Genomic DNA, 115,343 nt, shown 5'->3' on the forward strand with positions numbered 1-115,343 from the left:
CAGGATGAAAACCTGGCGTCCTAGCCGATAGACGAACGGGCCATGTTGTCTAATTGCGGATGCAAAAATACAACTATTTTTTAATGCTGCAAGTGTTATTTTATTTTTTTCTAAAACCCTTAATAAGCCTTAGCAAATAACACTCTCATTTTTGATGGATTATCACTATAAACACAGCTCCCCTCCTCTTCTTTTGCATCAAAAGGAATACATCGTATTGTAGCTTTAGTAAGCTCCTTTATCTTTTGCTCTGTCTCTACAGAACCATCCCAATGTGCCGAAATAAACCCTCCTTTATTCTCTAAAACATCTTTAAACTCATCAAAAGAATTTACCTCTGTGATATGTTCATCCCTATATTGAGTTGCTTTTTGATGCAAACTTTCCTGAATCTCTACAAGTAACGACTCTATGGTTGCAACAACTTCATCTTTAGCAACAAATTGTTTTGTTAGTGTATCACGGCGAGCAAGTTCTACAGTTCCTTTTTCTAAATCCTTAGGCCCAATTGCAATCCTAAGAGGAACCCCTTGTAGCTCATACTGAGCAAATTTAGCTCCAGGCCTATGCGTATCTCTATTATCAAACTTGACAGAAACTCCTTTAGATCTTAAATCAGCAACCAACTCATTAGCAACTTTAGAAATTTGATTTAATTGTTCTTCTCCTTTATATATAGGAACAATTACCACTTGAATAGGAGCCAAATTAGGAGGTAAAACCAAACCATTATCATCGCTATGAGTCATAATTAAAGCACCCATCAAACGAGTCGAAACTCCCCATGAAGTAGCCCATACGTAGTCTAATTTACCTTCTTTTGACGTAAATTTTACATCAAATGCTTTTGCAAAATTCTGTCCTAGAAAGTGCGAAGTACCAGCCTGCAAAGCTTTTCCATCTTGCATTAGCGCTTCAATACAATATGTATCTTCTGCTCCAGCAAAACGCTCACTCTCTGTTTTTCTTCCTCTTATCACAGGAATAGCCATAAATTGCTCTGCAAAATCCGCATATACATTATTCATTTGCTCTGTCTCAGCAATTGCTTCTTGTCTTGTAGCATGAGCCGTATGCCCTTCTTGCCATAAAAACTCTGCAGTTCGAAGAAATAGCCTGGTACGCATTTCCCATCGCACTACATTAGCCCATTGATTTACTAACAAAGGTAAATCTCTATATGATTGTATCCATCCTTTATATGTATTCCAAATAATAGCTTCAGAAGTTGGGCGTACAATCAACTCTTCTTCTAACTTAGCTTTAGGATCCACGATAAGCTTAGAACTATCTTCTGGGTCGGTTTTTAATCTATAATGAGTAACTACTGCGCATTCTTTAGCAAACCCTTCTGCATTTTTTTCTTCTGCTTCGAATAAACTTTTAGGTACAAATAATGGAAAATACGCATTTTGATGCCCCGTTTCTTTAAATTTTTTATCTAATTCTGCCTGCATTTTTTCCCAAATAGCATACCCATACGGCTTAATCACCATACACCCTCTTACTGCCGAATTCTCGGCCAGGTCGGCCTTAACGACTAATTCGTTATACCATTTTGAATAATCTTCACTACGCTTTGTTAAATTCTTACTCATAAACTCCTATTTGGCACAAATGTTGTGGCTCTGTTAAATATAATTTAGTTAACGCAAAACTAACTAAATTTGTAATGTTCAACAATAAAATAAGAAGATATGCGACTTAAAAATTATTTTCAGAGAAGTGGAGCTTTAGGTTTTTTACTTTTAGCAGCCATCCTTATGTTGACGTCTTGTGGTTCGTACGAATATACTCCATACAGAGATGGTATTTATAGCGACGCAGGAAGCCAAAAAAACATTGAGACCCCACCTAATAATACAGATGAAAAATCTAATTATTATTCTAGTTATTTTTCTGAAAAATCTGCACAAATCGATACCGCAATTGAGGAAGATGCAATTTTTACCGATATTGATTCTTATTCTAGCGAAGGTTATGATGCTGCAGATACTACTGCTACTGCATTAAATTATGAAGTTGGACAACCAGCATGGGGCAGCAATCCTACAGAAATCAGCGTTAATCTTTACAATACCGGTTGGAATGGATGGGGTTGGAATAACTGGGGCAATGGATGGGGATGGAATGGATGGTATGGCAATGGCTGGTACGGCAATGGATGGGGATGGAACGCCGGATGGGGATGGAATAGTCCTGGATGGGGATTTGGTTGGGGTAACCCTTACTGGTATGGTGGTTATTATTGCCCTCCTTACTATTATGGAGGTTATGCCGGATATTACCGCCCTTATTACAATAGATATCCATACTATGGAAGATCTCGTTATAGAGCATACAACAGGAGTGCAAGAAACTCGTATGCTTATTCTACCAGAAGTCGCAGAGCATATAATAATTCAAAATACAACACAAGGTCACGAAGATCTTCAACTTACAGCAGCAGAAGCAGACAAGGATACAGCAATAGAAGAGTTGATGCCGCAAGAAGAACACGATCTTCAACAGACAACTATTATAACAGATCCAGATCTTCAAACAATACATATTCTCGTTCACGATCCTCTTCGGTAGGCAGAAGTAATTCAACAAGATACACTAGACCAGCAACAACGACAAGATCCAGAAGTAATTCTTCAACCAGAAGTAGAGGATACACTCCTCCGTCAAATAATTCTTCAAGAAGTAGAAGTTCTGGGTATTCAAGAAGTAGTGCGCCTCGTAGTAGTGGGTATTCACGATCAGGAAGCAGCAGCAGATCCAGAAGTAGCGGAAGTCGTAGTGGCAGCAGATCCAGAAGTCGCGGAAGAAATTAAAAAACTTAATTCAAACCATATAAACAATTGTTAGATAACTTTCCCGAATATCTTACTTATTTTTGAGGTATTCTGTAATTCAAAATTTAAAAAATTGATGAAAAAGCTATTCTTATTCATAGGTATGCTATCTATGTCTTTTTTGAGTGCTCAAGATATTACTGATGCATTACGTTATTCACAACAAGATATTCTTGGTACTGCACGCTACAGAGCCATGAGTGGTGCTTTTGGCGCCTTGGGAGGGGATTTATCGGCACTACAAATTAACCCAGCCGGGTCAGCCGTTTTTTTAAATTCTCATGGATCGGTCACCCTTTCTACAAGTCATATTGATAACGATGTAAACTACTCCGATCGTTTAACCAATCGTGATTCTAGAAATTTAAATTTTAATCAAGTAGGAGCCGTTTTTATTTTCGATCATTACAGTGATGATGCAATCATTAATAAACTTTCATTAGGGTTAGCGTATGATCAGACTGCAAATAATGCTAATGAATTTAATGTTTTCGGGAGAAGTTCTAATTCTATCGACAACTTTTTTCTTGCCGAAGCACAAGGGCTGCCTCTGGATTTGATTTCGAGAAGATCGGGAGAATCTATAGACCAGCTTTATAGTTTTCTTGGAGAATCTGAAGGGTATGCTGCTCAGCAAGCATTCCTAGGTCGTGAAGCTTTTGTTATAGAAGCAACTGATGTTGATAATCCCAATAACACTTCTTATTTTTCGAATATTGCACCTGGTGTTTTTGATCAGGAATACTATTATGAAAGTACAGGTTTAAATGGAAAATTCACCTTAAATGGAGGCGCACAAATTAATCAAGTTTTTTATGTAGGATTTAATATCAACTCTCATTTTATTAATTACGACAGAGTTACTGAGTTTTTTGAAGGAAATAACAATGCAGGCAGCAATGTTAATGAAGTAACATTTACCAATAAATTATCTACCACGGGTGGAGGGTTTTCTGCTCAAGTTGGAGGTATTGCCAAGGTATCTGAAATGATCCGCTTAGGAGCTTCTTTTGAATCTCCTACCTGGTACTATATTGAAGAAGAGACCACTCAGCGTCTGGAAACATTTAGCGATATAGATGGAAGATCCATTGTTGATCCCGATGTTATTAATGTTTTCCCAGAATATAAATTACGTACACCCGCAAAAGCCACAGGTAGTATTGCTGTATTATTTAAACAACATGGATTAATCAGTCTTGATTACTCTTACAAAGATTATTCTACAACAAAACTAAGCTCTGACGAAAACATTAGCTTCTCTAATCTAAACAGGGAAATTAATGACAATTTACAAGGTACCTCTAGTATAAGAATTGGTACCGAATGGAGAGTTGAAAACTGGAGCATTAGAGGTGGATATCGTTTTGAAGAAAGCCCTTATAAAAATGATTTAATCCTTGGAGAAAAGACAGGGTATTCTCTTGGAACGGGGTATTCTTTTGGAAAATTTAAAATTGACATTGCTTATGATTATAGTGAACAAGAACGTACCGAGCAATTTTATCCTAATTCTGGTTTTAATAATGCAGCTCTTGTAGATAGTCACATGCAAAATCTTACATTTACTTTTGGCATGAATTTCTAGAATAATATTTACCATACAAAAAAAACCGAGATCATAATATCTCGGTTTTTTTTGTATAAAAGTATTTTATCGTATTAATGAAAAATTACCTGCAAAAACTCTCCGTCGCATATTCGGATCTCTGGGTTCATTAAATTCTACTCTAAACCAATAATCTGAAGAAGGCATATTTTTTCCGTTATAGGTACCATCCCATCCTGGTCCACCTGCTCTTAGTTGCTTTAACAACTTACCATATCTATCAAATATATAGATTAGTGCTGTAGGTTGGCCTTCAATATTAATCAGACTCCAGGTATCATGAAAACCATCGCCATTTGGCGTAAAATATTTGGGGTATCCTAAAATCATAATAACATCAGATATTTCTTCACTAGCAGGGCAGTTTGCATATCTGGCTGTAATAAAATAATCTCCAGGCGGAACATTAGTAAATATTGGCGAAGACTGAAAAGGTCTATATTCTAAAAAGCCATTTCCTATATCCCGGTCGAGTCTATACTCAAAATCATCAAACCCTGCAGCTTCTACATCAGGAGCAGCAACTACTTCTGCCGTAATAGTATACCCCCCTGCAAAAGATTCTTCTGCAATAGAATATCCTACAGAAACAACAGCATCTGAAACATCCAGAACTACTAAATCATCAGGAGAATCAGGAACCTCTGCTCCAGTTTCATCAAAACCTCTTAATTGATACACTCCTTCTGTAGTAACTTCTAAAAATGGTATTACCCCAGGAGGTCCCGGAACATTTACAAAATTAGTAGTTCCCACATCTGCTCTGGCCCATTGATACGTTACAGCTCTGGGAAATCTTCCTTCTATAGTAATCGGAAATTCACCACATGTAGCAATATCAGGTCCTACACCTGGTTCTAAAATACTACAATCTGTAGTTCCTGCATTATCTTCATTAAGATTGGTTTGCTGAAGTTGAATAACCCCTGCCTCATCTGCAAAATTAGTAATTAGAATAATGTAGTACTCGCCAGATTGCGCATTAGGTATTGTTAGTGTTTCTATATAAATATCATCATCAGGCGTTCTTGCGTAACTACAATCTATAATATTAGTATTATCCATATTATTAACATAATAATCAGGATCATCGACATTATTTACACATTCTGCAGGGCGTATATTATCTCCGTCCCCATTATTATCACATCCCTGAGAAAGAATATCACAATTCACAAATGAAGTAGGAAAAGGTCCCCAGGCAATAAAATCTACATCAAGCTGCCTTTCTCCTCTGTCTAAATTACTATTATCATTACTATCGACCCACTGTTGGATATCAAAAATCAGCTCTCCTGGCTGATCAATACGAATAAAGTACCATGCCGGGTTAGGAGTAGTATTTAAACAACCTACTTCACCAAGGCCATCCATATCACCTGTTACATTAGGGAAAGTCAATTCTAAAGAAGCATCAGAACAAAAAGGTTGAGCAGCTCTACAAGCTACATCAAAGTCCTGAGCATAAAAAAGTGTACTTTTAAAAACAAGAATGCTAAAAAGCAACAAAATTTGAGGTAATCCTTTTGCCATTTTCATATAACGTTAAAACTTTATTTTTCGTGTGTTACAGTTCAATTTGGGACTTAAATATACAGAACTTCTCCAAGAAAACTAATATCTACAATTGTTTAACATAGCTTTTACTAAGTAAAACAACAAAATCGTATCTTTGCACACCATAATATAGAAGGTATTCATTAATACGATTCTATTTATGATACAAAAAAACAAAAAAGTGAGAATTTTGATAAATTATAAAATTTTGAAGTGTGAAAATTGACAAGGCCCTCGAAGCTATTGAAGCGCTAGGTGATAATCATGTAGCTACTAGCGCTACCACTCCTCTTAGAGAAGATGCCTTTAAACTTAGTGATGCCGAAAAAATTGCTTTGATTAAAGAAGATGTAAAACATATTATGGAAACTTTGGGACTAGATCTAACAGATGACAGTCTTAAAGGTACTCCTCAACGTGTAGCAAAAATGTTTGTAAATGAGATTTTTTCGGGCCTTCATCCTCAAAGGAAACCAGATGCCTCTACATTTGACAATCATTATAAATACGGAGAGATGCTGGTAGAGAAAAATATTACTGTATATTCTACTTGCGAGCATCATTTACTTCCAATTGTTGGTCGGGCTCATGTGGCATATATTTCTAATGGTACCGTAGTTGGATTATCCAAAATGAATCGTATTGTTGATTATTATGCAAAACGTCCGCAAGTACAGGAACGCCTAACCATGCAAATCGTTCAAGATTTACAAGTAGTTCTGGGAACAAAAGATGTAGCTTGTGTTATCGACGCAAAGCATTTATGTGTTAATTCCCGAGGAATCAGAGACATAGAAAGCAGTACCGTTACCAGCGAGTTTGGTGGTAAATTTAAAGAGCAATCTGTAAAAAGAGAATTTTTGGATTACATCAAATTAGACACTACCTTTTAATTTTATTTTCAACAAAATCATAAGCATCACTCTACATCATGGCAGCAACCTCGTTGTATAAAACTCAGGAATTAAAAATTTATAATTCTATTTCAGGTCAAAAAGAAACATTTAAATCTATTACAGAAGGTAATATAGGTATGTATGTGTGTGGCCCTACGGTTTATAGCAATGTACACTTAGGAAACTGTCGTACATTTATTTCTTTTGACCTGGTATTTAGGTACCTAAGACATCTGGAGTATAAAGTTCGCTATGTTAGAAATATTACCGATGCCGGTCATCTTGAAAACGATGCAGACGAAGGCGAGGATAAAGTAGCCAAAAAGGCGCGATTAGAGGAATTAGAACCTATGGAAATCGTACAGCGATATACTTTAGATTTTCATCATGTTATGTCTAAATTTAATGCAATACCGCCAAGTATAGAACCCACGGCTACCGGACATATCGTAGAACAAATTGAAATTATCAAAACGATTATCGATAATGGTTTTGCATACGAATCAAATGGTTCTATTTATTTTGATGTTCAGAAATTTAATAAAACTAATCAGTACGGAAAGTTAAGCGGGCGTAATCTCGAGGATATGATTGCAAATACCCGGGAATTATCTGCTCAAAGTGACAAAAAGAACCCTCAGGATTTTGCGCTTTGGAAAAAAGCAGAACCTCAACACATTATGCGCTGGCCATCCCCATGGAGTGATGGTTTCCCTGGTTGGCACCTGGAATGTACTGTAATGAGTACCAAATATTTAGGTGAGCGATTCGATATTCATGGAGGAGGAATGGATTTAAAATTTCCTCATCACGAATGTGAAATTGCACAGGGAGAAGCCGCTTGTGGTCAAACTCCTGTAAATTATTGGATGCATGCCAATATGCTTACTCTTAATGGTAAAAAAATGTCTAAATCAACTGGAAATACTATATCTCCGGGAGAATTATTTTCGGGCAATAATAACTTTTTAAATAAGCCATTTGACCCTTCCATTGTTCGGTTTTTTATGCTTCAGGCACATTACAGAAGTATCTTGGATTTTTCTAACGATGCGTTAGAAGCTTCAGAAAAAGGATTTTATAAATTGATAGATGCAATACAAACTATCGATACACTATCCGCTAGCTCAACCACCAAAGGGTTTAATGTGCAAAACTGGAGACAGGAATGCTATGATGCAATGAATGATGATTTTAATAGTCCTATCCTAATTGCTAAGTTATTTGATGCTGTTAAGTTTGTTAATACCATTAAAGAACAAAAGGCTACAATCTCTGCAACTGATCTTAAACTATTACGCAAAACCATACATGATTTTGTTTTTGACGTTCTTGGATTAGTGAATATAAATGAAACTGCTTCGGATATAAGCGATAAGCTTTCTGGAGCGGTAGAATTATTGATTAACTTAAGAGCAGAAGCAAGAGCTAATAAAGATTTTGCCACTAGTGATAAAATTAGGGATGAACTTATAGAAATTGGCATTCAACTTAAGGATGGCCGGGATGGCACTAGCTTTTCATTAAATTAAACTATTTTGGCTTTTAAGACGACCATAAAACAAATTTTGATATTTCCATTTGTGGTATTGGTTAAGTTATATCAAAACCTGATATCACCATTAACTCCTGCTACCTGTCGTTATCAGCCTACTTGTTCGCATTATACCCTTGAAGCATTACAAAAACATGGGCTTTTTAAAGGAGGAATGCTTTCGATTAAACGTATTTTTAGTTGTCACCCCTGGGGAGGCAGTGGCTATGATCCGGTTCCTGATGTTGAGAATGAATCAATTAAAAAATGAATAAAAAAAATACATTCATAATGATTGCATTCATAAAACGTTCGGTCATTTTCTCAATATATGAATGCGTAATACGTTTCTCATATAAATACTTATATTTACTTTTAAAAAATAAAACTCACGCATGATATTTACAAAAATTACCTGGAATCCAGTTGAAGGAATAGATCTCGGCTTTTTTGTTATTCGTTTTTACAGCTTAATGTTTGTAATTGCCTTTACATTAGGCTGGTATCTAATGAAGAAAATCTATATCCGAGAGAATATCTCTATGGAGAAACTAGATTCTGTATTTATATATGCTGTTATTGGTACATTATTAGGCGCCCGATTAGGACATGTATTTTTTTATGACTGGGATTATTACAAGAACAATCTTTTAGAAATTCTTTTGCCTTTCAGGTTTAAACCGGCATTCGAATTTATAGGTTTTCAAGGATTAGCGAGTCATGGAGCCGCTATTGCTTTTATAATTGCAATGTATTATTATTCTAAAAAAGTCTTACAAAAACATCCGCTTTGGGTTTTAGACAGAGTTACTATTCCTGCTGCATTCGGAGGTATTTTTGTTCGATTAGGTAATTTCTTTAACTCTGAGATTATTGGAAAAGAATCTGGAGATTCTTTTTTTGGAGTAAAGTTTATACGTGATGGTATAAGTAAAAGAGAGGCTTTAAAAGAAACCGGAATGGATAGCGTTAATAAAGCGTATTCTGCAATCGTAGAAAATCCTAAATTCTCTAATTTACTAGAAGCTATTCCGTATCGTCATCCAGCTCAACTATATGAAGCTTTTGGATATATATTTGTATCTATTATCCTATGGTTAATCTATTGGAAAACTGATAAACGAAAAAACAGTGGATTTCTTTTCGGAATGTATTTAATTCTAATATTTACAGTACGCTTTATTGTAGAATACGTTAAATCAAGTCAGGGAGGTTTTGAAAGTGCCTTAGGCTTACTATCAACAGGGCAATGGCTTAGTATCCCTTTTATTATTGTTGGCTTGTATTTTGTAATACGATCCCGAAAGAAAACAGAAGTTAATTAAACAGAAAATAGCATAAAAAAAAGCCGATGTATTTTACATCGGCTTTTTTTATGCGTTCAATTTTATTTTTAAAAAATCTCGTTAGATTCTTTTAGTTTTTCTGTATTCGCTACCAATTGAAGTTCATCTATAATTTTCTGAATATCTCCATCTATAATATTACCTAAGTCATATAGGGTTAAACCAATACGGTGATCCGTTACCCTACCTTGCGGATAGTTATAGGTTCTAATTTTTGCAGAACGATCTCCAGATGAAACCATACTTTTACGTTTCTCAGAATCTGCTGCTTGCTTCTTCTCCAATTCCATATCATACAATCGAGAACGCAATACTTTTAGTGCTTTTTCGAGGTTTTTATGTGATGATTTCTGATCCTGGCAACTCACAATCATTCCCGTAGGCTCGTGATGTAATTTAATTGCCGAATACGTGGTATTTACAGACTGCCCTCCTGGTCCTGTAGAAGTAGTACGTTCAATACGTACTTCTTGCATATCCAGCTCGATATCGAATTCTTCTGCTTCAGGTAAAACCATTACGGTGGCAGCACTGGTATGTACACGACCTTGTGTTTCGGTCTGAGGAACTCGTTGTACACGATGCACACCTGCTTCAAACTTTAATACCCCGTAGACATCTTCACCATTAACTTCAAAAATAATTTCTTTATAACCACCACTGGTTCCTTCATTAAGATCAACCACACTTGTACTCCAACCTCTACCTTCGCAATATTTAGTATACATTCTAAATAAATCTCCTGCAAAAATACTCGCTTCGTCCCCTCCTGTTCCTGCACGAATTTCTACCACACAGTTCTTAGCATCTTCGGGATCTTTTGGCACAAGCATAAAGCGAATTTTTTCTTCCAAACCAGGTAATTCTTCTTTAGCCTCTTCTAGCTGCATTTTGGCCATTTCTACCATCTCTGCATCACTACCATCAGCAATAATTTCTTCTGCCTCTTTTAGATTATCAGTGAGTTCAATATAAGAATCTCTCACATCCATAAGTGCTTTAAGATCTTTGTATTCTTTATTAAGCTGTATGTACTTTTTTTGATCTGCAATGATATCCGGCTGAATGATTAAATCAGTCACTTCTTCAAACCGTTGCTTTACAATATTTAATTTATCAATCATAGTGTATTCTTCCTAATCTGTAGAATTTACAAAAGTAAGCTTTTTTGTCATAAGCTCATACAGCAGGATAAGATTACGGAGCAATTTTATTTACACTCCTGATTTGAGGTGATTTGACCTCACAATATCTATTGTTTTTGGTTTTCATTTTCTTTCAAAAATCACTTCTCCATCAAATACAGTCATATCTACTTTGGTATTGGCAATTTTAGTAGGATCTACAGAAAAAATATTCTGACTTAATACTACAAAATCTGCTTTCTTTCCTACCTCAATAGAGCCCACCTCTGTTTCCTGTCGCATAACATAAGCCCCATTAAGTGTATAAGCTTTTACGGCCTCTTCTATGGTTATATTTTGCGGAAAACGCGTTACCGCATTTTGCATTCCTACAAATGGGTTTATACTACTCACATCCCAATCACTACTTAATGTAATTCTGGCATTAGCCTCTTTTAAACTCTTTATAGGAACCAGGTTTTTTGAATTCTCCTTTCCTATAAGTTCTGCATTCTCACCCCAGTGATTTGGTTGTGTAAAATCACCTGCTACCTGGCAATCTGCTGTAACATTTAATTGAGAAAAACGTGATAAATCTGATGGGGTTACTATTTCGACATGTGTAATTCTATGTCTTCCAGAGCCATTGCTTGCAGTTTCTATTGCATTTAAAGACTCCTTTATTCCTCTATTTCCAATAGCGTGGATATGAAAATCAAATCCTATATTTTCTAATTGTTCAATATAACTTGTTATTCGATTTTGGGTAAAATAATTCAACCCGTTATTATTCGGTTTCTGAAAAAGATCTATTAGATATTCTTCTTGCATTGCTGCCGTTGTATTATGTACTATCCCATCACTATATAGCTTGATTTGATTTATTTTTAAAAGACTATTACCATCATTTTCATATAATGATTTTAGCAATGATATTTGTGACTCATCATTCTGCATAGGATATGCCCATAATCCTAAATTAACCCGGGCAGTCAGTTTTCCTTCTTTTTCTACTTGTTTCCATGTGGTATGATGATCTCTTTTCCAATAGGTTCGTGCATCACAAATAGAGGTTATCCCATTTTTAGCCAATTCTGGTAATGCAAAATTTACTAGACCATTATAATCATTTGCTTTAGTTTGACTAGTTGGTGTTAATGCCAAATCTAAAATGAGATTTCCAGCATTATCCATCAGAATTCCATTAAAGCTACCGTTTTCATCTTTCATATAAATTCCTCCCGATGGATCTTTAGAATTATTATTTATCCCTGCCATTTCTAATGCTTTAGAATTTACCCAGATCGAATGAGAAGTACGTTCCATAATTGCAATAGGCCTAGTACTACTAATATCATCTAAAATATCTATAGGGGAACGTTTTGCTTCAAGAAGTGTATACAAATCTACGCCCCAGCCCAAAAGCCATTCTTCATTAGGAAAATCGCGTAAAGCTTTACGAATTGTGAGCGCATAGTTTTCGGGATCATTATCTTCTTTTAAAATAAACTTAAAATTTTCTGATGAAGCTTCTAATGGGTGCATATGTACATCATGTATCCCTGGTATTACTGTAGCCCCTTTAAGATCTATTACTTCTGTATCTTTACTTATCTGCGTCAGTGCTTTATCTGTATTCCCCACATAGATTATCTTATTTCCTTCAACAATTATAGCCTCTGCCCATACCTGTTGTGGGTTTAGAGTAAAAATTGCACCGTTGATGTAAGCTACTTTAACTTCTTGCTCTTGATTAGATATAGCATTATCATCTTTATTACAAGAATTTGCACTTACCATTAATGTTATAATAAAGGCTATAAGTTTCATTAGATTGTTTTTAATATTTGATACTATCATTTTATTGGGATATATATTTCGGTTACATATTCTTTGGGGTCATCGCTATGCATATTATTTACTTTATATAATTCTAAAAAAGGAGACTCAGATACCTCATGCTGTGTATTTAATATCCAATTCCCAAAAATCTTATCGTAGGTATGTTGTAATAAACTGTAAGCTCCATAATGTGTAAAAACCGCATATGTTTGTTCTGGCAAAATTTTTACACTGAATTTATTTTTAAAATCACAATTTTGAGGTAGTGTAAAACAGGCATCATAGTTACATCGAATTGCCTCAGATATTAATGGTTCGTCCCAAATAATCCCTATACTTTCTGATGTAGATATATTCACCTCTAATCTTACAGCTTCTTCATGTAATTCATCCCAAACTTCTTCAATCTTATCACTATAATAATCTGCTATAATCGTTTTATAAAAAACCTTTTGTTTTGGCAGGTTGATTATTTTCTCTTCATAAAAACTCATTGCTACTTTAGTATTCTTTACTATCGACGTTAAGATGTCTTCTTTTTTACTTTTATACTCCTGAGGAGAAATACCAAAATGTTTTTTAAAAGCCTTACTAAACGCTTGTAAATCAGAATACCCTACTTTTATTGCTATTTGCGATATCGTCTGGTTTTGATACAAAAGCATTTTTGCTCCACTTTCTATTTTAAGTCTGGTAATGTAGGCACCAATGGTTTCTTTATAATATCCTTTAAAGATGCGTTGTAAGTTTCGATATGAGAAATTAGAGACCTCTTCAAGTTTCTTAACCTCAAAAGTTCTATTGAAATTCTCTCGCAAATACAAAGCTGTACTTTGCATTCTTTTTATATATACATCTTTTTTATTCACAGTGCAAATTTATGAAATATAGCAGGTTGTGGTATTGTCCTATATTGACAACTATACATAATCATCATTGTAATATCGCATTATCTTACCCCAAATTAAAAAATCGTAAATTTGTATTGATATGCAAGATCGTACAGGTACATATTTTAGTTTTCTTATTCCTAAATGGTTAGGAGTACTTATTCTTTTAATATCTATTGGAGGATATTCTAATTACACGCAGCCTGTTGATTTTAAAGAAACCGTTGAATTATTGGTTTCACCTGAAGAATTCTCTTCACTTCAAAATAGTATTCTTTTTAGTGATGTTATTGGTTCAGAAAAAAACAAGGATTTTTCATACCTCGAACACAAGTACCTGGTTTTATTATCATTAAATCACACTAAGCTTATTAGGGTTTTCAAAAACGATCAATCCTTTTTTATTAGTTTGTATAACAAACATAAAATAATAAATACTTCGTACAATTCTTCTTACAATGGTAAAGAAGATGCTTTTCATTTCAATTTTACAGGATAACACCTTATCCACCTATCACCTATTCGTTTATAAATAATCTTTTAACAACTTATTTATTTCTTACCAATAGAAATGAACGGGCATTATTAATTCCCTGAAATGAAAAAATTCAAAAAAACACTAAGGCGCTTAGCCTTTATCATATTCATTATAATGGCTTCTTTACTCCCTGTTCCTATATTCTTTCAGAAAAAAGATGGAAAGTTTGATGATGATCACACCATTGAACATGTAGATGTAAAAGAAGATGACACAGAAGCAGAAACAAAAGTTACTACTAATTTTAAATCATAATGACTTATGTTTCTATAACGAAACAGACCTTCGGGATCATGATCCTGAAGGTCTTCATATTTCCAACGCAACAACTTCCGCGAATTTAAAAACAAAACTTAATTTAGAACTACTAATGTATCCCTGTCATTAATTTTTTAATAATTGGGGAAATTAGAATAGCAACTATTCCTATTATCATAGTAATGACTCCAAAATTGGCATATACAGATACGTAAGAATATAATTGCTGAAAAGCTTCTGTATTATTACCTTCTACCAGTGTATTAGATAATCCTGTGATCGCCTCACTAATGGTTCCTGAGAGACCTTCTGAAAAAATACTGGCTTCTCCTTCTTTTACAGTGGTAAGTTTTGCTATTTTTCCTGCAAAAAAATGGCCATAGAAATTTGCCGAAAACCAAACCCCCATAATGAAAGTAACGTATTTTACGGGTGATAGTTCGGTTATTTTAGAAAGTCCTATAGGGGATAAGAACAATTCTCCAACGGTTAGAACAAGGTATCCAAAAATCAAATAAAACATTGGTGTTCTAGCATATTCATCAACTTCTTGAGCAGACATCCCAAAAATTAGAAATCCTAATCCCAGGAACAACATTCCTAAACCAAATTTGATAGCTGAATTAGGGTTTGCTTTTTTCTTACTCAAAAATGTCCATAATAGCGCAAAAGGGATTGCCAATACTACTATCCAGGTAGAGTTAATACTATTAGTTTGTGCCGCATTAATACCAACAAGATTTACATTTCTATCTGCAAATAATGTAAGTGAGCTACCGGCTTGTTCAAATACTGCTGCAAACAAAGCATACAGACTTGTAAAATATACTGCAACCAATAATCTTTTTCGTTCTTTGATTGATACTTTTGTTAAAATATAGGATATATATCCTATCAAAAAGAAAGTTGCAATCCAAACCAGGTAATGCTCAAATTCATTAAATCTAACGATTAACGCAAATATGGGAACCGATAACCATGCCAAGAACCATACTCGATCTCCTTTATTAAGCCCATATATTTTCTTTTCATAATTCTTGATATCGGGTACTAGTCCTTTATCTCCGAAAACAGCTAGTTGTGTTCCTCGTTTAAAAACTATAAGCCCAACCAACATTCCTATTCCTGCTAATAGAAACCCATAATGCCATCCATACAATTCGGCAAGCCAGGCACACATTAAAGGAGCTATAGCTCCTCCCAGATTAATCCCAAGGTAAAAAATTGTAAATCCAGAATCTCTTCTTCTATCTCCTTCTTTATACAATGTACCCACCATTGTTGAAATATTGGGTTTAAAAAAACCGTTACCAACGATTATTAAAGCCAGTGATCCATAGAAAAAAACAGGAGTCTCAATAGTTAGAAAAAAATGACCTGCTGCCATCAAAACCCCTCCAAGTATGATTGATTTTCTATATCCAATATATTTATCTGCTATAATACCGCCAATCATAGGAGTAACATATACCAGCGACATGTATGCTGCCATTACTCCAAACGATTTGTCATCAGAATATAGAAGATGTTTGGTCATGTACAACACCAAAAGTGCTTTCATACCATAAAAAGAAAATCGTTCCCATAATTCTGCAAAAAATAGATATAATAATCCTTTGGGGTGTCCGAATACTTCCTGCCTATTTACTTCGGTTTGATCTGAGCTCATGTTATGTGTTTAAAATTATTTTAAACACAAAGCATCAATAGTTTATGAACAACTAAAAGGAAAGTTCTAAAAAATAGTAATTTATATTAAATTGTTATTCTCTTACAAGTAGTTACAAATAATCACAACCTATGATTTAGTATCTGATCGATACTATTTACGAAGTTTTATTAAACTCTTCTAATAGTGTTTGATCGATACTAATATTTTCTGGAATAACCCGAAGTCTATATTTTCCTTGTCCCATAAATGTGAACAAATCTTTTCTTTCTAGTTGTAATATAGGCTCTAATTGAAGTATTGTATTGATATTTTCTATAATTCTGCTTAAGTAAGTTTGACTCTTTATTTCTCCTCCAGAATTCACTACTAAATATTGTCCTTCTCCTGTTTCATATTTTCGTTTTATAGCAAACCTTAATAAGTTTTTGTATTGTGTAGTTTTGGACCCAAAATCTATGGTTTTATCATAAATCTCTTTAGATGGGATTGTTATTTTGACCAATGACCAATCCATAAATTTAATCGTCATTTCGCTAGGTTTTGGTGTTAATGCTAATTGAATAACCCAGCTTGTGGCTAATACCAGAAAAACAGAAATAAATGTTGTTTTAGCAATAATCTTTATTAAATGACCATATAATTCATTACTCATTACCACAAAAACATCTGGCATTTGCGATACTAGCATTAGAAAAAAGGCCACTACCGAAATTACCGCTACAAGCTTTAATCCTCGATTCATAAATGTTCTATAGAATGAAACAATAAGCAACCAGGTGAGTAGGCAAGAAAATATTAAATCTGGCACACTACTAATTCGTATTCCATTTACTACAGGAGTATCTTTAAACTTTTGAATCAGAGCAAAAGTTACAATAGACACCACTACTGCTATACCAATAAGAATAAGAGTATTTCTCTTATTTTTTGATAAAAACTGAGGTGCAAAATCAAAGTAAAACAATGCCATTATTAAAACCAAAGTATTCAGCACCGAAAAAAGGCTATATCCTATGTCGTAGATAATCGTATCAGTAAATAAGAAGAGGTTACCCATATAAATCCACCCTCCAGAAAACACCCACACAAAAAGGGCCAGACTTAAATACAACAAGCCTTTATCTATTCTTTTTTGAGAATCATCTTCTTCTAAAAACTGTCTGAAACGTTTCCTTATATTATACCATATAGCCAATAACAATATCCCTCCTATCAAAGCGATACATATGTGTGCCAGGCTATAAAACTTAGTAATATCTGACATATCTGATTATCTGAACGATAAAGGTAATTACATATTCGATTTAAAACAAGACTATTCATCTTTTGATGTGACAATCAAATAATATAGTATTACTGATTAGAAATATACGGTTATTATGAAATCATTTTTAAGATTTCAATACCTTCTCAAACATTTATATACGCTTTATCTTATGGGTTTATTAACTTTAAAATACTATCACAGTGTGTAATCGCCATTTCGGTAGCACTGATCTGAATAGTATATGCTCCTCCGAGACTTTGAACAATCCTTTTTAATAAACGAACATCTTCAAAAGGGAACTCCTTTTTTTTCATTTTATCAAAATCTGAGTTATATATATAATACTTTCCCAAATACTCGCGGTGAATGATTTCCTGCCGTTCATAAGCTTTAGTTACCTTCTGTAAATCCGAAGAATAATGTTTCTGAATAGCCGACTTTAAAGATATGTCATTAAAAAGAGTGAAATCTCCAGAATTGACTAAGGTTTTATAAGTGATGTCTTGGGGAGTAAACTCTATCAACGGAGAAATACTAAACACTTTTGTGGTAATTGTGTAATTTTCTATAGTAGTATCATTAAGCACTTTTGCAATAGTTTCGGCATCTTTTTTATACTTTACTAATGTCTTTAGATTCTTTGTTAGTTCTTCTTTATCGGCAAGGATATCTATCTTTAAATTTTCTAGATACGTGTCTCTAAGATTTTTATCTTTTTTCTCCTCTGCACATTGATTAAGATTAAAGGCAATAGTGATACCAACAATAACGATTAGAATTTCTCCTAAGGTATACTGCCAATTTATTTTTTTCATTTGACATCCAGATTAATTGTTCAGTAAAAGGTAATGATTTAATTTTTATAATAATAGTTGATCTATGTATCTGAAATACTATTTCTAAAACCTCATCTGATGCTCTACAATAATTCTTTAGCATACACTTAACAGAAAGTAGTATTTAGAAGTTCTATCCTCAAACAAAATTTTTATAATCTTCTCTTACCGGACTAAAAGTATCCAAAACTCTACAATTGGTCAATGCAATTCCGCTATGGGGTATATTTGGAGGGATTACAGCAACAAATCCTTTTTCATAAACATTTGTTTCCTCACCTATGGTTAACTCTAGTTTTCCTTCTAAAACTTGTGTTGTCTGTTCATGAATATGAGAGTGTAATGGTAAGACCGATCCTTTTTTTATTTCCCAAAAGGCAAGGGTTGAATATTCGGTATGGATAAATTTACCTTTAAAGCCTTCCATTATCTCTTTATCTTCAATTTTTGAAATATCTATCATAGGTAACACAGTATTATTATAGCTTAAACGAGCACTTAATCTAATGGAAATGTTTATTTCTGGTAGTTTTCTTATATATTTTTCTACCTGTTTTTTATTAGTTTTTTTATTAGCAAAACTTGCCCTAGATGATAATAGGTATGTTCAATGATTACATCTATATTCCTGTGGTAATCTCCATATTTTTCATCAACAAAATTTTTAAATAATTCTTTGTCGGTCATCTTTGCTACCAGGTAGATAAACTTCTCTGAGTCAGAACAAAACTTATTTATTAAGTTTTTCCAATCTTCATTGGACCTAACAGGTGGATAGTCAAAGCTATATTTGTCTTTGATATCAAGAGAACCACCTTCAAGTACTTTTGCTACGCCAGCAATATAATAACTAACATGAAATGTCAAATCTGCAATAGAATTTAAAGAATCTACTTTTTGAATTGCTTCTTTCCAGTCTAAGTCAAAAATTTGTTCCTTAAAATTAGTTCCCGTTACCCATTTTCCTTCAATGAGAACTTCTTTCAAACGATTAGCAAGTGATTCTGCTAACTTCATTTTATTTAAGATTTAAATAAATTTTTATTCACTTCCCTTATTAGTCAAATTGCTACCTGTAACTTAGTAAATATAAGTTCCAAACTCACTTTTGATGGTAAGTTTCTTCTCTTCAGAAGCCTCGACACGACCAACTATTTGGGCATCTACATTAAAACTTTTTGAAATTGATATGATTTCTTCTGCCACTTCTGGTGCAACATACAACTCCATACGATGTCCCATATTAAATACCTGGTACATTTCTTTCCAATCTGTTCCAGAGTTTTCTTGAATCAATTTGAATAATGGAGGTACATCGAATAGGTTATCTTTAACGATATGCAGATTTTCTATAAAATGTAGAATCTTGGTTTGAGCGCCACCGCTACAATGTACCATTCCGTGAATGGTTTCTTTATCAAAGTTTGCTAAGATTTTTTTGATAATCGGAGCGTATGTTCTGGTAGGTGATAATACCAATTTACCGGCATCGATAGGTGCATCTTTTACGACATCTGTTAAACTTGTCTTACCAGAGTATACTAAATCTGAAGGTACAGAAGGATCAAAGCTTTCTGGATATTTTTCTGCAAGAGTCTTACTAAACACATCATGGCGAGCGGATGTTAAACCATTACTTCCCATACCACCATTATATTCTTTTTCATAGCTTGCTTGCCCAAAAGAGGCCAATCCTACAATTACATCACCTGCTTTTATATTTGCATTATCAATTACATCTTTACGTTTCATACGGGCCGTTACTGTAGAGTCCACAATAATCGTTCGTACCAGATCTCCAACATCAGCAGTTTCCCCGCCTGTAGAATGAATTTCAACTCCAAAATCCTTAAGTTCTTTAAGCAACTCTTCGGTTCCGTTAATGATTGCAGATATCACTTCACCCGGGATCAGGTTTTTATTTCTTCCGATAGTAGAAGACAACATTATATTATCGGTTGCTCCCACACATAATAAATCATCGATATTCATGATTAATGCATCCTGAGCAATTCCTTTCCATACAGAAACATCTCCTGTTTCTTTCCAATACATATATGCCAGAGAAGATTTGGTTCCTGCTCCATCGGCATGCATGATCAAACAATACTCTTGATCACCGGTTAAATGATCTGGCACAATTTTGCAAAATGCTTTTGGAAAAAGTCCTTTATCAATGTTTTTAATCGCACTATGTACATCTTCTTTAGACGCAGAAACACCACGTTGCGCATAACGTTTACTTACTTCTTGACTCATTATATTGAAAATTAAAGCGCAAAGATAATTTAATTAATTACGAATTGCGAATTACGATGTACGAATTATAAAGTCTAAATTACTAAACTTAACATCATACAGGCATCATAATTCGCAAGTCAAAAATTATAAATAAGTTATTCCCAATCAGGCATTGCTGCTTGTTGCAATAGTGTAATTCTTCCATCTAAATCAGCAATGGGCACGGTCAGGATATTTTTTTCAGAAATCCCATCATTCGAGGTGTTTACAAAAATTATACTAGCCTCATTTGGTGAAAATCTGGCATCCAGGTCATTAGTCCCTGCTGTTTTGTCTGTAGACAGATCTGTACTTACCATAGTGCCTAAATCATAGATAAACACACGAGAATCTAATTGACGATAATTTGGATTTTCTGCCCCAGACATATCCCGGCTGTATAACAACTTAGTGCCATCTACAGACAAATTGATACTACCTGCAGCACCATTTTGGCCCGTAAGCACAGTATTTTGTACCACTCCCGCTCCATCAATTGTAAAAATTTGTACTCCGTATCCATCTAAATTATTCGTTTTTATAGCAGTTATACCTGTACTTTCATTTTTATCTACTTCGGTAATCAAATCACCAGTAGTTTGATATATTAAACTCAAACCGCTTCCATCTATATTAATAGAATATAGTTTATTCTGATTAGGAAATAACAATTTTGCTCCATTGGCATCCCATGAAAAATCCACTTCTTTAAGATTAAACCCAGAAACTCCAACTGTAGAGGTAATTTGTTTTATTTGTGAACCATCCTGGTTCATTGTAAACAAATGAATCTGGGAGCCTACTGATTGTAAAAAAGCAATTTTTTTGGTTGTAGCATTTCTTCTAGGTCTAAAACTATTTTTTGATACCGAAGTAAGCGCTATTTCTGTTCCCCCACTCTCATCTGCAGAATAAATAACACTGTTACCCCCAACTAGTTTTGTATATACAATTCTATTGTTTGGTGGCCCAGCAGTTGTAAAAGCAAAAGTTGTGCTATTAACCGGGTCATTAATATCATCACTAGAACTTACTTGCCAAAAATATTTGGTAGCAAAGGAAAGCCCGGATACAGTATATGTTGTATCTGCAATATTTTCAAAAACTTCTACATTAGAATTTTCTTCATTCCTTAGACTTACCTTGTAAGTAAGTTTATCATCATCAGGATCCTTGGCACTCCACACCAATTTAACTTCTAATGGCTGATCGACAGCATTATCTACTGGTGTTACTAAAATTGCAGCTTCTGGTGGGCGGTTGGTAGCTGTTGCTATATCCATTTCAAGAACTATTTCAAGTTCTTTATCTGCTAATACTGTAATTGCTTCGAAAACTGCCAGTAGCCCATCTCGTTGACCCGAAAGAGAATAATCTCCCGAGGCTACATTCTTTAAATGATAGACACCATCTTTATCTGTAAAAACAGTACTTGAAGCAGGATTTGTTGATATTTTCACATTTTCTAAAGGTTCGTTAGTTCCTTTTTTAACTACTTTTCCTTTAACAGATCCTAAACCTTCAGAATCAATAGTATCTTCACTACAAGAAGCCGTAGCCAAAATTACAAAAACACTTATTATTCTTATGATAATTTTTCTCACAACCTATTCGTTTTTATCCTCTCGGATTATACCTTCTTTTCTAATTTTTCTATTTCTTTTTCTTAGCTCACGTAATTCTACATTTTTCTCTTGTTTCTGTAATCTTGATTTTTTACTCGCCTTTGCAGGGTTTCCAAAATACCAATTAAGTCCAAAAGAAAAATTAAAATATTGATCATCTCGTTTTCCTTGAACTACACCATCTAATTCGTCGCTAAGAACCAGATTATGAGTAGCCCCAACAGAAATACCTATTTTATCAGAAATTAAATATTCTACACCACCTCCATATTGAAACTTAAACAATGTAGTATCAAAATCATCATCATTCACAATTCCTACTCCCCCAAATAAAAAGGGTGACAACCTATCAAAGGGTAAAAGGCTTAACTCTGTATTAAGATCAAAAGCGTTAAATCCTTTAGAAAATGCGTTTTGATTAGTGAGTTCAAATTTATTAATACTTCCATTAACATTAAGATATGGGTTAAAATACCATCTCGCACCAATCTTTGCAGAATAGGTAAGCTCTGGGTTATTATAATCTCCGCTCACTAAAGCAGTTCCTCCTTTTAAAAATGCAGAAATCTTAGTTCTTCTTTCTTTAAAATACCGATCGTACAATGCCGTATTTTGTGCTTCATATTTTTCTGCTTTGTAATTTTCTATCAATGTATTTACAACTTCTGGTTCTGCTTTAACAGCCCATAACTTATCTTCGATTCCTTCTACAATTAGAGATTCTACGGCTTTCTCTATTGCTTCTGATACTGCCATTTGAGCAGGTTCATTTTTAGTAAAACCAGTTTCAGCCTCGAGCAATCTTTTAAATTTTATATATCTAAAGAAATTTGCATCTAGTGCTTGTGACAAAATAGTTTTAGACACATACACTGTTTTTAAGATTTTACCACTCGAAGTAGAAACAGCTCTTAAATAAATTGTAATTCTATCTTGTCTATATTGAGTAGAAGCTCCTACACCAAAATATCTTGCTCCCAATCCACCTGTGATGATATTAGAATCATAAGATACAATCCCTCCTTCGAGGATAATCCCCGCATATAGTAATGGTGGTAATTGTGGCTCGTTGGTGTTTTTGGTTTTTCTATATTCTTTTCTTGTAGAACGTATAATATTACGTTCATTGAGCAAGTTGCTTAGATTTTCTCTTTCGATAGGCACAAACCACTTAGAGTCTTCGAGTGCTTTGATCAAAATTGTTGTTGCTCCTTGAGTAACGGCTGTACTAAAAGTGCTTCCATTCTCTGTAGGTTTATATTGCCCAGTTTGATCTCTAAATTTATACACCCCAACAACAACAGGTTCTACCGGTGAAGGAAAACCCCTTAATGTTTTTGTAACTTCTGTATCTTCTCCTATTCTGGCATTTTCGATAGTTATAGGTTGATTAAAATACGTCCCACATCCGTGTAATAAAAATACGCAAGAAATTACCGCGATTACTTTATAAAACTTATGATACATTAAAAATTAATTAGGAATTATTACTTGGGACTGGTCTCCGGTGCTTGTATCTAATATATTGATTACCAACCCTTCTCCAGAAGGAAAGATTTCTATAAATAATGATCCAAAATTATACGTTCCTTCGGTAAGACCTCCTTCTCCAAATTGTTCGGTAAATAGTGTTCTTGATATCTGACTTAATAACTGGTTATTCAGATTCTCTGTAAATCTTTCTACATCCGATCTTTGATCTCTTGAATCGGTAGGGTCTGTAAATTTATTCTGAGCTTCGGCAGAACTAAGGAGCCATTGATAATTAAATGTATCGCCTCCAAAAGCAGGATTTACAGGCTTATACACCAAATCTTGCCCAAAAGAAAAGCTACATATCGAGAAAACAAGAAAAAGCGTTATTAAAATTGATTTCATCTTAACTGTTTTAATACTGAAAAATATCGTTCTTCTGTTTTTTTAGATCCTTAAAATATTTGTACACTTTTCGAATTGCAATTTTCGACATTTGTTCTAAATATTCCAAATCTGGTTTTCCTATAAATTCATGAATGACATTATCCTCTATTTTTACTTGAATAATAGTACTGCGACCAAAGCTTAATTTTTCATACACCCCAACTACTTTATTACCGTTTATTTGGTTTAATGTATAGGAGGCATAGAAAAATTCATAGAAATCTCTTCCTGGTTTGGTCTTAGTCTCTTCTATCACTATTCCTTTTAATTCAATTCCATCATCAGAGGAGATATCATCTTCTGTTGAATTAGACTTCTGATTAGCTTCTTCATTAAAAGCAAGCCTATCTTTGCCTATAATCTTATCTTCTTCATAAATCAATAAAAGTAATACTATTTTATCACTCTCATCTACACTAATTGCCCCTCTTGAGAGTTCTTTACTTTCGTTTGCTTCTAGCGTAAATCTTCCTTCCTGATTATTTTTAGATACATTATTATTTGCATCTGTTCGAAAAACAGTAATAGTATATTGCAAACTTTTGTATACTTCTGTAGTATTAGTAGCAGTAGCAACCACAGAAATCATATCGTCTATAGTTACTGTTTTAACTTTTGCAACTACATCGGTATTTGTGAACTGTGCAATTGAAACCTGAAAACACAAAGTTGCAAGTATGACAAGTTTACACTTCATACTTTTATATGTCTGTTATTAAAAACTTCTAACAATTATAGTTCTGGCATCGCCAGACATTTTAAATTTTAAATTCTTTGACAGTTCATTACTACCAAATCGTTCAAAAATCAGGTTATTACCTTCTTGTATAAGTTCTAAATTAGTTGATATATCAGGATTAAAAGAAAAATCAGTCACAGAATTATTATTTCCTGTTTGTATAATTGATTTCTCTATTTCTCTGGCAGATTCATTTATCTCTACTAGATTTTGGTCCCCTTTCTGAAGTATTTTAATATCTGAAGATTCTGCAATAATAGTAGAAAGCACAGCATTACTCGTTCCTATTTGCTGAATAAAAACTGCATTTACTCCATTAGAAAGAGGTAACGATTCTGCTCCTACAGATAATACATTATTAACCTGAGACAGGGTAATAAACTTATCTTGATCAGTAACAGAAAGCTCGCTTTCACCTTTTAAATTTTGAGTATACCCATTAGAAAAAGTAAAGAAAATAAAAAACACCAATGCCTGTATAAGAATGGTTTTGTTCATCTTTTTCAGAATTTAAAAAATCAAGATAAGAGTTATGCTCAAATTGAGCATAACTCTTATAAAGAAATTAAAGTTTATTCGAATCTAATTAATTCGAACCATTTTGAGTTACAGTAGCACCATTGTTTACTCCTGTTTGAAGAATCACACTAGTGTTCATATCTCCTATCTGAGTTACAAAAGTATTGTTACCTGTTCCTACCTGAGTATCTGTAGCGACATTCATATTTCCAAATTGGAGAATATCACTTGTATTGCTAGCTCCATTTTGAGTTGAAGCAGCTCTATTTTCATCACCAAACTGAATTTGGCTAACAAGGTTATTTTCTCCAGCTAAATTGAAATCTGAACTTCCTTCTTGAGAAGCTTCAGCAACGTTACCGTTACCTAGTTGAAGTTGTCTCGTAGTGTTTTCTCCTCCAAAATTTATAAGGTTCTGAGTAGCAGAAGCATTGTTTCTATCTCCTAACTGAGTTTGTACTACAACATTATTATCTTCTTCGTGTCTTGCAAAAGCTTCGTTACCGTTACCAGACTGAAATTGATCTACAAGACCACCTCTAGAAGTAAAGAACGCCCCTCCTTGTACAGAAGTCGCATTGTTACCAACTCCTGTTTGACTTTGGATAGCTGTATTATTTGCTCCTGATTGTGTTGTAGAAGCAACATTTTCATCACCAGATTGTGATTGATCAGAAATATTAGTACTTCCGTTTTGAGATGCTGTAGCTGCGTTACTATTACCTTCTTGTACTTGAGTAGCTAGGTTATCTCCTCCAAAAGATCCTAAATTTTGCTCTGCACTTGCATCATTAGAGTCTCCTGTCTGGCTTTGAAGAATTGTATTATTATCTTCTTCATGATTCGCAAATGCATTATTTTCATCACCTGCCTGTACTTGCTCTACTCTTCCTCCTCTAGAATCAAAAAGGGTACTACCTTGTACAGAATTTGCAGTGTTACCTCCACCTTCTTGGTCTTGGCTCACAGAATTATTATTTCCCCACTGTCCTGCAGTAGCGATATTAGCATCTCCTATTTGTGATTGTGAAGAAAGATTGTTCTGTCCTACTTGCGTAATAGATGCTACGTTAAAGTTTCCTTCTTGATTAAGTTCACTAAAGTTATCTATCCCTTCTTGGCTTGAAGACCCAGAATTACCATCTCCAAATTGAACCTGAATAGCAGTATTGGTTAATCCTTCCTGAGATATTGTTGCTTCGTTCCTATCTCCTTCCTGAAGTTGATTAGCTACATTACCCCCTCCTTCAAATGCTAAGTTTTGAGTAGCTCTAGCAGAATTACCATTACCTACTTGTACTTGATACACTTGATTATCTGCTTCCTCATGATGAGCAAAAGCCGAGTTCTTATCTCCTGTTTGAGATTGTTCTACAACTCCGTTACTTGAATTAAATGCTGTAGTACCTTGGATAGCTTCTGCATTGTTAGCCTTTCCTTCTTGAGTTGTTAAAGAAGAATTAGTTGCCCCTACCTGAGAAATATTAGCGATATTATCATCCCCGGTTTGAGTAACATTACTATTGTTTGACTGTGCGATCATTGCCGTAGCGCTTAATAAAGCTGCTAAGCTAAAAATTAATTTTTTCATACGTAATATATATTAAAAGTGATTAAATTGAGTTACTTTACTTAAAATTTTACAGCACAAGAACAATAAAGATCAGAAAAATCTAATCTCCACTTATTATTCAGTAAAAAAAATATATTTTGGGACCTGGGGGGTATAATCAAAAGTATGACGACCATTTTGATATTATCAAATTTAGGAAAATATTAAAGCTATTATTATCAATTCCCCAACTATTCGATGAAATACATGCAAAAAAACCATAGAAAAATAAATTCCTATGGTTTTTAAAGGGTTTATCAAATATCAGTTTTTCACTAAAATTTAATTGAAAAAAAAATAGTAGGTTAATTCTTACCTACCTTGTAAAAAGCAGCTCTCTATATTTTGTTAGCGGCCATAGTTCATCGTCTACAAGTAATTCTAATTTATCGCAGCTATATCTAATTTCATCAAACAGAGGTTTCACTTTATCACAATAACTCGAAGCTTTTTTCTCTAGATCTTCAAGTTTGTTTGCTTTTTTACGTGCTTCGGTCATTTCATTAACCTTAGTGTTGATCTTACCAATATGTCCCGAAATCTCTTCTATGATTCCCATCTGCTCCTTAGCATATTTTTTAAAATCTTTACCATATAGTTCTTTTAATCCAGACACATTATTGATTAACATATTTTGATACCGTATTGCAGTCGGAATCACATGGTTTCGAGCAATATCTCCAAGCACCCTACCTTCTATTTGAATTCTTAATACATATTCTTCTACTTCAATTTCATAACGAGCTTCGGCTTCAATCTTATTCATTACACCCATTTTCTCAAAAAGTTCCAGGTTTTTCTTAGAAACCTTAGCTTTTAGTGCTTCGGGGGTAGTTTTATTATTACTTAACCCTCTCTTCTTAGCTTCTTTTTCCCATTCCTCGCCATATCCATTTCCTTCAAAAAGAATATTTTTGGATTGCTTTATATATTCTCTTAACACATTAAATATTGCCTCATCTTTTTTGAGTCCCTTTTTATCAATCAATGCGTCAACTTCTTTCTTAAAATCTACCAGCTGTTTTGCTACGATAGTATTAAGAATTGTCATTGGATTTGCACAGTTTGCTTTAGACCCTACAGCTCTAAATTCAAATTTATTTCCTGTAAAAGCAAAAGGAGAAGTTCTATTACGATCTGTATTGTCTAATAAAATCTCTGGTATTTTCCCTACTACATTTAATTTAAGATCTGTTTTTTCTTGTGGAGATAATTTCCCATTAGTAACTCCTTCTAATTCTTTAAGTACAGCTGTTAATTGCTCTCCTATAAATACAGACATAATAGCTGGAGGCGCTTCATTAGCTCCAAGACGGTGATCATTACTAGCCGAAGCAATACCTGCTCTCATTAATTCTTCATTTTCATTAATAGCTTTAATAGTATTAATGAAAAAGGTTAAAAATTGAAGGTTACTCATTGGTGTTTTTCCCGGGCCTAATAAATTTACACCAGTATTTGTTGCCAAAGACCAGTTATTGTGTTTTCCTGATCCATTTACACCTGCAAAAGGTTTCTCGTGTAAAAGTACAGTTAGGTGGTGTCTTGCCGCTACTTTATCCATAACATCCATAAGTAAGGAGTTGTGATCTACAGCAAGGTTTGTTTCTTCAAATATAGGAGCCAACTCAAATTGATTAGGAGCTACCTCATTATGACGTGTTTTTACCGGAATACCCAACAGCATACATTCTGTTTCCAAATCCCTCATATAATCCAATGCTCTTGTAGGGATGCTTCCAAAATAGTGGTCATCTAGTTGTTGTCCTTTTGCTGCAGAATGACCAAGAAGTGTTCTACCGGTCATTACAATATCGGGTCTAGAATATGCCAATGCACTATCAATCAAAAAATACTCTTGTTCCCAACCCAAAGATGCATTTACTTTTTTAACATTCTTATCAAAATACTTGGCAACAGCTGTTGCTGCGTTATCGACAGCCTGCAAAGCTCTTAACAATGGCGTTTTATAATCCAGAGCCTCCCCTGTATAGGCGACAAAAACGGTAGGAATACATAATGTAGTACCATAAATAAAAGCAGGAGAAGTAGGATCCCATGCAGTATACCCCCTAGCTTCGAAGGTATTACGAATCCCTCCATTAGGAAAAGAAGATGCATCTGGTTCTTGTTGTACCAATTGTCCTCCTCCAAATTTTTCGATGGCCTGCCCATTCCCTATGGTTTCAAAAAAGGCATCATGTTTTTCTGCTGTTGCTCCTGTTAATGGTTGAAACCAATGGGTATAATGTGTTACACCTTTAGAAAGTGCCCATTCTTTCATCGCCGATGAAATTTGATCAGCAATCTTGCGATCAATTTTAGAACCATGTTCTATGGCATCCATTACACTACTATAAGCATCTTTGGTAAGATACTGAAGCATTGTTGTTTGATTAAATACATTGTTACCAAATAATACAGATCGACGTTCTGTTTCTGTAACTATAACAGGTTTACGATGTAAGCTCTCTTTTAGAGCTTGAAATCTGAGTGTTGACATAATTAAGTGAGTTTTATACAAAGATAAAAGAAGTTTCTATTGAAAATATAAAAAATATTTTCTTTCAAAATTAATAATTATTTAAAATACCCCCTAAAAAAACAGGGTATTAATAAAATTTATTATAAATATAATTATCGACCCCCTATTTTTTTGGTAATACCAAAATAAAAACTAATTTTGGACCTTATAACAATTCAATTTATAAAGTGTTAATTATGAGTAAAGCTAAATTAGAATACATTTGGCTAGATGGTTACAAACCAACTGCTAACTTAAGAAGTAAAACAAAAATTGAAGAAAATTTTAGCGGAAAGCTTGAAGAGTGCCCAATGTGGTCTTTTGACGGTAGTTCTACAAGACAAGCAGAAGGCGGTTCTTCTGATTGTTTATTAAAACCTGTTGCTATATATCCTGATCCTGCAAGAAAAAATGGATACCTGGTAATGACAGAAGTTTTAAATTCTGATGGAACTCCTCACGAGTCTAATGCACGAGCAACAATCGATGATGATGATAATGATTTTTGGTTTGGTTTTGAGCAAGAATACTTTATTATGGATTCTAAAACACAGCTACCATTAGGATTTCCTGTTGGTGGTTACCCTGGCCCACAAGGTATGTATTATTGTTCTGTAGGAGGTAGAAATACACATGGAAGAGATTTTGTTGAAGAACATGCTGATCTATGTATCGCTGCAGGACTTAATTTTGAAGGAATTAATCAAGAAGTTGCAAGTGGACAATGGGAATTTCAACTATTTGCCAAAGGAGCTAAAAAAGCTGGAGATGAAATATGGGTAGCTCGTTATTTATTAGATCGTCTCACCGAACAATATGGGTATTATATTGAATATCACCCTAAACCTATTAAAGGAGACTGGAATGGTTCTGGTATGCATGCAAACTTTTCTAACGAAGTATTAAGAACCTGTGGTTCTAAAGAAGTTTATGAAACTATTTGTGAAGCATTTAGACCTGTTACCAAAGAACATATTGCTGTATATGGTGAGTTTAATGATCAACGATTAACCGGTGAACACGAAACACAGTCTATACACGAATTCTCTTATGGAGTATCAGATAGAGGAGCATCTATAAGAATTCCTATTATTACCGTAGAAAAAGGATGGAAAGGTTGGCTAGAAGACCGTAGACCTGCATCTAACGGTGATCCATATAAAATTGCTGCTAGAATTGTAACTACTGTTAAAACTGCAGATGTTGCAGCTGTAATGGCATAATAACAATTTATTGTATGTAACTTAACTAACTAAGTTGGTTAAACACCAAAAAACACCTTTAGGAATTTTCTAAAGGTGTTTTTTTGTTCTTTATATAGAGATTACAATCCTAATTGTTCTCTAAACTTATTGGTTTATTCTATAAAAACCATTGCAATAAAAATGCAATATGCTGCAAAAATCAATACTCCTTTTGGGCGTCCCAGGATCATTTTTTTAGGTATAAAAGCCAATGGAAGTAAAATCATAGCAAAACCAAGCATCCAATAAATATTTACATTCATTAGTGTTTCATCTTTTACTGCAATAGGTTGAATTAATGAAGTTATTCCTAATACCGAAGCAATATTAAAAATATTAGATCCTATAAGATTTCCGAGTGAAATTGCTTTTTCCTGTTTAAGTGCTGCAATAACAGAAGCAGCTAATTCTGGAACACTAGTCCCCACTGCAATAAGAGTAACTGCAATTACACCTTCGCTAACTCCCATTTTTTTGGCAATGGTTTCTGCTCCGCTTACCAATAATTCTGAACCAAAATATAATGCAGTTCCGCCAATGAGTAACCAAATTATAATTTTAAAATTAGATGTTTTCTGAAGAGAATCATCGACCTCTTCTGCTGCAGTATTAGAAGATTTTCTAGCTCTTCGAATCAAAAGGAACAGATAAACCAGTAAAGATAATAACAACACAAGTCCTTCTAACTGAGTTAAAATTGCATCATTTTCTAAAAAGAGATATAATACAAAAGATAACAATACCATTACCGGCCAATTGAATTTGTAAAAATCCTTGTCGATAGCCAAAGGGCCTATTATAGCAGTAATACCCAATACCAAACCAATATTAGCAATATTAGACCCAACTACATTACCTAAAGATATATCTGATAATCCGTCTAATGCCGCCTGAATGCTTACTAATAATTCTGGAGCAGAGGTAGCAAAAGAAACTACGGTTAACCCAATAACCATACGAGACAATTTAAGTCTGAACGAAAGTGCAACAGAGGATCTTACTAAAAACTCCCCTCCTACAACAAGAAGTACTAGTCCTATAATAAGGTATAGTATACTGGCAACCATAAATTTTAATTTTGTCTGCGAAGATACTATTATATAAAAACTTTTCTCAAAAAAAATAGCACCCATATTAATCGGGATGCTATTCTACACAAATTACCAAAATCACTGGAGGGGAAAAGAAATTCTATTATTTCTTAATGTGCAATTCAAAAAGCAGGGTACTAAACTAAACTCAAAAAAAAACACCCTGCTTTTAAAACTTAACCATACATATAAAGTAGAATATTATCAATACTACTCTATACATAATATACACTAACCATTGTACTATCATGATAGCATACACCAACTTGCTCCCTATATTATTATCTGGTAGTTATAAAATATCTCTATTATCTCTTTTTGTAACAAAAAAATAAATTAATACTAAAACTCAAATTCAATATATACTAATTAGCATAACTCAAATATAGTAGCGACGGTTCTAAAAATCGACCTCAAATACACGAACTATCATTTTCATTACACAAATTGTCATTATTTAACAATAAAGCAATATTAATTTCATGTTTTGTAATTTTGTATATCAAATTTTGAGAATAATGAGCCTTAAAAAGAATAGATTATTTTCTCTTCCTATATTTTTATTATGGGCTGCCTTTTCTATAGGACAAAATACTATTAACACTGCACAAAAAACATATCAAGATTCTACATTAACCACCTTATACAAAAAATTAGAACTCTTAAAAACAACAACTGATAACGATAGTATCGCAAAAAACAGCTTACGTCTTATCAAAAATTATACGAGCAAAGATTTAAAGAATAATTATATCGATGTCTTATTTGATTTAATCAATTATTGTGAAGATAATCATAATCTTGAATGCCTAATAGAGGCCTATATTTTGGTAGGAATACAATATCGAAGGAAGGATCTCTATTTAGAATCTTTAGCCTATCACAACAAAGCAGAAGAATTGTCATCTAGTAGTAAAAAAAGAGGTTTCAAATGGCGTATTTACACAAACAAAGGGCTTTTACTTCGTGAGATATTAGAGATCGAACTTGCTAGAGAAAATTACAAAAAGTCGTTATCCTATGTTGATTCTACCAATAGTTTTAGAAAAGGAACTTCTTTTTTAAATATGTCTTCGACATTTGAGGAAGTAAAAGATCATGATTCTATGGTGTATTATGGAAAAAAAGCTTTTGAGATATTAAAAGAATATCCTCAAAGAGAATTACATTTCATAGCCGCAGTAAACAATATAGCATATGGATATATTAAACAAAATGAACTAGATAAAGCTTCCAAACTTATAGCAAACCATATCGATTTAAGTAAAGACAAAAAAAATACAGGTAATGTTTTTCCTTCATATTTTTATAACACTTTAGGAGAGCTTAATTATAAGTTAAAAAAATACGATACTGCTATATACTATTATAAAAAATCTCTAGATACTCTAGATAACGGACACCCCCCATCAAACATCAAAAATCTTATTAGTTTATCAGAAATTTATGAAATTAAAGGGGATTTAAAACTAGCTATTAAATATCTAAGAGCGAAAGAAAAATACTTAGAAAAGTTTGACCAGATTAGATTAAAACGAGAAGTTGCTAGATCGCAGTTTAACCGGGTTTTGCACAAAAAGAATAAAATAATCACTAAACTAAAAGAAGAAAATTTAGTCACTAATAAGAAGGCATACAATACAAAATTAATCACTCTAGGAGTAGGATTAACAAGCCTTTTTATCATTCTTATATTTCTTGCAATTCATCAAAAAAGCAGGTTAAAAATATCATACCTAAATGAAGAGATAAGTGTAACGAGATTAAAATCTTTAAAATCAATAATGAACCCTCATTTTTTGTTTAATTCGTTTAATACTCTTCAAAGTTTTATACTACAAAAAGATAAGTTTGAGGCTAGTGAACATATGCGACAGCTTTCGCAATTAATACGAAAAGTATTATCAAATTCTGAGAGTCTTTATATTAACTTTAATGACGAATTAGAGATTATAGAAACCTATGTCGAATTAGAGAATAAAAGATTTGATAACCAATTCGAATTAGAAAAAATAATTGATAAAGATCTCATAACATTAAACCCGAGAATTCCATCCATGATTATTCAACCTCATATAGAAAATGCTGTTATACATGGATTAGAGTGCAAAAAGATTAAAAAATTAAAATTATCCTTTCAGAAAAAAAATAATATAATACAATGTATAATAGAAGATAACGGAATTGGGAGAAGAAAATCAGCAGAATTAAAAAAAGCTGGAAAAAGAAAGCACCTTTCTATTACTTCTAAAAATACATCAGAAAGAATAAGTATACTTCGAAAGATTGGATATCAAAAAACTTCTTTAAAAGTAAAAGATCTTTTTGATGATCATAATCAACCTAACGGCACAAAAATTATTATTAATCTTCCAATCATAAATTAATGAATATCAAAACCCCACTAACATCTATTATCATTGATGATGAAAAAATGGCAAGGAATAGTTTAAAAGTTTTATTACATAATTATTGCCCTGAAATAAAAATAATTGGAGAGGGAGAAGATTTAGCTGCTTTAAAGAAACTATTAAGTATAAAAAATCCGGATCTTATTTTTTTAGATATTCAACTAAGAAACACTACCATTTTTGATCTTATTTCTAACGTAGAATTATCAGGTTTTAAAATCATTTTTATTTCTGCGCATGATCAATATGCTTTAAAAGGGTATAAATATGATGCTGTCGACTATCTTTTAAAACCTGTAGACCCTGTTAAATTAAAAGAAGCTGTTAATAAAGCGAAAAGCCAAATTGAAAAAGAACAGGAATCAGAATACAAAAGAACAGGCATATATTCTTTACGGGATTCTCCACAGATTGTGTTATCAGATATCAAAGGGTCCCATATCATTAAAACCAAAGATATTATGTATTGTATCGCAGAAGGAAATTACACCTCTATTATTTTACATAATCAGCCTCAAATAGTAGTTTCTAAAAATCTAAAGTTTTTTGAAGAAAAATTGAACTCCATAAACTTTTACAGAATTCATAAATCCAACTTAATAAATCTTAATTATTTAAAATTATTAAGTAATGATGATGGGGGGCATATTGTAATGAGTGATGGAAAAACACTATCCATCTCCAGAGATAAAAAACGTAAACTTCTTAAACGCATCTAAAAATACTTCTACTACTTATATTGTAGTGTATTTACTATAAAATAATAAAAGACTGCCAAAAGGCAGTCTTTTATCTATATCTAAATATACCATCGATTACCAAATTAGTAAAGGTAGTTTAATGCTACTCTATCCAGATTACTCCATTCTCCATCGGTATTAGCAGGATAACAAGCATTCATTATAGAATTTGGGTCACCACCAGGACCAGCGGTTCCCGGAATATATACAAGACCATCATTACTTACTCCTTCATTACTATTTTCTCCACACGTTTTTCTGGTATCCCAATCTGTATGTCTAAATCCAACGCAATGACCAATTTCGTGCGCTAATAAATGTTCTAGTTGCTGATTTGTTTGCGTTAAATTAGCCCCGTTATTAATTCTAACTCTTGTAAAAGGGTATCCATTACTAGGAAAACCTGCAATCCCTGCAGATCTGTTTGGATCTGGGTTTATGCTATTATCTACATATACCAAGATATCATTGGGTCCCCAGCTTGTTCCAAAAGATACGATGAATCTAATACTAAGATTTTCGTTATTGTAATTGTTAACGGCATATTGCAGACCTGTTCGTGCAGTAGCACTTAATCCATACTGATTATTACCTGTGTACCCCACTACACGAATAACATTAGTTGATGTTACCAAATTATTAGTTCTATACTGTTTGTTTTGAATCCCCCCGTGAAGTCCCATATCCAAGATTTGAGATTTTGATAACATGATGTCATCTTCAATACGGTACATTGCTTTTTGGGTGCCGTCAATATCATTTACTATTACTTTTTCTACACCATTAGGATTAAAATGTAATGCTCTGATTTTGTTTAAAACATTTTTTTCAACAACTAAAGAGGATTCTTCTACAGGAGCATTAACCTGGTCTTTATCGCAAGACACCAGCGTTAGTGTAATAGCCATTGCAGTGGCTATCACTAAAGATTTGATTCTTCTCATTCTAAATAAAAGTTAAGTTTGTGTTATTTTATTGTGATAAATTTAACATTTCATTTGCTTAACGAAAAATTTTTTTATTAACAAATTGATGATAAGTCACATTTTTCTTACTGTAATACAGTAGTTTATACAAAAAAAAGTCGCTCCAAACAAGCATTTCTCTACTCCAAAAATGTAAAAATATAATCTCTTTCCTTCCTTAATAACTACGAAAATAGTTAAATAACTATAAAAACAGTTGTGAAACTATAATTATAGTTATACTTTTGATTCTTATTAATATTCTCCTATGGAAAAACTTACTAATAAAGAAGAAGAAATCATGCAGGCATTATGGAAGCTAAAAAAAGCTTTCGCAAAAGAGGTTCAAGCCGAACTACATAATGCTGTACATTACAACACCGTATCTACGATTATACGTAATCTGGAGGATAAAAAGTATGTAGGCCATCAAGCTTATGGAAAAACACATCAGTACTTCCCTATTATTACAAAAGAAGAATATCGTAGTAATTTTGTAAGCACAGCTATGAAACAATATTTTAACGACTCGTATAAAAATATGGTTTCCTTTTTTGCTAAAGAAGAGAAAATAACTGCAGATGAGTTAAGAGAGATTTTAAAAGTAATAGAAAAAGAAAAATAAGCTATGGAAACCTTCTTAATTTATCTTTTTAAAGCCAGTATTTTACTTTCGACATTTTACGGAGTTTATTTTTTGCTGCTTAGAAAAGACACTTTTTTTACGATAAACAGGCATTTTCTATTGGTTGGTATCCTCACTTCTATACTATTGCCATTCATAGAGTTTACAACCATTAAGTTTATTGAAAATCCGGTTTTTCATGTAACAGGAACACCTCTACCTGCTTCAGAAAATGTAATTCCCGAAACTTTAAACTGGTGGCTAATTGGATCCATACTTTATGGCCTGGGAATTCTTATATTTTTATCTCGTTTTGGCCTTCAACTTCTATCCTTAAAGAAATTACTAGCACATCATCAAGGCAGGAAAAAAGACGGTTTCAACTTTATTGAAGTTGCTCAGGATATCGCTCCTTTTTCTTTTTTTAATACGATCGTATACAATCCGGCATTACATTCCAGAGAAGAATTAGATATGATTTTAAAACATGAAAAAATACATGTTCAGCAATTTCATACTCTCGATTTAATACTAGTGAATCTTCTTCTCATATTTCAATGGGTAAACCCATTTGCCTGGTTATACAAAAAAAACCTGGAGCAAAACTTAGAATTTATCGCCGATCGAGAAGCTATAAATCAAATGACATCCAGAAAAGAGTATCAATTAACTTTATTAAAAGTATCATCAAATAATTACTCTACCATTACTAATAATTTTTATCAATCATTAATCAAAAAACGAATTGTTATGTTAAACAAACAAAGTTCTCAAAGTAAGAAGTTATGGAAAATCACTGTTATTCTTCCCTTGTTAAGTCTGTTTTTATGGAGTTTTAACACCCGGGAAGTTGTTAGAATCAAACAGGATACAAAAACGAATCAAAAAACTTCAGAGAGTATTGTATTTCAGAAAAAAAGGGAAAAGATTATTGAATTTATAGTCGACAAAAGCTCTTCAAAAGAAGATCTCAATAAAGTCAAAAACGCTTTAAAAAATGACTATAGTCTTGAGGTTAAGTTCTCTGGTATTAAACGAAATGATGCTCATGAAATTACGAGCATTAAAGTAGATATCTCTTCTAAAAAAGGAACGACCAACTATGCCATATCTAATGACACCCCAATTAATTCTTTTGCCATTATATACAATAGCGAAACTGGTAAAATCGAAATTGGTCAATCCGGAAATAACTCAAATTACGTATGGGTGGTTGACAAGGATGGTAAATCTAAAAAAGGAAAAACAATGAAAATCCATACTGGAGATAAGAAAAATGAGTACATTTTTAGTAATGGAGATCACAAAGATATTTATGAGATACACACCAATGACAACAAAACCTTTGCTTACATTACTGGTGATAGAGACGGTGAGCCATTAATATATATTGATGGAAAAAAATCGACCAAAAAAGAAATGGAAAAATTAAACTCTGATACCATAGAAATGATGAATGTCCTTAAAGGAAAATCTGCTATAAAAAAATATGGTGATAAAGCAAAAAATGGAGTGATCGAAATTATTATCAAAAAGAACTAACTCAATCCAGATATAAATCTTTAAAAACTCACTTCCTTCAAGTGAGTTTTTTGTATTTTTGACCATGCAAAAACATTTCTTTTCGTTTATCGCCAAGCTTAATAAAGTAATTCTACCGAGTTTTACCAAAAAACGCCTGGATCTTGCTAAAGCATCCAAATTACAACTTCTCATATTTGGATGGCGATTATATGTTACCAAAAGAGCTTTGGGGTAAAACCATAGCCTAATCCATAAAAAATTACTTCTTTTTGCAACACTAGCAACTCTTTTTCGTAATTAAAGAAGAAGTAATATCATCTATAAATAACCAAAAATATGTAGTATGAAAAAATGGATCATTATGGGAATCAGCATGCTAGGTATGCTCTCCTTAACCGCATTTACCACAAACTCTGGTAAGGATTTGATAATTGATAACATTAAACCTAACGAAATAACCGCGGTAATAAACAAAGACACCTCAGAAAAAGAATTAGAGGATTTAAAAGCATTCTTTTTAGAAAATGGTATCGAATTGCTTATCAAAAAAATAGAATTTAATGATAAAAAAGAGATTACCAGCTTAAGTATTGTTCTTAAAAAAGGAAATTCGAAAAGTCAATATTCTTCCTCTTCTAAGACTCCTATTTCTAAAATAGAATTAGGCTATAAAGATGGTAATTTATATATCTCAAACTCTGGTATGTTTGACATTGCTGCCTGGAAAAATCAGTCGGGCTTTAGTCACATACAAATTGATATGGACAGCATTATGAAGAAGCATAATTTTGTTTTCGATTTTGATGAAGAGAATGACTCTTTATTTTATAAAGGTCATTTTGATGCACAAAAACTAAAGGATCAAATCATGAAATCTTTTACTTTTGAAGAAGACGAAGATGGAAACTTCTTTTTTAACGGCCAGCAAATGCCACATTTTCAAAATTTCAAATCCAAAAGATATAATTTTGTAGACAATCCTGATATCGAAAAACTAATTATTATTGACGGAAAGGAAGCTGATTTTAACACCCTGGATACGCTTGCAAAGTCAAATAAGTTAGCCGAAGTAGATTTTCTTAAGCCAGAAACTGCCATTAGTATTTATGGTGACAAAGCCAAAGATGGTGCAATTATAGCCACTACAAAAGAATAAATTTCTTATAAAAAATAATATAAGCCTTCATCTTCTTGAAGGCTTTTTTTGTCATTAATATTTTAAAAGAGCAGATCTGGGAACATCGAGTTTATCTTTTCCGTTAAGAAATTCCAGCTCCATAATAAAATTGCATTGTACTACTACTCCACCTAGTTCTTTAACCAAATCACATACAGCTTTAGCGGTTCCTCCAGTAGCCAGTACATCATCATGAATCAATACATGTTCTCCGGCTTTGATAGCATCGATATGTATTTCTAATGTATCTTCTCCATATTCTAAGCCGTAACTCTTTGATTTTACATCATAGGGTAACTTTCCTTTTTTTCGAACAGGTATAAATCCTGCTTGTAAACGTTCTGCAATCATACTTCCTATAATAAACCCTCTGGCTTCTATACCAATTACCTTATCAATTTTAATACCGTCTGGGCATAAATCAACTAATTGATCTGCGCAACTTACCAAAGCTTTGTGATTTGCTAATAAAGGAGTAATGTCTTTAAATAAAATTCCAGGTTTGGGAAAGTCAGAAATATCTCTGATATAATCTTGTAAATTCATTGGCCGAAAATAATGAAAATAAAAAAAAGAGGCTAAAAAAAGATGAAAATCGCCTACAAAACGAAAATACTACACAAAATCACCCTTCAAAAGTTTCACTTTATAACAATAAACACGATTTTTAACTACATTTATTAACCAATATCAAGATAAAACAATTACATTCTAAAACAATTATTATTCTTTTAGTTACAAAATCATAATCATTTTCACAGATTTCAGTAAAAATATTTTGCCCATAATTTTCTTTCAGATATATTAAAAAGACAATATAGAAATACCATTAATTTTAACTATAAAAATCTAGAAATCATGTAAACAAAACTACTTTCTTCAGTACCTAAAAATTAAATCAATTAATCATTTCTAAAACCATTTAATATGCTAACATTTATAGGAATCGTGATGATTCTTACAGGAATCATAATGCTCATAATCAAACCCATTTTTTCAACTTTAAAAATTATAAATTGGTTCACCAAGTCACGTAATTTTAAATTAATTGGATTCGGTTTTGTGCTAAGTGTGATCTCTAATATGTTTTTTTATGCAGAACCTGGTACCGCCTATGCAGTACAATACCCTTGGGGTAGTCAAAAAGCAGTAGTAAATCAAGGTATCAATACCAAAATGTGGGGACGTTTAATCCCTATACAATTCGAGCTTCCTATCAAATATGTAATTCCAAATAAAGATAGTGGTGAGCTTGGAGAACAAAGTAAATATGCTAATGTAGATGTGGCAAAATACTGGGCATTTAGTGATGCCGTAAAAGCCAGAATTGCAACTTCGGTAGTAATTAGTATTAATACCGCAGATGAATCACAATTCTTATCTGTAGCAGACCGTAATAAAACCGAAAAAAACCTTATTCGATCACGTATCATCCCTAATATTGATCAATCGATTAAGAACACATGTAAATTAATGGATGCTCAGGATTATATCTCTGGACAAGCGTCTGATTTTGATCGATATTTTAAAGATCAATTAGAAAACGGTATGTATGTACTAGAAGAATACATAGCCAACGAAAACAGAGAATTAATTGGGGATAGTAGCGTAGTGAGAACTATCGTGAATAAAGAATCTAAACAGAAACGTTTTAAGATCAAATACGTAAACGGAGAACCAGTACGAGAAAAAGGAAACTCTCTAAAAGCATATGGTCTTACAGTTGTACAAGCTGTGGTTACCGAAATTGATTGGGAAACTACCTTTGATAAACGATTACAATTACAAAAAGAAGAGGTAGCACAAACACAGTTAGAAAAACAACAAGCAGAGCGTGAATTCTATCGTGCTCAAAAAGAAACGGCAAAAGGTGAAGCAGAGAAAGCAACAGAACGTGCTCGATTAGAAAAAGAGCAAATTCAAAAAACTATCGAAGCCGAAACAAAAGCCAAAGTAGCAGAATTTAACCTTATCGAGGAGCGTAAGAATTATGAAGTTGCACAATTTAAAGCCAAAACACAAAAAACCATGGCAGATGCACAGTCTTATGAAAATGCTAAACTGGTAAGTGCCGGTCTTACTCCACAAGAACGTGCCGAGTGGGAATATAAGACTTCTGTAAACATAGCCAGGGAGCTTAAAGAGCTAAAACTACCTGAGATCTATATACAGGATGGTGGTAAACAAGATGCTAATGGAAACTTATTACAATCATTAATTGGTGCAGATCTTGCCAAAAAGATGATGACCAGAAAAAGTCAATAAATGAACTTACATATAGCATAGCTGTGCTTTAACACACATACTATCAAGCTACTCGAATCCTGTTTTTAGATCGTGTTTATCTAAAACCTGTCGGGTAGCTTTTTTCTATCTGCGAAAAAGTCTATATAAATTTTGCCAGCAATATAAAAAACAACTATATTTGCACCCGCAAAAAGGCCTCGTAGCATAACTGAATAGTGCACTTGATTACGGCTCAAGAGGTTGCAGGTTTGAATCCTGCCGAGGTCACAACAAGCAAAAAACCACGTCCAAAAGACGTGGTTTTTTATTTTATGGAAAAACTAAACGTAGTTTGAAGTTTTGGAATAAAATAAAGAACTAGAGTAATAACTCGTGGTTTCTTATTTGCAACAACGAGTTTTAATTAGGATCATTATTAAATAATCCTGCCGAGGTCACGAATGAATCACAAAAAATGTGAATTGCTAAGCGAGTTTCAGAAATGAAGCTCGCTTCTTTTTTGAAATAAAGCCAAGTGATTCTTTTTGTGATTCTCAAAGCGGAGCTTTGTCAGGAAAGGTTATAATCAATCCTGCCGAGGTCACGAATGAATCACAAAAAATGTGAATTGCTAAGCGAGTTTCAGAAATGAAGCTCGCTTCTTTTTTGAAATAAAGCCAAGTGATTCTTTTTGTGATTCTCAAAGCGGAGCTTTGTCAGGAAAGGTTATAATCAATCCTGCCGAGGTCACGAATGAATCACAAAAAATTGTTTTTAAAACAAATGACCTTATATCACAAACAAAAGTAATTTCATTTTCAGTACAATTTTATTTTAATTGTTTAATAACCAACACCTTATACACATGTAAATTACTGTTTTTAACCATGTGTGATAACCATAAAATTAATACTGTTTTATTCTTACTAAAAATATAATACTGATTATCAGCGTTTTAGACATCTAATTCTAACAAAAAAACGTTAAAAAAACCAACTATCTAATAACGAGTGATTTATCGAATTTGTTTAATTTAGAATACTAACTTTAATATATCAACACAAATGAAATCAATTAATTTAGCAACACTAGCTTTGCTATTGGTCTTCTCTATGATGACCTATGGGCAACAAAATGAAAACAAAGCTTTTTATCACGGAAAAATATCCTCTGTAGAGTATGTTTCTCCAATGTCTTCCAGACCTCATGATCTCCTACCACCTGATAATTCTTTTAAGGAAGCAAAAGACAAAAGATCATTAGGAAACATGGTTGTATCTGGTAAAGATCCACAAACTACTAATGATTATTATGTAAAAAACAGGCATCAGAAATCGGCAAGTATGAGTCTAGCTGCTCCAAGCCTTGTATTTGACACCTATTCATCTAATTCTCAACCAACAGATCCATCATTAGCTGTTGGGCCAAATCATGTGTTTGTTGTCTACAACACAGGGTTTATGATTTATGATAAAGCAGGTAATCAATTAGTGGGGCAGACAGCTCCTAACCCTGCAATTTTTCCATCTGGAGGATGCTGTGACCTTACGGTTTCTTATGATAATGCTGCCGACAGGTGGGTATTGTCATTTTTGGGATCCGGAGCACAGGTAGCTATATCTGATGGGCCTGATCCAGTAAATGCCGGGTGGTATATATATAATATATCATCAATCAGTGACTACCAAAAATTATCAATATGGAGTGATGGATATTATATTACGGATAATACTAGTAGTAATAACAAAATATGGGCATTAGAGAGATCTAAAATGTTAACAGGTGATTCTAATGCACAAATAGTAGGTTTCAATCTTCCGGGAATTGTTACTAGCGGTTTTTACAGTCCGCAGGCGTTAAACGTAACTGATGCTAATTTACCAGCAGCTGGCGGTGCTACCATTGTATATATGCAGGATAATGCCTGGTCAGGAGTTTCTACTGATCATATCAAATTATGGACTGTTAATGTAGATTGGAACAATTCAAATAATTCTACTATATCCAATCCACAGCAGATTAACACAACTTCTTTTATTGGTGTATTTGATGGAGGAAGTTTTTCTAACTTAGCTCAACCTGGTGGAGGCGATACTATTGATGCATTACAAGCAACGATTATGAATCAGGCACAATTCAGGAAATTTGCTTCTCATAATTCTGCAATATTCAATTTTGTAGTAGATACCGATGGTGGATCTGGTAAGCTTGCCGGAGTACGCTGGTATGAATTCCGTCAAAGTGGAGATAATCAACCATGGTCTTTACACCAGGAAGGTACCTATACTGCTCCTGATGGAAGACACGCCTGGAACGCTAGTATGGCAATGGATGCACAAGGTAATATAGGTATGGGATATACATCTATGTCTGGTCCGAGTACCTCATCAACTGTTAGGGTAAGTTCATATTATACCGGAAGATTAAGTTCGGATCCTGCTGGTGTGATGACAGGAACAGAACAATTAATCTCAAACGGAAATGGTAATATTCCTAGTTTACGTTATGGAGATTATAGTAAAATAGATGTTGATCCATCTGATAATTCTTCATTTTGGTTTATAACCGAATACATGAAAAATGGTAGAAAAGGAGTTGTTGGAAAATTCCAAATACAATCAGGACCTGCTGATACGCAAGCGCCAACGAATCCAAGCAATTTGACAGCTAGCAATATCACTTCAAGCGGAGCAACTCTGAATTGGACAGCTTCTACAGATAATGTTGGTGTCACTCAATACAATATTTCTATAGGTGGTAATTCAGTAGGAACTTCTGCAAGTCCTACTTTTAATGTTACCGGTCTATCTCCATTGACCAATTATAGTGCATCAGTAACTGCACAAGATGCAGCAGGAAATATCTCTGGAAGTGCTACCGTTTCTTTCACCACCTTAGAAGGAAGTGGAGTAACTTATTGTGATTCTGCAAGTACTAATGTAAATGATGAATATATTGGTAAAGTACAGGTTAATACAATTGATAATTCTTCGGGAGCTCAGTTTTATTCTGATTTTACATCGGTTTCTACAACCTTAAAAGAAGGGCAAAGTTATGATATCACTGTAACTCCAACCTGGACAGGAACTACATACTCAGAAGGATACGCTGTTTGGATTGATTATAACAATAATGGTGACTTTACAGACGCTGGAGAATTAGTATGGTCCAAAGCAGCTTCGACCGATACTAACAATACTGGATCATTTACGGTACCAAGTGGAACGGCTCAAACTTCAGTAAGAATGAGAGTATCTATGAAATATAACGCTATTCCTACTTCATGTGAAACCTTCACGTATGGAGAAGTAGAAGACTATACGATCAACCTGGAACAGGGGACCACAGGAGGGGTAACCTATTGTGATTCTGCAAGTACCAATGTAAATGATGAATATATTGGTAAAGTACAAGTTAATACAATTGATAATTCTTCGGGAGCTCAGTTTTATTCTGATTTTACATCAGCTTCTACAACCTTAAAAGAAGGGCAAAGTTATGATATCACTGTAACGCCAACCTGGACAGGAACTACATACGCTGAAGGGTATGCTGTTTGGATTGATTATAACAATAATGGTGACTTTACAGACTCTGGAGAATTGGTATGGTCCAAAGCAGCTTCGACCGATACTAACAATACTGGATCATTTACAGTACCAAGTGGAACGGCTCAAACTTCTGTAAGAATGAGAGTGTCTATGAAATATAATGCTATTCCTACTTCATGTGAAACCTTCACGTATGGAGAAGTAGAAGACTATACGATCAGCCTGGGGAATCGCTCGAATGAGCAGAATAGTGGAAATTTATTAAGAACGTTTACAGAAAACTCTCTTAACAATATTAAATTACATCCTAATCCTGTAAATGCTCAACTTAACATAAAGATTTTAAAAGGTAGGTTTGAAAGAATCACCATATTCTCTTCTACTGGTACAATTGTAAAAGAGATTAATCCGGAAATTGATTCTTTATCCATAGATGTATCTAAGTTTGCTTCAGGAATGTACTTTGTACGATTCGTTGAAAACGGACTGGCAGTAACCAAAAGATTCATAAAGAAATAACCAAATAAACTTGTTTTTTTACGATAATAACTACCTGAAAATTGATAAAAAGTATTCTCAAACTTTAATTCATTTTTCAGGTAGTTTTTTGTGGAGTTACGCCCCTTTATTCATCGTATTTTAGTTTGTGGAAAAACCAAATTACTATATCACAAATCATAACCGCCTATCGACTGGCTACACTTGTTATACTTAACAAATCTCACGGAAAACAGGGTGAAATAAATACCCCAAAAGATTGTACTTAGCACAATAAAATGTATAACAAAATTTTTAGAGTCACTTAATTATTTTACTGATTCTGAATATACTGAGCATAAATAATTCTTTACGCTCGGTCTCAAAAATAATTGTCTCAAGTTATTCTTGAAATATCTTATGTAGGATAAAATCGAAAAATGAATATCTTTTAACAAAAATAAAAAATATTAAAACGTTTTTTTTAAGACGTTAACCCATATTTGAAATGACAGAGAACTATATTTTAATCAAAACCCATCAACAACAAGATCTTGAGAACATACTTTGCGATCTAGCGAATTTGTATCGAGATACAGAATATGTAAAAGGTATACAGCTCTACAGAAAAAAAGGGCAGATAGAACTTTTTTTGATACGATTTACAAAATCACCAGATTTAGAAAAATTCAGTTATTTCGTTAATTATCTGGTTTACCCTATGGATATTCTTGAATTTCAATCCAAAGTAAGAGGGTATTATAGAACGACTGATATTAATTCTTATCCAAAATTAAAAGGTGGTGATTGGTTAATGTTGTATGTAAATAGTGAGGATCAATCACCAGATAATGTTTACATTACAAACGAAAACAACCAATCTTTTATCTATGATTTTGGTAAGCGGTTAAAACAATTAGATGATACGGTTGAAAGTTTTACTGAATTTGCTGTTGACCCAAATGAGTATAATCATATAATTGATATTTTTCCTTCACCAGAAGTGGAGTCCACTAAAATTAAACCTTGGTGGAAATTTTGGTAACATGAGCTAATAACATACATAATTTATATTTTCATCTTAAAAAAATAAAAATACACCAATAAATAAATCAATCAGTTCAGGTAATACTTGCTTTGTTCCGATTCATATATTAATCGTTGTATGCAATATTCCATAGGTTTTAGGTAGCCCGGAAAAAGTTGAGGACATAAATTACAGAAACCGAGCTACGACTCCCTTATTATTATATTCCTAGATATTAAATTTAAAAACCCATAACATAATAAATATATTAAATGAAGATATTGATTATAATACTTTTTCTTTCATTGTTAATTGTTAATTGTTCAAAACGAAAACAATTACCTCTTATTGAAAAAATTGAACAATTCAAGGTTTCCAAATGTCAAAATGGTTGTGGAATTGATTCTATAGGAGTTTGAAAAAATGAAATTGAAAATGGTAATCTAAATGTTAGATTAGGGTACATAGTAAACTGTTCTTGGAGAGAAGCTTATTTGAAAAATGTTACTGAACAAAATGATACATTACTTATTGAATTAGATAAACCACAATTAAATGATGGAGGATATCCCGTAACGACTTGTGATTGCTTTTTTTATTTTAGTTTTGTTTTAAAGAATTATACGAATACTCCAAAGGTAATTCGTGTACTTGAATTATTCGAAAATAACAAATACTGGGATGAGAGAGATTTTGATCGATATGAGTTTCAAGAAACTATTATTGAAAAAAGATAGAACTTTATACAACGCCAAGCATGATATTTTATCAATTAAATAATACCCCCATGTTCTTATATAGTACAAAGATTTCACGATGAAAAGGTTATAAAATCAATGCCTATTAGTAAAGATACAGGAGTAGGAAACCCCCGAAAGCTTCTACTAAATTAAAAAGAACACTATTTTTTAAAGCTGTTTGCAAAAAGCTAGGAGATTTATTTGTAGAAATATCAAATGCCGATACGAATAATTTATATGAATAAGCACTACACATTACTTCATAATTAATAAAATGCCATGAAAATAAATTCTTACAGCACATATTTCAATGAATTGTTTAAACAAAAACTAGAAAATTTAAAACAAAGTGGGGATTACCACCTGGTCAAAGAATTAATTCCAGAAAATGCAATAGAGGATAAGATAAGAGATTATATAAAAGAAGAATTAACTACTACTTTTAAGGTAGCTCATACATTAATAGAACAAGACAAATCTGAAAAAGCAAATGCTTTTCTATTCCAATGTATTGGTTCAGACATTCCTCCTTTTATTCCTTCGACCTGTTGGATGAATGGATTTTCTTCTCTTGTATATAATGATGGGGAAATTAAAAAGAAAGGACAATTATTCGATTCTACAGGAGGGTTCGAGTTAAAATTATTACACCCATTATACGATACTTTAGAAGATAATGAAGATTTATTGGAAATAGATATTTATGATGATTTGAAATGGGCACTTATATTTAAAACCTTTCAACTAATGGCTGAAGCAATTGAGTATACCATACAAAGCGATTCGTTTTCAAAAATTCCCATTACAACACCATTTCATTTTTTGGCAACAGGCGGACATGATGAAAATAAAGAACTTCTCTTATTAATCGAATAAAAAGAACTTGAATTTAAATAGGTTCTGATCAGAATTACAATAGTGAACTATTTAATAATAATCAAAGATTTAGTACACTACTTTTTCATAAAATAAGTATCTTTGAGATAGGGATAAAAACAAAAAACGACTAAAAAAATAATTGGGCATTATACCCTTTTTCTTTTTTAAATCTATTGGAATTTTAACGATTCATGAATACACAAAAACAAAAACATATAGAAGATATACTTAAGTCACATTCATTAAAAAAGACTTCGGCACGAATAGAAATGCTTAAAATATTTCTAAATTATGATTACGCATTATCTGCAAAAGAAATAATTTCTCATATGAAGGTAAGTCATGACCGGGTAACCATATATCGAACATTAGGTGCTTTTGAAGAACATGGGATATTGCATAAAGCTTCTGAAGATAGTCATGGCATACGATATGCAATGTGTAGTCATGAATGCCCAGAAGAAGTACATTCTGATGAGCATGTTCATCTTATTTGCGAAAATTGCTCACAGACTTATTGCCTCGAAGATATTAAAATTCCTAAAATCAAAGTTTTAGAAAAATTTCTGGCTCAAAAAATAAACTATACCATTAATGGCGTTTGTAATGCATGCCTCTCTAGTTTAAAAACAACTAATGGATAATCCCTGGAACACTCATTATCATTATTTTGATCAAAAAAAACACCCTCCAGCGGCTACTCTACGTAATGCATTAGCTCTTTCTCAAAAACTACAAATTAACCCACAAGACAGGCTAGCTGTTGATTTGGGTTGTGGGAATGGTGTAGATACTTTTGCTTTACTACAGGGTAAATGGAATGTCCTTGCTATAGACAAACAAAATGAAGCCTTATTGCGAATTAAGGAAAATACTCCGGATACATACAAACAACAGCTTCAGCTTAGTTTAAATTCTTTTGAAAACATAGATGCACTTCCTGATTGCCAACTTATTAATGCCACTTTTAGTTTACCATTTTGTCACCCCGATCATTTTGATAGATTATGGAATATTATTACTTCTTCAATACCTAAAAAAGGAATTTTTAGTGGTCATTTTTTCGGCACCAATGATGCCTGGAGTTCTAATCCTGAAATGACTTTTCATACCGAGAAACAGATAAAAGCAATGTTTAATCATTTTGATCTTATTCATTGTAAAGAAATAGAAAAACAAGGCAAAACCATATCCGGAAAAGAAAAATATTGGCATGTATTTCATATAGTAGCTCAGAAAAAATAGGTCATTTATGCCTTATAATTTATTATTTCTGAAACGCCACTCTTTTAGAAGTAGAACTTAACAGTTTTTTAAGTTCAATAGAAGATAGTATCCATAATACTAATGCATAGATTATATTTTCTATAACAAGCGTATAATATATCCCATTAATACCAAACATTTTGGGGAAAACCCAAATTAAAGGTAGAAACAAAACAATTTGTCGGCTTATCGGGACTATACTGGCTAGTTTTCCTTTTCCTACTGATTGAAAAAAAATAATACTACTCGAGGCAATAGGCAATAGAAATAATACTGTCAAAATAATTCTTAGATTAAAGATTTCCTGAGTACTTAACACCATATCAGGAAGCATTAATTGAATACAAAATTCGGGAAAAATCAACACGGGAATCATAAAAACCAGTATAAATAAAACACCACCTATCCTAAATGTTTTTATAGCTTCTATACATCTCGATATATTAGACGCGCCATAATTGATTCCTATTATAGGTTGCAAGGGTTGCAATAAACCTAATACGGGTATTGCCAAAAATGAAAATAACCTAAATGCAGCACTAAAAAAAGCAATATCATGAGCAGTACCATACCATGCTAAAGTTCTAAATAAAAAAAACTGTTTTATAACATTAGACAATTGCATAACAAAAGCAGATGTACCTACACTAATTACATCTTTTATGATGTCTTTTTCAATCTTAATACTAAATTTTCCAGTTGCAAACGATGCTTTTTTCTTAACAAAATAGAGCGAAGTTGCAATCGCATATATAAGCATAGATATGATACTACTTAAGGCAGCACCAGCAATACCCATAGAAAAGGTATGAATAAATAAAGGGGTTAATGTAATATTTATTACGACAGACATTATTGTAAATGTCATTGCTTGTCTAATTTTACCTTCGGATCTAATAAGCCCATTAGCAGAAAGGCCATGGATAGTAAAGAACACTCCCAGAATAGATATTTCAAAATAAGAAACCCCATAATCCAGCATAGCTCCCGTAGCCCCCATAAAAACTACTAATTGCCGAGTAAAAAGAACACCTACAACCATTAATATCATCGAGCTTATAAGAGAAAGCGCGATCATATTAGGAATTACTTTTTGTTGTTTTTCTATATCATTGGCACCAATAGCTCTACTCAAAACCGAAGACGATCCAGCTGCGATAAAAACAGTTACGCTGGTAATAACCAGAGTAAGCGGAAATAATAACGAAATCCCGGCGAATGCTTCTGCACCAATAAAATAACTTACATATATAGCATCTACCAGAGAATTAATAGAAATTACCATCATCCCTAATATTCCTGGTAAAGAAAGTTTAAGCATCAATTTCCAGAGATTATCTTTTAGTATATCTGGTTGTTTCTTCACGACTAAAACTGTTTCAAAAAAGTAATTTTACTAATAAATTGTTGGTTCCTGTCTATGGGATCTAATGATGATTTTATTTGAGTATCGTTAAACACCAGGTAAATAAAAGACAAAGGCATATATTCCCAACTAAATCGTGCATTCCACCTTCCTTGTTTATTAAATGAATTATACTGATAAAAGGTGGATAGTTGCATTCGGGGGGAGAGTGCTAAACGAAGGCTGGCAGAATACAAATTGGTTTCTAAATTTTCTCTTAGTATTCCTATTTTCCTAAGATTATTATATTCATAATCTGCAGTTAAAGCAATATGAGGTAAAGGAGCGTATCGCATACCAGCTGTAATTGTATTTCTATTTCCATTATAGAAACCTCCCCATTCATATTTAAAAGAAGCCGACAATTTTCTTGATCGATCAGAATTATATCGAACAAATTGTCGGGTATAGAAATACCTTTTTTGCTCGATAGCTAATCCCAGAGGTTTGAAATCAAAATTTATATTTTGCCATGATGGTGTAACCGAGTATTCTACAAAACTGTTGTCTTTAAAAAATACATATACAGGAAAAAGATACAGGCTTGCCTGCTGAAACTTTTCGGGATTTTGAAAATCATGATAGTAATTTGCAAAAAAACCTGGATCCCAACGACGAATCCATGGAAGCTTTTTAGGTCTTACAATAAAATACCCTCCAGGATTGTGTTTTATAACATCATTCTGAAAGACAAAACCTGTACCTGGATTATAATTCTTGCTTACAAAATTTGTAGACCACCCCCAATACATCTTATTGCTTCGATATCCAGAAAAAACACTCCCTGCTTCTCCCCACCTATTGGTTTGTTTATCATATGTAGACGAAATTAGATAAGAAATTGTCCATTTATTTTTTATTCGAATTAAACCATCTATAGTTGCTGTTGTATTATTGTTTTCTTCGACATCTAATACTTTACTATTTTCATCTAAGCGATGATTGATCATAACACCTACATTGTTTTCTTTTCCAAAATTCTGGAGGTAACGAAATATTCCAAAATTCGCACTGGGTGCATTATCGGTATTTCTTTGATGGATATATAACCCTGCCAGAGTTCTTTTATCGTTTCTATCGGTAAAACGTGTTCCTACATTAATCGGAGCAGGAACGGCATTAAATTTACCTTCTAACCCAATTTTTCTACTAAAAAAAGGACGAACCAAATTATTGGAGGCTCCTGCCCAAATCCCTGAGTTTTCTAAGAAAAATTGCCTTCGTTCTGGAAAAAATATATTAAACCTATCAAGGTTGTTAACTGCTCTATCTACATCTGCCTGTGCAAAATCTGTATTAACAGTTACATCTAAGACCGATCGTGGACTTATTGCCCATTTTGCATCCCCTCCAAATTTTAGTTTACTATCAGAGTTTTTTTCTCCTTCTGCATTAGTCGTAGTGTATTGATATAAAGAATAAGGTTCTATTCTAAGGTTTGCTCCAGAACTGGGAAGTTCTAACCCTTTTAATTGCGCAGCATATGTCATCCTATACGGAGAAAAAGATTGCGGGATGGCAGGAAAAACGGTTCGCTCATAATCTCTTCTTGCCAATCTGCTAAATGTAATTCCCCAGGCAACATCTTCTTCTTTTTTCTGACTGTCATATCGAATAGATGTAAAAGGTATGGCAAACTCTGCATAGTATCCTGTATCGGTTCTATGGGTGCGCACAGACCATAGTGCATTCCAATCATTATCGGTACTATTATCATTAAAATTCTGTAAGTCTCGTTGATTACCATACGGAGTGGTTTGAAACGAGACACAGTATTGTTTGAGATTTTGAGGATCTAATTGAATACTAAAAATATCATTCTCACCATCTCTAAAATCTCTTCTTAAATCTTGTACACGAACTCCTTTTCTCCCTAATGAGTCTTCACAAAACACGCCTACGTATAACTGTTTCTCATCAAATAAGACACGTACTTCAGTTTTATACGTATAAACTCCTCCCTGTCGGGGTTCCATTCGAAAAAAATCTTTGGTAACAGGAGCTTCCTGCCAATCAGACTCGTTTAATTTGCCATCGATTTTTATAGAACCCTTTGCACGTTTTGCAAAAACCTGGGGAGGATCACTAGGGGGTGGAAAATTTTGATTTGTATGCTGTGCAATACCAATCATATGTTGCATAATAACTACTACGATACAAAGTAAATTTCTCATGTTTTCTTTTTTTTCATGATTGTAAAACCTATTCCGAAAAATAAGATCGTCGCGATACTAACTTTTACTATTCCTAATAAAATAAGAGTACTCCATTTTACTTCATCTGTTTTGATTTTGAAGGATGGTAATCGCGAATAGTCCTCACGTCGTATAGGTTTATCCCAAAACAATTTCTGAAAATAGAAGTTTGAAATATTACGATGGAATGATTCGATAGAAGTATGAAACTGATGAAAGGTATTAAGATCTGTTTTTGCAATATGAATAAATATACTCTGCATATTTACCGCAGGATTTACCCAATGAAAATCTGATATCCATTTATTTCTCTGATATACCTGATTGTTATATTGATCTACATCTTCTTTACTATGCATATCTTTTAAGGATGTTAGTGCTGCATATGCTTTTGCAAGTGTGTTATTATGGATAAGGCTATCTGATCCCTGAAGGTGTGGATTATGTGCTAAAAATTCTTGAATAACTTCTTTGGCTTCGTTTTGATCTTCTTCATTTTCGAGACTTGTTCTGCGAGTAATTTCTGCTAGTGATGTACTGTCTAATGGATACCTGGTAGTTACCCATACGTTAAGCACTGCAGGGATTATTATAAGAAAGAGCAGCCATACTCCAGCTGCCGTAATCGCCGTAAAAGACGAATTCATTTTAAAACTTACAATAAAGAAGAGTACTGCAAACCAAAATGCGCAATACATAATAACGCTAAGTATCCAAAAAAGAGCCGACAGGCTATTCTCAGAATTCATAATATTACCAGAAGTGGTTAGCCCTATCATAGAAATAAGAAGTGCTAATCCTGTAATAAGGAAGAAATATAATATGAGTCGTACTATAATAATTCTCCTGATGTTTACAGTTTGTATATGTAATAATGGTAGTACTCCACTCTCTTTTTCGCCAGAATATAAGCCATAGGAAAATGCTATAATCAATAAAGGAAAGAGGTAAATTAGTACAAATGATAAATCAAAATTCCCAACGTATAGTTTTACGGGATTTGCGATCTCGTTTTCAAAAAGTTGATAGTGTAAACTCATTCCTGTAAGACGGTAATAATAAGGATGTAAATCGCATTGTCCAATTGCCAAAGCAGCATAATCATGAGGGTGTAAAATCGCATGATAACCATGTCTATGCCATGCATAGGCGGCGTCTGAAGCAATTTCTAGTTTCTTTTTTTGTGTTACAGAAGCTAATTCTTCTTTAAAACTTGCCTGATATTGATGGAATTCGGTTTTTTCAATTTCCATTACATCCTGGATAGTATCCCGTTGTACTTTTATCTCTGATTGCCCATAATAAATTGAATAAAGGCCCAGTAAAAAAGTACAGCCCAGCATAACTATCTGAAAAGTATTTCTGGTAAAAGCAATCCACTCATAACGCAATAATGTTATTGTTACTTTACTCATAATACTGGTTTCTTTTTATGTGATGAATAGTTAAGAAGAAAGAAAATAACCACCCCCCAGCAACATAAGGATAATAGTTCTATTAGATATTGGCGTAGTATCTCATACGCAGACATTGTCTTATAGTGAAAACCTTTAACCGTTTTCCATAAATTTTTACCTGCTTTATATTCATAAAACTCGCCATACTTAGAGTTTTGTGCCATATCAAGATTCATTTTCCGAACTAATTCTCTGCGATAATTTTCTGTTATTTTTTGAAAATGAATAGAAGTATTGAGATCGGTAGCAGCAAGCCCCATAGATACATTACGTACGGCTAAATATGGAGTAATAAAACTGGATAAGCTACTGATTCGATTCTGATGATTAAAAATATCGATTAACCTTTCCCAATGTATGTCATATACTTTATTGCCATAATCTTCTCCGGCTTGCATTCGCATTCCTTCAAAATTTAGAGGTAGTTTATGAATTGAATCTACTTTATAGTGCTGTAAATATTCTTTTTTTAATTGCTGCTCTCGGGCAATTTTTGGATTTTTTCCATCTAAGCCATTTCTAATATCTTTTTGAATAGCTTCTCTATACATTTTCATAGAAGGTAAAGGATAGAAGCTTTCTCCAAAATTAGCCGTTGTTTTTGGGATAATAATGGTAAAAAGAATCCAACAGGTTAATAGGGTAAGTAACGCATTTCTTCCTGTTGATGATTGCATAGATACCCATACCGAAAAAGCAACAAAAATCGATAAGTATATGGCATACACTATTAGTAGAAATAATACTCGTAACCCAACATCAGGGATACTACCAGAATCTGTTATCACGGTAGATAAAATAAAAGCGATTACAAAAAACGGAATCACTATAGCAAAGAGAATACTTACATATGCTATTATTTTCCCTTTAATTATAGAGGAATAAGATACTCCCTGGCTTATTAATAATTTGAGAGTTCCATTTTCTCTTTCTTCGGTAAATGCAGTAAATGCCAAAAATATAATGAGTAAAGGAATTAATATTTGAAATACCATTGCTGCACTAAGTTCTCCAAACCGAATCATACTGCTATGATCTTGTGCCGGACGAAACATAAATTCGTGTTGGTAGTGAGCTTCAAGGTATACAGAAGTTCCTGTATAGGTATCTAATCCAAAATCAAATAAGCTTAGTATAGTTTTTGGTTTAAACACAAAAGTCCCATAATGAGCAGCTATATGAGGGTGTTTGTCACCTTGCTCTAACCATTCTGTTCTATTTTCTTGTTTAGCCAGTTCTATAATAACTCGTTGTTGATTATAGGCTACATAACCTGTGTATAGGGCGATACTAAGTAACCCCATGATTACTATAGCAAGAGCAGCTATTAGCTTTTTCCGCAATGCGATTTGTATTTCTTTTTTGGCAATCAGTAGTACTGCATTCATCTTATCAATTGTGCATATGTTTCAAATACATTTTTTCAAGATCCTGAAAACTAACGTCTTTGGATTCAAACTTTTCTAACAATACCCCTTCTTTCATTATACCAATGTGTGTACCTGTGTCTTTTGCTCTAAAAAGATCATGTGTTGCCATTAATGTGGTTACTCCTCTTTCTTTCATATTTAATAATAGTTCAGAAAATTCATTACTGGCTTTGGGATCTAATCCAGATGTAGGCTCATCTAGCAGTAATACTTTTGCTCCTCGAGCTCGGGCCAGTGCAATACCCACTTTTTGGCGCATTCCTTTAGAGTAACTACTTACTCTTTTGCGTATAAAATCTTTCTGCAAGCCAGATTGTGTTAATAATTCTTCCAGCTCACTTTTGTTTTGATTTCCTCCGCCTAATCCACAAAAAAAATGGAGATTTTCTAGCCCGGTCAGGTTTTTGTATAACATCAGGTTTTCGGGAATATAGGATAGCAATTGTTTGGTTTCCTTAATATGCATGGTGACATCCATATTATTGATCATAGCTTTACCATGAGTTGCATCTATAAAATTTAGAAATAGATTAATAGTAGTCGATTTCCCTGCTCCATTTGCTCCTAACAGGCAAAAAATTTCTCCTTCTTTTATCGTAAGATTTAAAGATTTTAGAGCAGTGAAATCTCCATATTTTTTTGTTAAATCAATTGCTTCAAGCATTTTTACATTATTTTAGAGTGATTAACCCTGTTATATAACCACTGGTGCTTTTCATTTTCTTTGAAACATTACCCGAACTAATTTCATAACTGTACAAAGCATCTTCTTCTGTACCTGCAATGGCAAAAAGAACCTCATTATCAGAAACTTGTTTCATAAATGATGTTCGAGATGCTGCAAATGTATTAGGTAGAGAGGCCTCTAAATCCCCTAAATCTTGAGCTTTAGAAAGATCAATTTTTCGATATCTAAAAGAAGGATTAGCTCCATCTGTACCAAAAAAGTTATCATCATTTTCTGAAACGGTAGTACATACCATTCCATTACTAAAATGATATAATCCAAAACACGTATTACCAGTGGCAGCTTTCAGATCGAAAAAATAATCTGCGTCAAATTCTGTTTCTCCTGCTTTGATTCTAAGAACACCACTAGGTTTACCACTAAACAGCCCCGAAGCCTGAACATAAATATTTCCTTGAGCATCTGTAGTCATAATTTCGGCAGTAAGTGTATTAAAAAGTGTGGCTGTACGATCATCTGTTATAATTTTACTTAAGGTGTTTGTATTTAAATCTACCACAGCAATCTTAGCAGAACCTGATCCTCCAAAATCATTAAGTGCGATAAATAAATTGGTATCTCTTATAATCATATCGGAATAAAAAAGGCCATCCCCAGCATCTTTTAGATTTATTTCTCCTGTAATTCTCATCGTAGTAGGATCAAATTGAATAACTTTAGATATTCCACCTCCAACTGTAGCGTAACCTGTAGTTTCATTAAGGATCTCGAGAGAAGAAAAAGAATTAGATCCTGGAATTATTATTTCTTGATCCAAAACCGCTTTACCAGTTTTATCAAACACAAATTTTTTCATAGTTGCGGGAGCACCAAAACCTGCTGTAAACATCGATTTCCCGTCTGAGTATATAGAAGAAAACTGTCCTACTTCTGTACCATTGGTATTATCTATCGAAGTTTGATTAAGATCTGTAAGTCCTTGTAAAAATGTCGTTTTTACATCTCCTGCACCTGATACTATGGCCAGGCCATGGTTTATTTTTACCGTTGTTTCTTCTGGAGGAATAGAATTATCATCGCTTTTACATCCTGATAGTATACTTATTGTTGTAAAAATAAATCCTGCAAAAAGTATGTGTGTTGCTTTTTTTAACGTGTTCGTGTTCATTACTATAGTTTTTGTATTATGATTTAAATAGTGAGGTTTTTAATTTAATATGCCATGATCTTCCTGGTTTTTGAACTCCAAAATTATCATAGGCTTGTTGATCAAATATGTTGTGAGTTTCGAGAGTTACAGTATATTGCTTATGCTTTCCTGTGTATGCAATCCCTATATTATGAAGCCATTGAGTTGGTACGACTAGTTTATCTTCTTTTCGTCCATCAATCTCCCAATATCTAAAAAATTCTTCTACATAACGGGTAGACCACCATACTTGTAATTGGTCATTAGGTTTCATCAAACTATCTCTGATAATTTGAATTTCTCCGTTTCCGAACAGGTACGGTTTATTTGGTAATCGAGCCCCAAAATAGCGATCATTAGATACTCCTGAAGCTTCTTTTTTGGATCGGTTTCGTAAATCCTGAAAAGTGCCATTTAGTGTAATATTTAACCATGATAATGGCCGCATGCTAATTTCGCCTTCGACTCCTATAATTCTTGTTTTTAATAAATTTTGATAGGTACTCAAAACAGGAGGAGGAACTGCTTGAAGTATAATAATATTCTCTATTTCTCTAAAAAAACCATTAGCTTCTACACTCCATGTTTCTTTTTTAAAACTCCCACCAAGATTAATATTATGACTTCTTTCGGGTTTTAAATTAGGATTGGCCGCTACTGCGACACTAAAATCTCCTAAAGTTTCAATTCTATCTGGTAACCTTGTGGCATACTCATAAGATAGTTTACTTAAAAAATTGCGATTAGGTCTCCAGGAAAAGGATTGACTTCCTCCAAATTCTGTATTTTGCTGTTCTATCTCATCGATTTCATTATTTTCAATTTCAAAACCTTTTGCGTTATAGTGATATAATTTTACAGCACTGTGACTTACTATTTTTTTATCCAGAAAATCTTTTTCCAGACCTATCCCACTAACAATTTTATTGATATACACAGGGTTTTTATAGTAATCATTTCCATAAAACGCAGCTGCAACGGGATCTTCTCCTGATCGTTCAAAAAAGGAAGCCACACCATTAAAGAGAATGCGTGAAGTAGTATTGGCATTATATTGAAGATTAATTCTTCCCGAAATATTATCCCCGGTAAGTTTTAATTTATTTTGAGAAGGTGTGATCTCACCTCCAGAGGTTCTCTGCCCAATAACTTCTCCTCTCCAATTGTATATATTAAGTGTTGTATCATTAAAATTGGTAATGATTCTATTGTACCCTATGTAAAGATTAGCATCAAGATTTTTTATAAGATCTTTTTTTTCATATTGTAATGCATTATTATGTACAGAAACTTTGTTAAGTGCTTCTCCATAAGGTTGTCTCATTTCGAAATTATGCTGAATCTCATCATATAAATTTGCATAAGAAAAATTGAGTGCTATATAATCTGCCCAGGATTGGTCTATCAACCCTACATCACCTTTTATCATATAACTTCTAAAAGCATCATGAAATTTTTTTGCAGAAATTGATTCCGGATTACCTTGTTCATTAATAAGTGTTACATCGTTTAGTCTGTAATTATTATCTGAATACGTATAATACCCTGTTAACCCAGCTGTTAAACCAGAGGGCATTACTTTTCTCGCATTTACTGTTGCCTGCCATGTATTAAATGAACTATACGCTACAGATGTGTCAAAAAAATCATACTTCTCTTTTCTTGTAACTATATTAATAGCACCTCCTAATGCATCTGCTCCCATACTTACAGGAACTGCACCTTTATATACTTCCATTCGTTTAATAAGGTTAACAGGAAGCATAGCCAGAGAGGGGCCTATTCCTAACTCTTCTACTGGAAGTAAAAAATCCATAGGAACTCCATTCACAAATAGTTTTACTTGCCTGCCGCTTAACCCTTGAATAGATACTTCGGTGGCATTTCCAACTCCCCCACTCTGTCTTATCTGTACTCCCGGTACTGTACTTAAAAGATCAGATGTAGTGACAGATCTATTATTAAGTTTTTTGGCTTCTATAACAGATACTGTTGTTGTGCTATTTCTAATTTTTGTCGCTTCAGATGTACTTAATAGTGTTACTTCACTTAATTCATCAAGTTGTTTAGCTAGGCGAATTGTTACTTTTATTTTGGGTTGATTTTTAAGTAGTGTTATCGTTTTTTGTTGCGTTTGGTATCCTATATGAGATATTACAATTTGGTAGTCCCCTGATCTTAAATGTTCTATCCTAAAAGTACCTGAATCATCGGATACAGTACTTTTATTCATTTCAGGAATATATATATGGGCAGTAGATAAAGGAGTTCCTTTTTCGTTGGTTATCGTACCAGAAATTACTCCTTCCTGACCTATAGAAATGATTGGGATTAGTAAAAAAACAATTATAAGATATGAGATATATTGCATATAGAAGTGGTAGACGATTTATTGTATTTAAGTATGTATTCTGGTTTTTTAAGAATAGAATGTCATTTTTTATAAAGTAATTTCCTGAATCAATTCTTCTGAACTCATTTCCTCAAAAATTACTTTTTCTTTCTCAGACATTTGATCTTTATGAAGTAATCCATTTGATCTATCCCATAACTGCTTTGTTTCGGCAGTTAATTGATAGGCTTCATCTATATCTTTTTTTAGCAAACAGGTTAATCCATCATTTTTACGTAATTCGAGTATTTGTTGGTTTCGTAATAGATAAGATGATGATAAATTGGTTAGAGAGATCACTTCTCTTTCTTCATTGTATAATAGAAATTCTTGATCCGAAGAAAGCTCTAGCGTTGTTTCTTGTAGCGGTTCGATTTCAAAAACACGTACTTTAGTTTCTAATTCTTCTTGTGTATTTTGATAACATTCAACAATTTTTACAGGAGTCTTCTCTGGTGAATGATTCATAATTACAGCTTTCTTTTTTTCACCTTCTATAATCTTATCCAATGTTATTTTTTCAACAAAAAAGAAATCATCAGCTGCGGTTTTAGAATGCTTTATTTCTCCAGAACTATGTACTTCTGAAACAAGGGTGTATTTCCCTAAAGGTGCATCCTTAGGAATTGTGTATGTAAAATAATAATGTCTTCCGGATTGAATATTCTTGAGTATTTGTATTAATCGTTCTCTTTTACAAGCTCCGCTCAAATAATCTGCTAATAACAGTAACGGAACATTTTTATTTAAATATTTAAGTGTTTGTTTTTCCTGTTTTGTTTCTTCGTTTATAGGGTCTGGTAATCCTAAAACATGTTCTTCAAAAAGCATCGTAACATTTCCGTTAGGGTCTTTAACACCAATTCTAACCCAAGGAAACACATGTACATTTTTTAAGGCAGAGATATTAAAGTTCCAGTGAATAGTAACGGTCTTACCAGGGATAGCTCTTTTTGGAAAAATACTCATGACTATTTTCTTAATGCTTTAAGCTGTTCTTTACTATATTGGCTTGCATACTGCCTGAACCATTTTTCAACTGTTTTTTCGCCCAAATAATCATAGGTCACAGATAGTAAAAACTCTAACTTTTTTAAATACTCTTGTTTAGCTTTTTCCGGGTCTTTCATCATATTTCTTTTACGATCTTCTTTTTCCTTTTTTGAAGCAGGAACATGATGAAAATAAGCTGTGTTAAAGTACTCCTTACTAAACTCGTGATATTGAGGAGTAAAAAGAATCATATTATGCCACATTTCGTCGATAATCAGAAGATCATCTGGTATAAAAACTCCTGGAATCTGACTTATAAATAGAAATTTGAGGGTTTCATTAAAAATGTCCCGTACTTCTTCGGTTTCTAACTGGTACATATCATTAAACCTCGAAATAATGTCTTCGTTTCTAAACTCAAGAATATTTGCTAGCTGTTTTTTATCTAATTTTTTCATGGTTAAAATGTTTCCTTAAAACGGTAGTACGACAAATCGCACTACCGCAATACAATGTCTACAATGTAGATGAACAATGTCCACAGTTACTACAATGCGTACCTCCAACTGGATTTGCTGATTTTTCGGCCAGAATCTGAGAGATTAGTGCTTCTTTGTTAATTTTCATGATTACATAAATTAAGATTATACCTACTCTATTTTTTAAGGTTTTCGGCTCGCCCTTTGTTGCAACAGTGTTGCAAGATAGAGAACCTGTTTTTCAGAAGCAACAATGTTGCATTTAAAGAAATGTTAAAAAAATGATTTCAATTGTTAATGGCTTAGTCCCATTTTTTGGTGAGTTTTCGAAACTTTATGTTATTAACTCGATCGATGAAATCTAGCAAATACCCTAATGATGAATCCATTATCTTAGTGTATTCTTCGTTTTGATTATGTCAAATTTTAATACATTTAAATTAGGTTATCAAAGCTCTTTATAATTTTAGATCTATACTTTTTGAGAATACATTGAGGGAATTAATTTTATTTGTAGGATTGAAATATGTTAATTGGTTTATATAAATAAAGTTTTAGTAATACATGCAGATAATGATTTAAAATTTCTATTATAAAACATATGGTTCTTGTACTAAAATGTTAATGTAAATCGTTAGATTTTACTTCTATTTTTTTTAAGATTTCTAATACTTTATTATAATTTGCTCTAAAGTTGTGCGTTAATTACAATTAATCAACTTTTAGTGGTTTGCATAATTTTTCTAAACACGCAACAGGTTAAAATAACACTTAATAATAACCGCAAATAACTTATTATCAATCTATTAGCATTATTTAAATTTTTAAAAAACAACATTCACAGTATGCAAATTAAAAAACAATACAAGGGGATAATTTTTGATTTAGACGGAACCCTTTTAAATACATTAGGAACATATAGTCATATCATGAATGAGCTTTTGGAAAAAAATAAATTTCCGATTCATACCATGAAAAACTATCGTGAATTTATTGGAAACGGAGCAAAAAACTTTGTAACCCTATCCGTTCCTTCTGAGCATAGAACTGAAGAATTGATAGCGCATTTACTCCATGAGTTCCATTTGCAATATGAAAATTTATACACTCAACATTCTGAAGCATATGCTGGCATAATGGATGTATTAATAGATTTACAATCTGCCGGAATAACACTCGCTCTATTATCTAACAAATTACATGATTTAACTCTTAAATGTGCAAGCCATTTTTTTCCAGATATCAAATTCAGTCATATTATAGGTCAGTCTGATAAATACAAAAAACCAGACCCCAGTGGGGTTTTGGATCTATCGAAATTATTAAAAATCCCTCTGGATCAATTAGTATTTGTTGGTGATACAGACGTTGATATAATCACAGCTCAAAATGCGGGTGTTGATAGTATTGCAGTAACATGGGGATTTAGAGATGAAAAAAACCTGGTATCCTTATCTCCTAATTACATGATAAGAAGTCCAAAAGAACTCATAGAATTCCTGCCATTTTCTAAACAAATTTAAACAACCCTAACACATTTTTTAGGAATATGATATTCTTTCTTCTTGATAATACATCAAATAAACTTTAAATCTTCTCAAAAAAAGAGCTTTATTTAGCTGTATCAGATTGTGATACAGCTAAATAAAGCTCTTTTTGGGCACAAAACTACTATAGAAGTCGAACTAGAATTTTATCACTTAAAAATATAGTATAAGTCTCAAAAAATGTCCTACTTGTACTCGTAAATCTCTACCTTGCTGAAAAGTCCTTATGCTAGGAGCTATTGCTAGTTACTGGTTTTATTAATTATTTTTAGCTCTCTTACTGTCTTCCCTCCAACGGCCATGTCATCATCCGGGATTTCTTTTATTGAAACTAGGAATAATTTTTTTGGAACACCTGTAATATCTGCAGATATTTCTGTTAATTGTTCAATTAGTTTCTGCTTAATTTCTTTTTCGAGTTTAGTTGATTCAAATGATATGTATGGCATATTGTTTAGGTTTTTGCTTTAGAATAAAACGGTTTATATTAAGTTTCTATTTTGTCTTTCGAACTATACTTTGCCTATTATTTTTGTACCTCCTGCCCGCTTTTAGATTGGCATTAAAAATCGAATCTTTGGTATTTTTACTTACATGCATTTAGGGATGATACCATCTTAAAGTTAAACATAGTATTGTTATTAGCAAGGTTTTGGGTTTGGATATCTTGATAAATGCTCCAATGTGCTACGATCTTTTCTTCTTCTAATCTAAACAGATCATATAATGCAGAATTTTTTCTGGCAAAAACTCCTTCACTAATGGATAGAACAAAGTTTCCTTCTCCAAAAACGGCATGCTGTTTTTTATAACGAGGAAAAAGTGATTCATCTTGAATTGCATGAATAAGATTCTGAACTCCATCTGCCAGTGCTACATTATGTTGATGAAAATTAGTTTGAAAAAAATTTGGTATGGTTTCTACTATCGTTTCTACATTTTTGTTTGTTAGCGTACTAAATAGCTCGGTGATTATAGATTTATTACTTTCTGTTTTCTTTAGGTCCTTTATTTTGGTCTCACCGTCAAATAAAGATCTACCAGATAAGTTTGGGGGAGCTATTGCTGTCATAACATTCCAGTGTTCGGCAATTAAGCCATGGTAATCAAAACGAATGATATGAAAAGCTACTGCCTCATTAAACCCAAAAGGAGTAGCATTTATCCATTTGTGATGCATAATTATGTGCTGATCATCTTCTAACATGCGTATATTTTCAATTTTACTACCATACTCTTTTAATTTAGGTATCATAGAAATAAAAGCTGCTCTTCCCGACGGAACCCTAGGATTGTGTTGGATATAGTTTTCATGAACCATTTCCTTTATTATTGATTCATTGTACTGGCTAACCGCAGTATGATACGCTTTAGCCTTTTCTTTATTGTTCATATACTTTTTCTTTATAAGTTGATCTACATTTTTGTATGTGGTTAAATTAAAAATTGCAGCAATGAGATATATTAACCCGTTGTGCATTTGAGATGCTTTAATTCAAAATTTGTCAATTCGAGAGGCTATTCTGAAAAACCACTCGAATTGACACTCTTTTTAGTTACACCATTAATGAGACACTATTTTTTGAATATTTACGAACAAGGTCTTTAATTAAGGAATCTGTTTGGTCTAGTGAACCAACAGATTCGATATAAGAATCAGGTCTAACCAAAATAGTCTGATCCTTATAGTATTTACTATCTGTCCAAAATCCATGTTGCGAATCATTGGAATGAATTTGTATTACTTTCACAAAATCTGGTAATTCTAAATCTATTTTTTGATTGCCAAAATAAAGAAGCGTAAACCTGGTATAATCAAGAAGGGAGTACAATTGATTTTTCTTTTCTCCCTGATTCACTTCGATATCATAAATTCTTGTTCCCGCCATTCCATTCTCACTATAGCGAATGCCCATACCTGTAATATTTCCTGCTCTCTTTTCTACAATCTTAACATAATCTTTTGCATGGGTACCAGAGTTTGAATATTTTGTAGAACGCACAAGTTCTCCAGAACTCTGAATTACACTAAGAGCAACTGGTTTTCTCTCGGTTTCATATAAATTGAGCAGACTTTGATCAGCACCATGATTTTTTATCATATTCAATTTCCAAATTAAGTTAAATGAATCCGCCAGGCCGGTATTTAAACCTTGCCCTCCATTCACAGAGTGAATATGGCAAGCATCTCCGGCTAGAATTACACGGTCTTGAATAAGATAGTTTTCTGCAACAGATTCTTTTACAGAAAATTGAGAAAACCAAACCAGCTCTTTTATCTTAACTGTATGTGGTGACATCGCGAAATTAATTTTTTCCATAGCATCTTCTATAACAAAATCTTTGCGATCCATTCTGATATAGAACCTATCAATATTTCCTTCCCTGGGAATCCAGGCAACATCTGATGTTTCTGATTGGAAAACTATAATTTCGGGAACTTTTGTAAAATCAGTTTCGAATACAGCATCAATTACTGCCCATACAATTTGAGGCCGTGTAATCTCGAAAGGTATATCGAAGTAATTACGAACAAAAGAATGAGAGCCATCTGCTCCTATAAGATAATCTGATTTTATTACATCTCCATTAGAAAGAGTACTGATACACCCCTCTTCTGTAACCTGAATATCTTCTAATGTTGTTTGTCTTACTACAGGTGCATTAATTGATGTAAGTTTTTCATCTAAGAGTTTCTCTACAAATGCTTGTCCCAGCATCAAAAAATGTTTGTGAAAACAACCTTCAAGCTCATCCCACCAATACGATTGTCGTGATACAAACTTTCCCTTTTCCCATATCGAACTTGTATTACAAGGCAAGCCCAGAGGATAGAGTTCTTTAAATAAGTCAGCAACTTCAAGTAGTTGTAGTGTTCTCGCATTAAGAGCATCTGCTCTTCCTACTTCTAGCGGGCCTTCAGATTTATCTATAATGATTGTTTTTAATCCCGAGAGCTCTGCTAGATATGCACAAGCTAGCCCAACCGGTCCGGCTCCTACAATAAAAATATCTGTTTCTTTTGTTATCATTTTGTATATATAAGATGTGGATTATCTGGTGTTTTCCCTAGTAATTGTACTCTTCTAAGGTGTCTGGGAGCGCCTTTGGTAAAAGGTTCGCGACCATGTAATAAAGTGCTATTATCAGAAAATACAATATCTCCTGTTTCCCATCGATGGGTATAGAGATATTCTGGAGCGTAGAGCGTTTTATTAAGATTTTGAAGAAAATCTCCGATTTCCTGTTTTGGAATCCCCTCGACTTCAAAGCCTGGATGATTAACAAACGATTCATCGCTATGATTTGGAGGTTCACAATAGCGAATTACAGAGTACTCTTTTTCCTGGTGTTTATTAAGGAGCGGAGCAATCGTTTTGCTATCATAAAACTCCATTTTTCGTGAATACACACAACTTACTTTACTCCAAGATTCTTTAGTATTTTCTGAGACTTCTTCTAAAATCATTTTTGTATTGGTAAAAGTTGTTCCTCCTCCATTATCAATTCCAGGAGAACTTACACAATGAAATACTTGCGTCTCGGGAACTTGTTTACGATACATACCATCCCAATGAAGAGGAATATAAGTATTGTCAAAAATATGGTCTCCGGGATTATCCTGAACAACAAGTTCCAGAACTTTTCCGAAAGGCCACAAACAAATTTCTCCGAATTTTTCGCAATAGTCAGAGAAATCTTCGGCGCTGTCAAAACTCTGAAACCCTCTCAAAACAATTAGATGTTCTTTTGATAGCACACTTTTCAGTTCATTTATATCTAAATCCCGAATATCTTCCTTTCCGTTAATGGGCTCAATTAATAAACCAAATGGATTTAATTTTGTGGTTCTAAAATTCATATTTTACTCTTTTAACTTTGTTTTTCTAAACTAGTATTCTACACCCTAATTTTGAGGCATCAATTCGTAGTGGCTAGAGTGTCCGTTTTCGTCCTGAACTAATTTTGCATTTAACTTTTTAACTTCCCGGTGCTTCATAAGTACAAATTCGTTACCAGTATGTACAGCGACTGCGTGCCAGGGCGTCATCCATGTTTCCCTTCCCAGAAGTTGAATTCCAATTTTTTTAGAACCACAGATCTGAGGGTGTATCGATAGGCGTATTGCTTCGGGAAATTTTTCTGCAATCAAATCGGTCCAGGCATTACTTCTTATAATTGCCTGATACGCTTTTACTTTACATTCTTTTTGAATTGAGCTTTTAGATCTTGTTTGTCCAGGAAACATTAAATCTTCAACAAGAAAACGTGTAAGCCCGAGGTACATACGATTAGCTTCTTTTTCTTCTGCATTGCTCGATCTTGCCCCTCCATTTTTTACTTTATCTTTTAAGCTATCCAGATCTTGTCCATACTTTTTTACAAGCTCATAACGGGCTTGATCAAAATCACTTTTAATATCTATATCATCAAGGTTAAAAGTAGAAAGCGCTGTAAGGTTTAACTCTTCAATAAGGCGATCAATTTCAATTTGATAAGAAGTTACATGCTTTTCAGAAATCCCTACAATATCGCTAAAAACTCTACCATCAGAACATATAATTAACTCTGCTCCTGGCTCGTAAATACTTTGAATTTGTTGACAGAGATCATTTAAAAATGTAAGAGCTTGCTTTTCTGCCATGTCAGGAAGATACCCTAAAACTTTTGCCGGATTAGGAGATTTACCAGGAAATGCCGGTAAGACAAATCTAATTTTCTTTTTTTGCTTAATGGCCATAGAAACTTTATCCAAGTGTGGATTGTGACAACTTAAGCATGCAGGAGAATCGCAGCTATCTTCGGATACCATCATTCGCCGAAATTGCATGACTTTGGTTAAAATATTTCTCGCTTGATCTGTAACTTGGTCAGAGTGACTAGATGATGTGTAAGGTTTACTTAGTTCATTATCTAAAATTTTCATAATAAGGTTTTAAGAATTAATTTTCTATTTTACGTGTCGATTTCTCTCATCTTAATTTTTTTAATGTATGCTCATCATGGCATATATAACACTCTATACAGAAAGGATATTCATATCCTAATCAGTAAGGTGTATGCATATGCTCTCCTTCTACAATCATTTTTTAACGATAGCTAATCCTTCTTAAACCTCTTTTACAATGGCAAAGACTTATTCTCTTGCAAATAGAGCTTTGGTTTCACTATTTTCAAGAATATTTACTATTTCTTGGCACTACCAAATACGATCTGATATCACCAATGTTATTTTTTAAAACGCAATTCTTGATTGCAGTCTTATATTTTCTGCAATTCATACATTAGCCGTACGATTCGAATTAAATCAAAACGATAAAATGTTGTCTCTTCTTCATAAAGAAAAGCAACCTTGTTCCTAAACTATTTAATCTAATAACAGGAAGCCTCTGCTATTGTCTAAACACCATACATTTTTTAGTATACATACTATAATTTTTATGTACTAAACTCATCTTTATTGAACGTATGAGTATATCTCTAAATCAATATTTACTAAATATTAAAACGTTGCATATCTTATAAGATCGTCTTATCAAGGCCATCTTTTTTGAATCTAACTTTTATAAAAATCATTATACAAGATTATATTTAGTGATTTTTATTTTTCTAATTAGTGATTAGTATTCGATAACAAAACGATATATTTTTAATCAAACATGCTATATTTTATAACCTAGCATGGTGTATTTACCTGTTATTTTTTATAAATATAGTTGAATTTTTAACTATAAAAAATTCTCTTGGTGCTTTTGCAACCGCTACCAGAATATAACTCGTTTTCTATTATAATAGTATAACAGCTCACAAAAATATTTTAATTTATATCTGTAAGTATTTCGGTTTCCAATTTTTCTATAAGGGTTTTTAATTCCTGAATAGCATTTATATCTTTTTTATCAATTGCCATATTAATTGCAGATATAATCCTTCCTTTTATTAATTTAAGTCTATCATTTTTTGGTAAAAATAAGGGATCTACTCCTTTAACAAATTCGATATTTCCTTTTTCACTATTATCTAATTCATCTAATTTGTTTTCTATATTTTGCAAGACGTCTTCTTGCGAAACTTTTATTTTATGTCTCAAATCAGATTCGTTAATAATAACCCAGTCTTCTATTCCTTTTACCTTAAGTAAAGTGTATAAATCTGATTTCTTAATTTTTATTTTCCCCGACAATATCTGGTTTTTGAGCTTATTATTGGTTATCCCAATAAGGTCAATAGCTTTAGCAAATCTAGAGTCTCTTTTGATAGTACTTTCGCTTACTTTATATTGTTCTGCAAGTATTTTGGATGTTGAAGGTTCAATTTGACCCTTCGAAAGAATATTAGCATACCCTCCTTTTTTTTTCTTGACACTTAGATATTTAAGTCCTCTATAATAACTCAATTGATCGGGGTTAAGATTTCTTCGTCCTAGTTGATGATTTATCATCCACGACTTCACTTCTTCTATCGAAGAAAAAGAAAACTTGCTTATTCTATAATCTATCTCGTTTTCTTGGCAAATTTTATGCCGATTATGTCCATCTATTAATACTAAATCATCTTCTCGCTCCCAAACCGACAATGCTTCTTTACATCCTTCTAAAAGAATATTTTCTTTTAATTGTTTAAATTCTTCTTTAGATAATGGTACAATAAACTCTTCTAATTCTTTTAAAACTCTAATATTCTCTTTGTTCATTTTTTATTTTGAGTTATTTAAAAAGTGTTCTTAGTTTATATCTTCATCTTGTTTAACGAGACCTAACTAACCATAATTCATTTCATATTAAAAAAAGCAAGTTCACATCAATATTAACTACTATATTTCAATACATTAGCAAGTTTCAGAAATAAAAAACAGGCTTCCCTTTACATAACGAGATTAGTTTTGATTTTTTGAAATCCATAAAGGATTATAAGTACTCCTGTTTCAAAACTCAAAATTATAAACCTATATCTGTAGTATAAAACAAAGATATAATAGAATTAGAGATTATCCCATATTTACCATTAATTGTTCCATATCTACCATTGGTTAAATCCTATTTATCACTATAAAACCTTGATTTCTATTCCAAAAACTAATCTCTTTTGAGATGATCAACATGAAATAGCACAGAATTTCTACAAACACATCATACGTTTTAACCTACAAAAACTCAAAGCTTTTTCTTACAAAATAGTCATTAAGTTGTCATTGCTATAAAACCACAAAATAATTACGTTATCAATAAATGTGAAACAATAATGGCACAAAAGTGCAATACAAATCATCTTGATCTTTATATTTTAGTCTTCAATTAACTTTTAAAACCTAAAAAATGACATATACCAGATTTTATATTTGTAGCACTTATTCTTTAGTTATAATGAACTAATTAATAACTTTTCTAGAACAAGAAAAATATACCTCAACCCAATTTTATTGGCCTAAACAACATATGAAGATTTTGATAAATTAATAAAAGAAAAGGCTTCTTTGTTTTTTCTATTTGTGATTATTTATTAATACTCGTTCTGATATATAAAAAGGCCGTAAAACATCCTTAACTATAATGAATATTAAAGAAAAGGTTTCATTAGATTTAAAAATTAATGACAATGATCCTGATTTGATTTCGGGCTGTATAGAAATAGAGTTTCGTACAGAAAAAATAAGACATTACTTCTCTTCGATTACACTAAAAGAGACAGATTTTATTCATCTATCCTTTTTTATAGAGTGGAAAAACTGCTTATCAACATCTTGTTGTTGCTATACTGTATTTTCTGGATCTGTAAATTTAACACAGCAGCATTTTTTTGATCTAAAATGGATGTTCGTTTGTCCAAAAAACAAGTTATCTAAAGAAGGAAAATATACGCTCTATTCTAATAAAAAAAATCAATTTTCAAATTCATATCATAACAATTATGATATTCCTTTCATTGTAAATTATGGCTGAATACGTATCCTTTATGTATAGAGATTACAATGCTAAGATGTAAAGAAGTATATTGAGTAAAAATTTACATTTTTTGACACTTCTTTTACATTTTTTTTCACCAGTTACCTGACATCTGTTTTAGTTTTACAAAAAAACATCAACTATGAAAAAAATAATTCTAGTAGTGGTAATAATTTTTTTAATTCCTACAACTTATGCACAACAAGATTTAAGAATAGATACTGGTAAAAGTATTATTAATTGGCAAGGTTCTGATCTTCTAAATTTGAATACACATAATGGAACGGTAAAACTTAAAAACGGTGTTATACGTAGAAAGGGAATTCTTATTACAGGAGGAGAATTTGAAATTGATATGAATTCTATTATCAATATAGGTGATCAATATAACGAAATGTTGATCACCCATTTGAAGAGTAAAGACTTTTTTAACGTTAAAAAACATCCAATTGCTAAATTAGAAATTATTAATACCCGGTATATAAATGCTACAAATTTGGATGTAATTGCATATCTAACTATCAATGATATAAGGCACATCATACAGTATCAATCTACTATCGAAAACATCAATAATCAAGTATTGATGAAGTCTAAATTTGTAATTGATAGAACATTGTGGAAAATCAACTATAAATCCAAAAATTTCCTTATTAACCTGAAGGATGATATCATATCAAACACTATTGATTTTGAAGTATTTGTAGTAGCAAATCAGGATGGATGTTAACAGTTTATTTACCGACCTTTACTCCTTCCCATTGCACTCCCTGAAAATCCATCAGAATGTAATAATTTCCTGATTTGTTTTTTACAAATTTTATTGATTCTTCAGAAGTCTTATCGCCAAAAAACACATTTTCGCTTTCTGGATAGAGTACTCCATTATTTTGTTCTTTCTGATACAAAAACAAACTATCTTTTTCTACTTTAAGAGTAATTAAAAGATGACCAGCATCTACAAAATCATAAGTCCCCTCATATTTTTTAAGCACAAGAGGAGAAAGGTTGATCGATTTACGAAGTACTGCTTTTGGCATTTTCACCTTCTTGCTCTCAAGTATATTTTCTAAATCACTTATCAATTGCTCAAAAGGAATTTCATCATAATTTGTTAAGAAAACAATACTATAATCCTGTGAAAAGTTTCTATAGATATAGGCTCGTTTACCTCTTGTACCTCCTGCATGCGAAATACTATGATCATGAATCAAAGAGGCATGGTCTTCTTTGTTTAAGATCGTAAGAAATTGAGCCAAATCATCAACAGACGAATGTAAATTACCCATTCTTACTTCGTCCTGTAAAAAAGAATCAACACTTTTAATGTTTTTTTCATCATCGACATAATGTCCATAGGCATAGCTTTTTAAATGCCTAAGATCTGCATCAAAATTACCACCTGAACGCTTCATTTTTAACGGCTTGAAGAAATTTTCTTTCAAAAATAAAGAATACGAGCTTTTATTGGTTTTGCCTATAATATAGTATAACAACTGAAAACCTATATTAGAATACCGTATCTCAGAACCTGGCTCAAACTCTAATTTCTCTTTTGAAGCCAGAGTCACTATTTCGTCTGGAGAAAGTTCTAATGTATTAGATATTGAAGTATCAAATTCTCTGGGTAAACCCGAACTATTGTCCATAAGATGTTGAATAGTTATACGCTCTCCATTAGGAAAACCGGGCAAATATTTACCAATGGTATCACTACGGTTAATTTTACCTTCGTTTTCTAGCCGAAGTACACTTACTTTGGCAAATAATTTAGAGACAGAACGAAGATCAAATTGACTTTCTACATTTACATATAATTTAGACAGCGTATCCGAAGAGATATTATATGCTTTTCTCAAAACAGTTTTCTTGCCCTTCTTAAGTAATACCACTCCATTAAATTTCTTTAACTCGGTAAGCTTTGTCAAATACATATCGCTTTTTAGAAATAGCGAATCATTGGGCTTGTTTTCATGATCAACTTTTGAAACCTTTGTTTCTTTAGTTTTAGAACATGCTACTAAAAATATTGCTAATACTACCAGTTTTAATAAAATACGAGTCATTTTCTTTTTTATTGCAAAGCAAATACAATTAGCGTATTAAAAATTGTAAAAATGGAACCTTATCTAATGACGGAATAAAAATTCTGGTAGATCATTAAAGAATTGCATAGGTGTTACACCGCATACTTTCTTAAAATCCCTATTAAAATGTGATTGATCAAAATAATCGTATGTATAACACAGTTCGGTCATAGAAATATGTTTATTTTTAATTTTAAATTTAACCAAATCCATAATCCGTACTGTAATGATAAACTTCTTCAAACTATAAAGCACTTCTTGCTTAAAGATTCTATTTAAATATTGGCGGGTTTTTTTATATTTTTCACTCAACAGGTTTACCGATGTCATTCCTTTTACATTATAGATATACTCACAAATATCTTTTACAAAAAGGGCCGAAGAGCTAAGGATAAGGTTTTGTTCTTTTATAAAATCATCTGCTATGGTACACCTATCACTTATCAATATATCTTTAAAAAATTGCTCTTGTACTTCTAGTATGCCTGTTTTTTCCAGACTTAGGTCAATAATCCCAGAAGTATCTAAGTATGAAAAAAAATGCGCATTTGCCCATGGTTGTACCTTAATTGTAAAAAAAGTAAGTGATGTTTCAAATTTTAAAGTATAAGGAGGGGATAGATCATGAATAGTAAATACTTTAAAAGGGATAGGAAAAGTGGATTGTTTCTCTCCATACGTTAGCACACTATTACATTCTTTAAAGAAAACAAAATCATAACAACAATCATCGATCACTGGTACATACTTAACCGTTGTATCCATCTTTTTTGAAAAGTAATAATACTCTTTTATCAAGTGTTGTAAAGATAAATCAGCAAGTTCGCTTTTAATAATCATAGTATTCTAATCATTGTAAACCATCATAGCTATCAAATCTGGATGGTATATAAATTTTGTCAAAAAAAAAAATATTATCCTTTTCTGTCACATTTTTGATCTCTTAGTTGTCATCATATAATAATACATTTATATACTAAAGAAACATATTTATTCATACATTAAAAAACCAATGTTTGATTTCGACACATATCAGGAGTTTTTATTTCCATTTGCCTATAACATTCTAGGATCTACCGACGATGCAAAAGACGCTATTCAGGATACTTTAAACGCCTTTATTTTGCTTCAAAACAAAAACATAGATAATCCCAAAGCATACTTGATCAAATCGGTTATTAATACTTCGATCAATAAAAAAAAGCGTCAGAAAAAATTTGTTTCAGAAAATATCTACCTTCCAGAACCTATTGCTACCGATACCGCTGATAATGATTTATACTTAAAAGATATCGTTTCGTACTCATTATTGATTTTATTAGATCAATTAACTGTAAAAGAAAGAGCTGTTTTTGTGCTGAAAGAAGCATTTAATTATTCTCATAATGATATCGCCATAGTTCTTTCTAGCACTCCTGAGAACTCGAGAAAATTGTTAAGTCGGGCAAAGACTAAATTAAAAAAAACCAGTCAAAAGAATTTGATCTCTAAAACTAAAAATACAGAAGAATATCTTAATAATTACAGTACTGCGATACGAGAAAGAGATATCAAAAAGTTAGAGCAACTTTTTGCAAATGATATTACCATGATTGCTGATGGTGGTGACAAAATTAAGGTTCTTAGAAATTTCACCAGCGGAAAACAAAGCTGTATCAAACTGATTCTTGAAGTTTTTAATAAATTTCAATCGCTACAAAACACCAGATATATTGAAGTTAATCACCAACCAGCAATAGCCTATTTTGATAACGATATATTATCATCTTGTCAAGTATTTTCAATTAATCAAGATCAAAAAATTTATAAAATTAGTTCTGTAGTTGATCCAGAAAAACTCAAAAATATTGCAAAAAAGATATATTAGCGTCACGTTTTCATATTGTGATTTGTCATACAGGTAAATGACATATATATACCATGAAAACATTATTAAGAATTGATGCAAGCTCTAGAACGCAAGGGTCTCATTCTAGAGAATTGGCAGATTACCTCGAAACAAAATGGAGAACATTATATCCATCAGGTAAGGTTATTTATAGAGATCTTGTAACTTCTGTTATTCCGCATATACATAACACAACAATTCAAGGGTTTTATACTCCAAAAGAACGTATGTCTCAGGAATTTTTTGCAGCTACTGCTCTATCTGATGAACTAATCAAAGAATTAAATGGCGTAGATGAAATATTGATAAGTAGTCCTTTATACAACTTAAATATCCCGTCTAATCTTAAGGCATATATCGATCATGTTGTTAGAATAGATCACACTTTTGGAATACACAAAGATGGCTCTTATCATGGATTATTAAAAGATAAAAAAGCTTACCTGGCACTAGTAAAAGGAGGTACTTATGTAGGTACTGCTATGCAGGCTTATGATTTTCAGGAACCCTATCTAAAAGCAATACTACATCATATGGGGATCATGGTGAAAAACATTTTTTCTCTTGAAGGAACCAGCAAAGCAGATATTCTACAGCATAATATCACAAACATTCATAAACAAATCGATACTATTTTTAAAAACTAAAATACCATGAAAGAAGATTTTTTTAACGATACACTAGAAAATAAAGAAGTACTAATCCTGCCCGATGAAGGAGAAACATTTACTATGAATAGCATTTCTTTTACTTTTAAACTAACTAGTGAATTATCGAATGATCAATTAGGAGTTTATGAAATAGTTTTAGCACCCCGAGCCATTGGTGCCAAGTTACATTATCATAGATTTATGGACGAAACTTTTATAGTAAATAAGGGAACACTCACTCTTTTTACAGGAACTAAAGGCGATAAACATCTAATTGGTCCTGGTACTGTAGCATATGCTCCTAGATTTACCCCTCACGGATTTCAAAATGACACCGATGAAGAAGTCCGGCTTACCCTACTTTTTAATCCTTCACAAAAAAGAGAAGGTTTTTTTAGAGGGTTATATGAAACGCTTAACAGTGACACTATTGATCCTGAAAAATATTTAAAACTTTATAACAAATACGATAGTTTTCCTGTCGATACTTCTAATATGTTACCTATTAGAGATCATTAATTTTAAAGTGATTGGTCATGTTTTCACTTGTTTTCTATCTTTTGCCAGAGATGAATACATTAAAAATTGATAAAAATCGATACAATTTCATAGATTGTAATAGCAAACAGCATAAATTTGCAATATTGATTATATGTTAAGTGGTAAAAGTATTTTTGTATATGCATTTTACACAACAACAACTCAATACACTAACAAACAGATAGTTAAATTAAATAAAGAAAAATTTAACAGTAAAAAATTTGCTTTACTAGACGACTGGTCATATTTTTGTCGTCCCAAAATGAAAATAATGTCGAAAACCATAAAACATGAGATCAAAGCCGATTACCTTTTAGAAAAAGGGATGGAAATCATTTGGTCTAAAGGTTACAATGGTACTAGTGTAAATGACATTGTTAAGGCAGCTGATGTTCCTAAAGGTTCTTTTTACTTCTATTTTGATAGTAAAGAAGATTTTGCAATTAAGGCTTTGGACAAGTATTTTACAACGCAGGTTACTCCTGCTTTAGTGATTTTACGTGACAAATCATTTTCTGCAAAACAACGTCTGATTAATTTTTATGAATATAGAATTGAAGTAGTAAAAAAAGAATTAGAATGCAAAAATGGATGTATGGCTTGTAATCTAAGTAATGAAATGGCCGAACATAATGAAAACATACGAGAGGCTGTCTTAGAAAAACATGATACAATAAAGACAGAAATTATTAAAGTTGCCATAGAAGCTCAAAAACAAGGAGAAATAGATGCTTCGATTGATGTTGCAAACATGGTAGATTTTATTGAAGATGCTGGTAAAGGAGCAATGACAAGTATGAAAGAGACCCAAAGTGCTTATCCAATGGATAATGTAATGAATATGACCAGGCAGTTATTTTTAAAATAATTTTTTTTGATATATATATATATAGACGACCGGTCAATTGTTAATATTTAAATAATCCTATAATATGATGTAAACCATAATTTAGTAAATCAAACAACAAATAATAGTCGACTGGTCAATTATAAAACTTAAATGTTTTAAAAAAAAATTATCAAAGACCATGTCCTAATATCAATATCCGAATCGTCTAAACATAAAAACTCATAATAATCTGTACCATATCATCTTGTACCATATCACAAGTCGACTGGTCAACTAACAACTAATAATTATATGAATGCACTAAAAAAAGCAGGTAACGCTACCAATGCGTTTGCAAAGAAATGGGCAGAATTTGTAATCAAATTCAAATGGCCTGTATTAATTTCCACATTAGTCATTGCAATGGGGCTTGGTTCACAAGGTAATATGGAATTTGATGGTGATTATCACGTATTTTTCAGTGAATCTAACCCAGAGCTTGAAGCTTTTGACGCCTTGCAGGATAAATACACCAAGGATGACAATATTGTTATTGTACTCTCTCCTTCTAATGGCGATATATTTACAAAAGAGAACCTAATTGCTATTGAAGAACTTACAGCCGAAGCTTGGAACACTCCCTACTCTTCTCGTGTAGATGCAGTAACAAATTTTCAGCATACGAGTGCCCAGGGTGATGATTTATACGTAGACGATCTATCGTATGAATCTGCTTCTAAAACTGATTCAGAAATTAAAGCGATTAAAGAAAAAGCATTAAAAGAACCTCTTTTGGTAAATCGTCTGCTTAATGAAAAAGGGAGTGTTACTGCAATTAATGTAACAGTACGACTCCCAGGAAAAGATAGTGCCAAGGAGATACCAGAAGTGACTGCTTTTGTTAGAAAATCAATTTCTGATTTTCAAGAAAAATATCCAAATTTTCAGATACACTCATCGGGATTAGTACCTCTTAATACTGCTTTCTTCGAATCTTCGATGAGAGATATGATGTTAACCCTGATTATGTTGGTTATTGTAATCTTAACTACACTCATTCTTACCAGAAACTTTTTTAGCACTCTAGCTACGTTAATTGTTGTACTATTTTCTATTATGAGTGCAATTGGTTTTGTAGGGATTATGGGAATTAAGCTCACTCCGCCATCTTCTGTTTTTCCTACAATGATATTAACTTTGGCTGTGGCAGATAGTATTCATATCCTGATTACTATGCTTCAAAAAATGCGTAAAGATGGATATACAAAAAAGGAGGCTCTTGTCGAATCTATGCGTCTTAACTTCATGCCGGTTTTCATCACTAGTTTAACTACGGTTATAGGTTTCTTAACCATGAATTTTGGGGATGTACCTCCGTTTTGGGATCTAGGAAATATTACCGCTTTTGGAATGACAATGGCCTTTTTCTATTCTACTACAGCATTACCAGCACTTATGGCGATTCTTCCTGTAAAGGTGAAAGAAAAAAAAGGCATTCTTATAGAAAAGTCGAGCTGGTATACTAATCTTGGACATTTTGTAGCAAAACAACCTACAAAACTTGCAATAATCTCTATAATAGTAATTGGTGCCTTTACATTTCTGGCTACCAAAAATCGATTTAATGATGAGTTCATCAACTATTTTGATGAAACAGTACAATTTAGAAGTGATACTGATTATATAAGCGAAAACTTAACCGGAATTTATAATGTTGAATTTTCTGTTGGAAGTGGAGAAAGCGGAGGAATCAATAACCCAGAGTATCTTAAAAAATTAAATGATTTTGAAGATTGGCTTAACGAACAACCTGAAGTGATTCATGTAAACGCATTTAGTGAGGTTGCCAGAAGAGTAAACCGATCAATGCATGGAGATAATGAATCATATTATAGGGTTCCTAATAGTCGTGAAGAAGCAGCACAGTATTTATTGCTATACGAACTTTCTTTACCATTTGGATTAGATCTTAATAATCAAATTAATGTAGATAAATCTGAAAGTCGGGTTACTATAACACTTCAGAATATCTCTAGTGCCGAGATGATTGCTTTTTCAAAAAGAGCCGAAAAATGGTTACAGGACAATACCCCAAAACCTATGCATACTATTGGAGTAAGCCCAACACTTATGTTTTCTAAATTAGGCTTTAGACAAGCAGATAGCATGCTTAAAGGAAATATAATTGCGCTAATATTGATCTCTCTGGTATTAATGTTCGCGCTAAGAAACTTTAAACTTGGTCTTCTAAGTATCATTCCTAATGTTACTCCGGTTTTTATCGGGTTTGGATTTTGGGCAATGTACAAAGCTCAGATTAATACAGGAATGGTTATCGTTTTTGGGATGACTCTAGGGATAATAGTAGATGATACTGTACATTTTATGAGTAAATTCTTAAGAGCTCGCAGAGAATTAGGCTATGATGCTAGGCAAGCGGTTATCTACGCGTTTGAAACCGTTGGAAAAGCATTAGTAACTACTACAGTGGTACTCCTGGCTGGGTTTGCTGTACTATCCACCTCATCATTCGCTTTAAATAGCTATATGGCGAGAATTACGGTTATTATTATTCTGTCGGCCTTAATCATCGACTTTATATTACTGCCTGCTCTACTAATTCTTATTAGTAAAAAAGATAAGGTTACTACAGAAACACCAGTAAAAGAATTAGAACCACAAATGCAACTTGATAAATAATAAATAAAAACAATAAAGAATCTATTACTATGAGAACATTAATTTTAGCTGGACTTGCAGTACTAAGTACTATAACTTTAACAGCACAAAATGCAGAAGAACGAGGTTTGCAAATTGCCAAAGCAGCAGATCAGGCAGATCAAGGTTTCAATAGTTCTATTGTAAACCTAAAAATGACCCTAAAAAATAAAAATGGGCAAACCAGTGAACGGTTATTAATTACCCGAACTTTAGAACAAACAACAGACGGAGATAAATCACTGATTGTTTTTAATAGTCCAAAAGATGTGAAAGGAACCTCGACATTAACTTTTACTCACAAAATTGGAGCAGATGACCAATGGCTTTTCTTACCTTCAATCAAAAGAGTAAAAAGAATATCTTCTAATAATAAATCCGGCCCTTTTGTAGGTAGTGAGTTTGCATACGAAGATCTTTCTTCGCAAGAAGTAGAAAAATACGGTTATAAATTTCTGGAAGAAAAAGGAAATTTATTGATGGTAGAACAAGATCCGGTTGATCCAAAATCTGGTTACACAAGAAGAATTGTTACTTACAATAAAGACAAAGGATATCGAATAGAAAGGGTCGAATTCTATGATCGTAAAAACTCACTACTCAAAACACTTACTTATGGTGATTATAAATTATATAAAGGAAAATTCTGGAGAGCATTAACTCTTCATATGGTAAATCACCAAAGTAATAAAGAAACCGTATTAAAATTTAGTGATTATAATTTTGAAGCAGCACTTGCCGATGAAGATTTTACTCAAGTTGCTCTAAAACGGGCTGGACAATAAATATAAATAAATGAAAAACACTAGACTCAGTTTGTGTGATATCTAATAGTAGTTCTTTTGGTTACTTTACTGAATCTTTATTGTTATCCCAATCTGGTCTTGTGTTTTTCCTTATACAAAATAAGCTATAGTGATACCAATCTTTTTTAGCTTTTGCTTAATCAGATCGTATTACGAATATCAAAACCCGTTTTTTATTGCTTTACTTTTTATCATCCATATTAGAACATTAATCACAGTTCTTAATCTGGTTAAAGGCCAGAAAATAAAAAAACGAATACATGAAGATTAAATCTATCTATTACATAATTCTACTACTATGCATTGGCAATACAATATATGCTCAAAATGAAAAAGCTAAAAAGGTAAACCACGATTTTGAGTTAGAATTAGAAGGAGAATATCGCTATTTCTATGATAATGCTCTTTTTGAAGATCAGGAAGATCATTTTCCTTCTCTAGCGATACGACCAGAATATAAAGCTGAATGGAATGCCGGATATGAAAGCATCAACTTTAAAGGTTTTTTTAGACTAGATGTTGATGATGAACGAACGCATTGGGATATCCGAGAACTTTATTATCAAAAAGCTAAAAAAAACTGGGAATTTAATCTTGGACTCAAAAAAGTCTATTGGGGTGTAGCCGAAAGCAATCATTTGGTTGATATTATTAATCAAACCGATGCTGTTGAAACTTTTGATGGAGAAGAAAAATTGGGCCAACCCATGGCTCAGTTTACATGGATTACCGAAAAATTTGGAACTTTTGATTTCTTTTATCTCCCTTATCATCGTAAACGCACTTTCTCTGGTAAAAAAGGAAGATTACGGTTCCCGGTAGTAATTGATAAAGATGACCTGAATTACGAAAGTAGCGCAAAAGAATGGAGACAGGATGTTGCCATTCGCTGGAAACACTATTTTGATATTTTTGATATTGGTATCTCTCATTTTTATGGAACCGGTAGAGAGCCTCTTTTTGTATTTGATACTACAGGAAATATCAACGCTTTTTATCCCGTAATACATCAAACCGGTCTAGATTTGCAAATTACCCATGATGCTTTTTTATGGAAACTAGAATCTATTTATCGTCATGCAGATGCTCAGAATTTCTTTGCTATGGTAGCCGGCCTCGAATATACATTCTCTAATATTGATGGAAATGGACTTGATATCGGAGTTCTAGGAGAGTATTTATATGATGAGCGAGACGAACTGGCACTAAACGCATTACAAAATGATGTGTTTTTCGGAAGTCGTATTGCTTTTAATGATACCCAGGATACATCAATACTAATCGGGGGAATTACGGATCTAGAATCTAGCACTACTATTTTTAGCCTCGAAGCTTCAAGGCGTTTTGGTAGTAGCTGGACTGCAGCAATTGAAGCCCGTATTTTTAATGAAATTGATGATAGTGAATTGATCTTATCAAATTTTAGAGAAGATAGTTTTTTTAGAATCTCTATTTCTAAATATTTTTAAAAAGACAAAAACCATATAAATGAAAAAGCCATCCCTAGTTAACAGGATGGCTTTAATAAAAAGTTCAAAGCTTATCTATAACTAATTCTTAGTACAGGTAGTTTAAAGCAGTTCTATCTCTGTTACTAAACTCTCCATCTTCACTTCCATCAAAACAAGAGATCATAATAGAATCTGTATCTAAACCACTTTGTCCCCACTGATTAGCAGTTGGAGTCCCAGGAATATGGATAGCTCCTATACCAGCAGATCCTTCATTACTATTATCACATCTTCTTCGAGCATAATCAGTATGTCTGAATCCTAAACAGTGTCCCATTTCATGACCCATTAAATGCTCCATAGCATTATTACTTAAACTGTTACTACCTGCATTAATCTGAATCCACTTATATGGTCTTCCTCCACTAGGAAAACCTGCAGATCCTCCTGCACCCGAAGAACCATTATTATATACTACCATATCAGCACTGGTAGATGCAGCAAAAGATAGACTGAAACTTAGTGTATTATTTAATGCATTATAATTGTTAACAGCCCACTGAAGTCCTGTACGCATTTTACTGGTTAAAGCATATCCAGATCCTGTATACCCGATAATGCTAATATTTCTATTACCACTAGATACAAGATTATTTGTTCTGTATTGCTTGTTACCATTTTCTATTTCTGCCAGTTTTTGTTCTGCCAATTTATTAATTGCCAAAATAAGATCGCTAGATTGTATAGCTTCTTCTACTGACCCATCTGGATGTTTTACCGTCACATATTCAGCTCCAGTAGCATTCACTCCTGCATCATGTAATGCCTGAATGTGAGCTTTTGAAACTTGTTCTGTAACAGCTTCTGGTTGTGTCTCGTTAGAAACTTCTTTTTTTTCACAAGATGTTGTAAATCCTGCAACGATAGCGCAAAGCGCTAATACTTTGATTTTTTTCATTTTAATTAAGTTGAATTTGTGTAGTTATTAAAAACTAAAAATAGAGTAGTTATGCCCTATTTTAAATACAATTATGTAGAAAGCTTTGAACTTTTCTAAATTTTTGCGGTTTGAAGATATGATATTTTTTCGGAAAAATTAGTTAATTTTTTAAACTATTTATTACAAATACGGTAAAACCGTAAGATTCTTCTAATAAAAATACAAAAAAAGCAATTTTTAAATAACACAAAAAATCGATCAAATGCACAATTCTTATACTTTCTTAATATGTTAACAAGGTGTTAAAACAAGAGATGAATAGGGATGTTAAAGAAAACTTAATTAAATATCAGAAGCACGAGGTGAAGAAAGTTTTTTCCTACATATCATAAAGTTTAAATTTAAAAAAATAGTGTTTTAAATATTTAACAAAAATTAAAAAAACATATTCATATAAAACAACTTTAGTATCTAATTTATTCTTAGTGACACAATTTAAGGCATAAAAAAAGTCCATAATATGGACTTATGATGTTATAAAACGAAAAATTTTAATCTATATTCGATCACACAATCTCTGCACTAAGACCTGCATCTAATAATTTAGAACACCGTGGTACTAATTCTTCATAAACACCTGTTTTTACAGTACATTTCCCTTTATAGTGCACTAACATAGCACATTGCTCTGCTTGTACCGGTGTATGTTCACAAGTATAAATAAGAGTTTCTATAACATGATCAAATGTATTTACATCATCATTATACAAAACAATCTCGTTATTGCTTTGGTCAACAGATTTTTCTAAAACTTCTTCTAAAACTTTCTCCTGGGTACTCATAAGGGGGTAATTGTTTTATGCAAATATAATAACTTAGAGTATTATATGCATTAATTAAAAGATTATTTTAACTCATAAGACGCTGCTATCCAATTATTTCTATTGAAATTTTCTATAAAATCAAGATGATTCTTTGTACATTCTTTTGTAATCATATCTAAATCTTCTTTATAAAAACCACTTAAAAATAATTTACCCTTGGAGTTTAAGGATTTTACATATTGTTGAATATCATTTAGTAATATATTGCGATTGATATTAGCAATAATAACATCATAGCTTTTTCCTGATAAAAGTGAGGCATCACCCTCATACGCAGTAATATCTTCGCAATTATTACGCTCTACGTTTTCTACAGTATTTAAATAACACCAATTATCAATATCAATAGCATCTGTAGGTCCGGCACCTCTCATTTTAGCGAGAATTGCCAAAACCCCAGTACCGCATCCCATATCTAATACTGTTTTATCATTTAGGTCTGTTTTCAAAATATGTTGGATCATCATATGTGTAGTCTCATGATGCCCTGTACCAAAAGACATTTTGGGTTCGATAATAATATCATATTTTGTATTTGGTTTTTCATGAAAAGGCGCTCTTACACTACAAGTATCATCTACAACAATGGGATTAAAGTTCTTTTCCCATTCTTTATTCCAGTTTATTTGCTCTATTTCTTCAATGGTATATTCTATGTCAAATTCTCCAGAATTTAATACATAAACCCCTTCCAAAATATTCTCTTCCCAATCTATACTTTGAATAAAAGCATTAACTCCGTTCTCGGTTTCTACAAAGCTTTCGAATCCAACATATCCCAATTCTGCAATTAATATTTCTGTAGCTGGTTGTAGTGGTGAGACCTTAAAATAATACCCAATGTATTTTGTATTTGACATACTAATCTTTAATTATTTTGCAAAGTTACTCTTTTACCTTAATGCTGGCATCAAAAGTAAGTCTAAAAAAAAGCACCCCATCTTGCCATGGAGTGCTTTTATACATTCTGTTAATTCTTAAATAGCATTTACTATTGCAGAAAAATTTTCTGCATCTAATGAAGCTCCTCCTATTAATCCTCCATCTACATCGGTTTTTGCAAAAATTTCCTGAGCATTATTAGGCTTTACACTTCCTCCATATAAAATAGAAACCTCATCAGCAGTTTCCTGATCATAAGTATTCGCTATGGTTTTTCTTATAAACGCGTGCATTTCCTGAGCTTGTTCTGGAGATGCAGTTTCTCCTGTTCCTATTGCCCAAACTGGTTCGTATGCAAGGATTACATTTTTCCAGTTTGCTTTATTAATATGAAAAAGACCATTTTTTAATTGCTGTTCTACAATAGAGAAATGATTATCACTTTTTCGATCTTGCAATTCTTCTCCAAAACAGAAAATTATAGTCATCTCATGTTGTAATGCTGTATTAACTTTATGAGCTAGTAATTGATCTGTTTCTCCAAAATAAGCTCTACGCTCACTATGTCCCAAAATTACAGTCTCTACTCCAATACTTTTAAGCATATCTGCAGAAATTTCTCCCGTATACGCGCCATTTTCTGCTTCATGCATATTTTGTGCAGCAACAGTAATTTCTGAGGATTTTAAAACTTCAGTTGCACTATACAGGTTAGTAAATGTAGGCGCTACAATAATTTCTGCTTCAGACGATGCCTTAAGTTTGGTTGTTAACTCAGATAGCAATGTCTTGGTTTCTGCCAGATTCTTATTCATTTTCCAGTTTCCGGCTACAATTTTTTTTCTCATTAATTTAAAATTTATGTTTTTGGTTAATAGTGTGGTTATATATTACATTAGGAGTTATTAATAACTCAAACCCTAATTCTGGGGTCAAGCCATCCATATATAATATCGACAAATATATTGATTAGTATAAACATGGTAGCAATCACCAATACAGCTCCCATTATGACAGGAAGATCCAACGTATTTAGAGCATCTACAATCTCTTTACCTAATCCGTTCCATCCAAATATATATTCTACAAATACTGCTCCAGCCAGCATAGATGCAAACCATCCCGAAATTGCAGTAACAACTGGGTTTAATGAGTTTTTTAATGCATGTTTTCTTATCACCTGAAACATCGAAAGCCCTTTTGCCTTTGCCGTGCGAATATAATCCTGCCCCATCACCTCGAGTAATGAATTACGCATGAGTTGAGAAACAACAGCAAGTGGTCGAATCCCCAATACTATTGCAGGAAGAATTAGGTTTTTCCATTGGATATAACTCCCTTCTCCAAAATCATCGACTTCATATAAACTACCTGTCATATTTAAATTGGTAAATTCTTGTAACACATATCCAAACAACCAGGCAAAAATAATTGCACTAAAAAAAGAAGGAACACTCATTCCTAAAGTACTTAACAATTGAATCATTTTATCCGGCCATTGGTCCTTGGTCAAGGCACCTATAATTCCCAATAAAATCCCTATAATGATGGCAATACATATAGCAGAGATTGCCAAAACCGCTGTATTGGGTAACGTTTCTTTAATTACCTCACTTACTTTTTTACCACTTTTTTGAAAAGATTCTCTTAAATATGGAAATTTAAGTATTGTAGCAACATCACCTATCTTAAATAACTGGTTCCCGTTATATTTTTTAGTGTCGAAATATGAAAAATGATCAGGATTTGTACTGTGAAATGATATAGGAGAAAGGTCATTTATATAATATAAATATTGCTTTGATAATGGCTTATCAAAACCATATTTCTTCCTCACATTTTTTAACTGTTCTTCGGTCTCATTTTGCCCGAGCATCATCTGAGCAGGATCACCGGGAAGAATTGTAAATAATAAAAAAATAACAGTCACCACTCCCAATAAAGTAAGCAAAGCATATCCTATTTTACTGATGAGATACCCTGCCATTATTGATTAGAGTTTTCTTTTATTTTTTTTACTTCTTCTAATGTATACATTTTGTAAGGAACACCTAAGAGGCGTTCGCTATATTCTTCTATTGTTTCAGTAAAACCAGCTTCTTTTCTTCTTTCATTTACAGATTCTGGATCTTTAATTGGCCATATCAAAGGAATTGGTGTTTTGCTATTAGAATTTAACGTCATTCCTTGTGTACCATAAATCTGCTCTAATTCTTGCTGCATTAGGTGCCGATCTTCCATCATTGCTACCGATGCCATATCCAGCTCTCCTTTTTCTCCAGCTTCTTTTATAAGAGGTAAATATACTCCTATCTTATCTGAATGCTGAATTACTAACCAAGCCGCTATATTTGTCCCTTCGCCAACCAAAGTTTTACCAGGATACCCATACTTTTTAAAAACTTCTTCTATAAATATTGTATTGGTACTATCTATTATTTTTTGTTCTTCCCAGGAAATTTCTCCAGAACTTCTTCCGTCCTGATCCAACTTCATAATACTATCTAACTGTGCTTTTAGCAGTACATTAATCTTAGGTTTCGAAGGTTCTACTTTTTCCAGGTTAAGTTTCTCTGCATCATTCCAGTGTAACTTTTTTACTATAGTCCCCTTTTTAAGTTTTACAATCCCAGGGTTAGATCGTAATATGGTTTTTAAGGCTGTTTCGTCTGTAGTATAAAATTCAAAATCAAGACCATATTGTTGTTGTACCTGCGCTATATCTTTTGGTGTAGAAGCGGTAAGACCTATCACATCATATCCTTGAGATATCGCTTTATTGGTTATTTCTTTAACTGCATAAAAGCCTTCTGCTTCACTTTTAGATAAGTTATACCCTACTATTAATATCAGGTTTTCTTTTTCGAGAAATTCTGCTGTATAATCCGTATCATTTTTTTCTATTGCAAAGTCATGAATTGGAGGTTCATATCCTTCGTCTACTGTTTCGGTTTCAACTTCGATAAATTTACCATCTACTTTGGGATAATCTCCACTTGTGGTAATAATTTTCTCCTCTCCGTTAACATTAAATTTCCAGTGATAAGCAAACTCTGCTTTTGGGGCTCCTTCTGGTATTTCCATCCCTTCCTGAATATTAACTCCTTCTTTATATGCTCTAAAATCAAAAGCTGGTAAATGCATTAAAACATAATACGCAAAGGCTAAACAAGCCGTAAAAGTTGCAAAAACAACCCATTTATGTACTGCAAGAGGTTTAATCGGTGTTATATACTTTCTTCCAAAGAACAATATCAATATTAAAACCAGTAAAATTACATCTTTGGTAAAGGATTCCCAGGGAGTTAATGGTAATGCATCACCAAAACATCCGCAATCTGTAACTTTATTAAAATACGCCGAATAAAAGGTAAGAAACGTAAAAAAGGCAATCATTAATAACAATGACCATACTGTAAATTTTGGCAAATATCCCAATAACAATGTAATACCTAATACGATTTCAAAAATCACCAAAAAAATCGCTATTAATAAAGCAAAGGGAATTAAAAATTCTAAGTTCAGTACACCTTCACCAAAATATTCCTGAAGCTTGTATGAAAACCCAACAGGGTCATTAAGCTTTATAAACCCTGAAAACAGAAAAAGTGCTGCTACAAATATTCTTGAGAAAGAAACCAATATTTTCATCTACGTATATATTTATTTTTTCAAAAAGCCAATAGAACTAATGTAACACCTATTTTGATTACCTGTTCTTTATATATTAACTATAATATTTTAGTATAATTTGCACAAGATAATATGATTAATTCTTGTTCCTTTTAGTTTAACAGTATTTTATATATCTATTTATTTGCCTCTCCTAAATGAATCATAGCAAATACCGCATAATTAATCATATCCTGGTAGTTTGCATCGATACCCTCGCTTACCAACGTTTTTCCTTTATTATCTTCTATTTGTTTTACCCTAAGTAATTTCTGAATAATAAGATCTGTAAGAGAACTCACTCGTAAATCACGCCAGGCTTCTCCATAATCATGATTTTTATTCATCATTAATTCCTTGGTAATTCTAATATGCTTATCATACAACATAACTGCCTCTTCTGAAGACAAATCGGGTTGTTCTGCAACTCCTTTCTCTAGTTGTATCAAAGCCATTAAACAATAATTAATAATCCCTATAAATTCTGAAACTTCACCTTCATTTACCTTGCGTACTTCATTTTCCTGAAGGCTTCTAATTCGTTGTGCTTTAATAAAAACCTGATCGGTTAAGGATGGTAATCTTAGAATTCTCCACGCACTGCCATAATCTATCATCTTTTGATTAAATAGATCTCGGCAATTACTAATTATGGTATCATATTGTGTGGATGTATCTTGCATAAAACTGTTGAATTTTGCGTAAATTTCGCTTTAATATGGGAATTAAAAAAATCATAGTTAAAGTTTAAAAGTAAAAAACACGAAATGTGACCTCACAATTTTATAAATTCCAACCAAAATATAGGCTTGCCCCTTAAAACAATAATCATAAACAAATGAAATCTCAAAAATGACAATCAATTGTAAAGGCTCATTAATCGATTTATCTACTCCAAAAGTAATGGGTATCCTTAACCTAACTCCTGATTCTTTTTATGATGGAGGGAAATATAAAAATGAAAACGAGATATTAAAACAAACAGAGCAAATGCTTATCGAAGGTGCTTCTTTTATTGATTTAGGAGCCTATTCCTCAAGACCAGAAGCAGATCATATTTCTATTGAAGAAGAAGAAAAAAGAATCCTGCCTATAGTATCATTGTTGGTTAATGAGTTTCCTGAAATCTTATTATCTATTGATACATTTAGAAGTGAAATTGCAAAAGCATGTATTGAAGCTGGAGCTGCATTAATTAATGATATTTCTGCCGGAAACTTGGATAAAAACATGATCTCAACAGTTGGTATATTAGGAGTCCCATACATCATGATGCACATGAAAGGAACCCCGAAAACCATGAAATCATTAAATAAATATGATAATCTAATTCATGAAATGAATATATATTTTGCAGAAAAAATTGCGGAAGCAAAAAAACATGGTGTGAATGATATGATTATTGATCCTGGGTTTGGTTTTGCTAAAGACACTCATCAGAATTTCGATCTTTTAAAAAATCTAAAACTCTTAGAGGTACATAATTTACCTATACTAGCTGGGGTTTCTCGAAAATCAATGATATACAAAACACTAAATAGTACTCCGCAAGAAGCACTAAATGGCACTACATCTCTTAACACTATTGCCTTGCTTAACGGAGCCTCTATCTTAAGAGTGCATGATGTTAAAGAAGCTGTAGAATGTGTTCATCTGGTAAGTGCTTATTCTAATTAGAAACTACCTACAAATGAATTTAACTTATCATTACTTTGAATACGCTGTTTTATACCGCTTTTCAAAACAAGGTCATAATTACTATATAAAACTAATTGGATCCCGATATACATCGGGATTAGTTCAACCAGTTATTTTGAATACGCTGTTTTATACCGCTTTTCAAAACAAGGTTTCACTAATTTTTCTATTTTTACAAAAACACCAGACATTTGGACTTAATAAACCTAAGAATATTAGATATACTTGATATTGTACTTGTTGCCTTATTATTGTACTATATCTATAAGTTAGTTAAAGGTACTGCAGCTATCAATATTTTTATAGGAATAGTTATGATTTATCTAGTATGGAAACTTACGCAATTCCTTGCTATGGAAATGTTGAGTAGCGTTTTGGGTGAATTTATTGGTGTTGGAATGTTTGCCCTAATTGTAGTTTTTCAGCAAGAAATACGAAAATTCCTTTTAATGATTGGTTCTACTAATTTTGGAAGAAGGCGTAAATTTCTCAGGCAATTAAAATTTATTAGAGATGCACCCGAAGATAGTGTTACCAATGTTACCGCTATTGTAACTGCTTGTAGTGAAATGGCAAAAACTCATACCGGGGCACTTATTGTTATTAAAAGAAATACATCTCTGGATTTTGTTAAAACATCGGGAGATACTATGGATGTTCTTGTAAATACTCCTATAATCGAAAGCATTTTTTATAAAAACAGCCCTCTTCATGATGGGGCCATGATTATAGAAGACAATAGCATAGTAGCTACCCGAGTCATTTTACCAGTTACCAATGATAATAATATGCCTTTACGTTTTGGACTAAGACATCGTGCTGCTGTAGGTATTAGTGAAAAAACCGATGCTTTAGCTTTAGTAGTAAGTGAAGAGACTGGCAAATTATCATATATCAAAAATGGGGAATTTGTGATATTTAAAACAGAAGAAGAATTAATAGATAAAATAAAAAGGGATTTAGTTTAATGAATAATTTAATTACTATTACCAATTGCAAAAATTGTGGCCAACAAATTGAAAGTCATAATTTTTGTCCCGATTGCGGTGCAAAAAAGATTACAAAACGAATTACTTTTAAAAATCTGATTTCAGAATTTGTTGATCGTTTTCTTAATTTGGATAATTCATTTATTAAAACATTTACTCATTTATTCACAAAACCAGAAGAAGTAATCGATGGCTATATCCATGGGCTTAGAAAACGATATGTAAATGCTTTTGGATATTTTGCTATTACCATAACAATTACAGGAGTTTATTCTTTTATAGTAAAAGATAGGTTAAAAGAAATTATGCAGTTTGGTGATAATTTCACTGCACAGCAAGCTGAAATACAAAGCTCGATATTTGACACCACTACGCAATACCAGTCTATGCTAAGTTTTTTAATGATTCCTTTACTAGCTTTATTATCCCGACTGGTCTTTTTAAATTATAAAAAATATAATTTAACAGAGCATTTTGTAATCTACCTATATGGTTACTCTCATATTGTAGGGGTTATGACGCTCGTTTTACTACCGTTAACATTTATGGTAGATAGTTTCATGATTGTAGGTTTGGTACAGTTCCCTATATATATATTTTATATGGCTTATGTTTTAAAGAGGCTTTATCAAATTAGTATAAAGAAAATCCTGATCAAAACACTATTGTTTCTTATCTACGGTGGAATACTATACGTTATTGTAGGGTTAGTAATTTTTTTACTAATGGTTCTATCGGGAAAAGTAGAAATCCCTACTAAATAAGAACAGCAAAACTTCTTACTCGGTTACATCTGCAAATTGTACTTCGTATAAATTTCTGTAATACCCATTTTCGATTTGGAGCAATTCATTATGATTACCTTGTTCTACAATTTTACCTTGATCCATTACAATAATTTTATCTGCTTTTTTAATAGTCGCTAATCGATGGGCAATAACAATAGAAGTTCTTCCTTTTGTAATTTTGTTTGTTGCGTTCTGAATCAATTGTTCACTATGCGAATCTATCGATGATGTAGCTTCATCTAACACCAAAATACCTGGATTAGTAACATACGCTCTTAAAAAAGAAATAAGCTGGCGTTGTCCCGAAGAAAGCATAGCGCCTCTTTCTTTTACATTATAGTTATACCCATCTGGAAGACTCATAATAAAATCATGAATCCCTATCTCTTTTGCAGCCTGACACACCTGTTCTTCTAAAATCTCTTCATTATTCAAAGTAATATTATTAAGAATCGTATCTGCAAATAAAAACACATCCTGGAGCACCACTGCAATATGGTTTCGCAATGATTTTAACTCAATAGTTTTAATATCGATATCGTCGATAGAAATCACTCCTCCACCTATTTCATAAAACCTGCTAAGCAAATTAATAATAGTAGATTTCCCCGCTCCTGTTGCTCCTACTATTGCTACAGTCTCTCCTGCTTCAACATTAAAAGAGATTCCTTTTAATACTTCTTCATTTTCGATATAGCTAAATCGTACATCATCAAATGTAATTTTACCTTTTATCTTTTCTAATAACTGCGTACCATTATTCTCAATTTTAGAATCTGTATCCAAAATGGCAAACACGCGATTGGCGGCCACCATTCCCATCTGTAGTGTATTAAATTTATCTGCTATCTGCCGTAAGGGTCTAAACAAAATTTGAGAGAGCTGGATAAATGCAATAACCAGTCCCAGAGTAACCTCATCTCCTTGTGCAGCTTTTAATCCTCCAAACCAAACAATCAATCCTATGGTTATAGAGCTGGACATCTCTGCAATAGGAAAAAATATAGAGTTATACCAAACAGTTTTTATCCAACCTTTTTTATGTTTTTCATTAATTTCTTTAAAATTAGAATATTCAATTTCTTCTCTTGTAAACAATTGAACGATCTTCATTCCTGTAATTCGTTCCTGTACAAATGAATTAAGATTAGAAACCTGGGTTCTTACTTCCTCAAAAGCTACTTTCATCTTTTGCTGAAAAATTCGCGTAGCATAGACAACCAGAGGCAACACAACAAATACCAGCAATGCAAGTTGCCAACTCTGGTAGAGCATATAACATAAAATTGCTAGCATTTTTAACAAATCACTTATAATCATAAACAACCCTTGACTAAAAATACTGGCTATAGTTTCGATATCACTTACAGCCCGAGTCACCAATCTACCTACAGCAGACTGATCATAATATTGTTTTTTAAAACCAAGCATATGCTCAAACAATTTCACTCTAATATCTCGAATTACTTCTTGCCCTAACCAGTTAGCAAAGTAGATAAACAAGAATTGGGTGATCACATCCAGAAACAAAACTCCCAGCATTAAGCAAATAAAATAAACCAATAGCTCGCCATCTTTAGGAATAATAGTTCTGTCTATTGTCTCTCTAAGTAAATAAGGATTAACAATAGACAAGATAGCCAACAAAATAGCCGAAAAACCTACAAAATAAAAAGTCAGTCGGTAAGGATTAGTATATGTAATCAACCGTCTGAAAAGTTTAAAATCAAAAGCTTTACCACTCTTTTCTGCCATCTATATTGTATATATTTTATTAGGATATTCTACAGCTGTTAAATAAAGCCCATGAGCAGGAACCGAATATCCGGCCTGACTCCGATCTTCACTTTTAATAATAGTTATTAAATCCTCATTATTTAATTTATGTTCTCCAATCTCGATAAGTGTCCCCACAATTGCTCTAACCATATTTCTAAGAAAACGATTGGCCGAAATCTTAAAAACTAATTGATCACCATGATTTTCCCAGGTTGCATTTGTGATTGTACAATTATACGTTTTTACATCGGTTTTGGACTTACTAAAACATTTAAAATTAGTATAGTTTAACAGTAATTTAGCAGCTTCATTCATTAAATCTATATCCAATGGTTTTTTAAAATAATAAGATTTATGAATACTAAAAGGGTCTTTTATTAATGTAATATAATACTCATACGACCTACTTACTGCATCAAACCTGGCATGAGCATTTTGGTGCACACGACATACATTCTGGATTGCAATTTCTGCCGGTAAAATTGCATTAAGTTTATATTTAAATTGCTCTGTATCTAATATATCTCTGCAATCAAAATGAGCCATAATTTGTTTTGCATGAACACCAGCATCTGTTCTTCCTGCTCCAACCACATCAATTTTATCGCGTAAAATAGTAGATAACGAATTCTCTAGAACTTCCTGCACAGAAATTGCATTAGGTTGTCGTTGCCATCCATGATATGGAGTTCCGTTATATGAAAGTTCTAAAAAATATTTCATTCTACTCGCATCTATTATTTTTAAAACAATTTCTTTACTTAGATTCTGTAGCTTATTTCAACAATATTATATTTTTGTATAAAAACTAAGCGCAAATATACTTTATAAAACAGAGATAGGGGCTATGGTTTAGTTCCTGTTTTTCTATTGTGCAATAACTCAATTTTATTATTCGATTTTGAAAAAAATACTTCTACTTAGCGATACCCATAGTTATATTGATTCCCGCATATTGCATTATGTTAATGAAGCCGACGAAATTTGGCATGCTGGGGATATTGGTGATCTTAAAGTGACCGATGCTATCGAAGCTTTAAAACCTCTTAAGGCCGTATACGGAAATATAGATGATGATAAAGCCCGGGCGACATATCCCTTACACCAAAGATTTAATTGCGAAGGAGTCTCTGTATGGATCACTCACATAGGAGGGTATCCTCCAAAATACAATATAAACACTCGAGATGAGATTAAATCAAACCCACCTCAATTATTTATCTGCGGTCATTCGCATATTCTAAAAGTAATACCTGATAAAAAAAATGGGGTATTACATATGAATCCCGGTGCAGCAGGCAAACATGGGTTTCACAAAGTAAGAACAATGCTCAGGTTTACACTAGATTCTGGTAATATCGAAAATCTGGAAGTCATCGAATTAGGAAAAAAATAAAACCCGGAGTTGGCATACTCCGGGTTTTAACGCACTAATACTACTAAGATTTTAGGTTTATCGTAATCGGTCTACAGATTTTACAAGATTCTCATCCTTTTTAATAGCCTTGTTGGCCATCACTAATAAAACGATAGAAATAACAGGAATGATCATCCCAATACCTTTCTCTGAAACCTGAGTTTCTCCAGATACCGTTAGTGACCAATAAACAAATACTCCTAGTAAAATAAAGTTTAATAAGATATTGATACGCCCCAATACAAATTGAAGCTTTCTATTTTTAAATAAAAAAATTGAAATCAGAGATAAAATCGCTGATCCCAAAAACATTCCTAAAAGAAATAATTCTCCTTTAGCATAAAGTGCTACACCATTAGCATCTATCCCATATGGTAAATACATACAAAGTCCTCCAGAAACTGCAGCAGCTAATAAAAGGTATATGGTTTGAATTCGTTGTAACATTAATTTTTTTCCTTAGAGAAAAGCAAAAATAAGAGTTTCTTTTTATAAATATGTGTAAAAAATAAAAATAAAGTCGTATACTTGCAGCACAAAACCTGTAACCTTCTCAACTAAGGTTACTTACCTTCGAAAATAAAATTTTCCTAGATTTCTTCTTTAGAAAATTTATACCTAAAACGTAAAATTATATAACAAATATAAATGTTAGAGATTTCCGAATTAAAAGCAAAAAAGCTTCCTGAATTGCAAGAAATTGCAAAAAACCTTAATGTACCGAAGTTTCGTACCTTAAAAAAATTAGATTTAGTATATCAAATACTAGATTATCAAGCCACAAATCCTAACAAGGTAAAGCAAGTGGTAGCTGAGGATACTTCAGAAAAAACAGATTCTGAAAAACCCAAACCCAATGTTCGTCAAAGAAGACCTCGTGCTCGTAAACCAGACGGACCTACAAATCCTGCTAAAAAAGACAACAAAGCTCCTAAAGAACAAAAAAGCGAAGTGACCAAACCACTTCCTTCAGAGGAAACTGTTTCTAAAGAGAAAGAAAACACCGACAAAAAAAATAAACCTCACCAAAATAGAGACGATAAAAAGGACAATCGAAACAGAGGTAATGATAAGTCTCAACAAAATAAATCTCGAAATAACAATCCTAACAACACTAATAAAAAGGAGAACGGAAATCGAGACAATAGAAATCGATATAAAGAACCAGATTTTGAGTTTGATGCCATCATCGAAAGTGAAGGTGTACTAGACATTATGCAAGATGGATATGGCTTTTTAAGATCTAGTGACTACAACTATCTTTCTTCTCCAGATGATATCTATGTATCACAATCACAAATCAGACTTTTTGGACTTAAAACAGGTGATACTGTATTAGGACAAGTAAGACCTCCTAAAGAAGGTGAAAAATATTTCCCTCTTATTAAGGTAAATAAAATTAACGGACTTGATCCGCAAGTAGTTCGTGATAGAGTTTCTTTTGAACATTTGACTCCTCTATTTCCGCAAGAAAAATTTAATATTGCAGAAAGACAAAGTACAATCTCTACCAGGATAATGGATTTATTTGCGCCTATAGGAAAAGGACAACGTGGTATGATAGTATCACAACCTAAAACCGGTAAGACCATGCTACTTAAGGATGTTGCTAATGCCATTGCAGCAAATCATCCCGAAGTATACCAAATGATCCTTCTTATAGATGAAAGACCAGAAGAAGTTACAGATATGCAGCGTAATGTAAAAGGAGAAGTAATCGCTTCTACCTTTGACAAAGAAGCTAACGAGCATGTAAAAGTAGCTAACATCGTACTAGAAAAAGCCAAAAGATTAGTAGAGTGTGGTCATGATGTAGTCATTCTATTAGATTCAATCACAAGACTAGCCAGAGCATACAACACTGTACAACCCGCTAGTGGAAAAATATTAAGTGGTGGTGTAGATGCTAATGCTTTACACAAACCAAAACGTTTCTTTGGTGCTGCACGTAACATAGAAAATGGAGGTTCATTAACTATCATCGCAACAGCATTAACAGAAACAGGTTCTAAAATGGACGAAGTAATCTTTGAAGAATTCAAAGGAACTGGTAACATGGAACTACAATTAGATCGTAAAATCTCTAATCGTAGAATTTTCCCTGCTATTGACCTTACATCTTCAAGTACTCGTCGAGATGACATTCTATTAGACGAAACAACTATTCAAAGAATGTGGGTAATGCGAAAATATCTTGCAGATATGAACCCAGTAGAAGCGATGGAATTTATTAATGAACGTTTTAAGCAAACAAGAAATAATGACGAGTTCCTTATTTCTATGAACGGATAACAATACATTTATAATAAATAACAAAGGCGGCTATCAGTTAATATTGATAGCCGCCTTTGCTTTATCATATTATTTTATCACTTTTAATAAATAAACTGAAAGTTTTCTAAGAAGAAATTGACCAAGTATTAAAATTTAATATATCATGAAAAATATACTATATATAATATGGAGTGCTGTTTTATTATTCTCGAGTTGCCAAAGCAATAGCCAATCAGTTAATAATAAAAAAGAAGTTACATCAAACGAAAATATCACACCAGTGAGCGTTAAACCTATTGACGGTACAGAAAGAGCTTATTTTGCCAGTGGATGTTTTTGGTGCGTTGAAGCTATTTACGAAAGCGTGAAAGGCGTTAAAGAATCTATCTCTGGCTACTCAGGAGGCCATACCAAAAACCCAACATACCAATCAAGTAATACTGGGCGAACAGGACATGCCGAAGCCGTAGAGATCATTTATGATCCAAAAATTGTTTCTTTTTCAACTTTGGTAGATGTATATTTTGGATCACAAAATCCAACACAGGCTAATGGACAAGGTCCAGATCATGGCTCGCAATACAGATCGATTATCTTTTATCAAAACAAAGAGCAGAAAAAAATAATCGAAGACAAGAAAGAAGCATTAGGCAAAAAACTAAACCGAAGAATAGCAGCAGAAATATTACCATTTCAAAAATTCTGGAAAGGAGAGGCTTATCATCAAGATTATGAAAAAAGAAACCCAGGCAACCCCTACATACGTAATATATCTGTCCCCAGGTTAAAAAGATTTCAAACAAAATTCCCTAACCTTATTAAAGAAAAACATTGAAGTTAGTTCACATATCAATTTAAGTATAGAGTTTGATATCCCAATTAAAGCTCATAACCCCTTGTTAAACCTATGTTAAAACAAGATAGAGCCTTGTACTTATCAAATCAAATATTTTTCACATTTACATATATCTATAACACATGACTTACAAAACCGACAATGCTATCTAAAAACCACAACTAAATCGGTTGTATTGTCAAAAAAAATCGTTGAAAAACACAAAATGATGGAAATAAATTGTTATTTTTATTGAAATAAAATGAAAACAAGTTGTGTTTTTCATATTAAAACATTACTTTTGAGTCTGATTTAATGGTTTTCTTTTCAGTATTTTAATCGAAAGTATTGAAGTTTTGCTAGAGCAAAAACACATTAACTTATTGAAAAACAAATCATTACAGATCAAATTGTTCTTTAAAAAATTGTAATTCTTTTAATGTTTATTAGATTGTATTAAAAGAAGAAATTAGAGCTAAAATATTTTTGGCATCCTTTTTGAAGATCGATTTTTGACGGTAAATTATGTTTTTTTATAAATTTTTAATTAAAGAAATAGTAATATTAAATTTGAATTATAACCCAATCTACTTAAAACAAGCGATATGAAGTCTATTTTTACATTTATTCTGCTTTTGGTGATTACTTTCTCGTCTGCTCATGCTCAGGATGGGCAATACTTAATGTCTTCTAATAAATTAGAAGTTCGAAGTGGTCCAGGTCTACAATTTAATACCATCGCCGAGGTTCCTCAAGGAACTCAGGTGTATGTAATGAGCTCTAATTATGGAGAATGGAGTGCAATACAGTTCAAGAAAATGAACGGATTTGTACTTAGTAAGCTATTAACCGAGGATAGTCGAATTGCAGATGCAGAAAGAGCTGCTCAAGAAGCAGCAGCAAAAAGAGAAGCTGCAAAACAAGCAGCATCAAGAGCAATTGCACAGGCAGAAGCTGCCAAAAAAGCTGCAGAAGAAGCAGCAAGAAAAGCAATTGCTAACGCAGAACGTCTAAAGAGAGAAGCAGAAGCAGCAGCTGCAAAAGCTATTGCAGATGCAGAAGCAGCAAAACGATCAAAAGATGTTGCTGCGCAACGAGCTCTTGCAGACACAGAAGAAACAAGAAAAGCGGTGGAAGAAGCTAACAGAAGAGCTGCAAGAGGTTCGAATGTAGCCTCTAATCCTATCGAATCTACAACACCATCTTATGGTTCTAGCTCAAATACGAGCTCTCCTAAAGCTGCTTCTATAGAAGTATCTAGAGAAGATAAGTACTCTAGCTGGGAGAAAAAGACATATAAGTCTGGTGCAACTCCAAAATCATTTAACTTTAAAGGTAAGTTTGACTATAAATTAGACAACTACCTAAAAATTAAAGTAGGAAAAAATACAGAAGTTGTTATTAAGATGTACAAAATGGGTAAAACCAAAGCTGATGACCAGTTAGTACGTGTAACTTTTATCAACTCTAATGCTACTCAGTTTATCAGAAACATTCCAGAAGGAGAATACTACCTGAAAATTGCATACGGTAAGGAATGGAAAGAAACTACTGAGAATGGTAAAAAATTCGGAACTTTTACTAAGAACGCTTTATATGAGCATAGTAAACAAATCTTAGATTTTAACACAGTTAAAACTTCTAAGGGTATCAACGTTCCTTCATATAATTTAGCACTAGATCTTCTTCCTAGTGGAGGTGGATATAGTACTGGTAGTGATGACAACATTACTGCAAGTAAATTTAACGAAAATTAAAAATACGATTACATACATTTTATAATCACCAAAATATAAATGTAACATATATAATAAACGCCAGGACTTTATGAGTTCTGGCGTTTATATATAAATATGATAAGGATTTTTTCAGAAGGAAATTCTCACATAACTAACTAAAAAGCCAGTGCATACAATTGTATGCACTGGCTTTTTAGTTATTAATTATGGTATTTATATTAGATCAAAGTATTTAAGTGATTAAAAGCATTCAAATCTAGGATTTTAAACATAGTATAGAAAAATCACATCGATATCAAGCTTTTTTAATACAGAATCCAGCTCTTAACACTCCTTATAATTATCGTATCGGATACCTATTTTCTTAGATCAAATCAAAATTATTTATTATTTTGATGTCTTTCTCTTGCTAATAATGTATTTTTAAGTAACATCGCTATTGTCATTGGCCCCACTCCTCCGGGTACAGGAGTAATAAAAGATGCTTTTTTACTTACATTTTCAAAATCTACATCCCCAACAATCCTATATCCTTTTGGAGTAGATTCATCAGAAACTCTTGTAATTCCAACATCAATAACAACTGCATTCTCTTTCACCATCTCGGCTTTCAAAAAATTAGGAACTCCCAGGGCAGAAATAACAATATCTGCCTGAGCAATGATTTGCTCAATATTTTTAGTATGACTATGGGTTAATGTTACTGTAGAATTACCAGGAGAACCTTTTCTTCCCATTAAAATACTAATAGGCCTACCTACAATATGACTTCTACCAATTACCACAGTATGTTTTCCTTTGGTCTCTACATTGTAGCGTTCTAATAATTCTAAAATACCAAACGGAGTAGCAGAAATAAAGGCTGGCATCTCTAGCGCCATTCTTCCAAAATTCATAGGATGAAAACCATCCACATCCTTATCAGGGTGTACCGCTAAAAGTATTTTTTGTTCATCAATCTGAGGAGGTAATGGCAATTGCACTATAAAACCATCGATATCATCATCTTCATTAAGCTCTTTAATCTTAGCTAACAGTTCTATTTCACTGGTAGTATCAGGCATTTTTACTAAAGTAGATTCAAAACCTATTCGTTCACAAGCCCTAACTTTACTACCCACATAGGTTAAACTAGCACCGTCATTACCTACCAGAACTGCTGCAAGATGTGGCACTTTTTCACCACGTTCTTTCATTTTTTGAACTTCAACAGTTATTTCATCTTTAATATCGTTGCTTACTTTTTTTCCATCTAATATTTCCATGTGCCTAAATTACCTGTTATTTCCCAAAAAATTACAATTATTTCATTTTACCCATCATCTGCATCATTCGTTTTCCACCACCACCTTGCATCATTTTCATCATCTTACTCATCTGATCAAATTGCTTTAACAATTGATTTACTTGTTGTATGGATGTTCCCGAACCTTTACCAATTCGTTTCTTTCTGCTAGAATTTATAATTTGTGGCTTTGATCGTTCTTCTGGCGTCATAGAATGTATAATCGCTTCAATATGCCTAAATGCATCATCATCGATATCCATATTTTTCATCATTTTCCCTGCTCCTGGGATCATTCCGATCAAATCCTTCATATTACCCATTTTCTTAATCTGCTGAATTTGCTTTAAGAAATCATCAAATCCGAACTGATTTTTGGCAATTTTCTTTTGTAATTTTCTTGCTTCTTCTTCATCAAACTGTTCTTGAGCGCGCTCTACCAGAGATACTACATCTCCCATCCCCAAAATACGATCTGCCATACGAGAAGGATAGAATACATCAATAGCTTCCATTTTCTCCCCGGTACCAATAAATTTAATTGGTTTATCAACAACCGATTTTATAGATATCGCTGCTCCACCTCGAGTATCACCATCAAGCTTAGTCAGGATTACTCCATCAAAGTTAAGTACGTCATTAAAGGCTTTTGCAGTATTAACTGCATCCTGACCTGTCATAGAATCAACAACGAATAAGGTTTCATTAGGAGTAACCGCTTTATGGATATTTGCTATCTCTGTCATCATCACTTCGTCTACAGCCAAACGCCCCGCGGTATCAATAATAACGACATTAAATCCATTTGCTTCTGCATGCGCTACACCAGCTTTGGCAATAGCAACCGGATCATTATTACCTCTATCACTAAAAACCTCTACGTTAATCTGCTCTCCAACTACGTGCAATTGATCTATCGCCGCAGGTCTATATACATCACAAGCAACAAGAAGTGGTTTTTTAGTTTTTTTAGTAGCAAGAAAATTAGCAAGTTTTCCCGAAAAAGTAGTTTTACCAGAACCTTGTAATCCCGACATCAAAATAACAGATGGTTTACCTGATAAATCAACCTCTACAACATCGCCTCCCATCAATTCTGTTAATTCATCCTTGACAAGTTTCACCATCAACTGCCCTGGTTTAAGGCTTTTTAAAACATTTTGACCTAATGCTTTTTCTTTTACTGTTGAGGTAAATTCTTTAGCAATTTTATAATTTACATCGGCATCAACTAATGCTCTTCGCACCTCCTTAAGTGTCTCTGCAACATTTACTTCTGTTATCTGCCCATGACCTTTTAGAATATGTAAAGCCTTATCTAGCTTATCACTTAAATTATCAAACATATATTTTCTCGTATTTTGAAAACACTACCTTCATCGATAGATCGGTGCAAATTTAAGGATTTGAAGTGTATAAATAAAGGATGGAATTATAGAATTACAGAATCACAATCAAACAATATAGTATCACATGTAGTTTTGTTTCGCCAAAAACAAGATTAGTATACGATTTCACACATTGTTTTACCTTAAAAAACTAAAAATCATCTACATACTCGGTAAGCTCATTATATATTTTTAAAACTACCCAAATCATGAATCTATTTTTTGAAATTCAATCAAAACAAAAACATATGCATCCATAATTACACATCCTAAAAAAAATAGAACGAGAATTTATATATGATTTGGTTTTAGATATTAGTTTTTAGAGATGTTTTACGCCGCTATAACTTATTACTTCCTCTCCTCCAACGACTTTTGAAGCATTTTTAATAATTTCGAAGCCATTTTTCTGGAAAAACGAACGGGTTAACATATTAACCTGAGTAGTTAATGTTTTTATATTTGTTTCTTTTGCTATTTCTTCGATAGTACGATACAATTCACTAGCAATACCTCGCCCATGATAATTCATATGAACAAATATATACTCAATATTCCCTTTTGGATCCATAGAAAAAGAACCTACAATTTCACCATTTAACTTAGCATTATAAATAAAGTCCTTACTAAATTTATTTTGCCAATATGCTTTGTTTATGGCCAATCGAGAGTAAATTTTAATTTCAGATTTTGTGAATACCATAGAGCCATACGTAATCACCGTTTGATAAAACAAATGTTGCATCAACGGTAAATCCTGGTCGGTTGCTCTTGATATTTGGCACTTCATCTTACTAAAATAAAAAAACAGATGATTTAATATAGTATTTACTATTGATTTTTATCTTATACTTTGGACAAAAGGAATAAAAAATCGATATTCTTCTCTTTTTAAAGCAAAAAATATCGACTCTAAAGGTTTTAACACCTATATCTAAAACTACATCCTTTCGGGAACGTTAATCCCTAAAAGTTTAAATCCAGATTTAATAGTTTTACCCACCAGGCTAGAAATTTGAACTCTAAATATTTTTTCCTGATCTGTATCTGCTCCGAATATAGATACATTTTGAAAAAACGAATTATAAGTCTTTACCAAGTCATAAGTATAATTACTAATTATGGCTGGACTAAGTTCATTCGCAGCATTCTGAATAATTTCTGGATAAAGCTCTAATTGTTTAATAAGTTCTTTTTCCTTTTCATGTAACGCTATATCAACTATCGGGGTGTCATAATCAAAATCTGCTTTTCGCAGAATTGCTTGAATACGTGCATAGGTATATTGTATAAATGGCCCTGTATTTCCTTGAAAATCTACCGATTCTTCGGGATTAAAAAGAATACGTTTTTTGGGATCTACTTTCAAAATAAAATATTTTAATGCCCCAAGACCTATAATACTGTAAATTTCTGCTTTTTCATCTTCTGTATAGCCATCTAATTTACCCAGGTCTTTAGAAATCTCACCAGCAGTCACTGCCATTTGAGTAATTAAATCATCAGCATCTACTACCGTTCCTTCTCTACTTTTCATTTTACCACTAGGCAAATCAACCATACCATAACTTAGATGATGTAAATATTGTGCCCAGTCATACCCTAATTTTTTCAAAATTAAAAACAACACCTTAAAATGATAATCTTGCTCATTCCCTACAGTATATATCATCCCTCCTATGTCAGGGTTATCCTTAACACGTTGTATTGCTGTTCCTATATCCTGAGTCATATATACTGCAGTACCATCGCTACGCAATACTATTTTTTCGTCAAGACCTTCATCGGTTAGATCACACCATATCGACCCATCTTCTTTTTTGAAAAATACACCTGTAGCCAATCCATCTTCGATATTATCCTTACCAAGAAGATATGTATTACTTTCATAGTAGTAGCTATCAAAATCTACTCCTAAAACCTTATAGGTCTGATCAAAACCATCATACACCCAACCATTCATCATTTCCCAAAGCTTCACCACTTCTTCATCTCCTGCTTCCCATTTACGAAGCATTTCCTGGGCTTCTACTATGATCGGAGCTTCCTTTTTTGCGTCCTCTTCTGTTTTACCCGCAGAAATTAACTCAGCAATTTGATCTTTATAGACTTTATCAAATTTCACATAATAATTCCCGACCAATTTATCTCCTTTTAACCCCGTAGATTCTGGTGTTTTTCCATCTCCATATTTCTGCCAGGCTAACATAGATTTACAAATATGTATACCTCTATCATTAATAATTTGGGTTTTATATACTTTTTTACCGCTAGCTTTGATAATTTCTGCTACTGCATATCCTAAAAGATTATTTCTAATATGTCCTAAATGCAGAGGCTTATTTGTATTAGGTGAGGAATACTCTACCATAATCGCCTTATCTTCTTCTGAAGGGGTTACAAAACCATAATGCTCGATATTTTTGATTTCTGCAAAAAAATTAAGGTAATATGAATCTGAAATCACTAGATTTAGGAACCCTTTAACTACATTATAGGCATCAATTTCTTTTATATGCTCTACCAAATACTTCCCTATGGATTCTCCTATCTGAACAGGGTTTCCTTTAACCACACGAAGCATCGGAAACACTACTACAGTAACATCTCCCTCAAATTCTTTTCGGGTAGCTTGTAATTCTACAGATTCCAGATCAGCACTATACAATTGTTGTATTACTTCTTTTACTTTTTCTGAAATGGTTTGTTGTAAACTCATCTTCTTAAAAATTAAGCTGCAAAGATAATAGAAATTACACAGCGACACTACGTGTTTTCACATCATTTCATTATATTGTACATAAAAAAACACTAGTCAATAACTCGCATAAAAAATCCCCTGAGTTAAATTAGAAAACAAATTGCAAAATCGTTTTTCCTTTTGCACCAACACAAGTAGATTGATTATTTACGATGTCAATACTATCTATTTATTACTTTGTATTTGGGGTTTCGATCTGCAAAATTGTATAGCCAAATCAATTTTACTAGGATAAAACGCTAAGTTTTATCGATAAATTGCGTTTTTTTTTCGTATTTTTTTTATATTTATTAAAACAACTATATGAGGCAATTTTTACTAATTATTTTTCTATCAATATTATTTTCATCCTGCAATTCTAATCCTGTAAAAGATATTGAATTACACAATTTGGTAGCATTATTAATTGGTGAATTTTCTAATGAAGAACAAGCTGAAAATGATTCTAGTTTTGCTCATCTTAATTTAATTAATATTAGAATCTGGAAAGATAAGCCTGGATATTGGGTATATTCTGAAGTATCGGATGCTAAAGGAGATCATCATGTATACAATCAGACAATATTAAACTATGAACGATTAGACTCTTCGACTATCAAAAGCACAAGTTATAAAATCATTAGTATAAAGGACCATAGTGCTGATCTAAATAATCCTGAATTCTCTGGCAGACCTTCAACCAAACTCTTTGATAGATTAACTTTGGATAGTCTGGAAATAAAAACCGGATGTCAGGTATATTTTAAGAAAAAAACTTCGACAATATATTCTGGTAAAACGGGTAAGGGTTCTTGCAACAAGAATATTGATTATATCGATTATATTATGAGTACTTATGTGGTTAGTAAAGATAAGATATCGATATGGACCAAAGGGTATAACAACAACGGAAAACAAGTATGGGGCAAAATCAAAGGGCCTTATAAATACAAAAGAACCGGTAAGTAAAGATCACTTTGTAATTACTTAACAAAATCTGCTAATGTTTTATTTTCTAAAACTTTTAACGTACTATCTCTCACTTCAATCATAACACTATGTACCGCGCATTTATCTTCGTCGGGGCAATCGTCGCATTTTTCATAAAAATTAAGACTCACACATGGCACCATAGCAATAGGTCCTTCTAAAACTCTAATTACAGACGCCATTGTGATATTTTTTGGCTCTTTAATCAAATAATACCCTCCTCCTTTTCCTTTTTTGGAACCTAAAAAACCTGTTTTTCTTAGTGTTAACAGAATGCTCTCTAAAAACTTTTGAGAAATATTTTCATTAGATGCAATCTCTGAGATTAACACGGGATCATCACATCTCTTTTTTGCAATATAAGTAAGCGCCTTTAAGCCATATTTAGTTTTTTTCGAAAGCATACTTTAATTGATTTCTTGTAATTTATAGTTACTGGTTAAGTTTGAAGTTTTAACTACAGCTTATAGAACTACAAACTTTTCGGAAGAAAAACTTCTGCCATCATACAACGTGCACTCCCTCCGCCTAATGTTTCGATTGTATTAAGATCGCTATGAAGAATTGCACAATGCTTTTCTACCCTGGTAATTTGATCTTTAGTTAGACTCTTAAACGCTGTAGATGACATGACAATATAGCGCTTATCTCCCAAACCAACAACTTGGAGCATATTACCTGCAAAGTTGTTTACTTGGTTTTCAGTAATAGCAATAATCTCTTTACCATCATTTTTTAGATGATTAACAAGATTTTTGCGTTCTTTTTTATCATCTATAGATTCCAGACATACAACTGCGACTGTTTCTCCTACCCCCATCATTACATTGGTATGATATATTGGCAATCGTTTTTCATTAACCGTTTGATATGCTGTAAAGATAACGGGTGTATATTCAAAATCTTCGCAAAACTCTATAAACAAATCCTCATCTGCTCGAGGAGATAATGCACAATATGCTTTCCTGTTTACCCTATCTAATACCAGGCTACCTGTACCTTCAAGAAACACCCCTTCATCTTCGGCATCGGTATAATCTATAATATTACTTATTTCAAACCCAGATGCTTCTAATTGGTCCAAAACTTCGGGCCTACGTTCTTTTCTTCTATTTACAGCAAACATCGGATATAACCCCACATCTCCATTTTCATGAAAAGACACCCAATTGTTAGGAAAAATAGAGTCAGGAGTATCATTTTGGGGATCATCATCAATTACAATTACGTGCACCCCAGCTTCTCTTAATACTTTTACAAATTGATTAAACTCTTGTTGAGCTTTAATATTAGCAGTTTCTATATCTATACCTGCTGTTTCCTGGTAGTAATTATTTACAGCCGTTTGTTCATTCATCCTAAATTGAACAGGACGAATCATTACTATCGTATTGGTTATTTGTTTTTCCAAATAAATTTAGCTTATCATTTTTTCTGTAATAGTTGCTGTTGTTGCTTTTAACACATCAAAAGCAGCTTCTGCCATCTTATTTCCTTTATTATCTAGCGTAGGATTCACCTCTACTACCTCAAAGCAAACAGTTTTCTTTGTTTTTACGAATGCTTGAATAATACGAATCGCTTCATCAATATCAAATCCTCTAGAAACAGGTGTTCCTGTTCCTTTAGAAATCAAATCACAATCCATACTATCAACATCAAAAGATATATATATCATATCGCAGGATTCTAATCTTTGAATTGCTTCTTCTAAACATTGTTCAAAACCGCGGTAGCGCATTTCTTCTACCATATAATTTTTAATCCCATTTTCTGCGATTACTCCTTCTTCTGGTTCTTCTGTATCTCTCACTCCAAAATACACGATATTTTGGTGCTCTATCTTTTGCCCTTCGACACCAATGTTTTTCATCTTGTTCCACAAATCAGCTGTCTCATCTGACACCTCATTGATCTTAAAGCTTAAATTATCATTAGAAAGTGCTGCCGCCAAAGGCATTCCATGAATATTCCCAGAAGGTGATGTATATGGTGAATGCACATCGGCATGAGCATCTATCCATACCACTCCTAATGTTTTGGTTGGAAAAGCTGCCTTTATCCCACTAATTGTACCTAAGGCTGATGAATGATCTCCTGATAATACAACTGGATATATGTCTTCTTTTAAGTTTCTTGATACGCTATTACTTAATCGGGTACATACATTAAGCACGCTCCCTATTCGTTTAGCAAATGAATTGTTTACCTTATTGTATATAGTTTCATTTTCTGTTTCTACATTTTCATAAGGATACAGATTAAAATAATCATCATCTTTATTAATAGCTGCAATTTCTATTGCATCAACTCCCAGATCAGAACCTCTTGTTCCTGCGCCAATATCCGATCTATTTTTAACTAATTTAATTTCTTTCATTACTTATGCTACTGGTTTTAATTGCTTTTAGAAATATGCTACAATCAAAACATCTTTATCCAATTTATTTATTGAACTCGTTATGAATTCGCAACTAATTTTAACAATCCATCTCTATTTAGAGCGGCATAAAGATAAAATAAAAAAGCCTTACTACTATTAATTATAATGTAAGGCCTTTATATTTTAAATATCTAATTTTTATCTATTTTCTACTTTCACAAAAGGTCTGGAGTTTTCACCAACATATATTTGTCTTGGTCTTCCGATTGGTTCTTTACGAAGTCTCATTTCTTTCCATTGAGCTATCCATCCTGGCAATCTTCCTAAAGCAAACATTACAGTAAACATTTCTGTAGGTATACCTAAAGCTCTATAAATAATCCCCGAGTAGAAATCTACATTTGGGTATAGTTTTCTTTGTACAAAGTATTCATCTTCGAGAGCTACTTTAGCTAGTCCTTTAGCAATATCAAGAACCGGATCTTCAATTCCTAAATCACCTAATACTTCTTCTGCTGATTTTTTGATAATCTTAGCTCTTGGATCAAAGTTTTTATATACCCTATGACCAAATCCCATTAAACGGAAAGGGTCGTTTTTATCTTTAGCTTTTGCAATATACTTAGCTGTATCTCCTCCATCTGCTTTAATTGCCTCAAGCATTTCTATAACTGCCTGGTTTGCTCCTCCATGAAGTGGCCCCCATAATGCAGATATCCCTGCTGATAATGATGCAAACAATCCTGCATGAGAAGATCCAACAATTCTAACGGTAGAAGTAGAACAGTTTTGCTCATGATCTGCATGAAGTATCAATAATTTATCCAATGCATCATACACAAGTTTATTAGGTTCGTAAGCTTTATTAGGCCTTCCAAACATCATCTTATGTAAATTCTCTACATATCCCAAAGAGTTATCTCCATAATCTAGCGGAAGACTTTTTCTTTTCCTCATTGTCCAAGCTGCAAGTACTGGGAATTTTGCCAGTATTTTTACAATAGCATTATACATTTCTTCTTCTGAGTCAACATCTACCGATCCTGGATTAAAAGCTATTAATGCATTAGTTAAAGAAGACAGTACTCCCATTGGGTGTGCACTTTTAGGAAATCCATCAAGGATCTTCTTCATATCTTCATCTACATGAGATTCTTCTTTTATATCTCTATCAAATTTTTCTAGCTCTACTTTTGTTGGTAATTCTCCAAAAATTAATAAATAAGCAACTTCTAAAAAATCTGCCTTTTCTGCCAATTCTTCTATAGAATATCCTCGGTATCTTAAAATTCCTTTTTCTCCATCAAGAAATGTAATACCACTCTCACAACTTCCGGTATTTTTATACCCAGGATCGATGGTTGTAATCCCTCCGGTTACCCCTCTTAGTGTTTTAATATCAATTCCTAATTCTTTCTCTGTTCCTTCTATTATCGGAAACTCATATTTATTACCGTCGATTTCTAACGTAGCTATTTTTGACATTTGATTATTTTAGAATTTTGCTGTTATTGTAGGATCGCTAAATTACGAAATATAGTGTTAACATAGTATTAATCGTAAGATCATTTTTACCCTTACAACTCATTTTCAAAATTATATAAAAAACAAAGCGACTATCTAATTAGATAGTCGCTTTATACTCTATTGATACTTTCTATTATTTTACCTTAAATGCATTCTCTTTTGGAAAATAAGCAATGGTTCCCAACTCTTCTTCAATACGAAGTAATTGATTATATTTTGCCATTCTATCACTACGAGAGGCAGATCCTGTTTTGATTTGCCCTGTATTTAAAGCAACGGCCAGATCAGCAATAGTATTATCTTCTGTTTCACCAGAACGGTGTGACATAACAGAAGTATACCCTGCATTATGTGCCATGTTTACAGCTGCAATAGTTTCGGTAAGAGTTCCTATTTGGTTGACTTTAATTAGTATTGAATTGGCAATACCATTTTCAATTCCTTTTGAAAGTCGTTCTACATTAGTAACAAACAAATCATCACCAACCAATTGAACTTTATCACCTACCTTATCTGTAAGATATTTCCATCCTTCCCAATCGTTCTCATCCATACCATCTTCTATAGAAATAATTGGGTATTTTGAAGCTAGTTCTGCAAGATAATCTGCTTGTTCTTCACTCGTACGTATTACTCCTTTATCGCCTTCAAATTTTGTATAGTCATACTTACCATCAACAAAAAATTCTGCTGCCGCACAATCTAGTGCAACCATTATTTCATCTCCAAATTTGTATCCTGCTTTCTCTACTGCAAGGGCAATTGAATCTAAAGCATCTTCTGTTCCATCTAATGCTGGAGCAAATCCTCCTTCATCACCTACCGCAGTACTCAGACCTCGATCATGTAATACTTTTTTAAGATTATGAAAGATCTCGGTTCCCATTTGCATGGCATGTGTAAAGTTTTTGGCTTTTACTGGCATAACCATAAATTCCTGAAATGCTATTGGAGCATCACTATGCGAACCTCCATTGATAATATTCATCATAGGTACCGGTAGCGTATTAGCACTTACTCCTCCAACATAACGATATAGCGGCATACCTAATTCGTTTGCTGCTGCTTTTGCTGCTGCTAACGAAACTCCTAATATTGCATTAGCACCAAGTTTTGATTTGTTAGAAGTGCCATCTAATTGGATCATGGTCTGATCTAATAAATTTTGATCAAATACAGAATATCCTAATAACTCTTCAGCAATTATTGTATTTACATTTTCGACAGCCTTAAGAACTCCTTTACCCATATATGCTGCACCACCATCTCGTAGTTCTACAGCTTCGTGTTCTCCAGTAGATGCCCCAGAAGGAACAGCAGCTCTTCCTAAAATACCGTTTTCGGTAATCACGTCTACTTCTACAGTTGGGTTACCACGTGAATCTAAGATTTGCCTAGCGTGAATATTAATAATTACACTCATGTTTTTAATTTATTTTGTTGGATAATTTTAATTCTTCGCAATATACAAAACCAGTATACTTTAATCCCTTCAAAAAAACCATATTTTACCCTAGAATCCATGATATAATGATCAAGTTATCAACTATAACGTTATAGATTAAAGTTTTATCAAAAAGAATCAAAAGTTACTAAGCTACCGTTATATTATGCTGTGGTTTTTGTTTTTTTAATATTCTCGATAAATTGATCAAACAAGTAGATTGAATCATTAGGTCCCGGACTAGCCTCTGGGTGGTATTGTACAGAAAAACAGTTCTTATTTTTCATTTTGATTCCTGCAACGGTATCATCATTAAGATGCACATGGGTTATTTCTACATCAGGATGTTTTTCTGTTTCTTCTCTATGTATTGCGAAACCATGATTCTGAGAAGTGATTTCTCCTTTGCCTGTAATGAGATTTTTAACCGGATGATTTATTCCTCTATGCCCATTATGCATTTTATAAGTACTTATTCCATTTGCTAATGCTATCACCTGATGCCCTAAACAGATACCAAATAGTGGTAAATCTTTTTCAAGAATCTCTTTTGCTGTTGCGATTGCCTGAGTTAACGGTTCTGGATCACCAGGACCATTAGAAAGGAAGTATCCATCTGGTTCCCATCCGCTCATTTCTTCGAATGTAGCATTATACGGGAATACTTTTACATATGCATCTCGGCTTGTAAGGTTACGCAGTATATTTTTCTTTATTCCTATATCTAAAGCTGAAATCTTATAAGTAGCATTAGGGTCACCCACAAAATAAGGTGCCGTAGTAGAAACTTTTGAAGCTAACTCTAAACCATTCATATCAGGAACCGCTGCAAGTTCTTTTTTTAGTTTATCTACATCATCAACCTCTGTAGAGATCACCGCATTCATTGCTCCATTATCTCTAATATAACTCACTAATGCTCTCGTATCTACATCAGAAATTGCTAAGAGGTTATGTTTTTCTAAAAATTCTTGTAAAGAACTATCGGCCCTATCCCGAGAATATTCGTAACTAAAGTTCTTAACAATCAAACCTGCAATTTTAATAGAGTCTGATTCTATTTCGTTTTCATTAGTTCCATAATTACCTATATGCGCATTGGTAGCTACCATTAACTGTCCATAATACGAGGGGTCTGTAAAAATTTCCTGATATCCTGTCATACCAGTATTAAAACACACTTCACCAAAAGCGCTACCTTCTCTTCCCACAGCTTTGCCATGAAAAATTGTACCATCTGCTAATAAAAGAATTGCTTTTTTTCGAGATTGATATTTCATTTGTTATATCTATTACTTTTAATGGTCTGATGAAATTCACACAGTATTCATTTTAATTAACCTACTACGTTTATTTCATCATTTTCAACTTTATTTGACTGTAAAATTTCTGTTTCAACAGAAATCATCTTTTTTAGAATTATTCAAAAAAAAAGGATAAACGACGAACGTTTATCCTTTTATTATTATGTGCGATTCGCATTTTTCATTTATTCTTCTTCAGAGCTAGTATTTTCTGTTGCTGGTGCTACAGGGGCAGCCTCAGCCTTTTTCCCTTTACCACCTCTTCTTCTAGATTTCTTCTTAGCAGGCTTACCAGCATTATATAGCTCATTGTAATCTACTAATTCAATCATAGCCATATCAGCATTATCCCCAAGACGATTACCAAGTTTTATAATTCTTGTATATCCTCCTGGTCTATCTCCTACTTTAGGAGCAACATCTCTAAACAATTCTGTTACCGCGTATTTATTACGCAATCTACTGAATACGATACGACGATTATGCGTAGTATCCTCTTTAGATTTTGTCACTAATGGCTCTACAAATTGCTTAAGCGCTTTTGCTTTTGCAACTGTAGTATTGATTCTTTTATGTTCAATTAGAGAACAAGCCATATTCGCAAGCATTGCTTTACGATGTGCTGTTTTTCTTCCTAAGTGATTTACTTTTTTTCCGTGTCTCATGACATTTTATTTTAATCATCATCTTGCTCAATCCACCTCTTGCAGAGAGCAAACTATGATGAGTTAGTCTTTATCCAATTTGTATTTTGAAAGGTCCATACCGAAGTTAAGTCCTTTAACATTCACTAATTCTTCAAGTTCTGTTAAAGATTTCTTACCAAAGTTACGGAACTTCATTAAGTCGTTCTTATTGTAAGATACCAAATCTCCTAAAGTATCTACCTCTGCAGCTTTTAAACAATTAAGTGCACGTACAGAAAGATCCATATCGATCAATTTAGTTTTTAACAACTGTCTCATGTGAAGTGATTCTTCATCATAAGTTTCTGTTTGTGCAATTTCATCAGCTTCTAATGTAATACGCTCATCAGAGAATAACATGAAGTGATGGATTAATATTTTAGCTGCTTCGGTTAATGCATCTTTAGGATGAATAGATCCGTCTGTTACAATTTCGAAAACTAATTTTTCGTAATCTGTTTTTTGCTCTACACGATAGTTCTCAATGCTATACTTAACATTTTTGATTGGAGTGTAAATAGAATCTGTAAAGATGGTTCCAATAGGAGCGTTAGCTTTCTTATTTTCTTCAGCAGGAACATAACCTCTACCTTTTTCGATAGTAATTTCTAGGTTAAGTGCTACTTTTTTATCCATATTACAGATTACAAGATCAGGATTTAACACCTGGAATCCAGAAATAAATTTCTGAAAATCACCAGCAGTTAATTGCTCTTGACCCGAAATAGAGATTGTAACAGATTCATTATCTATATCTTCTATTTGACGCTTAAAACGTACTTGCTTAAGATTTAAGATAATCTCGGTAACATCTTCTACTACTCCAGAGATCGTAGAGAACTCATGATCTACACCTTCTATTCTAAGAGAAGTTATAGCGAATCCCTCTAAAGAAGATAGCAAAACTCTTCGCAAAGCGTTACCAACTGTTAATCCGTACCCAGGTTCTAATGGTCTAAATTCAAATTTACCATCGAACTCTGTGGAGTCGATCATGATAACTTTATCGGGCTTCTGAAAATTTAATATTGCCATGTTATTGTTTCTTCTTTGAGTTATTACTTAGAGTATAATTCGACGATGAATTGTTCGTTAATGTTTTCCGGAATTTGAATTCTAGCCGGAACAGATACAAAAGTACCTTCTTTAGTATCATTATTAAACGTAATCCACTCATACACTTTACTATTATTAGCAAGTGAATTCTGAATTACTTCTAATGATTTTGATTTTTCTCTTACCCCAACAACATCTCCTGCTTTTAATTGATATGAAGGGATGTTAACTTGTTGTCCGTTAACAGTTATGTGTCTGTGAGAAACCAATTGTCTTGCCCCTCTACGAGAATTTGCTAATCCCATTCTGAATACTACATTATCCAAACGAGATTCACAAAGTTGAAGTAATACCTCACCAGTAATTCCTTGTGCACGTGTTGCTTTTTCGAACATGTTACGGAACTGACGCTCTAATACTCCATACGTATACTTTGCTTTTTGCTTTTCCATTAACTGGATAGCGTACTCACTTTTCTTTCCTCTACGTCTGTTATTTCCGTGTTGTCCCGGTGGGTAATTTCTTTTTTCGAATGACTTATCGTCTCCGAAGATCGCTTCACCAAATTTACGAGCGATTTTAGTT

General features: G+C 32.9%; 101 protein-coding genes and 2 tRNA genes (2 of these 103 cut by a window edge). 41 read left to right on the forward strand and 62 right to left on the reverse strand.

The window, feature by feature from the left end:
- Positions 1–42, reverse strand: a tRNA-Glu gene (locus NNH57_RS09770) (it extends 30 nt beyond the left edge of the window).
- 77 nt (positions 43–119) lie between these two features.
- Positions 120–1,598 (reverse strand): proline--tRNA ligase, encoded by a 1,479-nt coding sequence (gene proS, locus NNH57_RS09775; protein WP_108807747.1) that lies wholly within the window; start codon positions 1,596–1,598, stop codon positions 120–122.
- 99 nt (positions 1,599–1,697) lie between these two features.
- Here proS and NNH57_RS09780 point away from each other — a divergent pair, with 99 nt between their 5' ends.
- Both NNH57_RS09780 and NNH57_RS09785 read left to right on the forward strand, forming a co-directional pair.
- On the forward strand, positions 1,698–2,819 hold the full coding sequence (locus NNH57_RS09780; protein WP_132065830.1) for a hypothetical protein: 1,122 nt from the start codon (positions 1,698–1,700) through the stop codon (positions 2,817–2,819).
- A 97-nt stretch (positions 2,820–2,916) separates the two neighbouring features.
- The gene (locus NNH57_RS09785) at positions 2,917–4,428 is read left to right on the forward strand and encodes an OmpP1/FadL family transporter (protein WP_108807745.1); all 1,512 of its coding nucleotides are present in this window, start codon (positions 2,917–2,919) and stop codon (positions 4,426–4,428) included.
- Positions 4,429–4,494: 66 nt separating this feature from the next.
- Here NNH57_RS09785 and NNH57_RS09790 read toward each other — a convergent pair whose 3' ends face one another.
- Positions 4,495–5,982 (reverse strand): T9SS type B sorting domain-containing protein, encoded by a 1,488-nt coding sequence (locus NNH57_RS09790; RefSeq protein ID WP_159099202.1) that lies wholly within the window; start codon positions 5,980–5,982, stop codon positions 4,495–4,497.
- Between the two features lie 239 nt (positions 5,983–6,221).
- Here NNH57_RS09790 and folE point away from each other — a divergent pair, with 239 nt between their 5' ends.
- From folE to lgt, 4 genes are all read left to right on the forward strand, one after another.
- Positions 6,222–6,899, forward strand: a complete 678-nt coding sequence (gene folE / locus NNH57_RS09795) for a GTP cyclohydrolase I FolE (protein WP_025666690.1) — start codon at positions 6,222–6,224, stop codon at positions 6,897–6,899.
- A gap of 38 nt (positions 6,900–6,937) precedes the next feature.
- Positions 6,938–8,434, forward strand: a complete 1,497-nt coding sequence (cysS, locus tag NNH57_RS09800) for a cysteine--tRNA ligase (protein WP_108807744.1) — start codon at positions 6,938–6,940, stop codon at positions 8,432–8,434.
- A gap of 24 nt (positions 8,435–8,458) precedes the next feature.
- Positions 8,459–8,707, forward strand: coding sequence for a membrane protein insertion efficiency factor YidD (gene yidD, locus NNH57_RS09805; protein WP_024770789.1), 249 nt, complete (start codon positions 8,459–8,461; stop codon positions 8,705–8,707).
- Positions 8,708–8,831: 124 nt separating this feature from the next.
- Complete coding sequence (lgt, locus tag NNH57_RS09810; RefSeq protein ID WP_108807743.1) at positions 8,832–9,761, forward strand: prolipoprotein diacylglyceryl transferase; 930 nt, start codon at positions 8,832–8,834, stop codon at positions 9,759–9,761.
- A 68-nt stretch (positions 9,762–9,829) separates the two neighbouring features.
- On the opposite strand, the gene prfA is transcribed toward lgt, so the two are convergent.
- From prfA to NNH57_RS09825, 3 genes are all read right to left on the reverse strand, one after another.
- Positions 9,830–10,906 carry a peptide chain release factor 1 gene (gene prfA, locus NNH57_RS09815; protein ID WP_074408912.1) on the reverse strand — a complete coding sequence of 359 codons (1,077 nt, stop codon included), beginning with the start codon at positions 10,904–10,906 and terminating at the stop codon, positions 9,830–9,832.
- Positions 10,907–11,050: 144 nt separating this feature from the next.
- A complete protein-coding gene (locus tag NNH57_RS09820; protein ID WP_199915410.1) occupies positions 11,051–12,736 on the reverse strand; it encodes an amidohydrolase in 1,686 nt (561 codons plus the stop codon).
- A gap of 26 nt (positions 12,737–12,762) precedes the next feature.
- Positions 12,763–13,617, reverse strand: coding sequence for an AraC family transcriptional regulator (locus tag NNH57_RS09825; RefSeq protein WP_074408913.1), 855 nt, complete (start codon positions 13,615–13,617; stop codon positions 12,763–12,765).
- 121 nt (positions 13,618–13,738) lie between these two features.
- Here NNH57_RS09825 and NNH57_RS09830 point away from each other — a divergent pair, with 121 nt between their 5' ends.
- Both NNH57_RS09830 and NNH57_RS09835 read left to right on the forward strand, forming a co-directional pair.
- The gene (locus NNH57_RS09830; protein WP_074408914.1) at positions 13,739–14,137 is read left to right on the forward strand and encodes a hypothetical protein; all 399 of its coding nucleotides are present in this window, start codon (positions 13,739–13,741) and stop codon (positions 14,135–14,137) included.
- A gap of 99 nt (positions 14,138–14,236) precedes the next feature.
- Positions 14,237–14,431 carry a hypothetical protein gene (locus tag NNH57_RS09835; RefSeq protein WP_132066191.1) on the forward strand — a complete coding sequence of 65 codons (195 nt, stop codon included), beginning with the start codon at positions 14,237–14,239 and terminating at the stop codon, positions 14,429–14,431.
- Between the two features lie 112 nt (positions 14,432–14,543).
- Here the strand turns inward: NNH57_RS09835 and NNH57_RS09840 are convergent, their stop codons facing one another.
- The 13 genes from NNH57_RS09840 to NNH57_RS09900 form a co-directional block, all read right to left on the reverse strand.
- Positions 14,544–16,103 (reverse strand): peptide MFS transporter, encoded by a 1,560-nt coding sequence (locus NNH57_RS09840; protein WP_074408915.1) that lies wholly within the window; start codon positions 16,101–16,103, stop codon positions 14,544–14,546.
- A gap of 157 nt (positions 16,104–16,260) precedes the next feature.
- Entirely contained in the window at positions 16,261–17,370 is a 1,110-nt protein-coding gene (locus NNH57_RS09845) for a hypothetical protein (RefSeq protein WP_074408916.1), read from the reverse strand.
- Between the two features lie 170 nt (positions 17,371–17,540).
- Positions 17,541–18,188 carry a DUF6090 family protein gene (locus NNH57_RS09850; RefSeq protein WP_074408917.1) on the reverse strand — a complete coding sequence of 216 codons (648 nt, stop codon included), beginning with the start codon at positions 18,186–18,188 and terminating at the stop codon, positions 17,541–17,543.
- Between the two features lie 160 nt (positions 18,189–18,348).
- Positions 18,349–18,672, reverse strand: coding sequence for a cupin domain-containing protein (locus NNH57_RS09855; RefSeq protein ID WP_074408918.1), 324 nt, complete (start codon positions 18,670–18,672; stop codon positions 18,349–18,351).
- A gap of 83 nt (positions 18,673–18,755) precedes the next feature.
- Positions 18,756–19,226 (reverse strand): DUF1572 domain-containing protein, encoded by a 471-nt coding sequence (locus NNH57_RS09860; protein ID WP_108807741.1) that lies wholly within the window; start codon positions 19,224–19,226, stop codon positions 18,756–18,758.
- Between the two features lie 63 nt (positions 19,227–19,289).
- Entirely contained in the window at positions 19,290–20,468 is a 1,179-nt protein-coding gene (locus tag NNH57_RS09865; RefSeq protein ID WP_074408920.1) for an AIR synthase related protein, read from the reverse strand.
- Between the two features lie 137 nt (positions 20,469–20,605).
- Positions 20,606–22,093: a carboxypeptidase regulatory-like domain-containing protein gene (locus NNH57_RS09870; RefSeq protein WP_234423360.1), complete on the reverse strand. Its 1,488-nt coding sequence runs from the start codon at positions 22,091–22,093 to the stop codon at positions 20,606–20,608.
- A 3-nt stretch (positions 22,094–22,096) separates the two neighbouring features.
- On the reverse strand, positions 22,097–23,581 hold the full coding sequence (locus NNH57_RS09875; RefSeq protein ID WP_074408921.1) for a CsgG/HfaB family protein: 1,485 nt from the start codon (positions 23,579–23,581) through the stop codon (positions 22,097–22,099).
- Positions 23,582–23,587: 6 nt separating this feature from the next.
- Complete coding sequence (locus tag NNH57_RS09880; protein WP_025666674.1) at positions 23,588–23,992, reverse strand: curli production assembly/transport component CsgF; 405 nt, start codon at positions 23,990–23,992, stop codon at positions 23,588–23,590.
- 10 nt (positions 23,993–24,002) lie between these two features.
- Positions 24,003–24,731 carry a CsgE family curli-type amyloid fiber assembly protein gene (locus tag NNH57_RS09885; protein ID WP_108807740.1) on the reverse strand — a complete coding sequence of 243 codons (729 nt, stop codon included), beginning with the start codon at positions 24,729–24,731 and terminating at the stop codon, positions 24,003–24,005.
- 18 nt (positions 24,732–24,749) lie between these two features.
- Positions 24,750–25,271, reverse strand: coding sequence for a hypothetical protein (locus NNH57_RS09890; protein ID WP_074408922.1), 522 nt, complete (start codon positions 25,269–25,271; stop codon positions 24,750–24,752).
- 88 nt (positions 25,272–25,359) lie between these two features.
- Positions 25,360–26,883, reverse strand: a complete 1,524-nt coding sequence (locus tag NNH57_RS09895) for a hypothetical protein (protein ID WP_074408923.1) — start codon at positions 26,881–26,883, stop codon at positions 25,360–25,362.
- Positions 26,884–27,220: 337 nt separating this feature from the next.
- Entirely contained in the window at positions 27,221–29,407 is a 2,187-nt protein-coding gene (locus NNH57_RS09900; protein WP_074408924.1) for a glutamine synthetase III family protein, read from the reverse strand.
- A gap of 218 nt (positions 29,408–29,625) precedes the next feature.
- Here NNH57_RS09900 and NNH57_RS09905 point away from each other — a divergent pair, with 218 nt between their 5' ends.
- Entirely contained in the window at positions 29,626–30,651 is a 1,026-nt protein-coding gene (locus NNH57_RS09905) for a glutamine synthetase beta-grasp domain-containing protein (RefSeq protein ID WP_074408925.1), read from the forward strand.
- A gap of 134 nt (positions 30,652–30,785) precedes the next feature.
- Here the strand turns inward: NNH57_RS09905 and NNH57_RS09910 are convergent, their stop codons facing one another.
- Positions 30,786–31,739: a calcium/sodium antiporter gene (locus NNH57_RS09910; RefSeq protein ID WP_074409120.1), complete on the reverse strand. Its 954-nt coding sequence runs from the start codon at positions 31,737–31,739 to the stop codon at positions 30,786–30,788.
- 542 nt (positions 31,740–32,281) lie between these two features.
- On the opposite strand from NNH57_RS09910, the gene NNH57_RS09915 reads away from it, so the two are divergent.
- Positions 32,282–34,150 carry a tetratricopeptide repeat-containing sensor histidine kinase gene (locus tag NNH57_RS09915; protein WP_159099201.1) on the forward strand — a complete coding sequence of 623 codons (1,869 nt, stop codon included), beginning with the start codon at positions 32,282–32,284 and terminating at the stop codon, positions 34,148–34,150.
- The gene (locus tag NNH57_RS09920) at positions 34,150–34,893 is read left to right on the forward strand and encodes a LytR/AlgR family response regulator transcription factor (RefSeq protein WP_074408927.1); all 744 of its coding nucleotides are present in this window, start codon (positions 34,150–34,152) and stop codon (positions 34,891–34,893) included. The genes NNH57_RS09915 and NNH57_RS09920 overlap by 1 nt, the downstream gene beginning before the upstream one ends.
- A 104-nt stretch (positions 34,894–34,997) precedes the next feature.
- Here NNH57_RS09920 and NNH57_RS09925 read toward each other — a convergent pair whose 3' ends face one another.
- A complete protein-coding gene (locus tag NNH57_RS09925; RefSeq protein WP_074408928.1) occupies positions 34,998–35,858 on the reverse strand; it encodes a M57 family metalloprotease in 861 nt (286 codons plus the stop codon).
- A gap of 289 nt (positions 35,859–36,147) precedes the next feature.
- On the opposite strand from NNH57_RS09925, the gene NNH57_RS09930 reads away from it, so the two are divergent.
- The 4 genes from NNH57_RS09930 to NNH57_RS09945 all read left to right on the forward strand — a co-directional run bounded on the left by NNH57_RS09930 (position 36,148) and on the right by NNH57_RS09945 (position 39,184).
- Positions 36,148–36,504, forward strand: a complete 357-nt coding sequence (locus NNH57_RS09930) for a BlaI/MecI/CopY family transcriptional regulator (protein ID WP_074408929.1) — start codon at positions 36,148–36,150, stop codon at positions 36,502–36,504.
- Positions 36,505–36,507: 3 nt separating this feature from the next.
- A complete protein-coding gene (locus tag NNH57_RS09935) occupies positions 36,508–38,046 on the forward strand; it encodes a M56 family metallopeptidase (protein WP_074408930.1) in 1,539 nt (512 codons plus the stop codon).
- A 64-nt stretch (positions 38,047–38,110) separates the two neighbouring features.
- Positions 38,111–38,263, forward strand: a complete 153-nt coding sequence (locus tag NNH57_RS09940) for a hypothetical protein (RefSeq protein ID WP_025666657.1) — start codon at positions 38,111–38,113, stop codon at positions 38,261–38,263.
- 108 nt (positions 38,264–38,371) lie between these two features.
- The gene (locus tag NNH57_RS09945) at positions 38,372–39,184 is read left to right on the forward strand and encodes a hypothetical protein (protein WP_074408931.1); all 813 of its coding nucleotides are present in this window, start codon (positions 38,372–38,374) and stop codon (positions 39,182–39,184) included.
- Positions 39,185–39,238: 54 nt separating this feature from the next.
- Here NNH57_RS09945 and NNH57_RS09950 read toward each other — a convergent pair whose 3' ends face one another.
- On the reverse strand, positions 39,239–39,751 hold the full coding sequence (locus NNH57_RS09950) for an adenine phosphoribosyltransferase (RefSeq protein ID WP_074408932.1): 513 nt from the start codon (positions 39,749–39,751) through the stop codon (positions 39,239–39,241).
- A 381-nt stretch (positions 39,752–40,132) separates the two neighbouring features.
- On the opposite strand from NNH57_RS09950, the gene NNH57_RS09955 reads away from it, so the two are divergent.
- From NNH57_RS09955 to NNH57_RS09990, 8 genes are all read left to right on the forward strand, one after another.
- The gene (locus tag NNH57_RS09955; protein ID WP_074408933.1) at positions 40,133–41,470 is read left to right on the forward strand and encodes an SPFH domain-containing protein; all 1,338 of its coding nucleotides are present in this window, start codon (positions 40,133–40,135) and stop codon (positions 41,468–41,470) included.
- 175 nt (positions 41,471–41,645) lie between these two features.
- Positions 41,646–41,719: transfer RNA gene (locus tag NNH57_RS09960), tRNA-Arg, on the forward strand.
- 776 nt (positions 41,720–42,495) lie between these two features.
- Positions 42,496–45,501, forward strand: a complete 3,006-nt coding sequence (locus NNH57_RS09965) for a GEVED domain-containing protein (protein ID WP_108807738.1) — start codon at positions 42,496–42,498, stop codon at positions 45,499–45,501.
- A 466-nt stretch (positions 45,502–45,967) separates the two neighbouring features.
- Positions 45,968–46,504, forward strand: a complete 537-nt coding sequence (locus NNH57_RS09970) for a hypothetical protein (protein WP_074408935.1) — start codon at positions 45,968–45,970, stop codon at positions 46,502–46,504.
- A gap of 476 nt (positions 46,505–46,980) precedes the next feature.
- Positions 46,981–47,223, forward strand: coding sequence for a hypothetical protein (locus NNH57_RS09975; protein WP_108807737.1), 243 nt, complete (start codon positions 46,981–46,983; stop codon positions 47,221–47,223).
- Positions 47,224–47,505: 282 nt separating this feature from the next.
- Complete coding sequence (locus NNH57_RS09980; RefSeq protein WP_108807736.1) at positions 47,506–48,102, forward strand: hypothetical protein; 597 nt, start codon at positions 47,506–47,508, stop codon at positions 48,100–48,102.
- A 194-nt stretch (positions 48,103–48,296) separates the two neighbouring features.
- Positions 48,297–48,749 carry a Fur family transcriptional regulator gene (locus NNH57_RS09985; protein WP_108807735.1) on the forward strand — a complete coding sequence of 151 codons (453 nt, stop codon included), beginning with the start codon at positions 48,297–48,299 and terminating at the stop codon, positions 48,747–48,749.
- A complete protein-coding gene (locus tag NNH57_RS09990) occupies positions 48,742–49,350 on the forward strand; it encodes a class I SAM-dependent methyltransferase (protein ID WP_108807734.1) in 609 nt (202 codons plus the stop codon). The genes NNH57_RS09985 and NNH57_RS09990 overlap by 8 nt, the downstream gene beginning before the upstream one ends.
- Positions 49,351–49,372: 22 nt before the next feature.
- Here the strand turns inward: NNH57_RS09990 and NNH57_RS09995 are convergent, their stop codons facing one another.
- The 9 genes from NNH57_RS09995 to NNH57_RS10035 all read right to left on the reverse strand — a co-directional run bounded on the left by NNH57_RS09995 (position 49,373) and on the right by NNH57_RS10035 (position 61,578).
- The gene (locus tag NNH57_RS09995; RefSeq protein WP_108807733.1) at positions 49,373–50,737 is read right to left on the reverse strand and encodes an MATE family efflux transporter; all 1,365 of its coding nucleotides are present in this window, start codon (positions 50,735–50,737) and stop codon (positions 49,373–49,375) included.
- A 2-nt stretch (positions 50,738–50,739) separates the two neighbouring features.
- Positions 50,740–52,950, reverse strand: coding sequence for a DUF5916 domain-containing protein (locus tag NNH57_RS10000; protein ID WP_074408941.1), 2,211 nt, complete (start codon positions 52,948–52,950; stop codon positions 50,740–50,742).
- Entirely contained in the window at positions 52,947–54,386 is a 1,440-nt protein-coding gene (locus NNH57_RS10005) for a DUF3526 domain-containing protein (protein WP_108807732.1), read from the reverse strand. Before NNH57_RS10005 ends, NNH57_RS10000 begins: the two co-directional genes overlap by 4 nt.
- Entirely contained in the window at positions 54,383–55,816 is a 1,434-nt protein-coding gene (locus NNH57_RS10010; RefSeq protein ID WP_074408943.1) for an ABC transporter permease, read from the reverse strand. The genes NNH57_RS10005 and NNH57_RS10010 overlap by 4 nt, the downstream gene beginning before the upstream one ends.
- A 4-nt stretch (positions 55,817–55,820) precedes the next feature.
- Entirely contained in the window at positions 55,821–56,522 is a 702-nt protein-coding gene (locus NNH57_RS10015; RefSeq protein WP_074408944.1) for an ABC transporter ATP-binding protein, read from the reverse strand.
- 7 nt (positions 56,523–56,529) lie between these two features.
- Positions 56,530–57,714: a hypothetical protein gene (locus NNH57_RS10020; protein WP_108807731.1), complete on the reverse strand. Its 1,185-nt coding sequence runs from the start codon at positions 57,712–57,714 to the stop codon at positions 56,530–56,532.
- Between the two features lie 16 nt (positions 57,715–57,730).
- On the reverse strand, positions 57,731–60,106 hold the full coding sequence (locus NNH57_RS10025) for a TonB-dependent receptor (RefSeq protein ID WP_074408946.1): 2,376 nt from the start codon (positions 60,104–60,106) through the stop codon (positions 57,731–57,733).
- Positions 60,107–60,175: 69 nt separating this feature from the next.
- The gene (locus NNH57_RS10030) at positions 60,176–61,096 is read right to left on the reverse strand and encodes a hypothetical protein (RefSeq protein ID WP_108807730.1); all 921 of its coding nucleotides are present in this window, start codon (positions 61,094–61,096) and stop codon (positions 60,176–60,178) included.
- Positions 61,097–61,098: 2 nt separating this feature from the next.
- On the reverse strand, positions 61,099–61,578 hold the full coding sequence (locus NNH57_RS10035) for a glycine-rich domain-containing protein (RefSeq protein WP_108807729.1): 480 nt from the start codon (positions 61,576–61,578) through the stop codon (positions 61,099–61,101).
- Positions 61,579–62,444: 866 nt separating this feature from the next.
- Between NNH57_RS10035 and NNH57_RS10040 the strand changes: the two genes are divergently transcribed.
- Positions 62,445–63,122: an HAD family hydrolase gene (locus NNH57_RS10040; protein ID WP_108807728.1), complete on the forward strand. Its 678-nt coding sequence runs from the start codon at positions 62,445–62,447 to the stop codon at positions 63,120–63,122.
- Positions 63,123–63,388: 266 nt separating this feature from the next.
- Here NNH57_RS10040 and NNH57_RS10045 read toward each other — a convergent pair whose 3' ends face one another.
- The 6 genes from NNH57_RS10045 to NNH57_RS10070 form a co-directional block, all read right to left on the reverse strand.
- Entirely contained in the window at positions 63,389–63,595 is a 207-nt protein-coding gene (locus NNH57_RS10045) for a tautomerase family protein (protein ID WP_074408950.1), read from the reverse strand.
- A gap of 137 nt (positions 63,596–63,732) precedes the next feature.
- Positions 63,733–64,626, reverse strand: coding sequence for a nuclear transport factor 2 family protein (locus NNH57_RS10050; RefSeq protein WP_108807727.1), 894 nt, complete (start codon positions 64,624–64,626; stop codon positions 63,733–63,735).
- A 76-nt stretch (positions 64,627–64,702) separates the two neighbouring features.
- Entirely contained in the window at positions 64,703–66,178 is a 1,476-nt protein-coding gene (locus tag NNH57_RS10055; RefSeq protein ID WP_108807726.1) for an FAD-binding protein, read from the reverse strand.
- Positions 66,175–67,008: a TauD/TfdA dioxygenase family protein gene (locus tag NNH57_RS10060; RefSeq protein ID WP_108807725.1), complete on the reverse strand. Its 834-nt coding sequence runs from the start codon at positions 67,006–67,008 to the stop codon at positions 66,175–66,177. Before NNH57_RS10060 ends, NNH57_RS10055 begins: the two co-directional genes overlap by 4 nt.
- 45 nt (positions 67,009–67,053) lie before the next feature.
- Positions 67,054–68,073: an L-tyrosine/L-tryptophan isonitrile synthase family protein gene (locus NNH57_RS10065; RefSeq protein ID WP_108807724.1), complete on the reverse strand. Its 1,020-nt coding sequence runs from the start codon at positions 68,071–68,073 to the stop codon at positions 67,054–67,056.
- 891 nt (positions 68,074–68,964) lie between these two features.
- On the reverse strand, positions 68,965–69,840 hold the full coding sequence (locus NNH57_RS10070; RefSeq protein ID WP_074408955.1) for a ParB N-terminal domain-containing protein: 876 nt from the start codon (positions 69,838–69,840) through the stop codon (positions 68,965–68,967).
- An 856-nt stretch (positions 69,841–70,696) separates the two neighbouring features.
- Here NNH57_RS10070 and NNH57_RS10075 point away from each other — a divergent pair.
- Together NNH57_RS10075 and NNH57_RS10080 are read left to right on the forward strand one after the other, a co-directional pair.
- Positions 70,697–71,086 carry a hypothetical protein gene (locus NNH57_RS10075; RefSeq protein WP_074408956.1) on the forward strand — a complete coding sequence of 130 codons (390 nt, stop codon included), beginning with the start codon at positions 70,697–70,699 and terminating at the stop codon, positions 71,084–71,086.
- A 145-nt stretch (positions 71,087–71,231) separates the two neighbouring features.
- Positions 71,232–71,819, forward strand: coding sequence for a YceI family protein (locus tag NNH57_RS10080; RefSeq protein WP_108807723.1), 588 nt, complete (start codon positions 71,232–71,234; stop codon positions 71,817–71,819).
- A gap of 4 nt (positions 71,820–71,823) precedes the next feature.
- Here the strand turns inward: NNH57_RS10080 and NNH57_RS10085 are convergent, their stop codons facing one another.
- Positions 71,824–73,155, reverse strand: coding sequence for a serine hydrolase domain-containing protein (locus NNH57_RS10085; protein ID WP_108807722.1), 1,332 nt, complete (start codon positions 73,153–73,155; stop codon positions 71,824–71,826).
- A gap of 63 nt (positions 73,156–73,218) precedes the next feature.
- Entirely contained in the window at positions 73,219–73,941 is a 723-nt protein-coding gene (locus NNH57_RS10090) for a helix-turn-helix domain-containing protein (protein ID WP_175392718.1), read from the reverse strand.
- A 247-nt stretch (positions 73,942–74,188) separates the two neighbouring features.
- Between NNH57_RS10090 and NNH57_RS10095 the strand changes: the two genes are divergently transcribed.
- From NNH57_RS10095 to NNH57_RS10125, 7 genes are all read left to right on the forward strand, one after another.
- On the forward strand, positions 74,189–75,043 hold the full coding sequence (locus NNH57_RS10095) for a sigma factor-like helix-turn-helix DNA-binding protein (protein ID WP_108807721.1): 855 nt from the start codon (positions 74,189–74,191) through the stop codon (positions 75,041–75,043).
- 53 nt (positions 75,044–75,096) lie between these two features.
- Entirely contained in the window at positions 75,097–75,711 is a 615-nt protein-coding gene (locus NNH57_RS10100; protein WP_074408961.1) for an FMN-dependent NADH-azoreductase, read from the forward strand.
- 6 nt (positions 75,712–75,717) lie between these two features.
- Positions 75,718–76,233, forward strand: coding sequence for a cupin domain-containing protein (locus NNH57_RS10105; RefSeq protein WP_108807720.1), 516 nt, complete (start codon positions 75,718–75,720; stop codon positions 76,231–76,233).
- A gap of 292 nt (positions 76,234–76,525) precedes the next feature.
- A complete protein-coding gene (locus NNH57_RS10110; protein ID WP_159099200.1) occupies positions 76,526–77,122 on the forward strand; it encodes a TetR/AcrR family transcriptional regulator in 597 nt (198 codons plus the stop codon).
- Between the two features lie 273 nt (positions 77,123–77,395).
- Positions 77,396–79,783: an efflux RND transporter permease subunit gene (locus tag NNH57_RS10115; RefSeq protein WP_074408964.1), complete on the forward strand. Its 2,388-nt coding sequence runs from the start codon at positions 77,396–77,398 to the stop codon at positions 79,781–79,783.
- A 29-nt stretch (positions 79,784–79,812) separates the two neighbouring features.
- Complete coding sequence (locus tag NNH57_RS10120) at positions 79,813–80,586, forward strand: outer membrane lipoprotein-sorting protein (protein WP_074408965.1); 774 nt, start codon at positions 79,813–79,815, stop codon at positions 80,584–80,586.
- A 281-nt stretch (positions 80,587–80,867) separates the two neighbouring features.
- Positions 80,868–82,076, forward strand: a complete 1,209-nt coding sequence (locus tag NNH57_RS10125; RefSeq protein WP_108807718.1) for a hypothetical protein — start codon at positions 80,868–80,870, stop codon at positions 82,074–82,076.
- 88 nt (positions 82,077–82,164) lie between these two features.
- Here the strand turns inward: NNH57_RS10125 and NNH57_RS10130 are convergent, their stop codons facing one another.
- The 7 genes from NNH57_RS10130 to NNH57_RS10160 form a co-directional block, all read right to left on the reverse strand.
- Complete coding sequence (locus tag NNH57_RS10130) at positions 82,165–83,016, reverse strand: M57 family metalloprotease (protein ID WP_074408967.1); 852 nt, start codon at positions 83,014–83,016, stop codon at positions 82,165–82,167.
- A gap of 548 nt (positions 83,017–83,564) precedes the next feature.
- Complete coding sequence (locus NNH57_RS10135; RefSeq protein WP_025666493.1) at positions 83,565–83,840, reverse strand: ATP-dependent Clp protease adaptor ClpS; 276 nt, start codon at positions 83,838–83,840, stop codon at positions 83,565–83,567.
- Between the two features lie 62 nt (positions 83,841–83,902).
- Positions 83,903–84,742: a 50S ribosomal protein L11 methyltransferase gene (prmA, locus tag NNH57_RS10140; RefSeq protein WP_108807717.1), complete on the reverse strand. Its 840-nt coding sequence runs from the start codon at positions 84,740–84,742 to the stop codon at positions 83,903–83,905.
- A 117-nt stretch (positions 84,743–84,859) separates the two neighbouring features.
- Positions 84,860–85,612, reverse strand: a complete 753-nt coding sequence (gene tpiA / locus NNH57_RS10145) for a triose-phosphate isomerase (RefSeq protein ID WP_074408969.1) — start codon at positions 85,610–85,612, stop codon at positions 84,860–84,862.
- A 65-nt stretch (positions 85,613–85,677) separates the two neighbouring features.
- Positions 85,678–86,751, reverse strand: coding sequence for an ABC transporter permease (locus NNH57_RS10150; RefSeq protein WP_074408970.1), 1,074 nt, complete (start codon positions 86,749–86,751; stop codon positions 85,678–85,680).
- Positions 86,751–88,415 carry a BT_3928 family protein gene (locus NNH57_RS10155; RefSeq protein WP_074408971.1) on the reverse strand — a complete coding sequence of 555 codons (1,665 nt, stop codon included), beginning with the start codon at positions 88,413–88,415 and terminating at the stop codon, positions 86,751–86,753. Before NNH57_RS10155 ends, NNH57_RS10150 begins: the two co-directional genes overlap by 1 nt.
- A gap of 158 nt (positions 88,416–88,573) precedes the next feature.
- Entirely contained in the window at positions 88,574–89,119 is a 546-nt protein-coding gene (locus NNH57_RS10160) for a DUF1599 domain-containing protein (RefSeq protein ID WP_074408972.1), read from the reverse strand.
- 169 nt (positions 89,120–89,288) lie between these two features.
- On the opposite strand from NNH57_RS10160, the gene folP reads away from it, so the two are divergent.
- From folP to NNH57_RS10175, 3 genes are all read left to right on the forward strand, one after another.
- Positions 89,289–90,113 carry a dihydropteroate synthase gene (gene folP / locus NNH57_RS10165; RefSeq protein ID WP_108807716.1) on the forward strand — a complete coding sequence of 275 codons (825 nt, stop codon included), beginning with the start codon at positions 89,289–89,291 and terminating at the stop codon, positions 90,111–90,113.
- Between the two features lie 212 nt (positions 90,114–90,325).
- Positions 90,326–91,102, forward strand: coding sequence for a diadenylate cyclase (locus NNH57_RS10170; RefSeq protein WP_074408974.1), 777 nt, complete (start codon positions 90,326–90,328; stop codon positions 91,100–91,102).
- Complete coding sequence (locus NNH57_RS10175) at positions 91,102–91,887, forward strand: DUF3667 domain-containing protein (protein ID WP_108807715.1); 786 nt, start codon at positions 91,102–91,104, stop codon at positions 91,885–91,887. Before NNH57_RS10170 ends, NNH57_RS10175 begins: the two co-directional genes overlap by 1 nt.
- A 15-nt stretch (positions 91,888–91,902) precedes the next feature.
- On the opposite strand, the gene NNH57_RS10180 is transcribed toward NNH57_RS10175, so the two are convergent.
- Both NNH57_RS10180 and truA read right to left on the reverse strand, forming a co-directional pair.
- A complete protein-coding gene (locus NNH57_RS10180) occupies positions 91,903–93,666 on the reverse strand; it encodes an ABC transporter ATP-binding protein (RefSeq protein WP_074408976.1) in 1,764 nt (587 codons plus the stop codon).
- The gene (truA, locus tag NNH57_RS10185) at positions 93,667–94,413 is read right to left on the reverse strand and encodes a tRNA pseudouridine(38-40) synthase TruA (RefSeq protein WP_108807714.1); all 747 of its coding nucleotides are present in this window, start codon (positions 94,411–94,413) and stop codon (positions 93,667–93,669) included.
- A gap of 178 nt (positions 94,414–94,591) precedes the next feature.
- Between truA and NNH57_RS10190 the strand changes: the two genes are divergently transcribed.
- Positions 94,592–95,086 (forward strand): metallophosphoesterase family protein, encoded by a 495-nt coding sequence (locus tag NNH57_RS10190; RefSeq protein ID WP_074408978.1) that lies wholly within the window; start codon positions 94,592–94,594, stop codon positions 95,084–95,086.
- 57 nt (positions 95,087–95,143) lie between these two features.
- On the opposite strand, the gene NNH57_RS10195 is transcribed toward NNH57_RS10190, so the two are convergent.
- Positions 95,144–95,554, reverse strand: a complete 411-nt coding sequence (locus NNH57_RS10195; protein WP_034243903.1) for a DUF4293 domain-containing protein — start codon at positions 95,552–95,554, stop codon at positions 95,144–95,146.
- A gap of 201 nt (positions 95,555–95,755) precedes the next feature.
- Here NNH57_RS10195 and rho point away from each other — a divergent pair, with 201 nt between their 5' ends.
- From rho to NNH57_RS10210, 3 genes are all read left to right on the forward strand, one after another.
- Entirely contained in the window at positions 95,756–97,399 is a 1,644-nt protein-coding gene (gene rho, locus NNH57_RS10200) for a transcription termination factor Rho (RefSeq protein WP_074408979.1), read from the forward strand.
- A gap of 145 nt (positions 97,400–97,544) precedes the next feature.
- Positions 97,545–98,216: a peptide-methionine (S)-S-oxide reductase MsrA gene (gene msrA, locus NNH57_RS10205; protein ID WP_108807713.1), complete on the forward strand. Its 672-nt coding sequence runs from the start codon at positions 97,545–97,547 to the stop codon at positions 98,214–98,216.
- A gap of 605 nt (positions 98,217–98,821) precedes the next feature.
- Positions 98,822–99,973 carry an SH3 domain-containing protein gene (locus NNH57_RS10210; protein WP_074408981.1) on the forward strand — a complete coding sequence of 384 codons (1,152 nt, stop codon included), beginning with the start codon at positions 98,822–98,824 and terminating at the stop codon, positions 99,971–99,973.
- A gap of 362 nt (positions 99,974–100,335) precedes the next feature.
- On the opposite strand, the gene NNH57_RS10215 is transcribed toward NNH57_RS10210, so the two are convergent.
- The 4 genes from NNH57_RS10215 to argS form a co-directional block, all read right to left on the reverse strand.
- Positions 100,336–101,220 carry a bifunctional 5,10-methylenetetrahydrofolate dehydrogenase/5,10-methenyltetrahydrofolate cyclohydrolase gene (locus NNH57_RS10215; protein ID WP_074408982.1) on the reverse strand — a complete coding sequence of 295 codons (885 nt, stop codon included), beginning with the start codon at positions 101,218–101,220 and terminating at the stop codon, positions 100,336–100,338.
- Positions 101,221–101,257: 37 nt separating this feature from the next.
- Positions 101,258–102,586 carry a signal recognition particle protein gene (gene ffh / locus NNH57_RS10220; protein WP_074408983.1) on the reverse strand — a complete coding sequence of 443 codons (1,329 nt, stop codon included), beginning with the start codon at positions 102,584–102,586 and terminating at the stop codon, positions 101,258–101,260.
- A 364-nt stretch (positions 102,587–102,950) separates the two neighbouring features.
- Positions 102,951–103,418 (reverse strand): GNAT family N-acetyltransferase, encoded by a 468-nt coding sequence (locus NNH57_RS10225; RefSeq protein WP_025666475.1) that lies wholly within the window; start codon positions 103,416–103,418, stop codon positions 102,951–102,953.
- Positions 103,419–103,568: 150 nt separating this feature from the next.
- Positions 103,569–105,347: an arginine--tRNA ligase gene (argS, locus tag NNH57_RS10230; RefSeq protein WP_074408985.1), complete on the reverse strand. Its 1,779-nt coding sequence runs from the start codon at positions 105,345–105,347 to the stop codon at positions 103,569–103,571.
- A 345-nt stretch (positions 105,348–105,692) separates the two neighbouring features.
- Between argS and NNH57_RS10235 the strand changes: the two genes are divergently transcribed.
- Entirely contained in the window at positions 105,693–106,337 is a 645-nt protein-coding gene (locus tag NNH57_RS10235) for a chromophore lyase CpcT/CpeT (protein ID WP_074408986.1), read from the forward strand.
- Between the two features lie 14 nt (positions 106,338–106,351).
- Here the strand turns inward: NNH57_RS10235 and NNH57_RS10240 are convergent, their stop codons facing one another.
- The 9 genes from NNH57_RS10240 to rpsD form a co-directional block, all read right to left on the reverse strand.
- A complete protein-coding gene (locus NNH57_RS10240) occupies positions 106,352–106,762 on the reverse strand; it encodes an RrF2 family transcriptional regulator (protein ID WP_025666472.1) in 411 nt (136 codons plus the stop codon).
- Positions 106,763–106,830: 68 nt separating this feature from the next.
- Positions 106,831–107,739: a citrulline utilization hydrolase CtlX gene (gene ctlX / locus NNH57_RS10245; protein WP_108807711.1), complete on the reverse strand. Its 909-nt coding sequence runs from the start codon at positions 107,737–107,739 to the stop codon at positions 106,831–106,833.
- A 36-nt stretch (positions 107,740–107,775) separates the two neighbouring features.
- A complete protein-coding gene (locus tag NNH57_RS10250) occupies positions 107,776–108,738 on the reverse strand; it encodes an arginase (protein WP_074408988.1) in 963 nt (320 codons plus the stop codon).
- A gap of 201 nt (positions 108,739–108,939) precedes the next feature.
- Positions 108,940–110,226, reverse strand: coding sequence for a citrate synthase (locus tag NNH57_RS10255; RefSeq protein ID WP_074408989.1), 1,287 nt, complete (start codon positions 110,224–110,226; stop codon positions 108,940–108,942).
- Positions 110,227–110,401: 175 nt separating this feature from the next.
- Positions 110,402–111,691, reverse strand: a complete 1,290-nt coding sequence (eno, locus tag NNH57_RS10260) for a phosphopyruvate hydratase (RefSeq protein WP_025666468.1) — start codon at positions 111,689–111,691, stop codon at positions 110,402–110,404.
- Between the two features lie 185 nt (positions 111,692–111,876).
- Positions 111,877–112,992, reverse strand: a complete 1,116-nt coding sequence (gene carA, locus NNH57_RS10265; RefSeq protein ID WP_074408991.1) for a glutamine-hydrolyzing carbamoyl-phosphate synthase small subunit — start codon at positions 112,990–112,992, stop codon at positions 111,877–111,879.
- Positions 112,993–113,201: 209 nt separating this feature from the next.
- Entirely contained in the window at positions 113,202–113,681 is a 480-nt protein-coding gene (rplQ, locus tag NNH57_RS10270) for a 50S ribosomal protein L17 (RefSeq protein ID WP_074408992.1), read from the reverse strand.
- Between the two features lie 63 nt (positions 113,682–113,744).
- Positions 113,745–114,737: a DNA-directed RNA polymerase subunit alpha gene (locus NNH57_RS10275; protein ID WP_024770856.1), complete on the reverse strand. Its 993-nt coding sequence runs from the start codon at positions 114,735–114,737 to the stop codon at positions 113,745–113,747.
- A gap of 23 nt (positions 114,738–114,760) precedes the next feature.
- Positions 114,761–115,343 carry the 3' portion of a 30S ribosomal protein S4 gene (rpsD, locus tag NNH57_RS10280; RefSeq protein ID WP_025666465.1) on the reverse strand. The gene runs 23 nt beyond the window's last position, so the window shows 583 of its 606 coding nt (coding positions 24–606); the start codon falls outside the window, past its right edge; the stop codon is at positions 114,761–114,763.

It is taken from the genome of Aquimarina spinulae (genome assembly GCF_943373825.1).
Classification (GTDB): Bacteria; Bacteroidota; Bacteroidia; order Flavobacteriales; family Flavobacteriaceae; genus Aquimarina; species Aquimarina spinulae.

Bases quoted from the DNA above. Each gene is read 5' to 3' on its own strand.
- NNH57_RS09990 (WP_108807734.1), top strand. From the start codon at position 48,742: ATGGATAATCCCTGGAACACTCATTATCATTATTTTGATCAAAAAAAA.
- NNH57_RS09855 (WP_074408918.1), bottom strand. From the start codon at position 18,672: ATGATAGATATTTCAAAAATTGAAGATAAAGAGATAATGGAAGGCTTT.
- NNH57_RS09920 (WP_074408927.1), top strand. From the start codon at position 34,150: ATGAATATCAAAACCCCACTAACATCTATTATCATTGATGATGAAAAA.
- NNH57_RS09880 (WP_025666674.1), bottom strand. From the start codon at position 23,992: ATGAAATCAATTTTAATAACGCTTTTTCTTGTTTTCTCGATATGTAGC.
- NNH57_RS09910 (WP_074409120.1), bottom strand. From the start codon at position 31,739: ATGGTTGCCAGTATACTATACCTTATTATAGGACTAGTACTTCTTGTT.
- NNH57_RS09965 (WP_108807738.1), top strand. From the start codon at position 42,496: ATGAAATCAATTAATTTAGCAACACTAGCTTTGCTATTGGTCTTCTCT.
- NNH57_RS09885 (WP_108807740.1), bottom strand. From the start codon at position 24,731: ATGAAGTGTAAACTTGTCATACTTGCAACTTTGTGTTTTCAGGTTTCA.
- rplQ (WP_074408992.1), bottom strand. From the start codon at position 113,681: ATGAGACACGGAAAAAAAGTAAATCACTTAGGAAGAAAAACAGCACAT.
- NNH57_RS09900 (WP_074408924.1), bottom strand. From the start codon at position 29,407: ATGTCAACACTCAGATTTCAAGCTCTAAAAGAGAGCTTACATCGTAAA.
- NNH57_RS10010 (WP_074408943.1), bottom strand. From the start codon at position 55,816: ATGAATGCAGTACTACTGATTGCCAAAAAAGAAATACAAATCGCATTG.
- NNH57_RS10250 (WP_074408988.1), bottom strand. From the start codon at position 108,738: ATGAAAGAAATTAAATTAGTTAAAAATAGATCGGATATTGGCGCAGGA.
- prmA (WP_108807717.1), bottom strand. From the start codon at position 84,742: ATGTCAAATACAAAATACATTGGGTATTATTTTAAGGTCTCACCACTA.
- NNH57_RS09950 (WP_074408932.1), bottom strand. From the start codon at position 39,751: ATGAATTTACAAGATTATATCAGAGATATTTCTGACTTTCCCAAACCT.
- NNH57_RS10110 (WP_159099200.1), top strand. From the start codon at position 76,526: ATGTCGAAAACCATAAAACATGAGATCAAAGCCGATTACCTTTTAGAA.
- ffh (WP_074408983.1), bottom strand. From the start codon at position 102,586: ATGTTTGATAATTTAAGTGATAAGCTAGATAAGGCTTTACATATTCTA.
- NNH57_RS10080 (WP_108807723.1), top strand. From the start codon at position 71,232: ATGAAAAAAATAATTCTAGTAGTGGTAATAATTTTTTTAATTCCTACA.
- eno (WP_025666468.1), bottom strand. From the start codon at position 111,691: ATGAGTGTAATTATTAATATTCACGCTAGGCAAATCTTAGATTCACGT.
- NNH57_RS10045 (WP_074408950.1), bottom strand. From the start codon at position 63,595: ATGCCATACATATCATTTGAATCAACTAAACTCGAAAAAGAAATTAAG.
- NNH57_RS09955 (WP_074408933.1), top strand. From the start codon at position 40,133: ATGCTAACATTTATAGGAATCGTGATGATTCTTACAGGAATCATAATG.
- NNH57_RS10210 (WP_074408981.1), top strand. From the start codon at position 98,822: ATGAAGTCTATTTTTACATTTATTCTGCTTTTGGTGATTACTTTCTCG.
- NNH57_RS09780 (WP_132065830.1), top strand. From the start codon at position 1,698: ATGCGACTTAAAAATTATTTTCAGAGAAGTGGAGCTTTAGGTTTTTTA.
- NNH57_RS10075 (WP_074408956.1), top strand. From the start codon at position 70,697: ATGAATATTAAAGAAAAGGTTTCATTAGATTTAAAAATTAATGACAAT.
- proS (WP_108807747.1), bottom strand. From the start codon at position 1,598: ATGAGTAAGAATTTAACAAAGCGTAGTGAAGATTATTCAAAATGGTAT.
- NNH57_RS09865 (WP_074408920.1), bottom strand. From the start codon at position 20,468: ATGAGTCAAGAAGTAAGTAAACGTTATGCGCAACGTGGTGTTTCTGCG.
- NNH57_RS09915 (WP_159099201.1), top strand. From the start codon at position 32,282: ATGAGCCTTAAAAAGAATAGATTATTTTCTCTTCCTATATTTTTATTA.
- NNH57_RS10125 (WP_108807718.1), top strand. From the start codon at position 80,868: ATGAAGATTAAATCTATCTATTACATAATTCTACTACTATGCATTGGC.
- ctlX (WP_108807711.1), bottom strand. From the start codon at position 107,739: ATGATTCGTCCTGTTCAATTTAGGATGAATGAACAAACGGCTGTAAAT.
- NNH57_RS10235 (WP_074408986.1), top strand. From the start codon at position 105,693: ATGAGGCAATTTTTACTAATTATTTTTCTATCAATATTATTTTCATCC.
- carA (WP_074408991.1), bottom strand. From the start codon at position 112,992: ATGAAATATCAATCTCGAAAAAAAGCAATTCTTTTATTAGCAGATGGT.
- NNH57_RS10095 (WP_108807721.1), top strand. From the start codon at position 74,189: ATGTTTGATTTCGACACATATCAGGAGTTTTTATTTCCATTTGCCTAT.
- NNH57_RS09925 (WP_074408928.1), bottom strand. From the start codon at position 35,858: ATGAGAAGAATCAAATCTTTAGTGATAGCCACTGCAATGGCTATTACA.
- folP (WP_108807716.1), top strand. From the start codon at position 89,289: ATGACAATCAATTGTAAAGGCTCATTAATCGATTTATCTACTCCAAAA.
- NNH57_RS09985 (WP_108807735.1), top strand. From the start codon at position 48,297: ATGAATACACAAAAACAAAAACATATAGAAGATATACTTAAGTCACAT.
- NNH57_RS10000 (WP_074408941.1), bottom strand. From the start codon at position 52,950: ATGAGAAATTTACTTTGTATCGTAGTAGTTATTATGCAACATATGATT.
- NNH57_RS10055 (WP_108807726.1), bottom strand. From the start codon at position 66,178: ATGATAACAAAAGAAACAGATATTTTTATTGTAGGAGCCGGACCGGTT.
- NNH57_RS09785 (WP_108807745.1), top strand. From the start codon at position 2,917: ATGAAAAAGCTATTCTTATTCATAGGTATGCTATCTATGTCTTTTTTG.
- NNH57_RS10050 (WP_108807727.1), bottom strand. From the start codon at position 64,626: ATGCACAACGGGTTAATATATCTCATTGCTGCAATTTTTAATTTAACC.
- argS (WP_074408985.1), bottom strand. From the start codon at position 105,347: ATGAGTTTACAACAAACCATTTCAGAAAAAGTAAAAGAAGTAATACAA.
- NNH57_RS10065 (WP_108807724.1), bottom strand. From the start codon at position 68,073: ATGAAAATTTTAGATAATGAACTAAGTAAACCTTACACATCATCTAGT.
- NNH57_RS09980 (WP_108807736.1), top strand. From the start codon at position 47,506: ATGAAAATAAATTCTTACAGCACATATTTCAATGAATTGTTTAAACAA.
- cysS (WP_108807744.1), top strand. From the start codon at position 6,938: ATGGCAGCAACCTCGTTGTATAAAACTCAGGAATTAAAAATTTATAAT.
- NNH57_RS09850 (WP_074408917.1), bottom strand. From the start codon at position 18,188: ATGAAAAAAATAAATTGGCAGTATACCTTAGGAGAAATTCTAATCGTT.
- NNH57_RS10135 (WP_025666493.1), bottom strand. From the start codon at position 83,840: ATGAGTACCCAGGAGAAAGTTTTAGAAGAAGTTTTAGAAAAATCTGTT.
- NNH57_RS10115 (WP_074408964.1), top strand. From the start codon at position 77,396: ATGAATGCACTAAAAAAAGCAGGTAACGCTACCAATGCGTTTGCAAAG.
- NNH57_RS10030 (WP_108807730.1), bottom strand. From the start codon at position 61,096: ATGAGTATTTTTCCAAAAAGAGCTATCCCTGGTAAGACCGTTACTATT.
- NNH57_RS10070 (WP_074408955.1), bottom strand. From the start codon at position 69,840: ATGAACAAAGAGAATATTAGAGTTTTAAAAGAATTAGAAGAGTTTATT.
- NNH57_RS09835 (WP_132066191.1), top strand. From the start codon at position 14,237: ATGAAAAAATTCAAAAAAACACTAAGGCGCTTAGCCTTTATCATATTC.
- NNH57_RS10060 (WP_108807725.1), bottom strand. From the start codon at position 67,008: ATGAATTTTAGAACCACAAAATTAAATCCATTTGGTTTATTAATTGAG.
- NNH57_RS09935 (WP_074408930.1), top strand. From the start codon at position 36,508: ATGGAAACCTTCTTAATTTATCTTTTTAAAGCCAGTATTTTACTTTCG.
- NNH57_RS09820 (WP_199915410.1), bottom strand. From the start codon at position 12,736: ATGAAACTTATAGCCTTTATTATAACATTAATGGTAAGTGCAAATTCT.
- NNH57_RS10105 (WP_108807720.1), top strand. From the start codon at position 75,718: ATGAAAGAAGATTTTTTTAACGATACACTAGAAAATAAAGAAGTACTA.
- NNH57_RS10005 (WP_108807732.1), bottom strand. From the start codon at position 54,386: ATGAGTAAAGTAACAATAACATTATTGCGTTATGAGTGGATTGCTTTT.
- NNH57_RS10155 (WP_074408971.1), bottom strand. From the start codon at position 88,415: ATGAAAATATTGGTTTCTTTCTCAAGAATATTTGTAGCAGCACTTTTT.
- NNH57_RS09860 (WP_108807741.1), bottom strand. From the start codon at position 19,226: ATGAAGTTAGCAGAATCACTTGCTAATCGTTTGAAAGAAGTTCTCATT.
- NNH57_RS10275 (WP_024770856.1), bottom strand. From the start codon at position 114,737: ATGGCAATATTAAATTTTCAGAAGCCCGATAAAGTTATCATGATCGAC.
- NNH57_RS10090 (WP_175392718.1), bottom strand. From the start codon at position 73,941: ATGGATACAACGGTTAAGTATGTACCAGTGATCGATGATTGTTGTTAT.
- lgt (WP_108807743.1), top strand. From the start codon at position 8,832: ATGATATTTACAAAAATTACCTGGAATCCAGTTGAAGGAATAGATCTC.
- NNH57_RS09905 (WP_074408925.1), top strand. From the start codon at position 29,626: ATGAGTAAAGCTAAATTAGAATACATTTGGCTAGATGGTTACAAACCA.
- NNH57_RS09845 (WP_074408916.1), bottom strand. From the start codon at position 17,370: ATGTCAGATATTACTAAGTTTTATAGCCTGGCACACATATGTATCGCT.
- truA (WP_108807714.1), bottom strand. From the start codon at position 94,413: ATGAAATATTTTTTAGAACTTTCATATAACGGAACTCCATATCATGGA.
- NNH57_RS10020 (WP_108807731.1), bottom strand. From the start codon at position 57,714: ATGAACACGAACACGTTAAAAAAAGCAACACACATACTTTTTGCAGGA.
- rho (WP_074408979.1), top strand. From the start codon at position 95,756: ATGTTAGAGATTTCCGAATTAAAAGCAAAAAAGCTTCCTGAATTGCAA.
- NNH57_RS10035 (WP_108807729.1), bottom strand. From the start codon at position 61,578: ATGAAAAAATTAGATAAAAAACAGCTAGCAAATATTCTTGAGTTTAGA.
- NNH57_RS09875 (WP_074408921.1), bottom strand. From the start codon at position 23,581: ATGTATCATAAGTTTTATAAAGTAATCGCGGTAATTTCTTGCGTATTT.
- NNH57_RS10130 (WP_074408967.1), bottom strand. From the start codon at position 83,016: ATGAAAAAAATCAAAGTATTAGCGCTTTGCGCTATCGTTGCAGGATTT.
- NNH57_RS09890 (WP_074408922.1), bottom strand. From the start codon at position 25,271: ATGAACAAAACCATTCTTATACAGGCATTGGTGTTTTTTATTTTCTTT.
- NNH57_RS10025 (WP_074408946.1), bottom strand. From the start codon at position 60,106: ATGCAATATATCTCATATCTTATAATTGTTTTTTTACTAATCCCAATC.
- NNH57_RS09970 (WP_074408935.1), top strand. From the start codon at position 45,968: ATGACAGAGAACTATATTTTAATCAAAACCCATCAACAACAAGATCTT.
- NNH57_RS09895 (WP_074408923.1), bottom strand. From the start codon at position 26,883: ATGAAAAAATTAATTTTTAGCTTAGCAGCTTTATTAAGCGCTACGGCA.
- msrA (WP_108807713.1), top strand. From the start codon at position 97,545: ATGAAAAATATACTATATATAATATGGAGTGCTGTTTTATTATTCTCG.
- NNH57_RS10040 (WP_108807728.1), top strand. From the start codon at position 62,445: ATGCAAATTAAAAAACAATACAAGGGGATAATTTTTGATTTAGACGGA.
- NNH57_RS10120 (WP_074408965.1), top strand. From the start codon at position 79,813: ATGAGAACATTAATTTTAGCTGGACTTGCAGTACTAAGTACTATAACT.
- NNH57_RS10180 (WP_074408976.1), bottom strand. From the start codon at position 93,666: ATGGCAGAAAAGAGTGGTAAAGCTTTTGATTTTAAACTTTTCAGACGG.
- NNH57_RS09830 (WP_074408914.1), top strand. From the start codon at position 13,739: ATGCAAGATCGTACAGGTACATATTTTAGTTTTCTTATTCCTAAATGG.
- NNH57_RS09840 (WP_074408915.1), bottom strand. From the start codon at position 16,103: ATGAGCTCAGATCAAACCGAAGTAAATAGGCAGGAAGTATTCGGACAC.
- NNH57_RS10215 (WP_074408982.1), bottom strand. From the start codon at position 101,220: ATGGAAATATTAGATGGAAAAAAAGTAAGCAACGATATTAAAGATGAA.
- NNH57_RS10150 (WP_074408970.1), bottom strand. From the start codon at position 86,751: ATGGCAGGGTATCTCATCAGTAAAATAGGATATGCTTTGCTTACTTTA.
- tpiA (WP_074408969.1), bottom strand. From the start codon at position 85,612: ATGAGAAAAAAAATTGTAGCCGGAAACTGGAAAATGAATAAGAATCTG.
- NNH57_RS09940 (WP_025666657.1), top strand. From the start codon at position 38,111: ATGCAAAAACATTTCTTTTCGTTTATCGCCAAGCTTAATAAAGTAATT.
- NNH57_RS10100 (WP_074408961.1), top strand. From the start codon at position 75,097: ATGAAAACATTATTAAGAATTGATGCAAGCTCTAGAACGCAAGGGTCT.
- NNH57_RS10085 (WP_108807722.1), bottom strand. From the start codon at position 73,155: ATGACTCGTATTTTATTAAAACTGGTAGTATTAGCAATATTTTTAGTA.
- NNH57_RS10015 (WP_074408944.1), bottom strand. From the start codon at position 56,522: ATGCTTGAAGCAATTGATTTAACAAAAAAATATGGAGATTTCACTGCT.
- NNH57_RS09790 (WP_159099202.1), bottom strand. From the start codon at position 5,982: ATGGCAAAAGGATTACCTCAAATTTTGTTGCTTTTTAGCATTCTTGTT.
- NNH57_RS10255 (WP_074408989.1), bottom strand. From the start codon at position 110,226: ATGTCAAAAATAGCTACGTTAGAAATCGACGGTAATAAATATGAGTTT.
- NNH57_RS10195 (WP_034243903.1), bottom strand. From the start codon at position 95,554: ATGTTACAACGAATTCAAACCATATACCTTTTATTAGCTGCTGCAGTT.
- NNH57_RS09945 (WP_074408931.1), top strand. From the start codon at position 38,372: ATGAAAAAATGGATCATTATGGGAATCAGCATGCTAGGTATGCTCTCC.
- NNH57_RS09930 (WP_074408929.1), top strand. From the start codon at position 36,148: ATGGAAAAACTTACTAATAAAGAAGAAGAAATCATGCAGGCATTATGG.
- NNH57_RS10175 (WP_108807715.1), top strand. From the start codon at position 91,102: ATGAATAATTTAATTACTATTACCAATTGCAAAAATTGTGGCCAACAA.
- prfA (WP_074408912.1), bottom strand. From the start codon at position 10,906: ATGATTGATAAATTAAATATTGTAAAGCAACGGTTTGAAGAAGTGACT.
- NNH57_RS10225 (WP_025666475.1), bottom strand. From the start codon at position 103,418: ATGAAGTGCCAAATATCAAGAGCAACCGACCAGGATTTACCGTTGATG.
- NNH57_RS10160 (WP_074408972.1), bottom strand. From the start codon at position 89,119: ATGCAAGATACATCCACACAATATGATACCATAATTAGTAATTGCCGA.
- NNH57_RS10240 (WP_025666472.1), bottom strand. From the start codon at position 106,762: ATGCTTTCGAAAAAAACTAAATATGGCTTAAAGGCGCTTACTTATATT.